This is a genomic window from Sphingomonas sp. BK580 (assembly GCF_014194975.1).
Classification (GTDB): Bacteria; Pseudomonadota; Alphaproteobacteria; order Sphingomonadales; family Sphingomonadaceae; genus Sphingomonas.
Genome location: NZ_JACIAY010000001.1, coordinates 508,642 through 623,984 on the forward strand (window position 1 = coordinate 508,642; position 115,343 = coordinate 623,984).

Sequence of the window (115,343 nt, forward strand, 5' to 3'; positions counted from 1 at the left end):
AAGCGGACGTGCGTGCCGACGATGAAGCGGCGGCCGTAGTCGAACACGTCGAGCAGCTGGTTGCTGTAGCGCCCATGCGTGCTCTGCTGGTTGTTGTTCACGTTCTCCGCCGCGGCGAACACGCTGAAGTTCTTGCTGATGTCGTAGCTCGTCGACAGGTCGAGCTGGAGGCTGGAGTTGACGAAGGTCGGCTCGGCGCCGAATTGGCTGGTGTTCTGGTTCTGGCCGAACTGCAACAGATACTCGTCGCGCCAGTTGAGCGCGGCGCGGAACTGGAAGCCGTTCTTGTCATAGAAGCCGACGAAATTGGCCGAGTTCGCCAGGCCGGTCACCGCGAAGCCGGTCTGCGAGATGTCGCTCTGGTCGTACGGCTTGTTGGTGTCGACGAAGGTGGCGTTGGCCTGGAAGCCGAAGCCGGTGTCGCCGAAGACCTGCTGCCACGCCAGCTCGACGCCGCGCACGGTCGCGTCAGGCCCGTTGACCTGCTGCGACACCGCGAAGTTCGCCGCGCTGCCGGTGGTGGGGTCGATCACCCCGTTGATCGCCTGCCGCGTCACGCCCTGGACGATGAAGTTGCTGACGTTCTTGAGGAAGAAGTCGACCGAGAGGTAGGAGTTGCGCTTGTAATACCATTCCGCGGCGGCGTCGAAATTGTCCGCCAGATAGGGCTGGAGCGACGGATTGCCGCCGCTCGCGGTCAGCGCGCCGACGCGCTGGCCGCTACCTACCGCCAGCACCGGGTTGAGCGTGCTGAGCCCCGGGCGCGTCAGCGTGCGCGACGCATCGAAGCGCAGCTGAAGCTCGGGCGTGACCTCTAGCCGCAGATCAACCGTCGGCAGCAGGTACGAGTAGTTGCTTTTGGCGCGGATCGGCGAGACGTCGCCGAACGCGACCGTGAGCAGGGTCGGGTCAGCGGTGCTGGTGCTGATCGAGACGGGCAGACGACCCTGACCGGTGGAGACCAAGTGCGTGTTCTCGTTGCGCACGCCCGCCGCGAAGTGGAACGGCATGCCCGCGATGTCGGCGGTGTAGGCGACGTTGAGGTACAGCGACCAGGTCTTCTCGTTGATGTTCTGGAGGCTGTTGGGATCAACCTGCTGATCGAAGCTGCCGGTGAAGCCGTTCAGCCCGTCCGTGGTGTTGGTGGGATAGTTGAAGCCCGGGATCCGCTGCGCCTGCGGGTTGCCGAGCGAGCTGAGATAGGCCTGATAGGCGATCGGGCTGAACTTGATCAGCGACGGCGGCAGCGTGCCCTTGAAGCCGGGAATGAAGTTGCTGCCGAGCCCGATCGTGCCCTGGTAGAGCGACGCGGGCAGCGGTGCGATCCCGCTGCCCTGCCCCGACGGCCCGCCGTAGCCGGCATAGGCCTGCCAGAAGTTGTTGATGAACGTGCTCTTGTTCGAGAGACGGAAATCGTCCTCGACATACTGGCCGCCGGCGCGGATGGTCAGGTCGTCCTGCTTCCACGTCGCGGTGAAGCGCGCCTGCTTCAACTCGTCGGTGTTCTGCTGGGTCTGGTTGACGGTGACGTGCGACCCGATCAGCGACGGATCGGCGAAGTTGGCCGCGTTCCCGTTCGGACCGACGACGGTCAGCGACGGGAAACTGTTGTTGCTGTTCCCGTTGATCTGCAACCCGGTGTTGTTGGCGAGTTGGCCGCCATAGCCGATGTCACCGTTCTGGCTGCCGATCGTGTCGTCGTCGGGGTTGAGCCAGCTCTTCGCATAGGAGAGGTCGCCTTCCAGCGTGAAGTTCTCGCTGACGTCCCACTTGACGTTGCCGCCGATCTGGTTGGTGCGCAGGATCTGCGTGTTGAGCGCGGCGGTGAAGTCGGTCGGCGAGCCGGCCTGGGTGAAGTCGATCGCGGTGCCGTTGTCGTCGAGCTCGACGTTGCGCAGCGCGCCCTGGTTGAACCACACGCCGAGCGCGGACGATTGCGTCTCGATCTTCTGGCGCGAGAAATTGTCGTCGAGCGTGACCATCACGTCCTCGGACGGATGCCATTGCAGCGCGAGGCGGGCGTCGACTCGCTCGTCCTTGGTGGTCTGCTGGTCGACGACATATTGCTGCGGGAACCAGCCCACCACGGTCTGGCGCTGCGCCGCCGCGGCGCCGGCGTCGCTGGTCGGGTTGCAGGTGGCGGCGGTGCTGCCCTGGAGCTGGCACGGCGCGTAATAACCGCCCGCCCAGCCGGATACCGAGACGCGGTTGGTCTTGGTATCGCGCCGCGTGTAGATCACATCTGCGAGCACGCCGAGCGTATCGTCGGCGAAGGTGTTGCTGAACAGCACGCCCGCGGTCGGCACCACCTTGCCCGAGCGGTCCTGGATCGAGCCCGAGGCGCTCGCCGCGACGCGCAGCCCGGGGTGATCGAACGGCTTGGGGAACTGGATGTCGACGGTGGCGCCGATGGAGCTCGACGCGAGCGTCACGTCCGGCGTCTTGAGCACGCTGAGCTGGCCGATGAAGTCGGAGCCGACCGTCGAGAAGTCGATCTGGCGCCCGCCGGTGCCTGTCGAGATGCGGCGGCCGTCGTACAGCGTGGTGTTGAAGTCGCCGCCGAAACCGCGGACGGTGATGCCCGTCGCCTCGCCGCGCGTCCCCGAGCGTTGGATCGAGACGCCCGGCAGGCGCTGCAACGACGCGGCGACGTTAGTGTCGGGGAACTTGCCGATGTCCTCGGCCGAGATCGCATCGACCACGCCGGTGGAGGTGCGCTTGATGTCGAGGTTGCGCTGGAGCGAGCCGCGCAGGCCGGTGACGATGATGTCGCGCGATGGGTCGCCGTCCGCCGCGGTATTGGCACCGTTGGCGTCGGGGGCGCTGGACTCGTCCTGCGCGCGACCCGCCTCGCTCGCGCTGAGCGAGTTCGCGGTGGACGGCACCGCGGGCTGCGCCGCGACCGGCGGCTGCGCCTGACTATTCTGGAGACTCTGCGGGTCGGCCTGCTGCGCGGCCGCGGGTAGCGCGGCGGTCAGAGCCGCGATGCTGCACGCGGCGGCGAGGCCGCGCTTGGTGACCGCGACTCGGCCACGGCGGACGGAACGAACGCTCTCAGGCTTGTGCATAGCCCCTCCTCATGATGTGCCGATCGACTCGGCTTCTTATGCCTCCCCTATGGCGCCGCGGCCGCTGCGGGCGCGTACGTCATGGGAAAGTAGCGCTACCATATTCGCTTCGTGGGACGTGGCAAGCGTCCATAAACATTTCAGTTAGCGCTAACTGCTGGCGCTTGGCCGCGCGAGGCTCTAACCCAGTCGAACGAGGCGAGAACGGGCCCGGCGAGACGGAGGGGGAGCGATGGCACGGTGGGAGCTGTTGGCGAGCGAGCGGCACGCCGGGCTGACGATGCGGCGTGCCGATGCAGCCGGTCGCCACTTCGTCCAGGTCGTGCCCGGCGAGTTCGCCAAGCTGGCCACCTGCTGTCCCATCGTGCTGACGAAGCATCCCGAGACCGGACGTTTCTACGCCGGCGCGCTGCTCGGCTTCACGTCCGGCGAGAACCTGGCCGGCAATCTCGACGGCGTGATGCCGCTCGATCTCGAGCGCGAGGGCTTCTTCATCGTCGACACGGACATCGCGGTGGATCTCGACCAGCCACGCTTCGCCGCGGACCTCGAAGCGGGCGTCGAGCGGGTTGCGCTGTTCGACCTGGATGGCACGCCCTCGACGCACCTGCGTCGCGTCCAGCGCGCGCTGGGGCTCCTCCACGCCGGCGTGGCGGAGAGCGAGGCGCTGATGCAGGCGCTGCTCGACGCCCGGCTGATCGAGCCGATCGACGTCTCGCTATCGTTCGACGACGGCGAGCGGCTGCGGCTCGAGGGGCTCTACACCGTCGGCCGCGACGCGCTGGCGGAGCTCGACGACGCGACGGCGCTCCGGCTGTTCCGCGCCGGTCAGCTCCACCATGCACACACGCTGATCGACTCGCTCCAGCAGATCGCGCGGCTGGCCCACCGCCGCAACGAGCGACTCGCGCTGGCATGAGCACGGCGGCGCACGTTGCGGAACATGCCGCCGCGGACGTCGCCACGCCGGCGGCGTTCGATGCGATCGTCGCGACCTGCCGTCCCGCGGTGATCCGCGGGCTTTGCGGCGACTGGCCGATCACGCGCGCGTCGACCGACTCGGCGGACGCGCTCGCCGACTATGTCGCGGCGCTCGATCCGGGCCGCTCCGCCGAGGCGTTCGTGGGGGCGCCGACGATCGCGGGGCGCTATTATTACGGGGAGTCGCTCGACGGCTTCAATTTCACCCGCGAGACGATCGGCGTCACCGCGGCGCTGCGGCGGGTGATCGACACCGCCGGCGTGACCGGGGCGCCGACGCTCTACCTCGGCTCGCTCCCCACCGCGGCCTACCTGCCGCGCTTCGCCGACGACAATCCGCTGCCGCTGCTGCCGGCCGCGGCGCGGCCGCGGATCTGGCTCGGGCACGCCTCGGTGGTGGCGTGTCACCACGACAATTCGGACAATCTCGCCTGCGTCGTCGCGGGGCAGCGCCGCTTCACCTTATACCCGCCCGACGCGATCGCCGACCTGTACGTCGGCCCGATCGACCACAACATGGCGGGGCAGCCGGTCAGCCTGGCCGCTGGCGCATCGGAGGATCCACGTTTCCCGCGCTTTGCCGCGGCCCGCGAGCGCGCGCTGGTAGCCGATCTCGCGCCGGGCGACGCGCTGTTCCTGCCGAAATTGTGGTGGCATCAGGTGGAGGCGACCAGCCCGGTCAACGTGCTGGTGAACTATTGGTGGGACGCGTTCGCGACCGGGCCCGACTCCCCCTATACCGCGATGCTGCTCGCCCTCGCCGCGATCGCGGAGCGACCCGAGAGGGAGCGCGCGGCGTGGCGCGCCTTCTTCGATCATTACGTGTTCCGCCCCGACGGTCACCCGCTCGCGCACCTGCCCGAGGAGCGCCACGGGCTGCTTGGCCGCGGGCAAGGAGGCAAGCTGCGAGCGATGGTGATGCGGCTGCTGCGCGGCTGAAGCAGGACAGAGGAGCGGGCACCGCCCAGCGCGATCATGCGCGCGCCGGCGCGATGATGTCTGGATCACCGCCGGTCTCGAACCCGCCACTCAGAGCCGCCCTGCCCACCTCCCGATCTCGGCGCCCGTGGTTCGATCACGGGGAGTGACGCACCGACCGACGTGGCCGTCGCGCGAGCGCGCGCCGGCGGCTGTCGACGCTGGGATCGGCCTCGCTCTCAGTGGCGCAGGGCCACGTCTCCCCATGACACCGGCAGCCGTTCCCCCACCGCATTGGCCGCCCGCGCGACCAGCTCGACGATGCGCGTGCCCCGCGTGTCCACGGCAAGCTGCGCGGGCGTGGCACCGCGGCGCAGAGGGCGGGTCGCGGCGAGCAGGCGTCCGTCGCCGTACACCTCGAACCGTACGGGCGTGGCGCCGTCGGCGGCGGAGTCATCCACGCCGACCGTCGCGGTGAGCCGCGCGTAATCGTGATTGCGAACCTCCAGACGCGAACCGGCGAGCACGCCGAGGCCCTGGGGGTAGCGACGACCCGCCATCTGCAGCTCCCGTCCGTACGGCGTCGCGTCGGGCTGAGCGCCGCCCCAACCGGCATAGATCGGCCGCGGCCCCGCCCCGCGCGTCCCCCCGCCCCAAGGCGAGAGCGCCCGGTGGATCGTCGGGTCCGCTTGCGGCGCGGTGACCCCGTCCACCGCCGGGTTCACGTCCCCCGGCGTCTCCGACAGATAGACGCCGTCGGCGAGCGCGCGCGTGCCGGCGGCGCGGAACACCAGCGTCTCGCGCGGTGCCACCTTGAGGACCGTCTCGCCGGTGAAGCTGCTCGATCTCCCGTCCCACAGATCGGTCAGGCGGACGACGGCGTCGGGGCGGAAGCGCAGGTGCTGCGCGGTGAGCTGCGCCTCGATCGGCCGCGACGAGCGGTTGAAGAGCGCGACCGCCTTCTCTCCCGTGGACAGCGTCTTGACGAAGATCTGCAGGTCGTCGGTGTCGAACACGGGCACCGCCTGATTGCCGGCGGCGTCCTGGTTGACCGCGATCAGCGCGGCGTTGCCGAAGATATCCATCAGCACGGGCGGCGTCGTCCGAAGATCGCTGCCGATCAGCAGCGGGGCGTTGATCATCGCCCACAGCGCGAAGTGCGAGCGCGCCTCGACGAGATGGTGCTCGTCGAAATCACCTTTGCCCACGAACAGCATGTCGGGATCGTTCCAGGAGCCCGGATGGGCGTAGAGGGCGCGTCGGGCAGCACTGTCGAAGTTGGTGAGCATCCGGCCCCAGTCGGGCGTGATGTCGTCGCTGGTGCGCGAGAGATTGCCGACGTCCTTGCCCCAGGCACGGACGTTGGCCGAGCCCCAGATGCAGAGCGACAGCAGATAGTCCTGGGTGGCGTAGCGCTTCAGCGCGTCCTTCACATCGCCGAACAAGGCGCGGACGCGCGGGATGTCGGCGAGGCTGACCGTCTCGAGATTCAGGATCGGCGGCAGCTCCCGGTAGCGTCCCGAGGTGACCAGCGCACTGTCCGCGCCATAGGCGCGTAGCCCGCACCCGTCGATCTTGATGTAGTCGAAGCCCCATTCACCGAAGTAGAGGCGGATGTCCTGCTCGATATGCCCGTATAGACCCACCTCGCGCTCGGCGACGCTGCCCCGCGGCAGGTTGACCTCGTTCGGCCCGTAGGCCTGGGCACAGGTGTTGCGTCCCAGATCGCTGTAGAGCCCGGCCTTCAGCCCCATCGCGTGCAGCCGATCCGTGAACGGCCGGAACGAGGTGGCGCCGTCGGCGGTCCGCGCGGAGGGGAACTTGTCCGCTCGTACCAGCATGCGCCCGTCGGCGCGGCGATGATCCCACCAGCCCTCGTCGAGGTTGACGTAGCGATATCCCTTGGCGGCGAGGCCCGTGTCGACGATCACCTTGGCCGACGCCAGGACCTTCTCCTCGTCGACGTCGGTGAAGAAGGCGTTCCACGAATTCCACCCCATCGGCGGGGTCGCCGCGCCGCCATCGGTGTTCGCCGACCAGCGCGCGGTCGGGGCGAGCGGGTCCTTCTCGTGCGCGCGGGCCGGCGCCGCCGCGATCGCCGTGGCACAACCGAGGAGGAGGAGATTTCCGAACACGCGTGACATCGTTCGCGGAGCCTTCAGCTTGGGTTTTCTCAGGGACTAGCGCCACCGAGTTCTTCCGTCACGCCGCCACGGCCCTCACCGCGGTCGGCCCAGGCCCGGTCTGATGCGGCGATCGACGGAGCGAAGACCATCGTCGGTGTGGCACATCACGATCCGTCCAGAGGTACGCCTCGGCGACCTCGGGTTCGCGCGGCCTTCCCGCGAGCCTTCAGTCGCTCAGATCTCACTCTACCGCAGTCCCAGGACCATGATCGTTATCGCACAACAAACCGCCACGTAGAACGCGAAGGCGGTCCAGCCGCATGCCGGTGTTTGCAGGTGAGTGGCCAGCCGAACCGAGGGACGCCTCATACGAGTGCCGACCTGCGCGCACGGCTATGCCCCACCGGCTCGCCGCCTCGTACGGCCTCCCCGATCAACAGCATGACCGGTTCACGGGCCCCGACCGCTTCGACCAGGAAGGCGAGCGCGTCGAGCCGTCCATGGACCACACGTTCCCGCGGCAGCGAGGCGTTCACCACGACGAGCACCGGCGTGTCGGCGCGGCGCCCCGCCGCGATCAGCTGCCGTGCGACCGATCCGGCCGCGGCGCGCCCCATGTACACCGCGAGCGTCGCGCCCGAGTCCGCCAGGACCGCGGCGTCGAGCTCGGCCGGTGCGCCGGTGTCGAGGTGCGCCGTGACGAACACCAGCCGTCGGGCGATGCCGCGTGACGTCAGCGCGCTGGCGCCCGCCGCGGCGGCGGCGCTGGCGGCGGTCACGCCGGGGCAGACTCGTACCGGCACCCCTGCCGTCCGGCACGCCGCCAGTTCCTCCGCCGTGCGGCCGAAGATCGCGGGATCGCCGCCCTTCAGCCTGACGACGCGCGCGCCCTCCTGCGCCGCGGCGACGATCAGACCGTCGATGGTCTCCTGCGCGACCGAGTGGCGCCCGGACCGCTTGCCGACGCTGACACGACGCGCGCCCGGCGCGACGAGATCGAGCACTTCAGCGCTTACCAGCGCATCGTGAAACACCACGTCCGCCGCGCGGATCAGCCGCTCGGCCTTGCGCGTGAGCAACTCCGGGTCACCCGGGCCGGCGCCGACCAGCCACACCATGCCGGGGAGGAAATCGTCATGCGGCATCGGTCGTCTCCGTGGCGAGAAGGCGCGCCAGCGCCGGGCGGCACGAGCCGCAATTGGTGCCCGCGCCGATAGCGGCACCGATCGCGGCGACGTCGGCGAGCGACTGCTCGCGGATCGCGTCCAGGATCGTGCGCAGCCCCACGTTGAGGCAGGCGCACACGATCGGCCCGCGGTCCGCCGTGCCGCCGGGAGGGCGGCCGGCGAGCAGGGTCGGCGCGGCGGGCGCGTTCAGCTGAGCGATCAGCCAGTCGCGCGGCGGCAGCGCGCCGCTGGCCGTGAGGAAGAGCGCGGCGCGCAGTCGGCCTTCTGCCATGACGGCGATCCGCCGCGTGCCGCGCGCGCGGTCGGCCGCCTCGATCCGCTCCCCCGATGGCAGGCACGCCTCGATCGGTGCGAGCGGACCGTCACCGGCGAGCTCCCACAGGCTGCCCGCGGCGAGGGTCACGCGTGTCGCCCACAGGCAGTCGGGGCGACGCGCCGGTTCGCCCGCGACGAGCAGGAACCCGCGCCAGCCGCACGTCACCGCGCTCACCGCCGCGGGGCACGACTTGAAGCCGGGCTGGCCGCTGACGGGGTCGACCTGCGCGCGCGCCAGCCGGCCGGTGCGCCCGCCGCTCGCGTTCTGGTCGGTCCAGTGGATCGGCACGAACAGCTCGCCCCGCCGCTGCGCATCGGTGACGCGCGCGCGATACAGCGTCGCGCCCTGCGGCGTCGTCACGCGCGCGAGCCCGCCGTCGACGACGCCGGCGGTCGCGGCGTCGTCCGGGTGCAGCTCGACCAGCGGCTCGTCACGGTGTCGGGCGAGCCTGGGTGAGAGGCCAGTGCGCGTCATGCTGTGCCACTGGTCGCGGTAGCGCCCGGAGTTGAGCAGCAGCGGCCAGTCGCGCAGCGGTGCGGCGAGCGGTTTCTGTGCGACGGAGACCAGTCGCGCGCGCCCGTCGTCGGTGGGAAACCGACCGTCCGCGAACGGCGTGCCGCCCCAGCGGAACGGCGCCATCGCGTCATAGCCGGCGTTGCCGCCGGCGGCGTGGCCGGCGAGCGAGAACAGCCGCTCACCGTCGTTGCCGTAGGTCGAGAGGCGGACATGCTCGCGCCAGATCTCCGCGGGCCGGTCATAGGCGAAGGCGGTGCGCCACCCCATCCGGCGTGCCACCTGCGCGATGATCCACCAGTCGGGGCGCGCCTCGCCCGGGAGCGGGAAGATCGCGCGCTGGCGGCTGACGGTGCGGTCCGAGTTGGTGACGGTGCCGTCCTTCTCGCCCCAGGCCGCGGCGGGCAGCCGCACGTGCGCGAGGCGGCTGGTGTCGGTGTTCGCCACCACGTCGCTCACCACCACGAACGGACAGCGCGCCAGCGCGTCGCGGACTCGCCCCACATCGGGCATCGAGACCGCCGGGTTGGTCGCCATCACCCAGAGCGCCTTGATCCGGCCCTCCTTCACGGCGCGGAACAGGTCGACCGCCTTCAGCCCGGGTTTGGCCGCGATCGTCGGCGCGGCCCAGAAGCGCCGCACGAGCGCGCGCGAGGACGCCGAGAAGTCCAGGTGCGCCGCCAACGAGGTGGCGAGCCCGCCGACCTCGCGCCCGCCCATCGCGTTGGGCTGACCGGTCACCGAGAAGGGCTGCGCGCCGGACTTGCCGATCCGTCCGGTGGCGAGGTGCACGTTGAGGATCGCGTTGACTTGGTCGGTTCCCGTCACCGACTGATTCACGCCCTGGCTGAACAGCGTGACGGTGCGCGGCGACGCGACGAACAGCTCGTAGAAGCGGCGCAGCTCGGCGGGCGCGAGATCGCACGCGCGCGCCACCGACCAGAGGTCGCCGCCGTCGGCCAGCGCGGCCCAGAAGCCGTCCGGGACGGCGACATGGTCCCGGAGGAAGGCGCGATCGAGCGCGTCATGGTCGCGGCACCAGGCGAGCAGCCCGTTCATCAGCGCGACGTCGCTGCCCGGACGGAGGCGGAGGTGGAGGTCGGCCTCGTCGGCGGTCTCGGTGCGGCGCGGGTCGATCACCACCATCCGCGCGCCCGTGGCGCAGCGCGCGCGTACCCGCTGGTACAGCACCGGGTGGCACCAGGCGGTGTTCGAGCCGACCAGCACGATCAGATCCGCGGCGTCGACGTCGTCGTAGCTGGCGGGCACCACGTCCTCGCCGAACGCGCGCAGGTGCCCGGCCACCGCGCTCGACATGCACAGCCGCGAGTTGGTGTCGATGTTGGCCGAGCCGATGAAGCCCTTCATCAGCTTGTTGGCGACGTAATAATCCTCGGTCAGCAGCTGGCCCGAGACGTAGAAGGCGACGCTGTCGGGGCCGTGCTCCGCGATCGCGTCGCGGAAGCGGCGAGCGACGAGCTCCAGCGCCTTGTCCCAGCCTGCGCGGCGCTGGCCGATCATCGGGTGCAGCAGGCGGCCGTCGAGCCCGACCGTCTCGCCCAGGTGCGTACCCTTGGAACAGAGCCGACCGCGATTGGCGGGATGGTCGACGTCGCCCTCGATCCGCACCGCCCGCTCGCCGGTGCGGGTGGCGACGATGCCGCAGCCCACGCCGCAATAGGCGCAGGTGGTGCGGACGCTCACGCCGCCGCCCGCAGCGTGCTGGCGCGGCAGAGCAGCACGCGTCCGCCGCTCAGCTTGACCGGCACCGTCGGCGTGCAGCCGCGATCTTCTCCCTGCGCCTCGCCGCTCGACAGCGCGATCCGCCAATTGTGCAGCGGGCAGGTCACCGTCGCGCCGTGGACGATGCCCTGGCTCAGCCGACCGTGCTGGTGCGGGCAGCGGTCGCGCAGCGCGAACACCTGCCCGTCACCGGTGCGGAACAGCGCGATGTCGTCGCCGCCGTCGACCTGGACGACGCGGCTGCCCCGCAGCGGGATCTCGTCGATCCAGCCGATGTCGAGCCACTCACCCGTCATGCCCATTCCTCCTGCGGCTGGGGTCGCGGCTGGAAGCGCGCCATCGGCGCGTGATGCTCGCGCTCGGCTCCGGCGGCGCGCGCCGCCCAGGGATCCTCCTGCGTGAACTGCTGCGAGAACCAGAAGCGCTCGGCCAGCGCGGCGCGCGCCTCCGCGTCGGGCAGCAGACGCGACTGGACGTAGGCGAGCCCGACGCGCTCGATCCACGGCGCGGTGCGCTCGAGGTAGCGTGCCTCCTCGCGGTAGAGCTGGATGAAGGCGGCGCACATCTCGATCGCCTCGCGCTCCGTGGCGACCTTGCACAGCAGGTCGGTGGCGCGGACCTTGATCCCGCCGTTCCCGCCGACGTGGAGCTCATAGCCCGAGTCGACGCACACCACGCCGAAGTCCTTGATCGTCGCCTCGGCGCAATTGCGTGGGCAGCCGCTGACCGCGATCTTGAACTTGTGCGGCATCCAGCTGCCCCAGGTCGCGCGCTCGATCCTCACGCCCAGCCCGGTCGAGTCCTGCGTGCCGAAGCGGCACCACTCGCTGCCGACACAGGTCTTCACCGTGCGCAGCGCCTTGCCGTAGGCGTGGCCCGACACCATGCCGGCGGCGTTGAGATCGGCCCACACCGCGGGCAGGTCCTCCTTGCGGATGCCGAAGATGTCGAGCCGCTGGCCGCCGGTCACCTTGACCATCGGTGCGTCATACTTCTCCACCACGTCGGCGATCGCGCGCAGCTCGCGCGGGCTGGTGATCCCGCCCCACATCCGCGGCACCACCGAGTAGGTGCCGTCCTTCTGGATGTTGGCATGGAGCCGCTCGTTGACGAAGCGGCTCTGCTGGTCGTCGACATACTCCCCCGGCAGCGCGCACAGCAGGTAATAGTTGAGCGCCGGGCGGCACGAGGCGCAGCCGTCCGGCGTCGCCCAGTGCAGCCGCTGCATCACCTCGGGGATCGAGCGCATGCCCTGCGCGACGATCTCACGGCGCACGTCGTCGTGGCCGAAGCTGGTGCAGCGGCACAGCGTCTTCGGCCCGGTCTCGACCGCGCCGTCGAGCCGCCACGCGAGCAGCGCCTCGACCGTGCCGGTGCACGCGCCGCAGCTCGCCGACGCCTTGCACCCGGCGCGCACCGCGTCGAGCCCGTGCGCGCCGCCGTCGATGCAGGCCAGCACCTTGCCCTTGCTGACGCCGTTGCAGCCGCAGATCTCCGCCGCGTCGGAGAGCGCCGCAACGGCCGCTCTAGGGTCCGCGGGGGCGCCCTCCGCGGCGAAGGCCTGGCCGAAGATCAGCGCGTCGCGGAACGGCGCCACGCTCTCGCCCCGCTTGAGCAGGTCGAAATACCAGTTGCCGTCCGCGGTGTCGCCGTACAGCACGGCGCCGACCAGGCGGTCGTCGCGGACGACGACGCGCTTGTAGATGCCGCGGCTGGCGTCGCGCAGCACGATGTCCTCGGCACCGTCGCCGCCCGCGAAATCGCCCGCGGAGAAGACGTCGAGCCCGGCGACCTTGAGCTTGGTCGCGGTCGGCGCGGGGCGGTAGCCGCTCGGCGTGCCGACCAGCCCATCCGCGAGCGCGCGGCACATGTCCCACAGCGGCGCCACCAGCCCATAGACCTGGCCGTCGTGCTCGACGCACTCGCCCACGGCGAGCACCGCCGGGTCGCTCGTCACCATATGGTCGTCGACGCGGATGCCGCGACCGACGTCGAGCCCGGCAGCGCGCGCCAGCGCCACCGCGGGGCGGATGCCGACCGCCATCACCACCAGGTCGGCGGCGATCTCGGTGCCGTCCTTGAGCCGCACCGCCTCGACGCGGCCGTCGCCGGTGATCGCGGCGGTGTCGGCGCCGGTCAGCATCGTCTGACCGCGCGCCTCGAGCGCGGACTTCAGCAGCCACGCCGCCGCCTCGTCGAGCTGGCGCTCCATCAGCGTCGGCATGAGGTGCAACACCGTCACGCGCATGCCGCGCAGGCTGAGCCCGTGCGCCGCCTCCAGCCCGAGCAGCCCGCCGCCGATCACCACCGCGCTGCCGCCGCGCGCCGCCGCGGCGAGCATCGCCTCGACGTCGCGCATGTCGCGGAAGCTGACCACGCCGGGCAGGTCGTGGCCCGGCACCGGAATGACGAACGGGTCCGAGCCGGTGGCGATCAGCAGCCGGTCGTAGCCGAGCGTGAGTCCCGAGCGGGTGAGGACGGTGCGTTCGGCGCGATCGATCGCCGCGACGGGATCGCCGCTCAGCAGCGTGATGCCGTTGTCGGCATACCAGCCGGCATCGTTGATCACGATGTCGTCGAACGTCTTCTCGCCCGCCAGCACGGGGGAGAGCATGATCCGGTTGTAGTTCACCAGCGGCTCGGCGCCGATGATCGTGACGCGGTAGCGATCGGGGTCGCGTGCCAGCAGCTCCTCGACCGCGCGGCAGCCGGCCATGCCGTTGCCGATCACGACAAGATGCTCGCGCAGGTCGCCCGCGGGCGGTTCGATGGGGTCGTGTTTCACGATAGCTCCCTGTCAGTCGGAGGTGTCGGGTAAGGTCAGATCCGGACGCCGCCGCCGGCGCTCCAGCGGCGGCGCCAGTCCGCCTAGACGAGGGTGAGGCCGAGCAGCGCGAGCCCGGCGAGCCCGGCGAAGACGAGGAAGCCGGGCGCGAAGCTGCCGGTCGCCTGCTTGGCCACGCCGAGCGACGAGGCGAGGTAGAAGCCGCCCACGCCCCCCGCCATGCCGACCAGCCCGGTCATGACCCCGATCTCGGCGGCGAAACGCTGTGGCACGAGCTGGAACACCGCGCCGTTGCCGACGCCCAGCGCCAGCATCGCGAGCGCGAACAGGGTCAGCGCCGCCTGCACCGTTGGCGCGGCGCTGACGCCGACCAGCGCCAGCGCGGCCAGCGCCAGCGCGGCGGAGAGCGCGCGCACCCCGCCGACGCGATCCGCCAGCGCGCCGCCGACCGGGCGCACCAGCGAGCCGGCGAAGACGCAGAGCGCGGTGGCATAGCCCGCCGCGACCGTGCTCAGTCCGAAGCGATCGGTGAAGTAGATCGGCAGGCTCGCCGCCAACCCCACGAACCCGCCGAACGTCACCGCGTAGAAGCCCATCAGCCACCAGGCGTCGCGCTGGCGCAACGGGCTGAGATAGGCCGCGACGGAGCGCGGTGCCGGCGGGTTGGGCGCGTCCTTGGCGAGCGCCAGATAGACCAGCAGCACCGCGCTGAGCGGCAGGCAGGCGAGCCCCAGCACCGCGTTCCAGCCGAACGCCTTGGCGAGCGCCGGCGCGAACAGCGCGGCCAGCACCGTGCCGGAATTGCCCATGCCGGCGAGCCCCATCGCCTTGCCCTGATGCTCGGGCGGGTACCAACGGCTCGCCAGCGGCAGGGCGATCGCGAAGGAGGCGCCCGCGAAGCCGAGGATCACCCCCAGTGCCAGCGTGCCGGCGAGGCTGTTCACGCCCAGCAGCCAGGCCATCGCGAGCCCGGCGATGACGATGATTTGGCTGATCGCGCCCGCGCGCTTGGGCCCGATCCGGTCCACGACGAGGCCGTTGACGACGCGCAGCACCGCCCCGGCGAGCGTCGGCGTCGCGACCATCAGCCCCTTCTCCGCAGGGGTAAGGCCGAGTGTCAGCGCAATCTCAGGCGCGAGCGGGCCGAGCAATACCCACACCTTGAAGGCGAGGTCGAAATAGAGGAAGGCCGCGATCAGCGTCGGCGTGTGGCCGCTGCGCCAGAAGCCGCCCGTCTTGTCCGCCGCCCGATCCCAATATGCCGTCGCCATCGCTGCTCCTTCGCGGAACCAGAAACGAAAAAAGCCGCCAGGACGGCGGCCCGTGGCGGGCGCGTCCTGGCGGCTTCGTTGCCTCGTCGGACGGGCCGTCGGCCCGTCGTCGGTCAGCGTCGTCACCCCGGCGTTGGAGCGAACGACGCTGCTATCTCGTGCCCGACGCCATTGCCGGGCGACGCTGAAGCTGCCTGATTCGCGGCGTGCGCACAAGCCCTTTCTCGCAAGTGCAGCACCGCCGCGCGATCACGGCAGCCCGGCGAGATACCCCGGTATGTCGTCGGGATCGAAGGCGCGGCCGTCGAAGAAGCGGTCGGTGCCGAGCACCAGCCGCCCCTGCGTCGAGCCCGCGCCGATCGGCTCGTCCAGGGCCCCCTCCAGCTTCGAGCTGGCGCCGGGCAGCGGCGCGCCGGTGCCGGCGAGCGCGGCGCGGTACAGGTCCGGGCGGAACGTCGCGCTCGCCACCCCCGCCTCGCCGGCGTCGAAGGCGCGGCCGTCCCAGCGCGTCATCTGCGCGTACAGCCAGGCGGCCTGGCTGCGCCACGGGAAGTTGGCGGCCTCACGGTACTGGAACATGAAGTCGGGATAATGGACCGGGGTGCCGCCGGCGACGAGCCGCACCCGGTCCGTGATCGCGCGCCGGATCGCCTCGGCGGGGGCGTCGAGATAGACCGGGCGGGCGAGGATCGCCGCGCTCTCCTCGGCGCTGTCGGGCAGGACGAAATGCGCCGCCGCGGCGTGGAGCGCGCGGATCAGCCGCGCGGTCGCGTCGGCGCGCTCGGCCGCCACCTCGGCGCGCATCGCCAACACCTTCTCGACTCCGCGGCGCCAGATCTGCGCGGTCGCCAGCGCGATCCGCCCGACGCCGCGATCGACCGCGATCGAGTTCCACGGCTCGCCGACGCACAGGCCGTCGACCTCGCCCGCGGCGAGCGCGTCCGCCGCGAAGGTCGGGCTGGTGACGACGATCTCGACGTCGCGGTCCGGACGGATGCCGACGCCGGCGAGCCAGTAGCGCAGCATGTAATTGTGGCTGGAGTAGCGATGCACCACACCGAAGCGCAGCGGCTGTCCCCGCGCGTGTCGTGCCGCGGCGACGGCGCGCAGCGCGGCGCCGACCGCCGCCGGGTCACCGAGCGACTCGCCGAGGCCGCAGGCGGTGCCGAGCGCGGTGGAGAAGGTGATCGCGTTGCCGTTCAGCCCGAGCACGAAGGGCACGGCGATCGGCACCGCGGGCCGGTCGCGCCCGAGCGCGGTGGCGATCGCCAGCGGTGCCACCATGTGCGCCGCGTCGCTGTGGCCATACAGAAGCCGATCGCGCACCGTCGCCCAGGTGACGTCGCGGACGAGCTCCAGCGCGAGCCCTTCCCGCTCGGCGAACCCCAGTTCGTGCGCCAGGATCGGCAGCGCGGCGTCGACCAGCGGCAGGAAGCCGAGGCGCAGCGTCTCCAAGGTCACGGCAGGTCTCCCATCAGCGCGTCGCTCGTGACGATCGCCTCCGCCACCTCGGCGATGCGCCGATTCGAGCGCATCGCATGGTCGCGCAGCAGCGCGTAGGCGGCGGGCTCGTCGATGCCGCGGCGACGCATCAGGATCGCCTTGGCGCGATCGATCGTCTGGCGGTCGGCCAGCAAGGTGCGCGCCTCGGCGAGTTCGGCCTGGAGGCGCGAGAAGGCCTGGAAGCGCCGGATCGCGACGTCGAGCACCGGCTTGATGCGCTGCTTGGCGAGACCGTCGACGACATACGCCGAGACGCCGGCGTCGACCGCGGCGAGCGCCGCCTCGGCGTCGGACTGGTCGACGAACATGGCGATCGGGCGGTCGAGCGCGCGCGACATGGCGAAGAAGTCCTCGAGCAGGTCGCGGCTGGGGTTCTCGAGGTTGATCAGCACCACCTCGGGCGCACACGCCTCGATCTGCTTCACCAGCGGCCCGGCCGGGTCGATCACCACCCGGTCGTCGAGCCCGGCCTCGCGCAGCCCGTCGGCGATGATCGCCGCGCGAGTCGTGCTGGTGTCGATGATCGCGATCCTCACGGCCCTGCCTTAGGCCACCGGGCGATCCCGCCGCCACCCCGCACGTGGCGCGCGCCGGCACGTAGCGAGCGAAGAACCGATCACGCTCCGGCCGAGGAGGCCGGCGGCGCGGACGCACCCGCGCGGCCGCGGCACGCTCGAGCATGACCGCGCCGTCGCGCTCCATCGCGACGACCCGCCCCGGGCACCGGCGTCGCCATCATGCCGCGCCCCTCACTCGAGCGTTCGGCGCCGCCGGACCCCGACCTCAGAGCCAGGGATGCAGGATCTCGGCGCGCGACGGACCGGCCAGGCCGACCAGGATGTCGCCGACCTCATCGAGCAGCCCGTCGAGTCCCGGCAGATGACCCGAGTCCGTGTCCGGCCCGCTGTACACCACCTTGGCGGCGTCGCTCACACCCAGCAGCGTCACCGAGGTGCCGCCGCTGAACGTCACCCGCAGGTCGTTCACGCCGTCGCGGTCGACGTCGCTCACCTGCGTGCGCAGCACGCGCAGGCCGTCGTCGAGCACGATCCGGTCCGCGGCGGTGTCGAAGTCCCCGATCGTGTCGCTGCCCTCGATCCGCCCGAAGTGGAAACTGTCAGCTCCCGCTCCGCCCCACAGCTGATCGTTGCCGAGCCCGCCGAACAGCGCGTCGCGTCCCGCACCGCCGCGCAGCACGTCGTTGCCGAGCCCGCCGAAGAGGAGGTCGTTGCCGTCGCCCCCGTCGAGCGTGTCCTGACCCAGGCCGCCGATCAGCCGGTCGTGCCCGCCCAGCCCCGACAGCGTGTCGTTGCCCAGGCCGCCCGACAACCGGTCCTCACCCGCGGTGCCGGTGAGCCGGTCGGCGAAGATCGTGCCGGTGCGCGTGATCCCGTCGGCGATACCGGTGACGGTCACCTCCACCGTCGCGCTGCTGGTCAGCCCGGCAGCGTCGGTGACGGTGTAGCTGAAGCGGTCGGTCGCGGTCGCGCCGGTCGCAAGCGAGTCGAACGAGTCGGCGTCGGCGACGTAGCGCAGCGTCTGGCTCGCCGCGTCGAACGCGACGTGGCCGAGCGTGCCCTGCGTGTCGACCGCGGCGATCGTCAGCGTGTCGCCGGCGTCGGGGTCGCGGTCGTTGCCGAGCAGCGTCGCCCAGAGGTTGGGGCTGGTGGCGTCCTCGTCGACGCGCACGGCGTCCGCCGCGGCGGCGGGTGCCTCGTCGACGTCGCCCACCGCGATGACGAAGCCGTGCTCGGTCGCGGCGCCCGCGCTGTCAGTGGCGCGCGCGACGATCGCGTGGCTCGCCGCAGCCTCGTGATCCAGCGGGATCGTGGTGGTGATCACGCCCGTCCCGGCATCGACCGCGAAACGGCCGCCGGCGTCGTCGATCAGCGCGTAGTGCAGCGTGTCGTTGGGCGTGTCCGTGGCGGACAGCGTGCCGACGACCGTGCCCGGGGCCAGGTTCTCGGCGACGCTGGCGTGGCTGAGTGTCAGGTCGCTCGGCGCGGCGCCGACGAACAGCAGCGCCACCTGCGGATCGTGATCGGTCGGGCGCTCTCCCGCCGCCTGCGAGTTGAGGTGGGCCGAGTCGTAGCTGGCGCCGCCGACCAGCCCCTGGGTGACGAGGACGTTGTCGATCTGCTGCGCGTTGCCCTCGAACAGATAGGAATAGCGCTCCTCGCTGGGCAGCAACGTGTTCAGGTTGGTCAGCACGCCGCCCTTGGCCGGATCGGTCAGCTGGGTCTGCGCGTCCTCGAAGTAGAAGCCGTTCCAGTCGCCCAGCACCGCGATGTTGAGCGCCGGGTCGTCGGCGAGATGTTCGGTAATATAGGCCTTCACGCCCGCCGCCTGAGCGGTGCGGGCGGCGTCGCCGGCGTTGACCGCTGGCTGGTCGGCGCCCTGCAGCGGCTCGCTGCCGAGCCGCGAGGTGAGGTGGACGTTGATCGCGGTCACCGTCTCGCCGGCGAAGGTGAACTGCGCCACCAGCGGGTTGCGCGTGCCCTGATAGGCCGCGCCGGTGATCAGCTCGGCGCTGCCGTCGACGTAGCCGACGCGGTCGGTGTTGTAGAGATAGCCGTTGCGGATGTTGCCGCCGGGCTCGCCCCCGGTCGAGCCGGCGACGGTGGGTGCCACCTCGACATAGGCGTAGTGCAGCCCGGACTGCGCGTAGATGGCATCGATCAGCCCCTGCGCGGTGACCGTGCCGGACAGGTCGCCGCCGCTGCCGGCGCCGTCCGCGTCCTGGATCTCCTGCACCGCGATGACGTCGGGCGCCTTGAGATTGTAGACGATGTCACCCGCCAGCACGTCGAACTTCTGGTCCGACGTGTCGAGATTCTCGAGATTGTAGGTGGCGATCGAGAGATGGTTGCTGTCGCCCGCCAGCGACGTGACCTCGCGCGCCAGCGTCACGTCGCGGGTGACGCTCACCGCCTCCGTGGCAATCACCTCATATTGGTCGAACGAGTAATTGACCACGCCGGTGACGCTGCTGAGCTGGTCGCCGATGGTGTAGCCCGGGTGGAAGCCGGCGAAGACGCCGCTGTCGTCGTCGATCTGGATCTTCTCGGGATTATAGTCACCCGGCGAGATGGTGATGCCGCCGCGGTCGTTGACGCCCGTCGCGCCCTGCCCGTGCGAGGCGACCACGTCGGTCTCGCCGAAGTCGTTGGTGTTCGAGACCGCCTGCGGCGCGTCGATCGTCACGCGCATGCCCTCGAGCGACTCCCAAAAGTCGAGCCCGTCGTGCGTCGGATCGAACTGGCTGAGCCTGTCGTCGTCGAGCACCGCGCTCGGCGGCAGCACGCCGCCCTGGCCGATCACCACCGCCGCGGGCAGCGCGTTGCCGCTGCTCTCCACCGTCACGGTCGGGCGGGTCAGCTCGGTCAGCGTCAGACCCTGCGCGTCGCCGGCATATTCGGTCACCGTCGCGGCGACGGACACGCCGTCGCCCACCGTGACCGTGGGCGCTGTGCTGGTGAAGACGAAGATGCCGTCCGAGGTGGCGTCGTTGCCGTCGCCGTGCGCCGACTGGAGATAGAAGCCGTTGCTGTCGACCGCGGTGACGATGCCGGTGGTGGTGACGCTCTGGCCGACATAGACGGAGCGGTGCGCCTCGCCCTGGATCGCGCCGATGCTGAGCGCGATCGGGTCGTCGTTGACGATCGTGCCGGTGGCGTGCGCGACGTCGACCACCACGTCGCCGGTGGTCGCACCCAGCGTCAGCGACAGCGTCTCATTGGGCTCGCCGACGACGTCGCCGTGCACCGGCACGACGATCGTCCTGCTCGCCTCGCCCGCGGCGAAGCGGACCGTGCCGCCGAGCGCCGCGCCGGGGGCGAGGTCGTCGGCGGTCGCCGTGCCGTCGAGATGGATGGCATAGTCGACGCTCGCCGCCAGCGCGGTGCCGCCGGCGCGGCGCACGGTGAAGACCAGCTGCGTGACGCCGTCGTCGCCCTCGGCCACCTGCGCGTCGGCGACGCTGATCCGCCCGGTGCCCGTGGCGGAGAGGAAGCTCTGCCCGGCGTTGACGCTGCCGAAGCTACTCGCCTGCCCTGCCGCCCAGGTGAAGTCGGCCGCGCTCGAGCCGGCGCCGGTGAGCTGGAGCGACAGGCCGATCGCGGGGGCGGGATCCTCCGACACGCCGATGTCGGTGCTGGTGACGCCCGCTGCCGGTGTGCCGGCGGCCGCGGTGAAGCTGCCCTCGTAGGAGAGCAGCTGGACGACGCTGCCGTCGGGCGCGATCAGCGCGACTCCGTCGGCACCGCCGTTCTGGATGCCCGCGCGCGCGAACGACAGCGCGCCATAGCCAGCGCCCTCGTCGTCGATCGTGCCGTTCAGCGCCAGCGTGTCGTACGCCGGCGCAGCGGCGGGCGTGTTCGTGCCATTGTAGAAGACCAGACGATAGCCGCTGAGATCGGTGCCCGCGACGCCGGCGATCTCGATCGCCTCGCCGGCATCGGTGCCGACATTGTCATAGTGGATCTCGTTGATGAAGACGTCAGGCATCACCGGCACTCACGTTGGAGAGAATCTGCAAGTTTAAGAGCGACGTAGTAGGTCAGTATGACAGACATATGGCGGCACTGCCGGTGCCGGTCGCGCTCGCTCCGCCGCGCGACGGGCCGGCGCGGACGCGGCGCGATCGATCCCGTGGCAACACTTCGTCACGGCCGGAGCAGGAACAAAGCTTCGCCACGATCCTTCTCGATCGAGGGGGACAAGGTCATCGGCTCGGGGCGCCAATCCGCATTCACGACGTTCGGCACGGAGGCCGACTGGCTCGCCGGGCTGACCGGCTGGATGGTGCTCGGCGCGGTCGTGATCGCGCTGGCGCTGGCCGCGCTGATGATCGCCGCGTCGCGCTCGCGCGAGGGCGCGCTGACCCATCGCCAGGGCATGCGGCTGGTGCTGTGGGCGGGCGGCATCGTGCCCAGCGCCGTGCTGCTCACGCTGCTGATCGTCACCCTGCCCGCGATGCGCCCGATCCGCGCCGCCCGCGATGACCTGCGCGTCACGGTCACCGGCGAGCAATTCTGGTGGCGCATGGCCTATCAGCCCGCCGGCGCCGCGGCGGTGACCTCGGCCAACGAGCTGCGCCTGCCGGTCGGGCGCGACGTCGTGCTCGCGCTCGAGGGCGGGGACGTGCTCCACAGCTTCTGGGTGCCCGGGCTCGCCGGCAAGATGGACATGGTGCCGGGGCGCACCAACACGCTCGTCGTCCATGCCACGCGCGCGGGGCGCTTCCGCGGGCAATGCGCCGAGTTCTGCGGGCTGAGCCACGCGCTGATGGCGTTCGACGTGGTGGCGATGGAGCCCGCCGCCTTCGATGCCTGGCTCGCCGCCGAGCGCCGCCCGGTCACCACCGCCGCCGCGGCGGGCGCGCGGCTGTTCGACGCCCACGGCTGCGGCGGCTGCCACGCGGTGCGCGGCACCGGGGCGGCGGGCGCGATCGGCCCCGACCTCACCCATCTCGGCGCGCGCGCGACCCTGGCGGCGGGAATCCAGCCGCTCACCACCGCCAACCTCACCCGTTTCATCCGGGACGCGCCCGCGGTGAAGCCCGGCGCGCGCATGCCCGCCTACCCGCAGATGTCCGCAGCCGACGCCACCGCGATCGCGCGCTGGCTGGAGACGAACCGATGAGCCTCCACGCGCAGGACGATCCCGCGTTGCGCGCGGCGCAGGAAGAGCGGCTGCGCGCCGTCTGGGCGCCGCCCAAGGGACTGTTCCTGCGCTGGACCGACACCAACAACAACCAGGTCGGCGTGTGGTACACGCTGACCGCCTTCGGCTTCATGCTGTTCGCCGGCGTGCTCGCGCTGATCATGCGCGTGCAGCTGGCGCAGCCGGGCAACGAGCTGGTCACGCCATCGACCTTCAACCAGCTGTTCACGCTGCACGGCTCGATGATGATGTTCCTGTTCGCGGTACCGATGTTCGAGGCGGTCTCGATCATCCTGCTGCCGCAGCTGCTCGGCGCGCGCGACCTGCCGTTCCCGCGGCTCAGCGCGTTCGGCTATTGGAGCTTCCTGATCGGCGGCGTGTTCGTCTCGGGCTCGATCTTCTTCGACGCCGCACCCGACGGCGGCTGGTTCATGTACCCGCCCTTCACCACGCGCACCGACCTCAGCGGGCTCGGCGCCGACATCTGGATGCTGGGGCTGAGCTTCATCGAGGTGTCCTCGGTCGCCGCCGCGGTGGAGCTGATCACCGGCGTGCTCAAATGCCGCCCGCCGGGCATGCGGCTCAACCTGATGCCGCTCTACGCCTGGTACATCCTGGTCGTCGCGGTGATGATCCTGTTCGCCTTCCCGCCGCTGATCGCCGGCGACGTGCTGTTCGAGCTGGAGCGGCTGCTCGGCTGGCCCTTCTTCGACGCGGCCAAAGGCGGCGACCCGATCCTGTGGCAGCACCTGTTCTGGATCTTCGGCCATCCCGAGGTCTATATCGTCTTCCTGCCCTCGATCGCGCTGTTCGCGATGATCGTGCCGACGTTCGCGCGGCGGCACCTGCTGGGCTATCCCTGGATCGTGCTGGCGGCGGTGGGGACCGCCTTCCTCAGCTTCGGGCTGTGGGTGCATCATATGTTCACCACCGGTCTGCCCAAGATCAGCCTGGCCTTCTTCTCGGCGGCGTCGGAGGCGGTGGCGATCCCGACCGGCATCCAGATCTTCGCCTTCATCGCGACGCTCTGGGCCGGGCGCGTCACCTGGTCGACGCCTTTGCTCTTCGTCACCGGCTCGATCGCGATCTTCGTGATCGGCGGGCTGACCGGCGTGATGGTGGCGATCGCACCGTTCGACTGGCAGGCGCACGACACCTACTTCATCGTCGCGCACCTCCACTACGTGCTGATCGGCGGCACGCTGATCCCGCTGTTCGGCGGCCTGTACTATTACTGGCCGCTGATCACGGGGAAGAAGCTGTCCGACCGGATCGGACGCACCGCTTTCTGGCTGCTGTTCGGCGGGGCCAACCTCACCTTCTTCCCGATGCATTTCTCCGGACTGATGGGGATGCCGCGGCGCGTCTTCACCTACCCGCAGGAGCTCGGCATCGGCGGGCTCAACCTCGCCTCGACGATCGGCTCCTGGGTGTTCGCCGCCGGCGTGCTGCTGGTGTGCGTCGACCTCGCGCTGAGCCCGCGCCGGTCGAAGTCGCCGCGCAACCCCTGGGCGGCGGGGACGCTCGAGTGGCTCGCCCACCCCGACGACGAGGACTGGGGAATCCGGTCGATCCCGCTGATCGAGAGCCGCTACCCGATCTGGGACCAGGCGAACTTCGTCGCCAAGGTCGACGAGGGCCGCTTCTTCCTGCCCGACGCGGAGGAAGGCCGGCGCGAGACGATCGTCACCAGCGTGCTCGACGCGCGCCCGGTGCAGGTACTGCGGCTCGGCGGACCGAGCGTGGTGCCGATGCTCACCGCGATCGCGCTGGGCAGCGTGTTCATCCTGACCACCTACCATCTCTATTGGGCCGCGCTGGTCGGGGCGGGGGCGACGCTGGCGATGGTGCTCTACTGGCTGTGGACCGGCACGGCCGAGATCCCGGAGAAGGCGTGCAAGCCGATCGGGCACGGCATCGCGCTGCCGCTGTACCTCTCGGGCGCGTCGGCGAGCGGCTGGTGGGCGATGTTCATCACGATGATGGCCGACGCCACCGCCTTCTCGGGGCTGGTGTTCGGCTATTATTTCTTCTGGACGCGGCACGACGACTTCCCGCCGGGCGGCCCCGGCATGGAAGGTCCGGGCAGCTTCTGGCCGATGCTGGCGATGGCGGTGATGCTGGCGAGCTGGGCACTCACCGTCGCCGCGCGCGAGCTCAACCGGCGCGAGGCGGTCGGCGCCGCGCGCGCGGCGCTGGCGACCGCGGCGCTGCTGTCGCTCGGCGCGATCGGCGCGGGGCTGGCGGGGCCGTGGCTCAGCGGCCTGCAGCCCGAGCTCCACGTCTATCCCGCGATCGTGTGGACGCTGGCGATCTGGACCACCGCGCATTGCGGGGTCGGCGCGATCATGCAGCTCTATACGCTGGCGCGGAGCCTCGCCGGGCGGATGACGTCGCGCCACGACGCCGACCTGCGCAACATCACCGTCTACCAGCATTTCATGGCGCTGACCGCGGTGGTGACCTACGCCACGATCGGCTTGTTTCCGGGGGCGGCATGAAGGAGGACGCCCCCCGCGGCCGGCAGCGCCTGGGCGAGCGCATCCGCGGGCTGCGCGTCACCCTGTGGACGCTGATCGTGCCGCCGACCGTCTGGGCGGTGCATTTCCTGTTCTGCTACCTCTGGGTGGCGGTGAGCTGTGCCAAGCTCGGCGCCTTCCCGCGCTTCCCGGTCGCCTTCGTGGTCGGGACGGGCGCGGCGCTGGCGATCATCCTCGCCTCGGGCTGGATCGCCTGGGTGCAGTCGCGCACGCCCGGCGACGACCCGCCGCACGACGAGGGCACCGACATCGACCGGCTCCGCTTCCTCGCCACCGCGACATTGCTGCTGGCGGGGCTCAGCTTCGTCGCGGTGCTATTCACCGCCGCGCCCGCGCTGCTGCTGACGGACTGCCGGTGAGAGCCGCGCCCGGCCTCGCGCTCGCGCTCGGCACCACCGCGCTCGCCTTCGCCGGGCTCGGCATGACCGGGCATATGGCGGCGCACATGGGCGCCGTGGCGGTCGCCGCGCCAGCGCTCGCCGCCGCGCTGCCGCGGCGTCCGCACGGCGCGGGGGCGCCGCTGCTCTGGGCGATGGTGGAGTTCGCGATCGTCTGGGCGTGGCACTTCCCCGCGCTGCGCGCGCTCGCCGACGCGCACGCCGCCGTCGCGCTCGCCGAGCAGGCGCTGTTCCTCGCCGCAGGGGTCGCGCTGTGGCGCGCCGCGCTGGCGCAGCCCGCGGCCGGCGCGGCGGCGCTGCTGCTCACCTCGATGCACATGACCCTGCTGGGCGCGCTGATCGGGCTGGCGCCGCGCCCGCTCTACGCGATGATGGCGATGCACCCGGCGCCGGGGCTCGACGCGCTCGCCGACCAGCAGCTCGGCGGCGTGGTGATGCTGGTGGTCGGCGGCGCGAGCTACTGCCTCGGCGGGCTGTGGCTGCTCGCCACCCTCTTGCGGGAGCCGCGCGCGGCATGACGATCCGGGTGACCTGGAAGCGGCTGGTCGCCGCGCTGGCGACGCTGGCGGCGGCGGGGCTGCTGTTCGCCTGGTCGGGCATCTTCAACATCGCCGCCTCGTCGGGCCACTGGGCGGTGACCGAGTGGTTCCTCCACTGGACGATGCGCAACTCGGTCAAGACGCACAGCTTCTTCGACTCGCCCGCCGACCCGGTGGCGCGCGACGGCGCGATGGTCAGCGCGGCGGGCCATTTCGCGGCGGCCTGCGCGACCTGCCACGGCGCGCCGGGCCAGCGCCCCTCGCCGGTGATGCAGCGGGCGATGCCGCCCGCGCCCGACCTGTCGGTCAACGCCAAGCAGTGGACCGACACGCAGCTGTTCTACATCCTGCGCCACGGCGTGAAGTATAGCGGCATGCCGGCCTGGGGCGGAGAAGGCCGCGACGACGAGATCCGCCGCATGGTCGCCTTCGTGCGCCGGCTGCCGGTGATGACGGTGGCAGAATATCGCCTGCTCAGCGGCGGCGCGACCGGCGCGGGGACCACCGACGCGCGCGCGCTCGCCGGCGCGACGCTGGCGGGCTGCGCCGCCTGCCACGGCGCCGACGGGCGCGGGCGCGGGCAGCCCGACATCCCCGTGCTCGGCGGGCAGCGCGCCGGCTACCTCGAGGCGGCGCTCGCGGCCTATGCCGACGGTCGGCGGCAGAGCGCGGTGATGGCCAATGTCGCCGCGGTGCTGACCCCGGATCAGCGCCGCGCACTGGCCGCGCGTTTCGCCGCGATGCCGGGGCTCGGCGCGGCGCCCGGGCGCGACGCGCGCGCGCGGCTGATCGTCGAGCGCGGGCTGCCCGAGCGCCAGCTGCCGGCGTGCGCGAGCTGCCACGCGCCGGGCAAGCCGCAGCCGGTGCTCGCGGGCCAGCGCGCGGTATATCTCGCCGAGCGGCTGCGTCACTGGCGCGGTGACGAGAAGATCGTCGACGCGCGCCAGCCGCAGCAGGTGATGCCGGTCATCGCGCGGCGGATCCCGGAGGAGATGATCGAGCCGCTCGCGCGCTACTTCGCGGGGGAGTGAGGTCATTCGTCTCGCTCGCTTCCGTGTTCGTGAGACGACGAGGTCGTGGCCGCGGGCGCGACGAAAAGGGACCACCGGCGGCGCGTTGCAGCCATATGATCGCAACCAGATTTCTCCTGGCGCTGTCGCTGGTGGCAGCGGCTCCCCCGAGCCTATCGGCGATGAAGTGGGAGAAGCGCGTGCTGCTCATCGCCGCACCCGGCGAGCAGGACCCGTTACTTCAGCAGCAGCGACGGATCATGCGCCGATGGACAGCCGCCGCGGCCGAGCGCGACCTCGCGGTGGTCGAGATCGTCGGGAACGACGTGACAGGCGCGAGTGATACGTCGGCAAGCCTGCGCGAGCGCTTCCGACTACCGAGAGACGGCTTCTCGGCCCTCCTGATCGGCAAGGATGGTGGGACCAAGCTGCGCCGGACGCACCCGATCGCTGCGGCCGACCTCGAAGAAACGATCGACGCGATGCCGATGCGTCGCCAAGAACGTCACTGATCGATCCCGGCGCAGCACCGCAGAACACCGGGGTTCCAGCAGCGGGTAGCGACGGGGAGGCGATCTCGCCTCGACCGTTGATCAGTACCAACGCCAGTCCGACGCCGCGCCGCGGCAGCCGCCCGCTGCGCCGCTCCGGTACGCACGGCCTCGCACCACCCGGCCCGTGCGCGCGCCCGTGGGTCGACCATCGCGAAGCGCGAACCGCCCATTGACCAGGACGGTGCCGACCCCCGTCGCCAATCGCGCTGGGCGCTCGTAGGTGGCGCGATCGGTGATCGTGGCGGGATCGAACACCACCACGTCGGCGAACTGCCCGGCGCGCAGCCGGCCGCGATCCTTGATCGCGAGATTGTCAGCCGGCAGACTGGTCAGCCGACGCACCGCCTCGGCGAGCGTGACGTCGTGCGTGTCGCGGACGTAATGGCCGAGCAGCCGAGCGAAATTGCCGTACGCTCGCGGATGGTCCTTGGTACGCAGGAACACGCCCTCCGGCGCGGGCGCGGCCTCGTCCGAGCCGAAGCTCATCCACGGCTGCCGGATCGCCTTGCGGACGTTGTCCTCGCTCATCAGGAAATAGGCGATGCCGACGCGCGAGCCGTCCTCGACCACCAGGTCCATCGCGGTCTCCTCGGGCGAGCTACCGCGCTCGCGCGCCACCGCGGCCAGCGTCTTGCCCGCGAGCGGCTTGAGCTTGGGGTTCTTGAAGCCGAGCAGCAACGTGCCCTCCGCCCCCGCGCCGGCGAGCAGATTCTCCCAGTCCCTCGGGTGCGGGTCGCGCATCGCGGCGGCGACCTTGGCGCGCGTCGCCGGATCCCTCAGCCGCGCGATCCACGCGTCGAGCCCGCCCGCCTGCACCCAGGGCGGCATCGCCGCGTCGAGCCCGGTCGCGCCGGCGGTGTAGGTGTACATGTTCGCGGAGACGCGCACGCCGCGCGCGCGCGCCGCCTCGATCGCGGCGATGACACCGTCGATCTTGCCCCAATTGTCGCGGCCGGCCTGTTTGAAATGGTAGATCTCGGCGGGCGCGCCCGACGCCTCGGCGATCGCGATCGTCTCGGCGACGCCCCCCTCCAGCCGGTCGCCCTCGCTGCGCATATGGACGGTGTAGATCCCGCCACACGCCGCCGACACCTTCGCCAGCGCGATCAGCTCGGGCGTCCTGGCGAACGTGGCGGGCGTGTAGATCAGCATGTCGGTCAGGCCGAGCGCGCCCTGCTCCATCGCCGCGCGCACCAACCCGCGCATCCGCTCGAGCTGCGCCGGCGTCGGCTGGACGTCGTCGGCACCCAGCACCGCCTCGCGTACCGTGCCCGCGCCGACGAAGGAGGCGACGTTGGGCGCGATCGCGCGGCGCGACAGCACGTCGAGATAGCCGCCGAGCGTCGTCCAGGTCACGGGATAGCGGAGGTCGCCCTGCTCCTTGACCATGTCGCGCCGCATCGTCGGGCTGAGCGGCCCCATCGAGAACTCGCCCATCACCTCCAGCGTGATGCCCTGCGCCAGGTCGGACAGCGCGCGGCCGTCGACCAGCAGGCTCTCCTCTGGATGCGCCAGCATATTGACGAAGCCGGGCGAGACCGCCTTGCCGCGCGCGTCCAGCTCGGTCGCGCCGCGCTCCGCGACGTGCGGCGCGACCGTCGCGATCCGGTCACCGGCGATGGCGACGTCGCCGACGAAGGGCGTGCCGCCCGAGCCGTCGTAGATCGTCCCGCCGCGGATCACGACGTCGTAGCGCGGCGGCGACGCGGCACCTGCCAACGGCAGCGGGGCGAGCAACAGGGCGGCGAGCGATATCAGGCGCTTCATGGCGGCTCCTCGGCGGCGAAATCGGGTCAGATCGGCAGCTCGGACGTGGACTTGATCTCGGACAAGGCGACGGTGGAGGTGATCTCCTGCACGCCCGGCAGCCGGCTCAGCTTGTCGAAGAAGAAGCGCTCGTACGCGTCGATGTCGCGCGCGACGATGCGCAGCATGAAGTCGGTCGTGCCCATCAGCACATAGGCGTCGAGCACCTCGGGGAAGCCGCGGATCGCCTCGGCGAACTCGTCGAGGTTGGCGCGGCCGTGCGCGTTGAGCCGCACCTGCGCGAAGATGTGCGCGCTCAGCCCGACCTTGCGACGGTCCACCAGCGCGACGCGGCCGCGGATCACGCCCTCGCGCTCGAGCCGGTCGATGCGACGCCAGCACGGCGAGGCGGACAGGCCGACCTTGGCGGCGAGCTCGGCGACGGTCTGCTGCCCGTCGCGCTGCAGCTCGCGCAGGATGCGACGCTCATAGTCGTCGAGCTGGGTCATTCGTGCCGCGATCCGGGTACATGCGGGATGAACATGCCCCAACGTAGCGGCAGCAACGTGGATGAGGAGACCTTTTCCGCGGCGGCGCTGCCATCCTGTGCGCCAACGATCTTACCGAGGCTCACCCGCATGACCGTCCGCTTCCTCGTCGCCGGCGAGGCCTCGCCCGACCTGCCGCTGCGCGTGCTCAACCTGCTCGCGCTCCGCTCGATCGCGTTCGACGCGGCGTCGGTCGAGCGCGACGGCGACACGTACCGCATCGGCGTCGCGGTGAGCGGGCTGGAGGACGGCGTCGCCGAGCTGCTCCTCGCCAAGATGCGCGCGCTGGTGCTGGTGGAGAGTGCCACGCTCAGTAGTTGAGGCTCCAGCCGATCAGGTGCGCCATCGCGGCGACCCACAACAGGCCGAGGAACGCCAGCGCGACCATCACCGCCCGCAGCCGCACGCCCCAGCCGAACGCGCCGCGGAACGCCTCCACCAGGTTCCACAGCCCGATCAGCGCTGCCGCGATCGGGATCACCGCGGCCACCTGGAGCAACCGGATCGTGCCGTCGAGCGTGGCATTGTAGGCGTCGACCTGCTGGCTCAGGATCGGCGCGACGACGGTGTACCAGCCGGCGACATAGACGAGGTCGGCGACCGCACCGACGCGCACCAGCAGCCGCGCGCGCGCGGCGCGCCCGGTCGCCACCGGCGGCGCGGCGTAGCGGCGGCGGATCCACCAGCCCGCTGGCCAAGCGATCACGGTGAGCAGCAGCACCAGCAGCGACAGGCCGGCGATCGTCTGGAACATCGTCGAGTCGCGCGCCGCCGGCACCGCCTGGAGCACGCCTACCGGGTTCTGGCTGTCGACGAGCGTGCGCCGCCCGCGCAGCTCCGTCACGCGCAGCAGCCGCGTGCCGTCGACCGCGCGCCACAGCCCCGGCGCGATCTCGCGGAAACGCTTGCCCTCGATCGAGGAGACGCTGATCGTGCCGTCGTCGTTGGCGCTGACCACGTCCTGCTGGAGCAGGTAGAACAGGCTGATGAAGCCGGTCTCGACGCGGCGCGAGCTCTCGTAATGCCCCGCCAGCGCGCGCGCGTCCACCGCGGCACTGGCGATCGCGGGCGGCAGCGGCGCAGGCGTGGCGGGGAAGTAGCGGTCCATGAACAGGTCGAACAGCCGCTCGCGCGCGCCATAGACCGCGTCGCGCTCGCCGCGGCTGCTGAAGCTCATGAACAGGCCGACGTTCTTCTCGGGCAGCAGCGCCAGGTCGGTGTGAAACACGATCGTGTCACCGCCGTGGCCGATCACGGTCGTGCCGTTGCGCTGCATCCAGAAGAAGCCGTGCGCCATCGTGTCGAAGCCGGCGGCGGGCGGCGTCGGCGGGCGGTGCATGAACGCGACCGTCCCGGGGCGCAGGATGCGCGCGCCGCCGTAGCTGCCCCCGCCGAGGTGCGCGAGCATGAAGCGCGCCATGTCGTCCGCGGTGGAGGCGACGCTGCCCGCCGGCGCGGTGCCGACCAGCTCATAGGCGTGCGGCGGCCCGTCGCTGGTGTCATACCCCTTGGCGGCGAGCGGCGCGAGCGCGGGCGGCAGCGGCTGGACGAAGGTGGTGTGCGCCATGCCCAGCGGGCCGGTGATGTGGTGCGCGACATAAGCCTCGAACGGCTCGCCCGAGACGCGCTGGACAATATAGCCGGCGAGCGCGACGCCGTAGTTGGAATAGGCCGGCGCCTCACCCGGCTTGAACAGGAAGGGGCGCGTATTCTCCTTGAGATAGCGCTCAGTGGTCTTGAGCAGTTTCGGGTCGCTGGCGAGCAGGTCCTTGAGCCCCTCCTCGAAGCCGCCGCGGTGCTGCATCAGGTCGTTGATCGTCACCGCGCGGCCCGGCGGGGTGATGCGGAAATCGAGGTAGCGGTTGACGTCGGCGTCGAGGTCGATCCTGCCCTGCTCGACGAGCTGCATCACCGCGGTCCAGGTGAGCAGCTTGGAGGTCGAGCCGATCCGCATCAGCGAGCGGCGCGGGTCCATCGGCGTCTTGGCGGCGACGTCGGCGTAGCCGTAGCCCTTCTCGAACAGGATCGCGCCGTCCTTGACAACCGCGACCTGCGCGCCCGCGATCTTCCCCGCCTGGAGCGCGGCGGGCATGTAGCCGTCGAGCCAGGCGCCGACGTCGGCTTCGGTGAGCTGGGGCGCGCTCGCGGGCGTGGCGGGCGCCGGCGGCGTCTCGATGCCGGGCGCCGCGGGCGGCGCTACGGGCGGGCGCGCGGCCGGCGTCGCGGCGACGAGCAGCGCGGGGAGGAGCGCCAGCAGAAGCGTCTTCATCGTCATCCTCTCACCTCGCGGGCTCGGGCTCGAACAGCAGGTCGGCATAGTCGAAGCTGAAATCGGCGATCGGCGACACCGGCCGCGCCGTGACGCGCGCCACCTTGCCCGCGGCGTCGAGCGCGAAGGTGAGATAGGCCGGCTCGATCGCGGGATCGTCGAAGCGCGCGACGAACGTGTCATACTGATAATTTTCGAGCCGCCCCGCCATGCGCGGCGTCGGCACGAAGCGCACCGTCAGCCCGGCGGCGTCGCCTCCGACCTCGATCGGGCCGTACCAGCGGTCGACGTAGCGCCCGGCATAACGCGGCAGCGGCAGCGACGGCCCGACCTGGGCGGGCGCCGCCGCCTTGGCGCGCACCGCCGCCTCGGCCGCGGCGATCCGCTGCGCGCGATAGCGCGTGAAGCGTGCCGGCCAGTCCTGCCGCTTCGCTCCTAGATAATGATCGATCAGCTCCCACATCAGACCATGCCGCGGCGCGGCTTCCTCGCTGTTGAGCTCGATCGCGAAGCCGACATGGCGCGCGGGGATCATCACCACCACCGAGGTCATGCCGAACAGCCCGCCGGCGTGCCACACGATCCGCTCGCCGCGATAATCGCGCACCTCCCAGCCGAGCGCATAGGCGTCGAAGGTCGGGGTGGTCGCCGCGACCGGCTCGGGCAGCGGGGTGATCGGGATCGGCGTCACCGGCGCCCACATCTCGCGCCCCGCCGCGGCGGAGAAGACGCGCGTGCCGTCCGCCGCGACACCGCCGCCCAATTGCAGTTGCAGCCAGCGCGCCATGTCGGTGGCGCTCGCCGCGATCAGCCCGGCGGGCGCGGCGGCCTGGGGCAGCTGGTCGCGCTCGTCGAGCCCGCGCATCGTGCCGGTGCCGCGCACCGCGCCGCCGAAGCGCGCGTGCGGCAGCGCGCGGTTGGGCATCGCCCAGAAGGCCGCCAGCTCGCCCGTCGCGCCCGCCATGCCGGCGGGGGCGAGCACGTGCGCTCGGACATACTCCTCCCACCGTCGCCCGCTGACCGCCTCGATCAGCTGCCCGGCGACGGTGTAGAGGACGTTGTCATAGGCATAGCCGCTGCGGAAGCTGGTCGCGGGCGCGATATAGCGCAGCCGCCGCACGATCTCGGCGCGCGAATAGCTGCCGCGGGGCACGTACAGCAGGTCGCCCGCGCCGAGCCCGAGCCCGCTGCGATGCACCAGCAGGTCGCGCACCGTCATCTCGCGCGTCACCCAGGCATCGTACATCTGGAAGCCGGGCAGATGGTCGACCACCCGGTCGTCCCAGCCGAGCGTGCCCGCATCGACGAGCGTCGCGATCGCCGCCGCGGTCATCGCCTTGGCGGTCGAGCCGATCAGGAAGGCGGTGTCCGCGTCGACTCGCTCGGGCGCGCCCTGTCGCCGCACGCCATAGCCCCGGGCGAGCGTGACCTCGCCGTCCTCGACGATCGCCACCGCCATGCCCGGCGTGCCCGAGGCGCGCATCACCTGCTCGACCCGCGCGTCGAAGCCCTTGGGCGGCGCGGCGGAGGCGGGCGCGGCGACGAGCGTTGCGAGCAGGACAATCGCGGCGTGTCTCATGCGGTCGGCTCCGGCTGGGCCGACCCGCCCCGGCCCACCATGGTGAGCAGCAGCAGCGGCACGACGTAGATCAGGATCAGCAAGGCCGCGAGCAGCCGGTAGCCACCCGCGATCAGCCCGACCAGGCCGACGCGCTCGGCCAGCAGCATGCACGGCGCCAGCAGCGCCAGCGCGAGCAGCGCGCGCGTCGCGGGCGAGAGCGTGTCGCGGCCGCCCGCGCGCGCGACCCGCTCGATGACCGCGTGCACCGCGCCGGTGCCGCTCTCCAGCAACGCGGCGAAGATCATCAGCTGGAAGCCGAGGTGGAACAGCGGGTGGCCGAGCCGCACCAGGATATAGTCGGACGGCAGCACCGCCCCCGCGATCTCGGGAAGGAACGCGGCCATGGTGACGAAGAACAGCAGCGCGGGCAGCATCGCCAGCGGCGCCGCCAGCGCGCCCGCGATCACCGCGTCGCGGCCCGAGCGGAAGTGGCGCGTCACCGGCAGCACGATCACCGCGCCGACGATATTGTAGCCCGCATAGGTCAGCCCGCCGAGCGCCCAGCCCGATGCGGGCGGCCCGGCCGCGGCGAAGGCCTCGCCGATCCGCCCGCCCACGCTCGTGAGCGCGAGCAGCAGGAACAGCGCGTAGGTGGCGTAGAGCAGCACCGAGACCCAGAGGAAGACGCGCTCCACCCCTGCGTTCCCCCAGGCGACGCAGACAGTGATGCCGGCGAGCAGCGCCAGCGTCCCCGCCAAGGGTGGCAGCCCCAGCGTCGCCGCGCCGATCTCCCCCGCCGCGGCGCCGAACACCGCGAGCACGACCACGACGAACAGCGCGTAGGCGCCCTCGAACAGCACCCAGTAGCGCCCCAGCAGCGCCTGGAAGAAGGTGCGATAGTCGCGCGCCCCGACCGCATGCGCGAGCCGGAAGGTGGCGGCGGCGACGACGCCCCAGATCAGCGTCGCCAGCGCCATCGCCAGCACCCCGCCCCAGGCGCCCGCGGGAAGGAAGAACTCGGCGAGCTCGCGCCCGGTGGCATAGCCGCCGCCGATCACCACCGCCTTGAACGCGAGCCCGGGCAGCACGTACCGCCGGAAGCGGTCGGCCGCGGCGGGGCTCAGGCCGCGCATGCGTCGAGCAACCGCTCGAAGGGGTCGCCGCCGCGGATCGGGTCGGCCGCCGGCAGGCCGAGCCGCTCGGCCGTGCGCGCGATCTCCGCCGCCGCCTCGGCCTCGACCATGCCCGCGGTGTTGAGGCTGACGCCGGCGCAGCGGATCGCGGGGTTGGTCAGCCGCCCGACCGCGATCGTCTGCTCGATCACCGCCTCGATCGACGGCACATGGTAGCCCGGCGTGCCGAGGATCTGCGCGCGCGTCGGCTGATGGCAGACGACGAACAGGTCGGGCTGGCTGCCGTGGAGCAGCGCCAGCGACACCGCGGCATAGGAGGGATGGAACAGCGAGCCCTGTCCCTCGATCACGTCGAGGTGGGTGGGTGTCGCGTCGGGGCTGAGCAGTTCGGCGGCACCGGCGGCGAAATCGGCCACCACCGCGTCGATCGCGATGCCCTCGCCCGCGATCATGATGCCGGTCTGCCCGCTGGCACGGAAGGTCGCATCCTGGCCGCGCGCCTGGAGCCCGCGCGCGATCGCCAGCGCACTGTATTTCTTGCCGAGCGCGCAGTCGGTGCCGACGGTGAGCAGCCGGCGCCCCGCGCGCTTGGCGCCTGTCGCGATCGGCAGCGCGGCCGGCGGCTCGCGCACGTCGACCAGCCGCGTGCCCGCGCCCTTCGCCGCCTCGCGCAGCGCGGCGATGTCGCCGAGCCGGGTGTGGAGCCCGGCGACGAGGTCGAGCCCCGCCTCCACCGCGGCGAGCAGCTCGGGCATCCACGCCGCCGGGATCACGCCCCCCTGGTTGGCGACACCGACCACCATCGAGCGCGCGCCCGCCGCCGCGGCGACCGCTGGCGTCATCCGCGGCAGCCCGGTGGAGACGGTCGCGGCGGGCAGCGCGTGCTCGGCGAGGCATCTGTCCGCCGCCCAGTCGCGCAGCCCGAGCGCCGTCTTGGCGAAGCCCGGCTCGGTCGCGTCCCCGAGGAACAGCAGGTAGGGCGCCGCCAGCGCGTGCACCGCGCGCGGGGGAGAAGCGGGAGCCTCGCGCACGATCAGAACCCGACGCCCAGCGTGGCGCCGATCGTGCGCGGCTGGATCGGGCTCACCTCGATCGCGCCGTTGGGGCGGGTCGGATAGGTCCCGGCCGAGATCAGCCCGCGCGAGTCACCGATGTTGCGCGCGTAGACCGACAGGTCGAACCGCCCGAGCGACACGCCGGCGCGCAGGCTGGCGGTGGTATAGCCGTCGAAGGTGATGCGACGGCCGAACAGGTCGCGATAGGCCGCGTCGAAATTGCCGAGCCGGTCGCTCACCGTCGAGACATCGGCGCCGACATAGGGCCGCGCGCCGTCCCAGTCCCAGCTGTATTCGGCGGAGACGTTGGCGTTCCACGTCGGAGCGAACGGCAGCTGGTCGCCGTCGCGCCCGCCGTTGGAGGTGTCGCCGCGCAGCCGCGTGTTGTTGTAGGCCACCGTGGTGGTGACGGTGAAGCCGCGCGTCGGGCGCAGCGTCGCGGTCGCCTCGACGCCGTAGCTGCGCGCGCCCTCGCCGTTGGCGTCGGCCGAGATCGGGCCGGCGTCGGTCTGGAAGGTCGCGACGATCAGCGTCTTGTCCCAGTCCAGGTAGTAGCCCGACAGGTCGATGCCGAAGGTCCGGTCGGCGGTCTCGGCGCGGATGCCCGCCTCGTAGCTCATCAGCGTGTCGGCGTCGGTCTGCAGCGGATAGTCGGGGCCGGCACCGGGCGGCACCACGTTGGGGCCGCCGGGGCGATAGCCCTTGGCGACGCGCGCGTAGACCTCGCTGTGTGGCGCGAACTCGTAGCGCGGCGACACCGACCAGGTGAACACGCCTTCCTTGGAGGTCGCGCGGTTCTGCGACGCGCCGTTGAACAGCGCGCCGTCGAGCGTCTGGGTGGTGCGCTGGTCGTTGTGGCTGTAGCGCCCACCCGCGGTGAGGTCGAACTTGTCGCTGAGGTGCAGCGTCGCGCTGCCGAAGCCGGCGAACTCCTTGTAGGTCGAGTCGAGCTGCGCCAGCACCAGCCCGTTGAAGCCGGGGATCTTCGGCACCGGCGTGACCGGGCGCCCGGTCGCGGTGTCGAACGGGTAATAGCGCTGGTACAGCTGCCCCGGCTCGCGTGTGTAATAGCCGCCCACCAGCCATTCGAGCGTGGCGGAGCCGTTGGAGGCCAGCCGCAGCTCCTGTGTGAATTTCTTCTGCGTCGAGCGGTTGGGATAATAGATGCCGTAGGCGTCGGGCGCGAGGCCGTAGATCGCCGAGGACGCATATTGCGCCAGGGTGATCCCGCCGAGGTCGTTGTACGACACGTCGCTGCGATCGGTCGCGACCTGGCGGCTGTAACTCGTCACCGAGGTGAAGCTGGCGAAGCCCAGGTCATAGTCGAGCGTGCCGGTGTACAGGCGGTAGCTCACCTCGTTGCGGTCGGGGAAGAGCTGGTAGCGCACCTCGCGCCCGCCGGTGGTCGCGCCGGTGAACGGGTCGGCGGTGATCGGGCGCAGCGTCGCCGCGTCGGCGTCGAAGGCATTGCGCGAGTCGACCTCGATGTTCTGCAGCACCGCGGTGAGCCGCAGCGACAGCCGGTCGGTCGGCTTGAGCAGCAGCGAGGCGCGGCCACCGTAGCTGCGCGCGCGGTTGACGTCATCGTCGGCGATGCCGATCGCGTCGATATAGCCCGCGGTGCGGCGGTAGAAGCCGCTCGCGCGCAGTGCCACCGCGTCGCCGAGCGGCACGTTGACCAGCGCGTTGCCGGAATAGCCGGTGCCGCCGTCGCGCACCGTCTCGACGCCGCCCTGGCCGCGCGCCTCCCACTCGCCCAGCTTGGGCGCGACGGTGACATATTTGACCACGCCGCCCAGCGAGTTGGCGCCATAGAGCGTGCCCTGCGGCCCGCGCAGCACCTCCAGCCGCTCGATGTCGAACGTGTCGAAGTCGCCCGCCAACGTCGCGCCGTTGGTCTGGCCGGTGCTCGAGCCGAACGGCGTATCGTCCAGATAGACCGCGACGGTCGGGCTCGCGCCGCCGGCGTTGATGCCGCGCAGCACCACGCGGGTCTGGCCGGGGTTGCCCGACTCGAACGACAGGCCGGGGACCAAAGCGGCATAGTCGGCGATGGTGCGCGCCTGACGCTGCTCCAGCGCCTCGCCGCCGAGCACCGACATCGACTGCGGCACGTCGGACAGGAGCTGCTCGCGCTTCTGCGCGGTGACGATGATGTCGCCGACCTGCGCCGTCTCGCGCTCGGGCGGCGCGGGATCGGGCGACGCCTGCTGCGCCGCCGCTGCCCCACCGAGGAAGAGCGCCAGCGCACTCGCGACCGACGCGCTACGACGAATGTTCCTCATCGCTTCCCCCTCGGTGTTGCCGATCAGGATGCTAATGTCCTGATCGGAGAATAGTCAACCGCTAATCAGCGCCGCTCTCCCGCCCGCACCACCGCGACCGATGCGGGATCGATCGCCGCCAGCAGCGCCGCGGCGAGCGCGGCCAGTCCGGCGAGCAGCAGGAAGAAGGCGCCGTGTCCCAGCGCGGTCCAGGCGGTGCCGACCAGCCCGGCGGCGAGGCTGCCCGCGAAGGTGGCGAGATACCAGGCCGCCACGGTGGTCGCGCCCATCCCCGCGGGTGCGAGCCGCGCGAACAGCCCCAGACCGGTCGGCAGGATGTGCAGCTCGCCCACCGTGAGCAGCGCGAAGAACAGCGCGAGCCACAGCCAGTGCGACGCGCCGCCGCGCGCCGCCAGCACGGCGAGCAGGAGATAGGCGCCCGCCACGATCAGCGCGCCCACCGCCATGCGCCGCACCGGCCGCTCCGCGCCGCCGCGCTCGGCGCGACGTCGCCAGCGCGCCAGCAGCGGCGGCGTCATCGCCATGACGAACAGCGGGTTGAGCGACTGGAACCACGTCATCGGCACGATCGCGTCACCGGCGCGGCGATCGACCCCAGTGTCGGCCCACAGCGCCACGGTGTTGCCGACCTGCTCATACGCGGCGCGGAAGACGGTGACGCACAGCGCCACCGCGACCAGCAGCAGCGCCACCTCGCGCGTGAAGCGGCCGCGCGGCGCGGAATGGCGCACCGGCGCCGCGCGCGCCGTCGCGGGCAGGTAGCGCTGCCCCCACAGGTAGATGCCGAGCCCCGCCACCATGCCGACGCCCGCCGCGCCGAAGCCGTAATGCCAGCCGTACAGCTCGCCCAGCGTCCCGCACAGCAGCGGCGCGAGGAAGCCGCCGATGTTCACGCCGACGTAATAGACGTTGTACGCCCAGCCGACGCGCGGGTCGCCGGGCGCGTAGAGGTCGTCGATCTGGCTCGGCAGGCTCGGCAGGAACAGTCCGTTGCCGAGCGCGATCGTCACCAGCGCGACGTAGAAGAGCGGCTCGAACGCCATCATGAAATGGCCCAGCGCCATGATCGATCCGCCCAGCACGATCGCGCGCCGCTTGCCGAGCAGCCGGTCGGCGATCACGCCGCCGAGGATCGGGGTGAAATAGGCGCAGGCGGTATAGGCGCCGTAGATCAGCGAGGCCTGTGCCTGCCCCAGCATCAGCTGCTTGGTCATGTAATAGACCAGCAGCGCGCGCATCCCGTAGTAGGAGAATTGCTCCCACATGTTGGTGAGGAACAGCACCGTCAGCCCGCGCGGCTGACCGAACCAGGTCGGCGCGGGCGGCGCGGCGGCGCTCACCCGCCCCATACCTCCGCGCCGGCGTAGAGCAGGCCGTCGTCGTAGCGCACGCCCGGCGCGCGATCCTCGGCGAGGAAGGTCGGGCCGTCGAGGTCGACCAGGTCGGCGAGCTGGCCCAGCACGAAGCCGGGCGCGGTGGCGAGGCTGGTGCCGATCATCGTCCCCACCATCACGCCCAGCCCGAGCCGGCGCGCCTCGGCGGCGATCAGCAGCCCCTCGGTGAGCCCGCCACACTTGTCGAGCTTGATGTTGACCACGTCGAACCGCCCGACCGCCCCGGCGACGTCGTCGAGCGTCAGCAGGCTCTCGTCGCCCGCGACCGCGATGGCGGAGCGATAGCCGTCGAGCGCCGCCTCGGCGCCGCGCGCGAGCGGCTGCTCGAGCAGCGACACGCGGTGCGGCAGCAGCCCCGCGACCAGCGCGTCGAGCTCGGCGCGCGCGAAGCCCTGGTTGCCGTCGACGCCGAGCCACACGTCGGGGCGTGCTTCCCGGATCGCGGCGACGCGCGCGAGGTCGAGGTCCAGCTCACCGGTCAGCTTCACCTTGATCGAGCGCGCCCGCGCGTAGCCGCGGGCCACCGCCGCCATCGCCTCGGGCGTGTCCGCGCTGACGGTGAAGGTGGTGACGATCGGGCGCGGCGGCTCGCTCAGCCCCGCGAGCCGCCACACCGGCGTGCCGCTGCGCCGCGCTTCCAGCTCCCACAGGGCCGCGTCGACCGCGTTGCGCGCGCCGCCCGCTGGCATCAGCGCGCGCAGCTGCTCGCGCGTCGGCCCCGCCTCGACTGCCGCGCGGGCCGCCTCGACGTCGGCCAGCATCTTGGCGAGATCGTCGCCGAGGTAATAGGCGCCGGCGCCCTCGCCGCGTCCGCGGTGGGTGCCGTCGTCGAGCGTGACGACCAGCACCTCGGCGGTCTCGAAGACATAGCCCGAGATGCGGAAGGGCTGTGCCAGCCGCAGCGTCGCGGTCTGAGTGGCGAGCCGCAGCATCAGTAGAACACCGTCAGCGCGAGCAGGTGGAAGGCCGCGGCGACCCACAGCACCACCAGCGTGGCGAGCAGCAGCAGCACCGCCCACAGCTTGCGCGTCCACGGCCGATCGCCGCGGAGTGTCACGACCGCGTTCCAGCCGGCGATGCCGACCGCGCCGACGAACACGACGATGCTGGCGAGCTGCAGCAGCGTGAGCGCGGCATCGCCCGGCGCGCTGTCGCCCAACAGCACCGAGACCAGCCAGAACCAGCCGCCCAGCACCAGCAGCACCGCCAGCGCCATCACCCGCGCCGCGCGCGCCGCTCGCAGCGACACGCCGGCGAGCGGCGCGGCGGCCTGGTAGCGGCGCCGCAGGTACCAGTTCGCGGGCCAGAACAGCGCGGTCAGCAGCAGCACCGCGAGGCTGGCGTAGAGCGCGGGCAGCAGCCAGGCGGCGTCGCGGTAGACCGGCACGCGATCCCACACCATGAAGGGCGAGACCAGGTCGAAGCTCCACCGCACCGGCTGCCCGTCGACGAGCTGCGCGGCGAGCCGGTCGTGCCCGGCAGGATCGCGCCAGACATAGGGCGCCACCTCGACCCAGGTGACCGGCACGCCGTTGGCGCCCTTGACCGAGGGGATGATCAGCCGCCCCTGCGCGTCGGCGCCCACCTCGGCCTGGCCGAAGAGGTTGGCGATATCGACGAAGTTGGTGAAGGACGAGCGGCTCACCTGCCAGTGGCCGGCGAGCGCCGCGGCGTGCCGGCGCGCGGTGGCCGGATCGACGCGCCCGGCCGGCAGCGTCGCGCCGGGGAAGTAGCGGTCGGCGAAATCCTGGAAAAGCTGCCCGCGCGCGACATGCGCCGCGCCGTCGCGCCCGGCCGAGTTGAACGAGACGTACAGCCCGGTGCGCTCCGCCAGGAAGAGGTGGAGCGAGGTGTGCATCTGGTTGGTGTCGCCCAGGTGCGCGATCACGCGGCGGCCGTTGATGTTGGTCTCGAAGAAACCCAGTTCCATGCGGTTGAGCGGCGGGATCAGCGAGCGCGGGTTCACCTTGGCGAGCGGGCTGTCGTGCATCAGCGCCGCGGTCTCCGGACGCAGCACGCCGCGCCCGCCGTCGAGGTGCGCGATCATGAACTTGGCCATGTCGAGCCCCGAGGCGGAGAGCGACCCCGCCGGGCCGGGCACGACGATCTCGAACGGCTTGGGATCGCCCGAGCCGAGCGGATAGCCCTGCGCCATCAGCCCGCGCAGCCGCGGCGGCAGCGGCTGGCGGAAGCTCGCCGTGCGCATGTCGAGCGGCCGGAAGATGCGCTGCTCGACATAGTCGTCGAACGGCACGCCGCTGACGCGCTCGACGATATAGCCCGCCAGCGTCGTCGCCCAGTTGGAATAGGCCGGGGTCGTGCGCGGCGCGTAGACGCGCGCGGGGACGTGGCGCTTGAGATAGGCGCCGATCGGCTCGACGTCGCGCGCGTCATAGGTGATCAGCTTCTTGTTCGCCTCCTCGAACCCGGCGGTGTGGGTCATGATCTGGCGCAGCGTGATAGGCTGGCCATGAAAGGCGGGGATGGCGAAATCGAGGTAGCGGTTGACGTCGGCGTCGAGGTCGAGCTTCCCGGCTTCGACCTGCTGCATCACCGCGGTCCAGGTGACGAGCTTGGAGACCGAGCCGGGGCGGAAGAGGGTGAGGTTCGGGTCGACCGAGCGGCGCTTCGCCACGTCCGCATAGCCGTAGCCGCGCGCCGCGATCACCTGGCCGTCGCGCACCACCGTCACCACCGCGCCCGCGATGTCGCCGCTGTGGAGCGCGTAGGGCATATAGCCGTCGAGCCAGGCGGTAACGTCCTCGCCGGTGAGCGCTCGACCGGTCGTAGGAATAGCCGGCGGGGCGGGCGCGGCCGGCTGCGCCACCGTCGGTGCGCCTGGCGTCACCGGCGCCTGTGCTGGCGCCAGCGCAGCGACCGCCGCCGCGCCGAACGCCGCCGACAGCCACGCGAGCATCCGTCCCGTCCCCATTGCCGCCGCCTCCGCTTGTCGTTATCCTCAGGTATCATCCTGATCAGGACAAGGTTATCCTGTTTAGGCGCTTCGTCAATGGCCTCATGGAGGACGCCGCCTTGCCGACATCGCCCCCGACCCTGGGCGCGCTCCTCAAGGGGCTCCGCGCGCGCGAGGGCTGGACGCTCAAGGAGATGAGCGCCAAGTCCGGCATCCCGGTCTCGACACTCTCCAAGATCGAGCACGATCGGCTCACACTGACCTATGACAAGTTGCAGGCCCTCGCCCGGCGGCTCGGCATGCGCATGACCGACCTGTTCGCCGAGGAGAGCGAGGAAGCGGCGCAGGCCGTCACGGCGCGGCGCAGCCTCGGCGACGTGGCGCACTCCGTGCGGGTTGAGACGCCCAACTACGACTATTACTACCTCTGCACCGAGCTGCGGCGAAAGCGCATGATCCCGGTCGTCACCAAGATCCGCGCGCGCTCGGCCGAGCAGTTCGGCGAGCTGGTGCGTCACTCGGGCGAGGAGTTCCTCTACGTGCTGAGCGGGCGTGTGGAAGTGCAGACCGAATTCTACGATCCGGTCACGCTCGAGCCCGGTCAGGCGATCTACATCGACTCGAGCATGGGCCACGCCTATCTCGCCGCGACGGGTTGCGAGGAGGCCGAGGTGCTGGCGGTGATGTCGAGCGCCGAGGAGGAACTGATGGAATCGTTGCTGACGCTCCACCACGGCCAGCGCGGCGCAGGCGCCGAGAATGAGAACGACCCGCCCGCATCGCCGCGCCGCCGCGGGGGTGCACGATGAGGGCCGCTCTGCTCGCCGCCGCGGCGTTGATCGCCGCCGCGCCCGCAGCCGCGCAGGATTATGGCGCCCGCGTCGCGCGCGTGCTCAAGGCGACGCCGCTGATCGACGGTCACAACGACTGGCCCGAGGCGCTGCGCGAGCGCGAGGGCGAGAAGCGCTGGACGATGGACCTGCGCGACCTCGGCGCGAGCGATCCCGCCTACAACACCGATATCGCGCGGCTGCGACGCGGGCTGGTCGGCGGCCAGTTCTGGTCGGTGTGGGTCTCGCCCGACCTGCCCGGCAAGGAGCAGGTGGAGCAGACGCTCGAGCAGATCGATCTCGTCCGCTCGCTCGCCGACCGCTACCCGGACACGTTCGCGCTGGCGCGCACCGCCGCCGACGTGCGGCGCGCCTACGCCGCGGGGCGGATCGCCTGCCTCATCGGCGTGGAAGGCGGCGGACAGATCGACGGCAGCCTCTCGGTGCTGCGCGCCTATGCCGCGCTGGGTGCGGGCTATCTCACCCTCACCCACTCGCGCACGATCGACTGGGCCGATTCCGCCACCGACGATCCGCGCCACGACGGTCTCACCGACTTCGGGCGGAAGGTCGTGCTCGAGCTCAACCGCCTCGGCATGCTGGTCGACCTGTCGCATGTCAGCGAGAAGGTGATGCGCGACGCGCTGGCGGTGACGCGCGCGCCGGTGATCTTCTCGCACTCGGGCGCGCGCGCGCTCAACGACCACCCGCGCAACGTGTCGGATGACGTGCTGCGGCTGGTCGCGCGTAACGGCGGCGTGGTGATGGTGGACTATGCGCCGGGCTATGTCGCCGACGCCTACCGCCGCTGGTCCGCCGACTCGCTCGCCGAGAAGGCGCGGCTCAACTCGCCGCCGTATAACGGGCTCGACATCGGCCAGCCGGAGAAGGCGGCGGCGGATTACGCCGCCTGGCTTCGCGCACACCCGGCCCCGACCGTGACGCTGGCGCAGGTCGCGGATCATATCGTCCACGTCGCCAAGGTGGCGGGCGTCGACCACGTCGGGCTCGGCTCCGACTTCGACGGCGTCGGCCAGAGGCTGCCGAAAGGGCTCGGCGACGTCTCGACCTATCCCGCGCTGCTGGCCGAGCTGATGCGCAGGGGCTGGTCCGATCCCGACATCGCCAAGTTGGCGGGCGGCAACGTGCTGCGGGTGATGGAGGGCGCCGAGCGGGTCAAGGGCCAGCTAGGCGCTGGGCCATCGCTCACTTCACTCGACGCTCGCGCTCGCGAAGGTCAGTGAACCAGAGCCGGCCGCGCCGTGCCCCCTAGGCGCTACCCGAAAGCGGATACCGGTTCAGGTTGGGCGAGCGTGGCCCGTTCGGACACATCGGCGACGGACCGCTGTCGCGCGTAGATGGTCGGGGTCGCGCCGACATGGCGGGAGAAGGCGACGCTGAACGTACTCGCCGAGCTGTAGCCGACCTGCCTGGCGATCTCGGCGACGGCCATCTTGCCATCCTCGAGCAATCGCTTGGCGAGCACCATGCGCCAGTGCAGGAGGTACTCCATCGGCGCCATGCCGACGGTACGGCGGAAACGCTCGAAAAAGGCCGAGCGCGACATCGCCGCGGCCTTGGCCAGGCCCGGCACGTCCCAAGCCGCGGTCGGCCGTTCGTGGATGGCACGCATCGCCGCCGCGACCCGCTCGTCACCGAGCCCGCGCAGGATGCCCGACGGACAGTGCGGACCGGACGAGCGTAGCGCCTCGATGAACAGCACCTCCATCAGTCGGGCGAGCACGACGTCGCGCCCTGCCCGTTCGCCCCGGGACTCCTCGACCGCCAGCTGAATCAACGTGGTCAGGCGCGGCTCCCCGCGTGCGTGGATCAGCGACGGCAGCAGCGACACGAGCAACGCGGCGTCGGGCGACGCGAAGGCGCAATGACCGACAAGCATGCGCACGTCGGGTTCGCCCATCTGGTCGCCGAGACGGAAGACGTTGGGCCTGATCTCCACCGGCATGCTGTCGCGACCCGACGCGGGGGCGCCGTCGATGCTGGACGAGGTGAACTCACAGGCCGCCGGGATCAGCACGAAATCACCACGCTCGATCAGCAGCGTCTGCTGGCCCTTGATGTCGAGGCGCACGGCGCCCGCGAGAGCCGCGAAGAAAAAGGCGAAGCCGTTCTCCACCCGGCGGATGCGCCAGCATCCTGCCGCCTCGACGACCTTGGCATAGGACAGGTCGGGCTGAAGCAGGCTGACGATCTGGGCGAGGGGATCGGGCAACTCTGGACGCTCGCCAAACAGATGCGGACGGGCGACCGTAGCAGGTCCCGGCCGAAATGCCATCTGATCCTGTACCAACGACAGGAGCTAGCATGCCGACCATCTTGATCACCGGTTGTTCTTCCGGCTTCGGCCTCGAGATCGCCCGCTACTTCGCCGCGCGGGAGTGGGACGTCATCGCGACCATGCGCACCGCGCGCGAGGAAGTGCTCCCCGCGTCCGAGCGTATCAGGGTGCTCCAACTCGACGTGACCAGCACCGACAGCATCGCCAGCGCGGTCGCGGCGGCGGGACCGATCGACGCGCTCGTCAACAACGCCGGCATCGGCTTTCTCAACGCGCTGGAGGGAACGCCGGTCGACGCGGCGCGCCAGATCTTCGAGACCAACACACTCGGCACGATCGCGATGATGCAGGCGGTGCTGCCGCAGATGCGCGAGCGCCGGGCCGGCGTGGTCGTCAACGTCACCTCCTCGGTGACGTACCGGCCGCTGCCGCTGCTGTCCGTCTACACGGCAAGCAAAGCGGCCGTGAACGCCTTCTCCGACAGTGTCGCGCTAGAACTGGCGCCGTTCAACGTGCGCGTCCGCGTCGTGCTCCCGGGCCGCGCGCCGGCCACTCGCTTCGGAGACAATGCCCGCGCGCTGATGACCGGCGGCTTCCCCGAGGCCTATGTTCCGCTGGTCGAGCAGGTGATGGCGGGCTGGCACCAGGACGCTGGACCGACAACCTCGTCACAGGACGTTGCCGAGGCGGTCTGGCGCGCGGTGACCGACACGGGGGCACCGGCGCACCTGCCCGCGGGTGCTGACGCGGTCGCCTCGGCGCAGGCGCACTAGGCAACCGGCCGGGCCCGCAGGTTTGTGGGCCCGCTTCGCCGACCGATGCGCGTCACCCCCGATGGAGACACCGCAGGCTCGACCGACGACGTTCGCTGAAGGTGCGTGATCGTGGATGCTCGGTGGCGACAGGGAGACCATTCGCCTATTCTGCCCTCCGTCGATCCGTTCCGGAGTATATGATGCGCCGCACCGCCCTGCTCGCCCTTGCGCTTGCGTCCGTTCCCGCCCTGCTCGCCGCCCAGAACGGCGCCCCGCGCTATCGTCCCTGGGGGCTGGAGCTCCGGGACATGGACCGCAGCGTGAAGCCGGGCGACGACTTCTACGCCTTCGCGCTCGGCACTTGGCTGCGCGATCATCCGATCCCGGCGGACAAGGTAGGCGCCGGCTACAATTACGACCTGCCCGACGAGATCGAGGCGCAGGTGCGCCGGATCGTGGAGGAGGCGGCCGCCCAGCCGATCACGCCCTCGGCCAGGAAGGTCGGCGACTTCTACGCCGCCTGGATGGACGAGGCCGGGATCGAGGCGCGCGGGCTCGCGCCGCTCAAGCCCTGGCTTGCCAAGATCGACGCGGTCCGGTCCCGGCCGGAGCTCGTCCGGTTGATGATGCGGCCGGGCTACCCGTCGCCCGTCAACATCGGCATCTCGACCGACGCGGACGACCCGACGCGCTACATGGCGGATGCCGGCCAGGCACGGCTCGGGCTCCCCACGCGCGACTATTACCTGCTGACAGGCGAGAAGTACGACGCGATCCGCCGCGCGTATCGCGCCTATCTGCTCAAGGTGCAGGAGCTCGCCGGCGTGCCCGATGCGGGCGCGAAGGCGGACCGGATCATCCGGCTCGAGACGCGGCTCAGTCAGGACCAGTGGACGCCGGAGCAGCGCCGCGATCCGGTGAAAACGCACAACCCGATGACGCCCGCGCAGCTGGCCCAGCTCGCGCCCGAGATGGACTGGACGGCCACGCTCGCGGGCATGGGCCTGGGCGCGGCGACGAAGGTCAACGTGTCGGAACCGAGCGCGGTCGCGGCGGCGGCGAAGCGGCTCGGCGATGTGCCGCTGTCGACGTGGAAGGAATGGATGACGGCGCGGTTCATCTCGAACGCCGCGCCGGCCCTGCCGCGGGCCTTCGACCAAGCCAACTTCGACTTCTACGCGAAGACGTTGAACGGCGTGCCCGAGCAGCGCGCCCGCTGGAAGCGCGGCATGGCGCTGATCGACGATGCGCTCGGCGAGGCGGTCGGCGCGATCTATGTTCAGCGATATTGGTCGCCTGAGACCCAGGCGAAGGCCGACGAGCTCGTCGCCGACATGCGGTCGGCATACCGCGACAAGATCGAGGCCGCCACGTGGATGGACGACGCGACGCGCAAGGCGGCGCTGGCCAAGCTCGCGACGTTCGACCCGAGGGTCGGGCATCCCAAAAAGTGGATCGACTATGCGACGCTGGAGGTCAGCCGCACCGATCCGCTCGCGAACAATCTGGCAGTCGCCGACTTCCAGTGGCGGCTTCAACTTCAGCGCTTCCCCAAGTCGGTCGACCGTGGCCTCTGGTATATGACCCCGCAGACGGTGAACGCCTACTACGACCCCACCATGAACCAGATCACGCTGCCGGCCGCGATCCTGCAGCCGCCCTTCTTCGACGCGAACGCCGATCCGGCGGTCAATTATGCGGAAACGGGCGCGACCACCATCGGGCACGAGATGGGCCATGGCTTCGACGACCAGGGCCGGCAGTTCGACGAGAAGGGACGGCTGCGTGACTGGTGGAGCAAGGAGACGGCGGCCAAGTACAACGTCCAGGCCGACCGGCTCGCCGCGTTGTTCGACCAGTACGAGCCCATCCCTGGCGTGAAGATCAAGGGCCGGCTGACGCTCGGCGAGAACCTCGCGGACCTGGGCGGGCTGGAGACCGCCTACGCCGCCTATCGGCGCTATGTCGCGCGCCACGGCGAGCCGCCGGTGCTGGACGGAATGACCGGCGACCAACGCTTCTTCCTCGCCTTCGCGCAGGCGTGGCAGGGCAAGCGGCGCGACGAGTCCGTTCGTCAGCAGCTGCTGAGCGACCCGCACTCGCCCGACAAGTACCGGGTCAACGGCATCGTCCGCAACTTCGCGCCCTGGTACCGGGCCTTCGGGGTCAAGCCCGGCGACGCCATGTATCTGCCGCCGGAGCAGCGGGTCAGCATCTGGCGGTGACTGCTGACGGTGCGGGTACGACGCCGCGACCGTCGCGCACCCGGCGTGCGCGGCGACCTCTTCGAGCGCCTCGGTGGTTCGGTGAGAGTATGCTCGATCGCCGCGGAGGTGATCTTCTCGGCGCCCCAGGGGCCGCCAGTCAGCGCGCGATGAGCCTTGGCGCGAGCGGCGATCCGTTGAGAAAGTAGCGCTCGCACGCAGCGCTACCTTCAGGAGGCTTGGCCGTCCTCAAGCAACGAGCGGTCGCAGTCGCCCCCGGGGACACCTCCACGAACCGATCGGCCGTCGGCGGTGCGCGCGACGACCGCGACCGCCGGCGTTCCCGTGTCGGCTGGTCCGTGGCGGCGCGAGCGGCGTCGGTCTCACGGCTCCGAGGCCGAGACGTCGCCCGGCTCGCGCAAGTTGAGGGAAGCCAAGCGTCAGAGGCCCGGCGCGGTCGGGGTGTCCGGTACGTTCCAAGCGACGCGAGGTTCCCGGCGCTCGCAGATATATTCTCTCAGATCGGAGCGCATCCGCCCCGCGCAGGGCGTCGTAGCTCATCGCGCTCGCGCGTGAGGAGAGGTCCCCGCCCCGAGCCAAGGGAGATGCCACTCATGAATGAAGACGATCTTGTTCTCGAGGCACTCGAGACCCGCGCGCAGCGACGCCATGATCGCCGGGCCCTGTTCACCGCCGCGCTCGGCGCCGCCGCGGTCGGGTCCGCCTTCGTCTACGCGGATCCCGCCAAGGCACAGACCGCGGTGACCGACGCGGACGTGCTCAACTTCGCCCTGAACCTCGAATACCTGGAGGCGCAATTCTACCTGTACGCGGTCAATGGCACGGGCCTGCCGTCGACGCTGACCGGCAGCGGCAGCACCGCCGGCGGCACGGTGACGGGCGGCGCCCAGGTCAACTTCACGACCGATCCCGTCGTGGGCGCCTATGCGCGCGAGATCGCGGCGGACGAGCAGGCGCACGTCAACTTCCTGCGCACCGCGCTCGGCTCGGCGGCGGTGGCGATGCCCAACATCAACATCTCGGGCGCGGCCGACGGCCCCTTCACCGCGGCGGCGCGCGCCGCCGGCGTGGTCGATCCCACGACCGGGGTGTTCAACCCCTATGCCGACCCGACCAGCTTCCTGCTCGGCGCGTACATCTTCGAGGACGTCGGCGTCACCGCCTACAAGGGCGCGGCGCCGCTGCTCAGCAACAAGACCTTCCTCGAGGCGGCGGCCGGGATCCTCGCGGTCGAGGCCTACCACGCCGCGATCGTCCGCACGACGCTCTACGCCAAGGGCGTGCCCGCGCTGGTCGAGGCGACCGAGAAGATATCGGCGGCGCGCGACGCGCTCGACGGCAGCCCGACCGAGGATCAGGTCCGCGGCATCGCGCCGAAGGATGATTTCGGCATCACGCCGAGCGGCAGCGGGGCGACGCTGACCTCGAACATCGCGCCGCTCAACGCCAACGGCCTGGCGTACAGCCGCAGCACCGGACAGGTGCTCAACATCGTCTACCTCAACGCCGCGACCGCGACGATGGGCGGGTTCTTCCCCAACGGCGTCAACGGCAACATCCGATCGACCACGTGAGCGTGCGGCGGCTTCCCTGCCTCTCCGTCCCTCCCTCATCACAGGAATCACGCACATGATCGATCATCGCAAAGCCCTCGACCTGCTCGCCGCCGCGGACACGCGCCGCGCGGCGCGACGCCGCTTTCTCAAGGTGGCGGGCGGCGGCACGCTCGCGCTCGGCGGCGTCAGCCTGCTGTCCGGCTGCTTCGACTCCGAGGGCTCCGACGCCCCGATGCCCACGCCGACGCCGACCCCGACACCCGCCGCGGTGACGGACAGCGACATCCTCAACCTGGCGCTCAACCTCGAATATCTCGAAGCGCAATATTATCTGTTCGCCGTCAACGGCAGCGGTCTGGCAGCCAATCTGACCGCAAGCGGCACCGGCACCGCGGGCGGCAGCGTCACCGGCGGCGCCAAGGTGGACTTCTCGGGTGACGCGCTGGTCGGCGCCTATGCCCGCGAGATCGCCGCGGACGAGGCCGCGCACGTCGCCTTCCTGCGCGCCGCGCTCGGCTCCGCCGCGATCGCCATGCCCAACATCAACATCTCTGGCGATGCGAGCGGCGCCTTCACCGCGGCGGCGCGCGCGGCCGGCGTGATCGGCGCGAGCGACACGTTCAATCCCTATTCCTCGCCCGAGAACTTCCTGCTCGGCGCCTATCTGTTCGAGGACGTCGGGGTCACCGCCTACAAGGGCGCGGCGCCGCTGCTGTCGAGCAAGGTCTTCCTCGAGGCCGCGGCTGGCATCCTCGCGGCCGAGGCGTACCACGCCGGGCTGGTGCGCACCGTGCTCTACGCCAAGGGCATCGCCACCCCCGCGCTGGTCACCGCGGCCGGGAAGATCTCGGACGCGCGCGACGCGCTCGACCAGGGCGGCGACACCGACCAGGGCCTCACCGGCACGGGCGGCGCGGCCAATCTCGTCCCGGCCGATGCCGACGCGATCGCCTACAGCCGCAACAGCCGTCAGGTGCACAACATCGTCTACCTCAACGCCACCGGCGCCAACCAGAACGGGGGCGGCTTCTTCCCCAACGGGACGAACAACCCCAACCCGACGCTGCGGGTGGGCCTGCCCTGATGCCGCGCCGGCCGCGCCGCGCGGCCGCCGCTCGACGGGAATGACCACGACAGGGGAGGAGGCCACCGCCTCCTCCCCGACGATTCACGAGGGAGTGAGACATGAAGGTGATCGGATTTACCGCGGCGGCGCTGCTCGCCGCCTACGCGCTGCCCGCGACCGCGCAGGAGCGCGACGGCGGCTTCAGCGGCGTCTACGTCGGCGCCGCCGGCGGCTATGACGTCCAGCCCAACGACGGCGGCCGCTCGCGCGTGCTGTTCGACCGCAACCTCGACGGGGAGTATGGCGACGTGGTGCGCACCGGCTCGGGCGCGGACGCGTTCGGGCCGGGCTTCTGCGGCGGGCGCGCCACCAGCCAGCTCAGCCCCGCCAACGGCGGACGCTGCGCCAAGGACAAGGACGACTGGGCCTATTACGGCCGGGTCGGGTTCGACGCGCAGCGCGGCCGCATCGTCGTCGGCGTGGTCGGCGAGTTCGGCACCACCAACATCACCGACGGGGTGAGCGCCTTCTCGAGCACGCCGGCGAGCTACGTCTTCAACCGCGGGATCGACTGGGAGGCGGGCGTGCGCGCGCGCGCCGGCTACACGCCCAACGACACCACGCTGTTCTACGGCACCTTCGGCCCGGGCTATGCGCGCATCGACCGCGCCTTCGGCTCGACCAACACGACCAACACCTTCGAGGGCAGCGGCAAGCGCAACCAGTTCGGCTTCCAGGGCGGCGGCGGCGTGGAGCAGCGGCTCGGCCGGCACTTCTCGATCGGCCTCGAATATATCTACCACCAGTATCAGGACGATGATTACGTCGTCCGCGCGACCGGGCCGGCCGGCACGCCGTTCACCAACGCCAACAACGGCGGCAGCGCGTCGGGAACCGACTTCATCCGTAGCGACGACAAGTTCCGCTGGCATTCCCTGCGCGCCACAGCCGCCTTCCGCTTCTGATCAGTTAGCACGCGCCGCTGCGAGACCCGTTCCGCAGCGGCGCGACCCTTCCGCCTGCTGGCCGTGATGACGCGAGCTGAGCTGTCGGTCGGGGTTCGCCGTTTCCCTTCCCGTCGTCCCGTCGACCTCGTCGTCGGAGGACGCGCAGCTCGTACGTCTGTCCCGGCGATGCCGCGACGACCTCGAGCGGGCGCTTGCGTCACGCTCCGCCGTGCCGAGGACCCAGGAACCGGCCACTACGAGTTCTCAGGGCAGCCCGTCGTCGCGCCGCACCGAGACGTCTCGTTATGTGAGGCCCGCCTCTCCTCAGCCGGCGCCAGTCTCGCCTCGCAGGCCGGCGAACCGCTCGGCGACGAAGTCGAGCGTGGCGCGCATGCGCGGCACGTTGCGCGATCGCTCGTGCGTCATCAGCCACAGCCCACGGTCATGTTGAGGCATGGAGGGCAGGCAACGGATCAGCTCGGGTTCACGATCGGCGACGAGGCACGGCATCGCGGCGACACCCGCTCCCGCGCGGACCGCCGACAAGATGCCGACGGCGGTGTCGTGCTCCATCGCGACGGCTGCCTCGAGGTCGTTGGTCGCTAGCCACTCACGATAGTGGCGCCGCATCGCGGGCTCGCCGCCCGCGATCAGCACGTGATCGGCAAGCTCCCGCCGGTTTCTCGGTTGACCGCGCTCGGCCGCATAGGCGCGACTGCAGTACACGCTCCACGCGTCGACGGCGACCCGCCGCGCGATCAGCCCGCCTCCCTCGGGGCGCACGCACAGCCGCAACGCGATGTCCGCGCCGCCTGCGGCGAGGTCGCGCAACGCGTCCGTGGTGTCGAGCTCGATCCGGATCGCAGGATAAGCGCGATGGAAATCGCGCAGCATGGGCGCGAGGATGGTCGTCGCGTAGATCTCCGGCATCGTGATCCGTACGACGCCGCTGATGTCGCGGACCGCGGTTCTCGCCGCATCGGCGAAGCGCTCGGCTACCTGCTGAAGCTGGAGTGCGGCGGGCAGCAACGCCCGCCCCTGGTCGGTGAGCTGGTATCCGGCCGCACGTCGCTCGAAGAGTCGAAGGCCCAGTGCCGACTCCAGCGCACTCACGCGCCGCGCGACCGTGGTCTGGCTGACACCCAGCCGGCGCGAGGCAGCGAGCGTGCTGCCGGTCGCTGCAACGACGATCAGGTACCGCGCGTCATCCCAGTCGAACATGGGCGTGTTCTGCATCTTTGCAGAGCGCTCTCGCAACATCGTTGTTTCTGGATCCGCCCCGGCCACCCTACTCTCGGTCGACATCGCGGCCTCGCCGCGCTCGGAGGACAACCACATGCCCCGCTTCCCGCTGATCGTGGCCATGGCCACGAACTGCCTCTGTGTGCCTGCCGACGGCGAGACGGTGACCCGTTCGGTCGTCGTCCGACACGCCGACCTGGATCTCGCGCAGGCGCGCGACATCGCACGCTTGGACGCGCGTATCGCGCGAGCGGCCGACGAGGCCTGCGGCACCCCCTCACCCACGGATCTCTCGGCGACGAACGCGCAGCCACGCTGCGTGCGGGGCGCCATCGCCGTCGTTCGCGCGCGACGGGATCAGGCCGTTGCAGTCGCCCGGCAGCCTTCCGCCGCCCGCTAGCCTCCTCGGCGCAGCCGGGCGCTTCGCTCCGCCGTTCGAGCGGCCCGCTCACACCCGATCGACTATCGTCGCTGCGCCTCACCGTCGTCGCTGATCCCACCACCGAGCGAGCGATAGAGCTCGACCAGGTTGCTCTCGCGGTTCAGCCTCGTCGTAACCAGCTGCTGCTGCGCCGCATACGCTGAACGCTGTGAGTCGAGGGTGGTGAGGAACGACTCCACCCCGGCGCGGTACCGCGCGTCGGAGATCCTCAGCGCCGCCGCGGCCGCGTCGGCGCGCGCGGTCTGCGCGGAGATCTGCTCGTCGATCGTGCCGCGCTGCGCTAGGGCGTCCGCGACCTCCCGGAACGCCGTCTGCACGGCACGCTCGTACGTCGACACGGCCGCCTGCTGCTGCGCGCGCGCGGCGTCGACGCCGCCGCGGAGACGCCCACCGTCGAAGAGCGGCAGCGAGACCGCAGGGGCGCCGGTGTAGGTGAAGCTGCCGCCGGCGAACAGACCGCTGAGCGCGGTGCTGATCGTTCCTAGCGTCGCCGTCAGCGAGATGCGGGGAAACAGCGCGGCCCGCGCCGCTCCGATGTTGGCGTTCTGCGCGATGAGCTGGTGCTCGGCCTGGAGCACGTCGGGCCGGCGCAACAGCACGTCGGAGGAGATGCCGACGGGAAGCGTCTGCAGCGCCGCGCCGCCGGACCCGAGTCCCTCGGCCAGCAGGTCGGCGGGAAGCGGCGATCCGACCAGCAGATCGAGCGCGTTCTTGTCCTGCGCCAGCCGCGTCCTCAACACCGCGATGTCGTTGCGGGCAGCCTGGTAGCTGGTCTCCGCTTGTCGCGCCTCGAGCTCGGACGCGACGCCGATCCGGAATTGCGCGCGGGTAAGCTCGAGCGACTGCTCGAACGACTTGAGCGAGTCCTGAGAGATCCTCAGCTGGTCCTGATCGGAGGCATAGGTCAGCCAAGCGGTCGCGATCTCCGCGATCAGGCTGATCCGCGCTGAGCGTTGCGCTTCCTCGGTCGCGAAATACTGCTCCAGCGCGGCGCGGTTGAGGTTCCGCACTCGTCCGAACAGATCGAGCTCGAACGCCGAGAAGCCGGCATTCACCGAGTAGAATTCGAGGTTGTTGGACGAGGATCCCACGCCCGCTCCGACCCCACCGGCACCGCCCGAGCTGCCAGTTCCCGTGCCCGCACCCGCTCCGGTGCCGACGCCCGTTCCCGTTCCCGTTCCCGTTCCCGTTCCTGCGCCGGTACCGCCGCCGGCCGCTCCGCCGAGCGCACCGGCGGCGCCCTGGATGTTGTTGGTGTAGGTGGCCGAGCCCGACAGGACGGTCGAGGGAACGAGATCCGCGCGGCTGATGCGATATTGCGCGCGCGCCTGCAGCACGTTGGCCGCGGCGATGCGGAGATCGCGGTTGTTCTCGAGGCCGAGGGCGATCGTGCGGCGGAGCCGCTCGTCGGTGAAGAAGGTACGCCAGCCGGTCTTGCTCACGTCAGGCGCGTCGCTCGCGGCTGCGGGGAAGACGCCGCCCTGCGGCAGAGCCGCGGGCACTTCGCCGATCGGCCGGACATACTTCGGAGCGAGATTGCAGCCGGCGAGCGTTACCGCGACCAGCACGGCCGACGCGTTTCTGCTGTTCAACACAACTCAGACTCCCTGCGGCGTGGGCGCGTGCACGCGACCATCGTCATTGTCGCGCCCATGATCGTCCGGGCGATCCTGCGCGGCGGGTTCCGCCTTGCCGCCTTTGCCGAACAGCCGGAGCACCACCACGAAGAACATCGGCACGAAGAAGATGGCCAGCACCGTCGCCGACAGCATACCGCCCACCACCGCGCGACCGATGGCGTTCTGACCGCCCGCGCCGGCTCCGTTCGACACTGCCAGCGGGAACACGCCGAAAACGAAGGCGAGACTGGTCATCAGGATCGGGCGAAGCCGCAGCTTGGCCGCCTCGATCGCCGCATCGAAGGAGTTCAGGCCCTCGCGCATCTTCTCCTCCGCGAACTCGACGATGAGGATCGCGTTCTTCGCGGAGACACCGATCGTGGTGATCAGGCCGACCTGAAGGTAGATGTCATTGTTCAACCCGGTCAGCCAGGCCGCCAGCAGCGCGCCGACGACGCCGAGCGGCACCACCAGCATGACCGAGATCGGCACCGACCAGCTCTCGTACAGCGCAGCGAGGCAGAGGAAGACGATCAGCAGCGACAGGCCGTACAGCGCGGGCGCCTGGCCGCCGGACAGCTGCTCCTCGTAGCTCAGCCCCGTCCAGTCGAGCCGCGTGCCGGGTGGCAGCTTGGCCTGCATCTCCTGCATCGCCCGTAGAGCGGCGCCGGACGACACGCCCGGCGCAGGCTGCCCGAGTATCTCCATCGCCGGCTGTCCGTTGTAACGGGTCAGCTGCATCGGCCCCTGCCCCCACGACAGGTTGGAGAAGGCGGTGAACGGCGCCATGCTGCCGCTCGCGCCGCGCACGTAGAGGTCGCCGAGATCCTCCGGCGACATGCGGTAGGCCGCGTCGGCCTGGATATAGACCCGCTTGACGCGGCCGCGATCGATGAAGTCGTTGACGTACGAACCGCCCCATGCCGTCGCGATGGTGTTGTTGACGTTGGAGAGATCGAGGCCCAGCGCGCGCGCCTTGTCCTGGTCCACGTCGACCTTCAGCTGCGGCGCGTCGTCCAGCGCGTTGGGGCGGACCCCGACGAGGGACTTGTTCTGGGATGCCATGCCGAGCAGTTGATTGCGTGCGGCGAGCAGCCTCTCGTGACCCAGGCCGCCGTCGTCGACGAGCTGGAGATCGAAGCCCGTCGCGTTGCCGAGTTCCTGCACCGCCGGCGGGATCACCGCGAAGATGAGGCCGTCGTTGTAGCGCGCGAAAGCACCCATGGCGCGGCCGATGATCGCCTGCGCCTTGTTCGCCGCACCCGGCCGGTCCTTCCACTCCTTCATCGGGATAAAGGCGATGCCGCTGTTCTGTCCGACGCCGGCGAAGCTGAAGCCGTTGATGGTGTAGACGCCCCGGATCGCGTCCTTGGCGTCGCCGAGGAACTGGTCGCGGATGAGATCGAGACCCTTCTGCGTGCGCGCCGTCGTAGCCCCCGGCGGGCCCTGTACGAGCGCGATCATCACGCCCTGGTCCTCGTCGGGCAGGAAGCCCGTCGGCAACCGCATGAAGAGGAATGCCATGCCGGCGACGATCAGGGCATAGGCGACGAGCGACCGACCCCATCGCCTCGCCGTCGAGCGTACGCCGCGTTCGTAGCGGTCGCGGCCCCGGTCGAAGCGGTCGTTGAACCAGCGGAAGAAGCGCGCCAGCGGACCGTTGCCCTCTCCCTTGTTCGGATCGTGCGGCTTGAGGATGGTCGCGCACAGCGCCGGTGTCAGGATCAGCGCCACTGCGACGGACAGGATCATCGCCGAGACGATGGTGATCGAGAATTGGCGATAGATGACGCCGGTCGAGCCACCGAAGAACGCCATCGGCAGGAACACCGCCGACAATACCATGGCGATGCCGATGAGCGCGCCGGTGATCTCGTCCATCGACTTCCGCGCGGCCTCGCGCGGCGACAGATGCTCCGTCGTGATCAGACGTTCGACGTTCTCCACCACGACGATCGCGTCGTCGACGAGAAGGCCGATCGCCAGCACCATGCCGAAGAGGGTCAGCGTGTTGATCGAGTAGCCGAACGCCGCCAGCACCGCGAAGGTGCCGGTCAGCACCACGGGCACCGCGATCGTCGGGATCAGCGTCGCCCGGAAGTTCTGCAGGAACAGGAACATCACGAGGAAGACGAGGATGACCGCCTCGACCAGCGTCTCGATCACCTGCTCGATCGACAGTCGCACGAACGGCGACGTGTCGTACGGGAAGATCACCTTCACATCCGAGGGGAACTGCTTGGCGATCTCGTTGACCCGCTCCTTCACCGCCACGACGGTGTCGAGCGCGTTGGCGCCGGGAGCCAGCTTGATGCCGATGCCGGAGGCCGGCTTGCCGTTCCACTCGGCCGAGAAGCTGTAGTTCTCGGCGCCGATCGCGACCCGGGCGACGTCGCCGAGGCGCACGACGGAGCCGTCCGGATTGCTCTTCAACCGGATCTGCGCGAACTGCTCCGGAGACGTGAGCCGCGACGACACCGACACCGTCGCGTTGAGCATCTGCTCCTTCGGCGCCGGCTGCGCGCCGATCTGACCGGCCGACACCTGGGCGTTCTGCGCGGTCACGGCGCTGGTCACGTCCGACATCGTCAGCGCGAAGTTGTTCAGCTTGAGCGGGTCGACCCAGATCCGCATGGCGTATTGCGAGCCGAAGATCTGCGTGTCGCCGACGCCCGTCACCCGCGACAGCGGATCCTGGATGCGCGAGGCGACGATGTCGGCGAGGTCGTCGGCGTCGTGCTTGCCGTTCTCGGAGTACAGGCCGACGAACAGCAGGAAGTTCTGCGTCGCCTTGGCGACGATGATGCCCTGGCGCTGGACCTCCTGCGGCAGCAGCGGAGTCGCTGCCTGCAGCTTGTTCTGCACCTGCACCTGCGCGATGTCCGGATCGGTGCCCTGCTCGAAGGTAAGCGTGATCGTCACGGTGCCCGATGAGGACGACGAGGACGAGAAGTAGCGAAGGTGGTCGATCCCCTTCATCTGCTGCTCGATGATCTGGGTCGTCGTGTTCTCGAGCGTCTGCGCGTCGGCGCCCGGGTAGTTGGCGGTGATCGACACGGCGGGCGGCGCGATCGCGGGGAATTGCGCGATCGGCAACGTGCGGACGGCGAGGATGCCGACGATGAGGACCATCGCCGCCAGCACGTAGGCGAAGATCGGACGATCGATGAAATAGCGTGACATGGCCGATTACTTCGCCTGCGCCTGCGCCGGACCCGAGGGCGGCGGACCGCCTGCGGGCTTGGCGTTGGGATCGAACGGATGCCCCTGCACCGGCATCCCCGGGCGCAGCATCATGCCGCCCTCGACGATGATCTTGTCGCCGGGATTGATGCCACCGGACACGAGCCAGTTCTCGCCGATCACGCGGCTCGTCTGCAGGCTTCGCACCTGGACCTTGCCATCGTTGCCGATGACCATGACGGTCGCCTGGCCCTTCTCGTCGCGGCCCACGGCGCGTTGCGGCACGAGGATGGCCTTCTGCGCGGTGCCCTGCGCGAGCGAGGCGCGGACGAACATGCCAGGCAGGAGCAGACCCCCGCTGTTCGGGATCAGCGCCCGGATCACCTGCGATCCAGTGGTCGGATCGACCGTGACGTCGGCGAAGCGGAGGCTGCCCTCCGGCCCGTACTCGCTGCCGTCCTCCAGCTTCAGCTTCACCTTCGCGTCGCCGTTGCGGGTCAACTGGCCGCTCATGATCTGCCGGCGCAGCTTCAGCAGGTCGGCGCTCGACTGCTGGATATCGACGTAGATCGGATCGATGCGCTGGATCGTCGCGAGCGGGTTCGCCTGCGCGGCCGAGACGAGCGCGCCCGTGGTGAAGAGCGACCGGCCGATGCGGCCGGTGATCGGCGCACGAATGGTCGTGCGGCCGAGATCGATCTGGGCGGAGCGCAGTGCCGCCTGTTGGGCGGCGACGTCGGCCTGCGCCTGCGCGGCCGATGTCTGCGCGTTCTCGAACTCCTGTCGCGCGATCGCGTTGATCTTCACCAGCTCGCCGTAGCGCCGCGCCAGGGCCGTGCTCGAGGCGATGCTGGAACGCGCACGGGCGAGAGCCGCACGGGCGCTGGCCACCTGAGCCTGGTACGGCGACGGATCGATCCGGTAGAGCGGCTGCCCCTTCCGGACGACGTCGCCCTCGACGAACAGGCGCGCGAGCACCAGGCCGTTGACCTGCGGCCGCACCTCGGAGGTCTCGTAGGCGGTCGTCCGTCCCGGAAGCTCGGTCGTCAGCGCGACCGGCTCCTCATGCGCCACCACGTAGCCGACGGGGGGCGGGGCCTGTGGCGCCTGCTGCTGCCCCTTGCCAGCGTCACCGCACCCGGCGAGCGCGAGCAACGCGCTGGACGCCATCACACAGCCGGTCAGCCGCTTCGAGACCATGACACTTTCTCGCTTGATAAATTGTAAGGGAGCGATCACTTCCAGATCGCGTCGTTAGCCGCACTGCACAATAGCGTCAACCTGAGTAGCAAAGGTATTCCGTTGCCCGTCGTTGATCGAACCCGTCAGACGCGCGCCGAGCAGCGCCGCCAACATGTCAAGGAAGCGGCTCGCCGGCTCTTCGTGGAGCATGGCTTCCACAACACGGGGATCGCGTTGATCGCCCGCGAATCCGGCGTCGCGGTTCAGCAGCTGTATCGCGACTTCCCTGCGAAGGAGGACATCATCGCGGCGATCGTCGAGGACGACTGCAAGAAGTTCGCCGACCTGGCGACCCTCGACAAGGCGCTGGCGATGCGGAGCCGCGAGGGTGTGCGCGAATGGCTCACCTCGGCTACCAGCCGCGAGGACGAAGAAGGCGACCGCCTCTTTCTCGAGATCGCGGCAGAGGCTGCCCGGAACGATCGCATCAAGCAGATTTTCCTCGGTGTTCGCACGATGATGTTCGATAACATCAGCCGGGCGTTCGCCGGCCTGACGGGGGGCGACGCCGTGACCCGGGAGCATCAGCTGCTCGCGGAAGCGTTCATGATGATATCCGTCGGATCGGTCTTCACGCGGATCGTGGAGGCGGAGCTGGTCGGACCCGCGAGCAGCAGATTGGTCGCGTGTCTCCTCGCGTCGGTGTGCGACGACGCGGCTTCCGGCTAGAGCCGGCGCGGCCACAGCATCGCGGCCGCGGGCGGCGACGCCGGCATCGAGGAGCGGAGCAGGCACGCGGGCAAACAGCGAGATCGATCGGACGCGGGGCGACTCGAGGTCGGCGATCAGCCCGCCCTTCCCCGCCGCAGGCGCGCCTTGCTGACGCTGGCGAGCAGCAGCTCGTAGTGGTCGCTGGTATAGCCTGCGGCGACGAACGCCTTCACCGCGCTGACCGGGACGGCGAAGCCCCGGTGCCAGGCGTGTACCGACAACCTTCTCAGCGCCTCCAGCTTCGGATCCGCCAGCCGCGGATTGGGCCGCCGACCGAACAACATGCCCATCGCGGTGGCCATCTTGCCCGGCGTGCGCAGCGAGGAGAGTCGGTCGCCGCGCGCAAGCGAGACCACCAGCCACTCCAGCGCGCTGAGCGAGGCATGGCTGGCCGCAGAGCGCGAGCGTTCGGCGCCCAAGCTCGCGCGCTGCCCGCCGACCGCCGATGACCGCTCGACGTTGATGGCCGTAGCAGCGCAACCGAGTGCGGAGGAGAAGTCGATGAAGGCCATGTAGTTTCTCCCCTGCGGTTGTCAGCGCACCGCCGCCCCTGGACAAACGCACCGAGGTAGCCACAGACGCTGCACGTGTCGAAATCGGGCGCCGCGCCGCCGAGCAACGCGCGTCCGCACCCTTGAGCTATGCTGATACGACGCCTGGGCGCGACGACGTCATGATGCACCCTTTCATCACGACGTCACCGGAAGGCCGCCAGATCATTTATACTGGGCGGTATAGAAGGGGCCGCTCGCGCCGTCAATCGATTATGTACCGCACGGTAAACATTTTTCCGCGGCGCTGAGCGAGCAATCGTCGGCTTGACGCCCGACGCCAGTGCGACGAGCGCACTGCGGCCGCTGGGCCAGGGTTTACTGGTCGGACCCTGCCTACTCGCTCGGCCGGGTAACCCGATCGAACGGGCCGACGCTTTGATAGCGGCGGGCAGGCGCTGCGTCGTCACGCCGCTCGCGTCGAACGTTGGGAACAAGGTTCTTCTAGGAGGAGCGCGGGAATGGACGCAGAAGCGGTTAGCGGAGAGGTCCCCACAGCCACCCGCGTTCTACCGTCCGCTCGTATCGATGTCCGAGGCCGGTGCGTCGACGTGACCGGTTGCCGGGCCGGCTCGCACCGGCAAGTAGTCCGCCCGTCCCTGCGATCACTCGATCCCGCTCCTTCGTGCCGAACGGTAGGAAACAGGTGCCAAGGACTGCTGCGCCTGAGAACCGCCGAGCGTCCTCAGAAGAATGTTTCGAGCACCTCGGTCACGCGATGCGCCGCGTCGGTCACCAGGATGCGCCGCCATTTGTCGAACGTGAGGCACGGGTGCGAGATGTCGAAGGCGATCACGTCGCCGACCGCGAGATCGTCGCCCGGCGCGATCGCCAGATAGGCGTGCTGGTCCATCAGCCCGGTCACCGTCCAGTGCGCGGGCGCCTCGGCCGGTCGGGCGTCCTGCCCCGGGCGGAAGCGCGTCGCCGGGCGCGGCAGGCCGGCGTCGAAGGCGACGTCGCGCTTGCCCATCGCCACCACCGCGCGCGCGGGATCGGGGATCGACTGCACCGCCGCCCACACCCGCAGCGCGGGCCGCAGCGGCGCGCCCAGCCCCGGCGCCACCGGGTTGCGGCGCAGGATCTGCTCCTGCGCGACGCGGTAGAGCCCGTCGTCGTGGCTGATGTAGCAGCCGGGACGCAGCACCACCTGCACCGCGCCGGCGCGTGCCACCGCGGCGCTCTCCTCCGCGACCACGTCGTACCAGGCCGATCCCGCCCCCGTCAGGATCGCCGGGGTCCGCTCGACCTGCCCCTCCGCCACGAGCCGCTCGACCGTCGCCACCGCGCGGCGGACGAAGCGCCGCACCGACGCCTCGTCGGCGAGCACGCCCTCGTAGAACTCGATCCCCGCCAGCCGCAGCGCGCCGCGCCACTCCGCCAGCGCCGCGATCACCGCGGCGAGCTGCGCCGCGTCGCGCACGCCGCAGCGCAGCCCCTCCTGGTCGCGCTCGGGCGCGAGCTCGATCAGCACGTCGAGCGTGGCGCCGCGCGCGCGGCACGCCGCGCCGAGCTGCGCCACGCCCGCGGGGCTGTCGACCAGGCAGAGCAGGTCGAGCCCGGGACGCGCCGCCAGCGCGGCGACCGCGGCGACATTGGCCGCGCCGACCACCTGGTTGGCAATCAGGATCCGTTCCACCCCGTGCGCCGCGGCGACGCGCGCCTGCTGACTGGTCGCGACCGTGATCCCCCACGCGCCGGCGTCGAGCTGGCGGCGGAACAGCGCGGGCGCCATGGTGGTCTTGCCGTGCGGCGCCAGCGCTAGCCCATAGGAATCGATGAAGGCGCGCATCCAGGCGAGATTGTGCGCCATGTCGGGGCCGCTCAGCACCGCGGCGGGGAGCGGCACGTCGCCCGCCAGCAGGTCCCACCCGCTGCCGCCCTGCCCGACCCCTTTGTTCAGCTCGTCCACCTCGTGTCTCCCAGATACCTAAAATTGTTTACATTAATCCTCCGTCGGGAGACAGTGGCGACGGCATCGCGACGGGGAGGAGCCATGACCGAGACGATCATCGCCGGCGCCGAGCTGTACGACGGCTCGGGCGCCGCCGGCTACCGCGCCGACGTGACCGTGCGCGACGGCGTCATCGCCGCGGTCGCTCCCGCCGCGGACACGCCGCCCGAGGACGCGATCGACGCGCGCGGGCTCGCGCTCGCGCCCGGCTTCATCGACGCGCACACGCACGACGATCTGGTCGCGATCACCGCGCCGGCGATGACTCCCAAGATCACCCAGGGCGTCACCACCGTGGTGGTCGGCAACTGCGGGATCAGCGCGGGCGCTGGCCGCGCGGGCGACGCGCTGCCCGACCCGATGGTGCTGCTCGGCCCGCCCGGCGACTTCGCCTACGCCAACTTCGCCGCTTACGCCGCCGCGGTCGACGCGGCGATGCCCGCGACCAACGTGGTCGCCCTGGTCGGCCACACCGCGCTGCGCGCGCGCCACCTCGATCGGCTCGATCGCGATGCCGCGGAGGACGAGCGCGAAGCGATGCGCGCCGACCTCGCCGCCGCGCTCGACGCCGGCGCCTTCGGCTTCTCGACCGGGCTCGCCTATGCCAATGCCGCGCACGCCTCGACCGAGGAGGTGATGGCGGTGGCCGCGGCGCTGCGCGACACCGGCGCGCTCTACGCCACGCACCTGCGCAGCGAGGGCGCCGCGATCCTGCCCGCGATCGACGAGGCGGTCGCGATCGCGCGCCACGCCGGCGCTCCGCTGGTGGTGTCGCACCTCAAATGCGCCGGCGCGAGCCAGTACGGCCGCAGCGGCGAGATCCTGGCGCGGCTCGAGGCGGCCGCGGCGACTCACCCGACCGGCTGCGACTGTTATCCCTATACCGCGAGCTCCTCGACGCTCGACCTGAAGCAGGTGGTGCCCGAGACGCCGATCCTGATCACCTGGTCCGAGCAGGAGCCCGACCAGGCCGGGCGGATGCTCGCCGACATCGCCGCCGACTGGGGTTGCGCGCTGCGCGACGCGGCGCAACGGCTCCAGCCTGCCGGCGCGGTCTACCACTGCATGGCGGAGAGCGACGTCGACCGCATCCTGGCGCACCCGCTCACCATGATCGGCTCGGACGGGCTGCCGTGCGACCCGCGCCCGCACCCGCGGCTGTGGGGCAGCTTCCCGCGCGTGCTGGCGCATTACGTGCGCGAGCGCGGGCTGCTGGCGCTGCCCGAGGCGATCCGCAAGATGACCGGGCTCACCGCCGACCGGCTCGGCCTGCGCGACCGCGGCTATGTCCGCGCCGGGCTCGCCGCCGACCTGGTGCTGTTCGATCCCGCGCGCGTGCTCGATCGCGCCAGCTACGACGACCCGGTGCGCGCCGCCGAGGGGGTGCTGGGCGTGTGGGTCAACGGCGTCGCCACGCTCGATCGCGGCGGCGTCACCGGCGCGCGCGGCGGGCGGCTGCTGCGGCGCCCGGGCGCGGCGCGGTAGTGGCGGCGGGGCAGATCAACTCCTCCCCGCTCGCGGGAAGGGGGACCGCCGGCCGCGGGCCGGTGGTGGAGGGGGGCTCGCCTCATGGCGCAGCGTCTGCGGAAGCCCCCCTCCACCAGCCTGCGGCTGGTCCCCCTCCCCGTGCCGGGGAGGATCTCTAGTGATCAAACAACGAAGGACATCATCGATGAGTGACGGCATCAAGCGCTACGGCGTCGAGGGCGGCAGCGGCACCGGCGGGCAGCACCTGCCGTTCGCGCGCGCGGTGCAGGCCGACGGCTGGCTCTATGTCTCAGGGCAGGTGCCGATGGTCGACGGCGAGGTGATCGACGGCGGCATAATCCCCCAGACCCACCAGGCGATCCGCAACGTGCTCAAGATCCTCGAGGAAGCCGGCTACGGCCCGGAGCATGTCGTGCGCTGCGGCGTGTGGCTCGACGACGCGCGCGACTTCATGTCGTTCAACCGCATCTTCAAGGAATATTTCGGCGCCCACCCGCCGGCGCGCGCCTGCGTGGTCTCGCAGATGGTGGTCGACTGCAAGGTCGAGGTCGACTGCGTCGCCTGGAAGCAGCCCTGAGTGAGCGGCGGCACGCTGCTGCTGCTGGAGGCCGCCGGCGCGGTCGCGCTGCTGATCCTGCTGATCGTGCGCGCGCGGCTCAGCCCGTTCGTCGCGCTGACCCTGGTGTCGCTCGGGCTCGCGCTGGTGGCAGGGATCGCGCCGGCCGACATCGTCAAGGGGTTCGAGGCCGGGGTCGGTAGCGCGCTCGGGCATATCGCGCTGGTGGTCGGGCTCGGCACGATCCTCGGCAAGATGATGGTCGAGTCGGGCGGCGCGGACCGTGTCGCGCGCACCGTGATCGGCCTGTTCGGCGCGCGCCGCGCCGACTGGGCGGCGATGACGGTGGCGCTGATCGTCGGCCTGCCGGTGTTCTTCGAGGTCGGCTTCGTGCTGCTCGTGCCGATCGTCTTCGCGGTCGCGGGGCGGCTGCGCCAGCACTCGCTGCGGCTCGGCCTGCCGATGGCGGCGGGGCTGTCGGTGGTGCACGCGATGGTACCGCCCCACCCCGCCGCGATGCTCGCGACCCAGGCCTATGGCGCCGACGTCGGGCTGACCGTGCTGTTCGCGCTGATCGTCGGCGTGCCCACCGCGGCGGTCGCGGGGCCGCTCTACGCGCGGCTCATCGTCCCGCGGCTCGCCCCCGCGGTGCCGCCCTCGCCCGCGGCGGCGGACGTGCCCGATCGCGCGCTGCCCGGTTTCGCCATCACGGTGGCGACGCTCCTCATGCCGGTCGCGCTGATGCTGCTCGGCAGCCTCGCGCCGTCGCTCGCCGCGCCGGGCACGCCGCTCGACCAGGCGCTGCGCTTCCTCGGCACGCCCGTGGTCGCGCTGCTCGCGGCGGTGCTGGTGAGCTATTGGACGCTCGGCCTGGCGCGCGGGCTGAGCGCGGCGACGCTGCAGCGCTACACCAACGAGTGCCTCGCGCCGACCGCGATGATCACCTTGGTGGTCGGCGTCGGCGCGGGGTTCGGCCGCGTGCTGACCGACAGCGGCGCCTCCGACGCGATCGTCGCGCTGGCGGCGCAGCTGCACGTGCCCGTGGTGCTGCTCGCCTGGCTGATCGCGGCCTTGATGCGCGTCGCGACCGGCTCGGCGACGGTGGCGATGGCGACCGCGGCGGGGATCGTCGCGCCGCTCGCCGCCGCCAACCCGGGGGTGCGGCCCGAGCTGCTCGTGCTCGCCACCGGCGCGGGATCGGTGGTGCTGAGCCACGTCAACGACGGCGGCTTCTGGCTGGTGAAGGAATATTTCGGGCTCAGCGTCGCCGACACGATCCGCAGCTGGACGGTGTGCGAGACGCTGATCTCGGTGGTGGCGCTGGTGCTGACGCTGGGGCTGTCCGCGCTGGTGTGAGCGCCGATGCGCGCCTGCGGGAGTAGAAGCTCAATCATGAGGCATGACCTCTGTGGCCCTGGGCTCCTGCGTGCGCAGGAGCACGGCCGGACGCTGCTGACGCTAGGCCGGGCGGCACTGGTGTGACGAGCGGCCCGTGCTCCTGCGCAAGCAGGAGCCCAGGGTGACGAAGGACGACGCCGGTGGCTCTAGGCTCCTCCCTGCGCAGCAGCACGAGCCGAGGCAGGCTCACTCCGGCAGGACGGTGCGCTCGCCCGTGATCGTCAGCTCGGTCCAGGCGCCGTCGGCGTCGCCGGGCTGGCCCCCGCCCAGGAACAGCCGGTAGGCGCCGGGCACGATCGCGCGCGTGCCGTCGCGCGCCACCAGGCTGAGCGAGCGCGGGTCGATCGTCAGCCGCACCTCGCGCGACTCCCCCGGCGCGAGCGACGCGCGCGCGAAGCCGACGAGCTGGCGCTGCAGCACCGGCACGGTCCGCCCCCGCGGCTGCGGCGCGACCGGGGCGAGATAGGCCTGCACCACCGCGTCGCCGGCGCGCGCGCCGGTGTTGGTCACGCGCACCGCGGCGCCGAGCCCGTCCCCCGCCGCGACCGTCACCGCCGCGGGCGAGGCGGCGGCATAGGCGAAGCGGGTGTAGCTCAGCCCGTGGCCGAACGGGTACAAGGGCGTGCCGGTGAAGAAGCGGTAGGTGCGCTCCTTCATGCTATAGTCGATGTACGCCGGCATATCGCGCGTGGCGGCGTAGAAGGTCACCGGCAGCCGCCCGCTCGGGCTGATGTCGCCCGCGAGCAGCCGCGCGATCGCGGTGCCGCCGGCCTGGCCGGGGTACCAGGCCGCGACCGCGGCGTCGGCGGTCGCCTTGGTCCAGGGATCGGCGATGGCGGCGCCGGTCATCTGCACCACCACCAGCGGCTTGCCCGTCGCCGCCAGCGCGGCGAGCAGCGCGCGCTGCGGCTCGGGCAGCTCGATCTTGGTGCGATCGCCGCCGACGAAGCCGGGCACGTCGAGCCGCAGCGCCTCGCCCTCGAGCGTCGGCGACAGGCCGGCGAAGGCGACCACCACGTCGGCGTCGCGCGCCGCGGCCACCGCCTCGGCCAGCTGCGCCGCGGCGGGCGCGACCCAGCGCAATCCGACGCCGCCGTCGGCGCTGACATGGTCGAGCTCGACGCGGAGCGCGCGCGGGCGCGCGTCGGCGAAGGTGACGCTCGCCTCCACCCCCTCGTCGCTGCCGCGATCTATGATGACGGGTTTGCCGTCGACCCACAGCCGCACCGGGTCGTGGCCGTCGCAGTCGAAGCAGCGCGGCACCTCGAGCCGCAGCGTGTAGCTGCCCGGCGCGGGCGGCGTCAGCTGCCCGGTCCAGCGCACCGCGTAGCGGCGGTCCTCGAGCCCGCGCGCGGGCGGCGCGCGGTCCCAGTCGAAGTCGATGACGCGGTCCTGGCGCGTCAGCAGCGGGCGACCACCCGCGATTGCGCCGCGGAAATACTCGCCGCGCAGGCCCGGCCGGCCATCGGCGGAGAGCGCGGTCTCGGGCACCGGCACCGCGACGCCCTCGGCGAGCACGCTGCCCTGCGCGTAGCGGACGCGCGCGGCGCCGAAGCGCGCGCGGATGCCCTCCAGCGGCGTGACCGGCGCCGCGGCGGTGCCGTGGTAATTGGCCTCGAGCACGTCGAGCGAGTCGGCGTTGGCGCCGATCACCGCCAGCCGCGTGCCGGCCGCGAGCGGCAGCCGGTCCTTGTTCGTCAGCAGCACCAGCGACTTCTCCGCCGCCTCCAGCGCGAGCGCGCGGTGCGCCGGGGTGTCGACCTGGTCGGGGCGGATGCGGTCCCACCGGCTGCGCCGGCCGAAGGCGATGCCGAGCGCGGCGCGCGAGCCGAGCACGCGGCGCAGCGCGGTGTCGACCTCGGCCTCGCTCACCAGACCCTGCCGCACCGCCGCGGGCAGCGCGTCGTAGCTCGGCCCGCAGTCGAGGTCGGTGCCCGCGCGCAGCGCCGCCGCGGCGGCGGAGGGCAGGTCGAGCCGGTAGTTGTGGAAGCTCTCGATATAGCCGACCGCGTCGCAGTCGGAGACGATCATGCCGCCGAAGCGCCAGCGCGCGCGCACCCGCTCGTTCAGCAGCGCCGCCGAGGCGCAGGCGGGGACGCCGTGGAGCGCGTTATAGGCGCACATCGTCGACAGCGCGCCGCCGTCGGTCAGCGCGAGGCGGAAGGCGGGCGTGTACGTCTCCGCCATGTCGCGCGGCGAGACGTCGACGTCGAAGGCGTTGCGCCCGGCCTCGGGGCCGGAATGGACCGCGAGATGCTTGGGCGTCGCGATCGCTTTTGGGGAAGCGGGGTCCGGTCCCTGCACGCCCCGGACGAAGGCGACGCCGAGCCGGCCGGTGAGATACGGGTCCTCGCCGTAGGTCTCCTGCCCCCGGCCCCAGCGCGGGTCGCGGAAGATGTTGATGTTGGGCGACCACAGGTGGAGCCCGGCGAAGCGCGGCCGCGCCGCGCCGCGGGGCAGCGCGTTGTACTTGGCGCGCGCCTCGGTCGAGACCACGTCGCCGACGCGGCGCAGCAGGTCGACGTCCCAGCTCGCCGCCAGCCCGATCGCCTGGGGGAAGACGGTGGCGACGCCGTCGCGCGCGAGGCCGTGAAGCCCCTCGCTCCAGTAATCATAGGCGGGCAGCTCGGCCGCGGGCAGCGCCGGCGCGGCGTTGCCGAGCTGCGCGGCCTTCTCCTCGAGCGACATCGCCGCGATCGCGCGCTCGATCGCGGGCGCGGCAGTGTCGGCCTGCGCCGCGATCAGCAGGAGAGGGAGCATGGCGACAATTCCTAGAGTGTACTGGCAGTCAGCTGATCCTCCCCTGCAAGGGGAGCGCGGGCTTTGGCTTGCCCCCGGCAAGCCAAGATGGTGCCTGGGGGGCACCATCTCGCCCGCACTGTCGCGCGCAGCGCGACGGAGGGGTGTCGCCGCCGGCGAGGGCGAAAGGACTCACCACCCCGCGACACCCCTCCCGTCAGGCCTTCGGCCTGCCACCTCCCCTTGCAGGGCAGGATCGACGAGCTTCATGTCCATACCGACCCGGATCCGGCCCTCCCCGCCGAGCGGGGAGAACCGAGTCAATCAGAAGTTCGCCCTCAGCCCGAGGCGGAAGGCGCGGCCGACCACGTCGTACAGCGTCGGCGTGGTGATGTTGCCCGGCACCGTCTCGCCGTCGCGGTTGAAGACGTTGTCGACCTTGGCATAGGCCTGGAACGCTCGCGTGAAGCGGTACGACGCCGCGAGGTCGACGTAGAGCGCGCCCGGCACGCGGTTATAGTCGTAGGTCGGGTGGTTGACCGTCGAGACCGGGCAGTTCGTCTGGCAGACGATGTTCTCGTTCGAGAACACGCCCGCGCTGAACCAGCGCTCCTGCACCGTGAGGCTGACCGTGTCGGTGCTCCAGTCCTGCGACGCCAGCACCTTCCAGTGCGGCACCGCGGTGGCCTCGATGTTGGTGCCGGCGAGCTGGCGCGGGATCGTGCCGGGCAGGCCGGTGTCCTGCACGAAGTTGATCGTGTGCGTCGCCAGCCCGCGCAGGCTGAGCCGACCCGGCAGGCCGATGCCGTCGAGCTTGGTGGTGTAGCTCGCCTCGATGTCGAGCCCGTCGGTGAAGATCGACGCGAAGTTGAACGGCTGCACCGTGACGTACGCCGAGTCGAGGTTGCTCAGGTCGAACGAGCCGCAGGTGAATTGCACGCCGCCGTAGCACAGGTTGATCTGCGTCTGCGCGTCGAGCGCGGAGATGGCGTCGTCGATCTTGATGCGGAAATAGTCGACCGACAGGCTGAAGCCCGGCAGCCAGCTGGCGCGCGACAGCACGAAGCCGACCTCGGTGTTGCGCGCGATCTCCGGGGTGAGCGCGCGGTTGCCGGTGGTGGTCTGCAGCACCGTGATCGAGCGGTTGCCGTTGAACGGGTCGATCGTGCCGGTGCGGTTGCTCGTCACCGGCGCGGCGAACAGCTCGGACAGGTTCGGCGCGCGGATGTCGCGCGAGGTCACGCCGCGCAGGCGGAAGCCGTCGAGCGGCGTGTCCCAGGTGCCGCCCACCTTCCAGGTGTAGACCGTGCCCGAGGTGCTGTAGTTGGTCGCGCGCCCGGCGACGTTGAGGTTGGCGCGGCCGATCGACTCGCTGTCGAACAGCGGCGCGTTGAGCTCGAGGTAGGATTCGAGCACGTCATAGCCACCGCTGCCGTTGCGGTAATTGCCCGCGTACCAGTTGCCGCCCTGCGGGTTGAGCAGCGGGTCCGCCGGGTAATCGTCGGTGTAGCCGGTCCCGGTCAGCACGCCGTTGCCGTACGGGTCGGCGGTGACGCGGTAGAATTCGTGGCGGAATTCCGCGCCGAACGCGACCGCGAGCGGCCCCGCCGGCAGCGCGAGCGGCTCGCCGCTGACCGAGAAGCTGGCGACGTCCTGGGTCTGGCGGGTGTGCTGGTACGGGCCGTTCTGCGGCTCGATGTAATAGCGCGTCGCGTCGGTCGGCGCCTGGCCGCCGAAGACGTTGAGCGGGGAACAGCCGCTCGCCACCGCGACCGGATCGGCGCAGGTGATCACGCCGTTGGCGCCGCGCACCGCCTGGATCGCGGCGCGGTAGCGCGGCATCAGCGGAATGTTGTTGACGTTGATGTCGGTGATGCCGGTGCCGTGCTCGTAATACGCATCGTAGCGCCAGTCGGTGCCGAACGCCGCGACCTTGCCCTTGGCCCCGACCACGCCGCGATACTGGTGCCGCCGCGTGTTGACGTCGATGAAATCGAACATCGGGTTGACCGTGCCGAAGCGGAAGCTGGTGATGCCGTTGGCCGCGCAGGCCGACTGGATCGCCGCCGGCACGAATGGGTTCGCGCACTGGATCGTCAGATTGTCCTGCGCCGAGCCGGGGTTGGGCGTGTTGCTCGTGTCGACGCGCGCGACGTTGAGCGTGGCGTAGATCTCGTTGTCGGGATCGACGTCGAAGCCGATCCGGCCGTAGGAGTTGAGCCGCGTGATCTCGGACTTGAAGCTGTTGCCGTTGGTCACGCTGCCGCTGAGATCGCCGCCGATGCACGAGCCCGGCAGACAGCCGGTGCCGTAGCGGAACGGCACCGGGTTGCCGTTGACGTCGAAGGCGGTGCCCGCGAGCGGGCCCGAATTAATCAGGCCGTAGCGCCCGAACAGCGTCGACTGGACGTGGTCGCGCACGAGATATTGCGGCAGCCCGTCGGTGGTGATCCCGCGGTTCTGCACGCCGCGCGCGACCAGCCAGGTGCGGCCATTGGGCCCGTCGCCGTTGGGATCGTTGCCCACGCCGAAGCCGGCCGAGGGGATGCCGTCCTCGTGGCTGTACTCGCCGCTGACGATCAGGTGCAGCCGGTCGCCCGCGAGCGACTTGCCCGCGGCCGCCTGGACGGTCCAGTTGGCGTCGTCGCCGTAGGTGCTGATGCCGCCCAGAATATTGGCGCGGAAGCCGGTGAAGCGCGTGTTGGTGACGAAATTGACCACGCCGCCGACCGCGTCCGAGCCGTAGGAGGCCGAGGCGCCACCGGTGACGACGTCGACGCGCTCGATCAGCAGCTGCGGGAACAGGCTGACGTCGGCGACGCCGGTGACGTTGGCGCCGACGACGCGCTGGCCGTCGATCAGCGTCAACGTGCGGATCGGCTGGAGCCCGCGCAGGCTGAGCGTGCTGAGCCCCTGCACGCCGGTGGAGGTGCCGTTGGCGCCGACGGTCGCGCCGGTCGAGCCCTGCAGCGCGGGCAGCTGCGCCACCGTGGTGAAGACGTTGGGCTGGGCGTTCTTGGTGATCGCCTCGTAGCTCAGCACCTGGGTCGGCGTCGGCGCGGTGAAGCCGCTCGAGACGATGCGCGAGCCGGTGACGACGACGTCGCGCGCTGGCTCCTCCGCCTGGCCCTCACCCGGCACGTTGGCGGCGGTGGTGCTGCCGGTCGCGCCGTCGGCGGGCTGGTCGGTGGTGACGCCGGGGGGCAGCTGCGGCTCGCTCGCCGACACCTGCCGCGCGGTCGCCTGGGCCGGCGTGAACATCGCCGCGACCGGGCCGAGCACGACATAGGTCTGCGGCCCGCTGCGCTGCGCGCGCAGCCCGGTGCCCTCGAGCAGCCGCGTGAGCGCGGCGTCGACGCTCATCGCGCCGCGCACCGCGTTGGTGCGCTTGCCGCGGCTGAACGACCGCGCCGCGACGATCTGCACCCCCGCCTGGCGGCCGAGCGCGGTGATCGCGCTCTCGGCCGGCTGCGCGGGTATGTCGAACTGCTTGGCCTGCGCGATCGCCGGCTGCGCCGCCACCACCACCGCCGCGCCCGTCGCGAGCCACAGGTGCCGCCTCATTCCCCCCATCGATCCACTCCTCACGGTCTCGTTGCTTTTCCGTGCTGGTGGAGAGACGTGAGCGATGAAGTTCCTTCTTCGGCGGATATATTATTCGCGCGCCCGATGCGGATCGCCGCGCCGGAGGTGTCGAGCGGCACCCCGAAGCTGTCGTGCAGCGCCCTCGCGAAGCCCTCCGGGTCGTCGGTGCGGAAGATGCCGTCGATCTGCTCGCCCGCCAGCCGCGGGTCGGCGAGGACGAGCTTGCGGCGGTTGTAGCGGTTGAAATCCTCGACCGCGTGCGCGACCGTCTGGCCGCTCAGGTCGATCGCGCCCGAGCGCCACGCCAGCGCGCGGTCGACCGCCGAGGGCGGTCCGTCGCTGATCCGCACCGCCGCATTGTCGCCGAAGAAGGCGCTCTGCCCCGCCACCAGGCTGGTGCGATAGCCGTCCGCCTGCGCCGCCCAGACCTGCACCACGCCCTCGGTGACGATGATGTCCGCGCCGCCGTCGCGACGCCGCACCGAGAAAGCGGTGCCGACCGCCTGCACCACCACCTGCCCCGCCTCCACCACGAACGGCCGCGCCGGATCCTTGGCGACGCGGAACCACGCCTCGCCGCTGGCGATGCGGACCTCGCGCCGGCGGCTCGCCAGCGTGACCTCGAGCTGCGTGTCGCTGTTGATCGTCGCGGTCGAGCCGTCGGCTAGCGGGACGCGGCGGATCTCGCCGATCTCGGTGCGATAGGTCGTGCCCCCGGCGAGCCACAGGAAGCCGCCGACCACCGAGGCGGCGAGCGCGCCGCCCGCCGCCATGAACAGCCCGCGCCGCCGCATCGTCGCGCGCGCGCGTGGCGCCGGCGGGTCGAGCGCGACCCAGCAGGCCTGGGCGTGGAGCAGCGCGCCGCGACGGCGCGGGTCGGCCGCCATCCAGCGCTCGAGCTGCGCCTCGTCATCGGCCGACCAGCCGTCGGCGTCGAGCCGCGCGACCCAGGCCGCCGCCTCGTCCGCGATCTCGCCCGCGCCCTGCCTGTTCCCCGAACCTGTCACCGGACCCGTCATCGCCGACGCCCTCCGCGCTGCTCGTGCTCGCCCATCAGATCGTCGGCGTCCTGCTCGGCCTGGCTCCAGGCCTGGCGCAGGAAGCGCACGCCGAGCCAGACCTGCTTCTCGACCGCTTTCTCGGTGGTGCCGAGATGCTCGGCGATCTGGCGCTGCGACCAGCCCTCGATCTTGCGCAGCTGGACGATGCGGCGGCAGCGCTCGGGCAGGCGCGCGATCAGGTCGAGCGCCTTGCCATAGGCCAGCCGCCCCGCCGCGAGCTGCTCGGGCGAGGGGCGATCGTCGTGATAGGCGTCGATCTCGGCGATCGTCTCGAGCGGCACGATGCGCTGGCGCTTGAGCCGCCGCACCAGCAGGTTGCGCACGATCGAGAAGAAATACGCGTAGGGGCTGTCGATGTGATCGACCGCCTCCAGCATGGCGAGCCGGCAATAGGCCTCCTGGATCAGCTCGTCCGCGTCCTCAGAGCAGGTACCCGAGCGCCGGAGCCAGGCGCGGACGCGGTGTTCGTGCGGCAGGATCTCGCGCGCCACCCAGACGGCGGTCTGCCTTCTGCGCGCGGCGTCGATCGCGCCTCCTGCCGTCCCACCCGCCATCTCGACCTTTCCGCCCGCTCAGCGATGCTGCTAAACGGTTGAGAGGCATGGCGCTCGCTTTTCCTTCCCCGGCGGCCGGATGGCAGGCCGCGCCCACCATCGTCGACCGCAGGCGCGCGCCGTCTCCCGTGAGGATCCTGCAGTCGAGGTTCACGCCAGCGCCCGCGCCGCTCTGAAGCGGACGCTGTTTCAGGTAGATGCATGCAGGGCACGCTTGACGGGCGGCCGCAGGCTCTCCGACGTCATGCTGCAGGGGCAACCGGGTTGCGCGCGTTCTCAGCGTCGCGGAAGAGCGCCCCCTATGACGTCGCGAGGCCGACGCTGGCGAGCTCCGGAACGCTCGGCTCCGTGAGCTCGCCAGGACGTCGATGAAGTCAGTCAGCGTGTCGCCACGCTGATCAATCTCAGGCGTTCGCCATCTTGGTCTGGACGGTCGTGAAGGTGTTGGTCAGCTGGTTGCCCAGGCCCTTCATCGCGGCGATGGCGGCGACGGCCACGAGAGCGGCGATGAGGCCGTACTCGATAGCAGTGGCGCCCTTGTTGTTCTTGATGAAACGACGGATCATGTTGGCGTCTCCGGTAAGGCTCGCCCACCGAGCCATGAACATGCTCTACGCGGGAATAGTTAAGTGACCGTTGTCACCCAGTCCGAGAGGCTCGGAGGCCTCTGCGCGGGTCACCACGCTATGACCGCTGTGGGCTGCGCTGGCCTGCCTCGCGAGGTGGGCCAACGCAGCCCGTCGGTGCTGGAGCCGACGAAGGCCGATGTACGTCACTGAGGTAAAGAATGCGTCTCGGTGCTCCGGTAAGCTCGTGAGCTTACGATGAAATTTGGATAAGCACTCCGGCGACGATACGGCCGAGGGACGGAGCGACGCCAACCTGACGGCTGAAACGGCCGGCGCAGCCCGCCCGCCGGTTCAGGCGATACCAACCTCTGCTCGATCGACGACGAATTGGATGCGGTTGCGAGCTCGCCGTCGATCACCGTCGCGACACGGGCGCCGGGTACATGAACGTCAGTAAAGCCGATTAGCTTGATGTAAGGAAAGTCGATGGCAGGGAAGCCCGGTGGCGCCTTACCGGTGCCTCGCGACCCACAGATCCTCCGCCACGAGGAACTGACCTTGGCCCGGCAGACCCAAGCTGCCGGGCCATTTTCTGTCACGGATCGGATCCGCTCGTCAGAAGATCGGTGCCGGCGCCTGGAGGAACTGCTGCTACGTCGCCTTCGCCGGACGGCGTCGGGCGGAGCGTGTCGTGCAGGGGAGTGACGCGCGCGGCCCACGAGCGCGACACGGCGCGGTAGGATCGGCGCGCGCGCCAACGTCGAAGCGACTTCGTCCTTCGAGCCCCCTCGCTGGTCGACATGCCGGTCGGTGCGGAGCCGCGCGAGCGCCGCGTCGGCGTGTGCCAGGAGTTGGACAGTCAGAAGGCTGTGCGCGGCGGGTGTGGCGGCGCTCGCGCCTCCGGTCATAGTCGAACGCCTGCGCCAACTGGATCGGGGCGGCTCGCCGGCGCCGGGACCACCCACGCCTACTGCCGTGGGGCGGTTCCCCGCGCGGTCGGATCGGCCTCGCCGTCACCGACCGCGACTGGCTGGCGAGCGACCCCGGCGTCGCGATACATCGCGATGGTGGCGATCGCGTAAGCCGCGGCGCGGCGCGCGCTGTCCGCCAGCCCGGTCTCGCCCTCGGAGAAGCGCAGCCACAGCCGCCCGAGCGCGGCGAAGCCGAGCGTCCCCGCGATGCCGGCGACGCGATGCGCCATATGCGCCAGCGCCGCCGGATCGCGCTCGTCGCGCGCCCCGGCCAGCATCGCGCCGAAGCGGTCGACCAGTGCCGCCACCTCCGCGACACCGAAGCTCGCCTCGAGCCGGTCGAGCGTCGCCAGCGTGGCGTCGCGGTGCCACGCCGCGAGCGCGTCGGCGAGCGCCTCGGGCACGGCCTCTCCCGCCACCGCCCCGTCGTAGCCGAGCGCGCGCCAGTCATGCCGCTCGATCCAGTCGTCGGGAGCGAGCGCGAGCACCGGGAGGTACGGCGAGCCGGAGAGCGACCGTACTCGTCCGGGCGACGGTGTGCCGCGCACGATCGCGACGAGCGCGACGTCGGGCGGCGGGGCGTCGGCACCGGGACCGGCAGCCCCAGCGCATACCCGCCATCCGGCGACCCGGACGGTCGCCGCGGCGAGCCCGACGAGCATAAGGCAGTGATCCTTCATTATCCGCATCAAAGTTCCACCGTTCCGGTCGAAAAAGCGCTCGACAGACCGGCCCCGTCGCGAAACCTTCATACCGCAAAAAAGATAAGCAAGTCGGTATGATGCCAGGACCGGAGCAGAGATTAGGGGGCCGTGCCCTCGTCGCTGACGACCACCCGCTGACGCGCGAGGGCCTGTCGCTCGCCGCTCGCGCGGCGTTGCCCGGGGTCTCGGTCGTCGCGGTGGGAACCGCAAGCGAAGCGAGCGAGGCGGCGGCACGGGGGCCCTTCCGCATGATCCTGCTCGACTTCCATCTGCCCGACGCGAACGGCTTCTCGGGCCTGTTGACGCTGCAGATGCACGCACCCCGGACGCCGGTCGTGCTCGTCACTGCCAGCGAGGAACCCGCGCTGATCGAGGCGGCGCGCGCGCTCGGCGCCGCCGGTTACCTGTTCAAGAGCCTGCCCCTCGACGTCCTGGCCGAGCGACTGCGCCGGATCGACTCGGGCCACACCGCCTTTCCCCCGACCAGCGGCGCCGCGCCCCAGCTCGGCGACCTGCGGGCGCGGATCGAGACGCTCTCGCCGGCGCAGCGCGGCGTGCTGATCGCGCTCGCCGACGGCCGCTCGAACAAGCAGCTCGCGCGCGACCTGGACGTCACCGAGGCGACGATCAAGGCACACATGACCGCGATCTTCCGCAAACTGGGCGTGACCAACCGCGCGCAGGCGATGCTGGCGGTACAGCCGCTGCTCGGCGCCGCACCGCGGTGAGCGCGGTGGCGCGCCCGCAACCTCCCTCGCGCCCGCGCTTCCTCTTGGTCGCCGCGCTCATTCCGCTGCTGATGGCGGCACTGATCGCGTGGACCGACGCGGAATATGCGCGCTCGCTGCGGTTGCAGGCGGCGGCGACCCGCTCGTTCGATCGCGAGCGCGCGCAGGTGATGCTCCTTTCCGCGGTGAAGGACGCCGAGACCGCGCAGCGCGGCTACCTGCTCACCGGGGACCCCGCCTTCCTCCATCCCTACGCCCCTGCCCGCCGCCTCGCGTCGAGACTGCGAGCGGTGGAGGGGGTCGCCGCTCCCGACGTGGCGGCGCTGATCGACATGAAGTTCGCCGAGCTGGACCGCACGCTCGCTCTGTTTCGCGCTGGACGACGCGAGGCCGCGCGTGCCGCCGTGGCCGACGGCGAAGGGCGCCGTGTCATGGACCGGCTGCGCACCGCGCTCGCGCGTGCGGGCACCAGCGAGCGCGCGCTGACGGAAGAACGCCGCGCCACCTTCGCGCAGCAGCGCAGCGAGCTCCGGCTGCTGCTGCTCGCCACCGCCGCGGTATTGACACTGGCGTTGGCGGTGACGCTGCGCTCGCTGTGGCGGTCGCGATGCGAGGCCTATGACGCCGCGCTCGACGCCTATGAGAAAGGCGAGCGCAACGTGGCGATCCTGCGCGGCACCAGCGACGCACTGCTGATCCTCAATCCCAGCGGTACGATCGAGATGATCAACGAGGCCGCCAGCACGCTGCTCGGCTACACGCCGGAGGAACTCGAGCGACGCGATATCGCCACGGTGTTGCAGATCGCGGAGGGCAGCGGCGCTTTCCACGAACGCGTCGGGCTCAGCGACGGTCGGCTCGGCCGGCACCTCCTCACCGACCGGGTCGCGCGCCATCGCGACGGCAGCGAGCGGCGCGTCGACGTGGCCATCGGCGTGATGCGAGTGCCGAGCGGCGACCATCTCGTGCTCTCGCTGCGCGACGCTTCCGAGCGCGCGCGCATCGAACGCGTGAAGGACGAGCTGATCTCCACCATCGGGCACGAATTGCGGACCCCGCTGACCTCGGTGGTCGGGTCGCTCGCGCTGCTGCGCGGCGATGCCGTGGCACAGCTGCCCCCCCAGGCCGTGCGACTGGTCGACATCGCCGACAATAACGCGCGCCGACTGATCCGGCTGATCAACGACCTTCTCGACATCGATCGGATCGAGTCGGGGCAGCTGACGATGGTGCGCGCGCCGATCGACCTGCGCGACGTCGTCGCGCACGCCGCGCTCGACAGCGACGGTCTCGCGCGCAGCCGCGAGGTGGTGCTGGCCGACGCGTCCGCGCGCACCCCGGTGCCAGTCCAGGGCGACGTGGGGCGGCTGCTGCAGGTGGTGACCAACCTTGTCTCCAACGCGATCCACGCCTCCCCCGCTGGGGCGACCGTCACGATTTCGGCCCGCGTCGAGGCGGCTCGCGCGCTGATCATGGTCGAGGATCGCGGGAGCGGGGTGGCCGCCGAGGTGCGACCGCGTCTGTTCGAGCGGTTCGAGAGCGGCCGCGCCGCGACTCACGCGCCCGCTTCCGGACTGGGACTGGCGATCTCGCGCGAGATCGTGCGCCGCCACGACGGTACAATCTGGTTCGAGGACCGCGACGGCGGCGGCTCGCGCTTCGCCTTCGCGCTGCCGCTGGCCGGGTCCGGAACCGGGGACGCGCCCGGCCGTGACACGCCGCTGCCGCTGCTGCTGCATGTGGACGACGACCCCGACGTCCGCGCCACCGTCGCGGCGGCGCTCACCGGGGTCGCGCGCGTGCTGCCGGCGGCGAGCCTGGCCGCGGCGCGCGCGCTGCTGCGCGACGGCGTGCCGCACCTCGCGTTACTCGACATGCAGGTGGTCGACGGTCATGGCCCCGAACTCGCACCCGAGCTGATGGACGCGAGCGGGGCGCCGATCCCCGTCATAATCTACTCGGGCCAGTCGGTGCCGCCCGCGCTCGCCGCGCGCGCCGCGGCGGTGCTCACCAAGGGGCGCCACGACCTGCCCGAGCTGGTCGCGACGGTGCGGCGCCTGCTCGCCGACCGGTGGGCGCTGGTGGAAGCCTGATGCCGCTGCGTCTGCTCTTCGTCGACGACGATCCCGACATCCGCACCATCGTCGAGCTGGCGCTCGGGCTCGATCCGACCGTCCAGCTGCACGTCGCCGCGAGCGCGAGTGAGGCGCTGAACGCGATGGCCGCATGGTCGCCCGATGCCGCGCTGCTCGACGTGTCGATGCCCGACATGGACGGTCCCGCGCTGCTCGCCGCGCTGCACGACCGTGCCCTCGACCTGCCGGCGATCTTCATGACCGCCCACGGGCGCGAGCGCGACGTCGCGGCGCTACACGCGATCGGCGCGCGCGGGGTGATCGTCAAGCCATTCGACCCGCTGTCGCTGTCCGCGCGGATCCGCGCGCTGCTCAGCGACTGAGCGCCGCTGACGCCGAACCGGGGCCGGCGAGTCGGAACGCGAGGTCAGAAGCGCTCCTCGTGACTCGATGACCCGACCGCGACCCGGTAGCTGATCTGGCCGGGGCCTGGCAGCGTCTGCGACCATGAGGCTCCGGCGTACAGCCGACGCGACGGCAGCGCGCGGCAGGTCGCCGGGGTCGCGTCAGCGCACAGCTTGCCGTCGTACAGCTCGGTGTTGGTGTTGCCCTCGTTGCGCAGCAGCAGCGTCTCGCCGTCGCGCCTGCCGACCACGCGACCGGCCGGGGCGGCGGGGCGCTGGATCACGAGCACGTCGTAGCCGATCAGCAACTTGAGCGCGGTCACCGCCGCCGATACCGGACCCGCGACGGGCTTGACAGTGACGCGGTAGACGCGATCGGTGGCAGCGCGCGGGTGCACCGCCGCGATGCGGATCGCCCGTCGCTCGCCCGGCTGTAGGATCAACCGCTGCGGCGAGACCAGCAGCCCGCCCGCCTCGGGGTCGACGATCGCGGTCCGGCGTTCCTCGGGCGTGCCGGGCGCGGTAATCTCGAACGGCGCCACCGCCACGTAGGCGATCTCCTTGCCGTCGTTAGCGACTTCGATGTCCTGCGCCAGATCGCTCCCCGCCGCGAAATCGACCACGACCTGGCTGAGCACGATCGTGCCGTGCGCGGGCGGGGCGAGCGCGACGGTGGCGAGCATCACGGCGGCGAAGCGGACAGTCAGGGCAGGCATGTGACATCTCCGAGGCGGGTATAGGCGGTGGTGGTGGCGGCGCTCACGGCGGCGAGGCGAGCGGTGCAGGCGAGACCAGCGCCGGTATGCGCGCCGAGCCGCGCCCCGGCCGCCGCCTGGATCTGAAAATAGCCGTTCGAATCGGTCGCGGCGATCGCGTCCTCGGCGGTCAGATCGGCGTCCGCGATCGGCGCGCCGCCACGGTCGACCAGTCGCCCGAACATCGCGCGAACCGGCCGCGCTGTCCAGTCGAGCGCGGCCACGCTGCCGGGGAAGACGTCGATCGTGCGCGGGCGCGTGTCGAACGCGATCAGCTCGGTGGCGACCGCGCGCAGCCGTACCTTGTAGCGGCGGTAGGGCTGCACCGCGAGCGTCAGCCGCTGCCCGCCGCGCAGCGTACCGCGCACCGCGTCGTCGACCAGCAGCTCGAAGGTGGCGCGCGCATCGCCGCCCACCGTCACCGCGATCAGGCTGTCGTTCTGCCCGGTCGCGCCGAGCCCGAGGCCGCGCCGCGTCATCGCGAGTGACGTCTGTGCGGTGAGGCCATATTGCAGTCCGCTACCCATCGCGCCAGCGCGGCCGGTGAGGTTGAGCGCGGCCAGGCCGTGCGCGCCGCGACGCTCGCCGCTGAGCTGGACGATGGTGCCCGCCGAGCCGCGCTGCATCAGCGCGCCGGCGTCGAGCGCGCCGCCGCGCGGATCGTCGCGGTGCAGCGAGGCGGCGGTCTCGACAGCGGGCGAGAGGCCGCGATCGTCGTCCCCAGCGCCGCTCTGTACCCCCAGCGCGGTGCTGAGCGCCGCGCGCGGCCCGAGCAGCTGGAGCTGGATCCCGAACGCCACCGCGTCGCCGCGCTGCGTGCGCGCAAATTGACCGGTGAGCGAGAGCTGGAGCCGATCGCGCTGCAGCACCGACCAGCGCGCGCTGGGGCCGACGGAGTAGCTCGCCGCGCGCCCCGCGGTCTGAAAGAGATAGCCCGACAGCCCGATCTGCCCGCGCGGCAGCGAGTAGGACAGGCTGCCGAGCATCTGTTTGTAGCTCGAGCCCGCGCGATCGTCGCGCGCGCGCACCAGCGGCGCCATGTCGCGCGCCGCATCATCCACCGCGATCAACGCCGTGCCATCGGCGCTGCGGACATGCCGCACGTCGAGGCTGTAGCTGAGTGCGCTGCCGCCGCTCGAGCTCAGCTGCGCCGCCACGCCGCGGTCGCCGCGCCGCGAGCCGAGCAGCGCGACCCGCGCCTGCGCCGGGGCGGTCAGCAGCGCCAGGCCGGCCTCCACCACCGCGTTGTCGCGCGTCACCATCGCCGCCGCGTCCCACGCGAGGTGCGCGCCGAACCGGCCGCGCGCGCCGCCGGTGGCGATCGCGATGCGGGCGCCGGCGCGATCCTGCCGGTCGCGGGTGAGGACGCCGAGCTGCGCGTCGAACACGACCCGCCCGGCGGGAGCGAGCACACCGCTCTTGGTGAAGAAACGCTGTTCCACCCGCGTCGCGCCGCCCGCTTCCTGGATGCGCAGCTCGACGGGATAGGAGCCGTCGGCGAGGCCGCTGGTGTCGAGCGCCTGGTTGCCGCTCTCGTAGGTCTGGGAGCTGACCAGCCGGCCCTGCACGTAGACGTCGACGCGGGAGCGCTGCGGCAGGAACACGACCAGCGGCGTGCCGCTGAGCGCGACCCGGTCCGCGCGCGTGTCGAACTGGGTGGCAACGCCGATGCCGACGATGCGCCGCCGCCCGACCAGATCCGCCCCCGGCGCGTAGAACAGCCCGCCGCGCAGCCGCACGTCGCGGCGATCGACCTCGGCGGCGAGGGTGTCGAGCCGGCCGCCATCCCACGACGAGAGCGAGCTGTCGGCGAGCAGATGCACCGCGCCGCGCCCCGCGACCAGCCGGTTGCGGAGCGCGTAGCTGGCGCCGAGGCCGCCGCCGCCGGCCAGCGCCACGCCGATCGTGTCAACCGCGGAGAAAGCGGCGTGGGCGTCCTCGAGGTAGTGCGCCGTCCCGCCGCGCACCGCCAGCAGCCGTGGGTCGAGCGTCAGCTTCAGCCGGAAGGCGGCAGGATCGTAGGACGCCGCCACGCGCGCGCGCGCCCCTGCCACGCAGCCCGACGTATCGTCGCAGCGCGGGTGCGCGGCGACCGTCAGCGGGCGCGTCAGCGCGGCGACGATCGCGGCGCGATCGAGCAGGTCGGGGATCGCCGCGGCGACGGCGGCCGGGTCGAGCAGGCGCACCTCGGCGAGGCCCACCTCGGCGGCGAATTGGCCGATCCGCCGATCGGCGACGTAGACGTCGACCACGATCTGTTGAGTCGCCGCGAGCGTGGCGAACTCGGCCGGCATCGCCGCGGTGACCTGCGGCGGCGCCGTCTCGGCGGCGTGCGCGGCGGCGCCGGAGAGCATCGCGCCCAGCAGCGCGAGCAGCAGCGCGCTCAAGCGACGGAGCGCCTGCGCCCGGGGCAGGACGCGTAGATCCGCGCGCGCCGTCACGTCAGTTCGCCGACAGGATCACGGTCAGCGTCCCGCTGTAATTGCCCGCGGTGGCGGTGCTGAGGCTGGCAGCGCGCAGGATCACGATCAGGCTGGTGTTGGTGACCTGGAGCACCGGGCAGCTGAGCAGCATGGTCTGTCCGCTGAGCGGGACATTGGCGGTGAGTCCGGTGCCCGAGTTCTGCCCCGCCGACGTGCTCCACTGCACCTCATAGGGGAGCGCCGCGGCGCCGTTGGACAGCGTGAAGGCGCCGCCAGTGCCGGAGCCCACGGCGGTCACGGTGTAGCGGCCGCCGAGCAGCCCGCTGAACGCGCAGATCGACTGGCTGCGTACGAGATCGGCGCCGAACCCGGTGATCGTGCCGAAGGCGACGTCGCTGAGCCCGCTGACCTGGACGTTCTGCGCCGCGGCGGGAGGCGCATGGACGGCGAGCGCCAGGGCCGCCGCCGCGAGGCGTCGCATCGCCGACACCGCCAGCCCCGCGTCGCCGTTTACTGCGGCGTGACGAGCAGCGTGAGCGAGCCCGTGTAGCTCGTCGCCGAGGTCATGCCCTGCAGGTTCGAGGCGGCGATCGAGATGATCAGGCTCGACGTGGTCGCCGCGCCGGTGCTGCACGTCGGGTTGGCCGCGGTGCTCGTCATCCCCGGCAGCGCGGTGCCGGCGGTCAGCGCGGTGCCGCTGGTCTGCCCGCCGCTGGCGCTCCATTGCACCGAGTAGGGCACGCTGAGGCCGCCGTTGGCGAGGGTGAAGGCGCCGCTGGTGCCGCTGCCGGTGGCCGTGATGCTATAGCCCTTCGTGGCGGTGTTGCTCCACACGCAGTTGCTCTGCGCCGCGGTCGCCGCGCTCGCGGGATCGACGTTGGTGAAGGCGACGTCGGTCAGCCCGGTGATCTGCGCGCGGTTGGCAACGCTGGCGGTGATCGTCACCGATCCGGTCGACGTGGCTCCCAGGCTGCCCTGGGTCGACGCGCCCGCCGGCGCGGCGCCCGCGATGGCGGCAAGCACCGCAACAGAAACGAAGATCTTGCTCTTGGCCGCGCGACGACGTGCTGAAACAACATCAGCCATGGCAGTGTCCCCCCGAAATGACGCATGGTGGCGAAGGAAGTGGTCGGCGGCCTGGGTAGATGAACGCCCTTAACAAGCTGGAAGGCTTGTGCCGCGATTAGACCAAGGTCGAACGATCGCGGCCGGTTTGTCGTCGCCGCGATCGTTCGCGCAGATAAGGCGCATACGCGTCACGCGCGTTCCGGCTTGCGGGCGCGGCGTTCGATCATCATGGTGCGACGCGAGACAAACGGGACGAGGACGCTGATCGTGGCGGTAGCCGATGTTCACAAGATCGCGGGCGCGATCGAGGCGGTGATGCATCAGGCCGACACCGCCTACATCGGCGTGGTCGCGCTGTTGCAGACGCTGCACAACCGGGGCGCGCTGACACAGGACGAGATCAAGGCCATCGCGGACGCGATGGTCTCCTCGGTGCCCGTCGAGCGCCATCACGCCTTCGCGCAATCGTTCGCCGGCATGCTGCCCGGCTATCGTTCGCCCAAGGCGGGCACGATCTCGCAGGACTGACGGGCAGGGTCGATCAGCCCCTGCCCTGTCTTCGCCGCGTCGACGGATCAGAACTGATAGCCGATCCCGACGTTGGCCCCGATGCGCTTACGACTGTTATAGGTGGCGCCGAGCTTCACGATCGTGTGGCCGTCCTCCATGATCCGCGACACGCCCATCGCTACCGCCGACTGCCCCTGGAAGGTGCCGGCACCGAGCGAGAACATGCTCTTTCCCTCCTCGTAGGGCTGCGGCATCCCGGCCATCGCCAGCGCCCCGGCGACTCCCGCACTCAGGTCGCGGTTGACGCGGCCGAGGTCGAACGAGAGCGCCGCGACGCGCTGGTCGGTGTAGCTGTTGGCGGCGTCGACCGCGGCGCCCATCGCACCGTTGAGCTGGGCGACGTTCACCGCGTCGCCGTCCGACGTGCCGGGCGCGAGATTGTGCAGCGCGACCGCCTTCTCGCCGCCCAGCGTGACGGAGTCGCTGCCGTCGCCGTCATACTGGATCGAACGGCTGCTGGCGGCGAGCGCCGCCTCCGCCTTGGTCTCGACCGAGCTGACCCGAGTCTCGACGGCGGCGACCCGCGTCGTGGTCGCCGTCAGCTGGGTGCTCGCGCCAGCGCCGGCATCGCCTGCCGAGACCGGCGCCGGCGTGGGGCCTCCATCGGTGTTCGTGCGCGGAGGAGCGCCGCCCGCAGCGCCGTTCGACGGGGCGCCCGGCGTACCCGCCGGTGCGCCACTCAGCCGCGCGTTGATCGCCTGCAGCGCGTCGCCCACGCTCGAGTAAGTGACACCGTCGAGCGTGTAGCTCGGTGCTGCCAGCGCGCCGGTCAGGCCGTCGTAGCTCGCCCCGCCGCCGAAGCCCGCGACGAGAGCCGCGCCCATCGCGCTCGACACGCCGCGCAGCTGCGAGACGTTGACCGCGTCCGTGTCTGCGGCACCCGCGGCGACGCCGGTGATCTGGCGGTTTCCGATCGGCGAGTAGGTGTTGGTGCCCGGGTTGAGGTAGGCGATGTTGCGTGCGATCGCCACCTCGCCGAGCGACGCCTGCGGCGCGGTGAGACCGAACGCAGTGTAGCCGCTGACCGCGCCGCGCGTGGTCTGCGACGCCGAGCCGAGCGCGACGCTGCCGTCCTTGTCGGCGATCGCGCCGGAGCCGATCGCGCTCGTCGCGAATCCACTGGCGCTGGCCAGCGTACCCACGGCGGTGGATCCGAAGCCTTCGGCGTGCGCGACCGTGCCAACGGCAGTCGAGTAGGAGTCCCGGGCCTCGGCATTGAAGCCGAAGGCCGCGGCGTACGTCGCCGTCGCGGCGGCCATGTTGCCGATCGCGACCGCACGCGTGCCCTGCGCGCTCGCGGTGTTGCCGATCGCGAGCGTGTCGGCGGCGTTGGTCACGACGTTCGCGCCGATCGCGAGCGCCCCATCCCCGGTCGCGCTGTTGTTCGTGCCGATGGCGATCGCGCCATTGCCCGATGCCACGTTGGTGAAGCCGAGCGCGGCCGCACCGAGGCCGCTCGCCTGGTTGGTGGAACCGATCGCGGTGCTGCCGTCGCCGCTCGCGACGTTGACGTTGCCGAGGGCGATCGCGCCGATGCCCGTCGCGTTGTTGTCCTTGCCGAGCGCGGTCGCGCCTGCGCCGGTCGCGTAGTTCGGGTCACCGATCGCCACCGCGCCATCGCCCGAGGCGACGTTGCCGAGGCCGATCGACACCGCCTTGCCGTCCATCGCCTTCGCGCCGTCGCCGATCGCGACCGAGCTCGTGCCGCCAGCGACTGCATTACGGCCCACCGCGATCGCCGCCTCGCCCGACGAGGCCGACGCGGGGCCGATAGCGGTCGAGTCGAAGCCGGAGGCAGCGCTGTCCGCCATCGTCGAGTTCGCGCGGAAATACTTCGTTCCGGCGGTGTTCGCGCCGCCCGCGCCCGTGCTTCCGCTCCCGCCCGACCCCGTGGCCGGTGCGGTCGCAAGCGACGTCTCGATCGCGCCGAACACCGACTGGACCGAGCCGTACGATCGGCCGTTGAAGGTGAAGTTGCCCGTGAAACCGCTGGCGGGATTGTAGCGGAAGCCGCTCCCGAGCGCGCTCGCCGTGGCGTTGCCGAGCGCGAAGAGCTGGTTGCCGTTCACCGAGTCGAATGAACCCGCCGCGACCAAGCCGTCGGCAACGCCGTGCAGCCGGACCGGGCCGCTGCCTGCGCCGATGAACGTGAGATCCTGCGAGACGCGACCGCCGTTCGGCGTCGTCGGCGTGGCGGCATCGGAGTAGCGTACCGGCCCGCGCGCACCGCCGTCGAGTGCGGTGTTGAGCTGATCCAGATCCTGCGACAACCCACCCACGCGCGAGTCGAGCGCGCCGATCAGCCCGGCCTGGAGCGCGGCGACGTTGGTAAGCGTGCCGACGGTCTGGTTGGTGTCGAACAGCTGGCCCGCGGTCGCGGCATCGCTTGAGCCCGCCGCGAGCGTCCCGGCGGCGACGTTGCGCAATCCGACCGGCACACCCGCCGTCCCCAAGGTCGCCGAGCCGCGGCCGGAGTCGTCGTAGCGGAGCGCGAGATCGCTTAATCCCTGGAAGCTCTGTGCCAGCGCGAACAGCTGGCCGCCGTTGACGGCGTCGGTCGAGCCGCTCGACAGCTGCGCCTCCGCGACGTTGTGCAGCGACACCGGGCCCGGATCGCGTCCGACCAAGGTCAGGCTTTGCGTCACGATACCCCCGTTGGGCACGGTCGGGATCGCCGGATCGGAGTAGCGCACGGGGCCGATCGCGCCACGCTCGGTGTCACTACGCACGGCAGCGATCGCGCTCGCGTTGCTACCCAGCAGCACGCCTTGCGCGGTCACTGTCGTGCCGAGCGCGGCGAGGCTGCTTCGCGCGGTCGCGAGATCGCCCGCCTGGCTCGTGACGTCATCATGCAACGCCGCCACCGCCGCGTTCGTGTCGGCGAGCTGCCCGCCGTTGACCGCGTCCGTCGAGCCCGGCGCGGTGCTGCCTGGCGCCACATTGGCTAGCATCACCGGCGCGGCATTGGCGCCGCCGAGCGTGATGCGCGCGCGGGTCGAGTCATCATAGCGCACCGTGGCAGCGGCGAGACCGCTGACCTGCTGACTCACGTCATAGAGCTGCCCGCCGTTGATCGCGTCGCTCGACCCCGCCGCTACTTGACCATCCGCGACGTTGTGGACCCGAACGGGGCCGTGCTGGGCGCCCAGCACGGCAACGTCGTTGGTGGGGGTCGTAGTCGCCACCGTCGGTGCCCCGGGAGTGACATATTGGACCGGGCTGACATTGCCGCTCACGCTCATGGCGCGCAGCGACAAGATCGCGTCGGCGTTCGCCGTTATGCGCGCGTCCTGGTCGCCCAGCAGGGTACCTTGCGCGGCAACCGCGGTACCAAGCGTGCCGAGCGTACCGGCCTGCGCGGCCACCAACCCCTGGAGGCTGGCGATATTGGCGGCCGCGGTGGCGAGATCGCTTCCTTGCTGGGTCAGTGTCGCGCCCTGCGCGCCGACGGTGACGCCGAGCGTACCCAGTTGCGCGATATTGGCGGCGATGCGCACCTCATGGTCGGCCACCTGGGTCTGCAGACCGGTCACGTCGCTGCCGGTGGTGCCGAGCGTGGCACGCAGCGCGGCGACGTCGGTGACGTTGGCGCCGACGCTGGCCTGGAGCGCGCCGATATCGGTCGACTGGCGCGCGATCTCGCTTACGGCGATCGCGACATCGCCCGTGAGCGTGCCGACGGAACCCTGCAGCGCCTGCACGGTCTGGCCCTGCCCCGCCACGCTGGTGGCGAGCGCGGTCATCCCATCGTTCAGCGTGGTGAGCGCCCCCAGATTGGCGCTGATCCGCGCGCCCTGCTGGTTGAGCGACGCCGTCAGCGTCGCCACGTCGGCGACGTTACCCGAGACGGTCGCCTGAAGTCCCTGCAGTGCGGTCGCCTGGTCCGCGACGGTCGAGCCGAGTGTGCCGAGCCCCGCGTTCACCGTCCCGAGCAGGTTGGTGTTGGCGGTGAGCTGCGCGCCCTGCTGGTTCACTGTGGTCGTCAGCGTGCCGACCTCGGCGACGTTGCCCGCCACCGTCGCCTGCAGCCCCTGTAGCGCGTTCATTTGGGTGGCCACTGTCGCACCCAGCGTGCCGAGGCCCGCGTTCACCGTCCCGAGCAGGCTGGTGTTGGCGCTGACCTGCGCCCCCTGCTGGTTCACCGTGGTCGTCAGCGTGGCGAGGTTGGTGACGTTGCCGGCGACGGTGGTCTGCAGCCCCTGGAGCGTCGTCCCTTGCGCCGCCACGGTCGAGCCGAGCGTGCCCAGCCCCGAGCTGACCGTGTTGAGCAGGCTGGTGTTGGCGGTGAGCTGCGTCTGCTGCAGGTTCACCGCGGCGGTCACCGTGGCGAGGTTGCTGATGTTCGCGCTGGTCGCTGCCTGCACCGTCTGCAATGTCGCGGCCTGGTTGGCGACCGTCGTGGTCAACGTGTTGACGTTGGTGTTGAGCGAGTTGGCGAGGTTGGTGGTCGCGGTGATCTGCGTGCCCTGGGCGGTGACGGTGGTGGTCAGCGCGTTGAGACTGTCGTTGAGGCCCGACAATGACAGGATCTGCGCGGGCGCGGACGCGGACTGCAACGCCGCGGCACCGGCGAGCAGCGTGAGGCAGGTCGACTGGCGCAGCCGGAAACGTTTGGCGCGACGTGCGGCGCGAATGGAAACGGACATCTCAACCCCCGTCTGAGCGATGGAGACGGGATCGCGTCCGCTGGTTAACAGCTGGAAATCTACTAGGTTAATAGAGAGACACTTATACCTAGGTCGTAGCTAAGGGCTATGATTATCGCTTTGTTAGTCGCGTTCATGGGTGTGCCGATGTTGCAGCGAAAGCCCATGTTCCGGCATCGTCATGCCGGCGCCTCCCCCTCGCTTGACCATATTCTCTACACGGAGCGAATACCGGTACCATGAAGAAGCGCGGCTCGCGTGAGCTGTTAATCGGTCGCCTGCTATGATGGGTTGCCGGCGAGCGGTCTTCGGAAGCGATCTACTGGTTCCTCGAAGCCGCCGTTTGTTCAGGATCGTTCTACATCGGCTTAGATCTGCCGATCCGCGGCGACAGCTACCGGCCCCGGTCGCTTGCCGCCCCGGTCAGTCGTTCCCAGTTGGCATAGGCCAAGCCACGTCGCGCCGAGTCGTCCAGCGTCACGGTGTCGAGGAAGCGACGCGGTTCGCCACCAGGGCGATACTGATACGGGTAGTCGGTCGAAAAGAGCAGGCGATCCGCCCCGACGATGTCCAGGCAGCGCTGCAGATAAGGTTCGCTCCACATACCGCTGCCGGTGACGTAAAGATTGCTGCGCGCGTAGTCGGCGAGGGAATGATCGAGCTCGAGCGCGCGGCCCAGGACGGCCGCAGTGCGCTCGAGGTAGAACAGCACCACCTCGCCCCAGTGGCCGAGGATGATCTGAAGCCCGGGCAGCTCGTCGAAGACACCCGCTGCCGCAAGTCGCACCCACGCCAAGCCTGCCTCGTAGTGCCAGCCTAGGCCGAAGGCGGCGAGTGCCAGGTCGGCCCGTTCGCCGATCCCCGAGTAATTGGCCTCACGCACTGCCGGAGACGGTGTCTGGGGATGGATGAAGAGCGGAACGCCGAGCTCCGCTGCTTTGGCCAGCATGGGCCTCAAGGCAGGATGGTCGAGATGCCGCTCGCGCGTGCGCCCGCACAGCAAGGCACCCTTGAGCCCGAGTTCGCGGACCGCACGCTCCAACTCGCGGGGCGCGGCGTCGGGGTCGGCGGTGGGAAGGGCCGCGAAGCCTTGGAAGCGGCTCGGGTGGCGGGCGCACGCTCCGGCGATCAGATCGTTGACGCGTCGGGCGGCCTCGACCGCCGGGACGGGTTCCAGGTTGTGGAGACCCGGCGTGGTCAAGGAGAGCACCTGCATGTCGACGCCCTGCTCGTCCATCAACGCGAGGCGACCCTCACCTAAGTCGGCCAGGCGCTCGCCCGTCTCGCCCCCATCCGCGATCGCTGACACCGGGTCATGCGGCGGTGGAGCAGCGGCCCACGCCTCACGGACGCTGTGAGGCAAGACGTGTTCTTCGATCGCGATCAGGCGCATAGACGTCTCCGTCCGAGGTTGGCTCGCAACCGCCGAACAGGGTGAGAGGTTGCCGACCGGCCAGCCTCCGAGACCGTCGGTGGCGCGAGCTACGCTACGAGCCTGCCACTAAGCCCGACGATGGTTCAAGCCGGCGTGCAACGGCGATCGATCACGCGGTCACAGGCTGCGAGTAATCCATCCTGGCGAGGTCGGCGAGCAGATCGGGACCGCTAGGCTCCCATCCCAGTCGGGCCCGGGTCCAGACACTCGACGCAGTCATATCGAGTGCAGCGAACGGCGCCATCCCGCCGAAGTAGCGCTCGACCTCGTCGGCGGCGATCGAGCGGACCGGCAGCGCGGCTCCCTTGCCGATGGCCTCGGCGATCGCGCGTGCCTCGATCCCCTCCTCGACCGAGGCATGGTATCGGGCGCCCGGCTGGCCCTTCTCCAGAGCCAGGACGTAGAGCCTGGCAACATCGCTGATATGCGCCGCAGCCCAACGCGTCTTCCCTTCGCCGAGATAGGCCACCGCCCCGGCGCGGCGCGCCTCGGCGATCAGCGGCGTGATCAGACCGGCCCTGGTGGTGTCATGCACCTGCGGCAGGCGAATGGTGCGCACGTCGACGCGCTCGGCGATCAGCGCTGCGGCGGCAAGCTCCGTCACGATGCGCGGATTGGCATGGAGCGGGTTGAGCACATCCTCGGTCGCCGGACCGCCCCCGCGCGGCGTACCGATGCCGATGCCGGAGGTGATCAGGATCGGCTTGTTCGTCCCGGCCAGCGCGGCCCCCATCGCGGCGATGTTGCGTTCGTCCTTCCGGGTATTCTCGACGAACTTCGCGAAATCGTGATCGAACGCGCAGTGGATCACCGCATCGGCCGCGGCGACCCCCACGGCAAGCGTCTCGGGTCGTTCCAGGTCGCCGCGATGAACTGCGACCCCGGCCGCCTCGAGCCGGTGCGCCCCGGCGTCGGACCGAGTGAGCCCGAGGACATCGTGGCCGCTCTGGAGCAGCGCCGGGATGAGGTGGGAGCCGATGAAGCCGGTCGCGCCGGTCAGAAATACGCGCATGGGAGTCTCCTCGCTGACGAAGGACGTATCGCCGCGCGATCGACCCTGTTAAAGTAGTGAGCGTATCATGGTATAAGCAGCAACAGGATCGGCCATGGCCAGCGACTCACCCAACGCGCTCGGCACCTACCTGCGCGATCGCCGCCTCCGTCTCGACCCTGCCACGTTCGGTTTCACGGGCGGCCGGCGCCGCACCCCCGGCCTTCGCCGCGAGGAGGTGGCGAGCCGCGCGAACATCAGCCCCACCTGGTATACCTGGCTCGAGCAGGGCCGTGGCGGCGCGCCATCCGCGGATGTCCTCGACCGGATCGCCAGGGGTCTGATGCTGACCGAGCCGGAGCGCCAGCACATCTACATGCTCGGTCTGGGGCGTCCTCCCGAGGCGCGCTATGAGCCGGTCGACGGCATCACTCCCCGCCTGCAACGGGTGCTCGACGGGATGGTGCTGAGCCCGGCGATCATCAAGACCGCGATGTGGGACGTAGTCGGCTGGAACCGCGCGGCCGCGGTGCTGCTGACCGATTACGGCAAGCTGCCGCGCGAGGGACGCAACATCCTCCGCCTGATGTTCGGCAGTGACCGTGTCCGCGCCCGCAACGCGGATTTCGACAGCATCGCCCGCTTCGTCGTCGGCGCGTTCCGCGCCGACGTGACGCGCGCGGGCGCCAGCGCCAGCACCGAGGTCACGAAGCTGGTCGCGGAGCTGTCGCGGCTCAGCCCCGAGTTCGAGGCATTGTGGCAGGACAACGACGTCGTCGCTCATGGCGAGGGGGTGAAGCGGATCCACCATCCCGACGCGGGGTTGCTGGCGATGGAGTTCTCGTCGTTCGCGGTCGAGGGACGGCCCGAACTAGGGATGATCATCTACAACCCTGCTACTCGCGATGACGCTGCGCGGCTGCAGGTCCTGCTGGATGAACGCGGGAGCTAAGGACGGAGACGGCGGGGTGCGGACGACTCGATAGCAGTCACTCCCGACACCCTGCCCGCCCCCCACCTTCGTTCGCTCGTTCGGTCGCGGGAGCAAGCGTCCAGGTGCCTCACGTCGATCGCTGGCGAAAGCATCGCACAAGGGGCGCACCGCGTTCGATCGCGACCCTCCCACCCTCGCCCCCGTCGTCGGGATCCGGGAAGCCGAGAAGGTCCACGCTCGACCGGTCCCCCCGCGCGTTACATGATCAGGCGAGCCGTCAGGACGAAGCGGCGCTCCTGCTCGAGGAAGCTGGCCGGCAGCTCGGCGCCGCTACCGATCAGGATGTACTCCTTGCGCTGCGTATCCAGCAGGTTGTTGACGTTGAAGCCGAGCTGGACGTTGCGCGTGACGAAGGCGTTCACCGACAGGTCGAGCTGTCCGTAGTCGCGGACGTAGCGCTCGGCGCCGAACTGGCGACCCACGTTGTCGTCGCGCAGATAGGCGCTGCGCCAGGCATAAGCGAGCCGCGCGTCGACCCCGGCATGATCATAGTAGAGCACCGCGTTGGCGCTCTTCTTCGACAGGCCAGGCAGCGGCGTGGTGCGCGACACGCCGTCGGCGCTGCGCACGCTGGCCTTGCTGTCGGCATAGGTGAAGTTGAGGATCGTGCCGAAGTAGCTCAGAGCGCCGGGCAGGAAGAAGAAGGGCGACTGGAGCCCGGCCTCCAGCCCGTGAATCGTCGCGCTGTCGCCGTTGGTGGGCTGGGTGAAGGCGATGATGCCGCTGGTCGGCAGGCCGGTCTCCTGATCGGGGAAGCTAGCCAGCTCCGACACGGTCGTCTGCGAGATCAGCGAACCGATCTGCTTGGCGAAGCCGTTGATCGTCAGCAATGCGCCCGGGTGGAAATACCACTCGAAGCCGAGGTCTTCCTGGTCGGCCAGATACGGCCGCAGGTTGGGATTGCCGCGGTTGCCGGTGCGCGGCCCCGAGTTGATCGTCGTCGCGGGGCTCAGCTGATCGAGCGTGGGGCGCGTCATCGCGCGCGAGTAGGTGCCGCGGATCAGCATGTTGGGCGCGACTTCCCAGCGCGCGTTGATGGCGGGCAGGAAGTTGGTGTAGCGCGCGTCGACGTTGCTCGGGGTCAGCTCGGTGCCGATCAGGCCGAAGCCGTCCGACGACGTGTCCGTCACGATCACGCGCAGCCCGGCGTTGACCGACAGCGCGCCCATCGTGAAATTGCCCTGGAGGTACCCGCCGTACGTCTGCTCCACCACCTGGAAGGAGTTGAGCTGGTCGCCCTGCGGATCGGTCGCGAACTGGTCCGAGGTGAACGGGTCCAGCCCCGGGTAGATCGTCTGGATCAGCTTGTCGCGGTCGACCGAGAGGATGCGATCGGGCGTGGTCGCGTTGCGCACGCTGAACGGCAGCGTGGCGGCGAACGCACCGAGGCCGAGCGGGCTCGCCCCGAGCAGCTCGGCACCGTTGTACAGCCCGACGTTGCGCGCTTCCTGGCGCGAGGTGCGGTGGGTGTAGCGCGCGCCGGCCTGGACGCTGGTGAGCCCGGGCACGCCCTCGAACTCGCGGGTCGCGTCGACGCGACCGACATATTCGTCGATCGTGTTCACCGCGCGGTTGAAGATGAAGACGTTGTAGCCGAAGCGATCGGGGTTGCTGCTGAAGTCGGTCGCGGTCGAGGAGAATCGCGGCACGTCGCCGTCGACGCGATACGTCACGTCGGCGCCGTAGGCGGCGAAGGAGTAGAGGTCGAGCTCGTTGCTGGAGCGCTGGTGCGCGTAGCTGAAGCCCGGCGTGATCGTCAGATGATCCGCCGCCTCCCATTTGGCGCGCAGCGTGCCCTGGTAGACCTTGTTCTCCTGCGGCTGGTAGCTGTAGCCGACGCGGTTCTGGATGTTGCGGAAGGTCGCCTGGGTGACCGCGCCATTCTCGATGACATAGTCGGTCGGCGCCTGGTTGCCGGGCGAGCTGGTGCCGTCGGCGAAGAAGCTCGTCCCCTCGATCGGCGCGTCGGGGCGATCGTCGATCTGCGTTCCCTTGCGCCGCGCGTAGAGGAAGTCGGCGGTGAGCTCGAGCCGCTCGGTCGGGCGCGCCTGTCCGGCCACCGTGACGCCGAGATTCTCGCGCTTCTGCTGGTAGCTGTAGAAGGCAGTGGTGCGCGGCGTGGCGGCGTCGAGCAGCGTCGCCGGCGCGGTGGCGAGCACGTCGGCCGAGGCGATGTTGCGGAAGGCGACCCAGGGCCCGAAATCGACCTCGTTGGTGCGGAAGTCGGTCTTCGAATAGGCCGCGGCGACGGTGATGCCGTAGCGGTCGTCCCAGTTCTGGCTGACGAGCCCGAACACGCGCGGCACCGCCTTGCCCTTCTGCCCGATCGTGACGCCGCCCGTGGCGGTGGCGCGGAAGCCGGGAATGTCGAAGGGCTTGGGCGTCTCCTGCAGGATCGTGCCGGCGAGCCCGCCCTCGACGGTGCTGGCGGTCGGTGACTTCTCGACCGTCACCTTGGCGAACAACTCGGGGGCGAGGACGCTGAAGTCGAAGCCGTTGAGCGCGGTGCCGCCGTTGATCTCGCTGCGCGTGAACTGCGGGCCGAGGCCGCGCAGGTTGATCGTCTGCCCCTCGCCGTTGACCGAGCGGTCGATCGTGATGCCGGGCACGCGCTGAAGTGACTCTGCCAGGTTGTTGTCGGGGAACTTGCCGATGTCCTGCGCCGAGATCACGTCGACGACCGAGATCGAGCGGCGCTTGTCGGCGAGCGAGCGCTCGATGCCGGCGCGCAGGCCGGTGACCACGACGTCGGTGCCCTCCGCCTCCGAGGGGGCGACTTCGGTGCCGTCGGTGGGGGCGTTCGCGCCAATCGTCTGCGCCTGCGCGCCGGCGCCGGCCGAGACGATCGCGCTACCGATGAGGAGGGTTCGACGCAGTCGGCGGTATGCACAGCTCTTCATGTTAGCCCCCTGTTTCGTTTTACATCGTTGTTCGTCGCACCGGCGTCGCTGCTGCTCGCGCGGGCCTTGGCCGGCCTCACCCGATCGCGCGGCCATCCCGCGGTCTGTTCCGTCATCCATCCCGAGAACGCTGACCAGAAGCGCCCGGCTTTCCGCTCCACCGGGCCGATCGCCCGCTCACGTCCGCGCGCTTTCTTTCGCTGTGCTATCGTGCTCGCAACATAGACGGCAATTGGAAAAGAAGCGAAAGCACAAGAATATGGCTGGAAGGTAACGCTGGGGGCGACAGCTGCGCAACAAACGTGCGCCGCACAGTCTCTGTCGTCGGTGCGGCCTGCGGCGGGCGCGCCGGGGCCCGAGCGGTTCGGCCGATGCCGCGACAGAGCCCGATGAGGGTCGCGCGTTCACGCCACGGAGCGGATGCCCTATCGCCGCGACGCGGGGCCAGCCCCGCCGCCGCGCAACGCCGCTTCTGCCCATGTCGTGACGAGCGGCAGATCGGTGGCATGGCCGACCTTGCGCGTGACCAGTTCGACGACGCGTGCGCCCCGCAATTCAACCCGCAGCGGGCGCGCCGCCATGCCGAAGCGCATCGCGCCCGAGCGCGCGAGCAGCCGGCCGTCGCCGTAGACCAGGAACTCGGCGGCGTCGCGCGTGTCACGGGTGGAATCGTCGACGCCGACCATCGCCTCGAACCGCGCGGCACCGCGCGTGCGCACCTCGAGCCGAGACTGCGCCAGCACGCCGATGCCAGTGTCGTAGCTGCGCCCCGCGACCTGGAGCGTCTGGTCGTAGGGTGTCGCGTCGGCCTGCGCGCCGCCCCAGCCGGCGTAGATCGGACGCTCGCCGGTGTCGCGCGTGCCGCTCCACTGCCCCATCATGCGGTGCACCAACGGGTCGGGCTCGGGCGCGACCACGCCGTCGATCGCGACATTGACGTCACCGGGCACCTCCGAGAGGTACATGCCGTCGCGCAGCCGTCGCGTGCCGCTCACCTCGAAGACGCGGCTCTCGCGCGGTGCCAGCGTGAACGTCGTCTCCCCGGTGAAGGGCGCGAGGGTTCGACCGCTCCACAGGTCGCGCAGGGTGACCGGCGCGTCGGGCGCTAGCTTGAGCTGTGCGGCCGTGAGGTTCATCTCCGCCGGCGCTAGCCCGCGGTTGAGCAGCACCACCGCCTTGTGACCGGTGCTCAACGTCTTCACGATCGTCTGCACGTCGTCCGAGGCGTAGGCGATCACGCCTTGGTGGCCGCCCGGGTCCTGGTTGACGCGCACGATGTCGGCATTGCCCCAGATCTTCATCAGGCTGTCGGGCGCCTGCCGCAGGTCGTAACCGATGAACAAGGGCGCGTTGATGATCGCCCAGAGCGCGAAGTGCGTGCGCGCCTCGGTGAGGTGCTGCGCGTCGAAATCGCCCTGGCCGATGAACAGCATGTCGGGATCGTTCCAGGCGCCGGGCTTGGCGTAGAGCGCGCGGGTCGACGCGCTGTCGAACGAGTGGAGCATGCGCGTCCAGTGCGGCGTGATGTCCTGGCTGGTGCGCCACATCTGCCCGACCTCCTTGCCCCAACGACGCACGTCGGCGCTGCCCCAGGTGCACAGCGCGAGGATCGAGTCACCGTCGGGGCGATAGCGCGCGATCGCCGCGGCGACCGCGGCATAGAGCGAGCGCACCTGCGCCACGTCGGTGCGGTTGATCGAGGCCTGGTCGATCAGCGGCGGGAAGGCGCGATAGCCGTTCTGCACCACCACCGGGGCGCCGGGCGCGTAGACGTTGATCCCGCAGGCATCGACCTTGAGATAGTCGAAGCCCCAGTCGCGGAAGTAGAGCGCCACGTCCTGGTCGACGTGGCCGTAGAGGCCGACCTCGCGCTCCGCCGTCGTGCCCTCGGGCAGGTTGGGCGAGTGGAGGTCATAGGCCTGGGAGCAGGCGTTGCGCCCGATGTCGCTGTACAGCCCCGCCTTGAGCCCCATCGCGTGGAGCCGGTCGGTGAAGGGGCGGAAGCTGCTGTCGCCCCCCGTCACCGCGGCGGAGCGGAAGATCCGCGTGCGGATCATCAGCCGCCCGTCGCTGGTACGGCGCTTGAGCCACCAGCCATCGTCGACGTTGACGTAGCGGTAGCCGAGCTTGGCCAGCCCGCTGTCGACCAGCTTCTGCGCGGCGCCGAGCACTTTCTCCTCGTCCACCTCGGTGCGGAAGGCGTTCCACGAGCTCCACCCCATCGGTGGGGTGCGTGCGGCGGCGTGCTCGGGCGCCGACCAGCGTCCGCTCGGGGCGAGCGGGTCGGCCGCGGCCGCGGCCGGCTGGGCGAGCACGAGCGCGAGCGTGGCGAGAGGCAGGATCGGCAGGCGCATCGGACGGAACCTCGCTGTTCGCCACATCATAGTTTTTCTCTCCGGCGCGTGAGAAGGCCGGGATGACAGCCGCTCGCTCCGCCGTGCTCCGGCGAACGCCGGAGCCCAGGGCCACGGCCGCCAGCGTCAGTCGCACTAGGCTCCTGCGTGCGCAGGAGCACAGCAGCGTATCGGGCGAGACGGTCAATCGCTACCGCATGGCAAGATGCCGCGCATAGAGCGCCGCACCATAGCCGGGCGCGTGGAGCGGCTCGACCGGCGCGCAGCCCGCCGCCTCCAGACCGCGGGCGAAAGCGTCGCGCACCGCGGGCACGTTGGCTAGCACCCCGCCCGACCAGGACACCGGCACGCGCTCGCCCGGCTCGAAGCCGAGCCGCGCGCACAATGCGGTCGCGAGCAGCACCAACTCGTCCGCCGCCTCCGCCAGGATCGCGCGCGCCGCGGCGTCGCCCGCGTCGGCGGCGCGCGACACGATCGTCGCCAGCGCCGCGATCTCGCCGCGTGCCATGCCCCGTGGGCCCATCACGCGCTCGCACAGCGCGAGGTCATCGTCGAGCGCGAGCGCCTCGCGCAGCAGCGCGTGCAGCGGGCCGACCGGTACGCGCCCGTCGCTCATCCGCGAGAAAGCGGCGAGCCCGGCGCGTGCGATCCCATAGGCCGAGCCCTCGTCGCCGAACACCTCGCCCCACCCGCCCGCGCGCGCGCCGCGGCCGCCGCGCTCGCCATAGGCGATCGAGCCGGTCCCCGCGACGACGTTGATCCCGTCGGCGCAGGCCAGCGATCCCGCCCAGCCGCACACCATGTCATTGTCGCAGCGGTAGCGCGCGTGGCCGAGCAGGTCGCGCACCGCGGCGTCGAGCCGCGGGTCGACGGCACTGTCCTCACCATAGGCGGGCAGCCCGAGGAAGACGTGGTCGAGGTGCGCGGGCGCGGCGCCGATCTGGGTGCAGACCGCGCTCACCCCCTCGGCGATGCGCCGCACCGCTTCCGCCTCGCCGACCTCGAGATGGTAGGTCGTGCCCGTCACCGCGCGCGCGATCACCGCGCCCGCGGCGTCGATGCAGACGAACTCGGTCTTGGTCCCGCCGCCGTCGACCCCGAGATAGCGGCGCGCGCTCATGCCTCGTCGGCGTGGATCCGCACGCCCTGCACCACGCGGTTGACGGTGCCGCTCGCGTTGGGCTGGTCGGGGGTGAGCCCGAGTGCGAGCGAGACGTGGAGCGCGAACAACTGCGCCGGCACGATATAGGGGAAAAGCAGGTCGGCGTCGGGCGAGTCGTCCATCCCGGCGAGCGCGATCGTCGCGCCCTCGTCCGCTCGCGCCGAGATCACCGCCACCTCGCCCGCGCGCGCGTCGGCGCGTAGCTCGGCGACGATGTCGAGGTCGTAGCGACGCGTCAGCGGGTCGTTGGCGACGAACACCACCGCCAGCGTGCGGTCGGTGATGATCGTCTTGGGGCCGTGGCGGAAGCCGAGCGCGCTGTCGAAGGCGGTGACGACCGCGCCGTCGCTCAGCTCCATCAGCTTGAGCGCCGCCTCGCGCGCCAGCCCGCTGAACACGCCGCTGCCGAGATAGACGACTCGGTCGAACCCGCGCGCGGCCAGCGCCGCCGCGACCGGCTCGGCGCGCGCCAGCATGTCCTCCACGCCCGCCGCGATCGCCCCGACCCGCGCGTCCATCGCGGCGATGCCGCCGAGCGCGGACAGCGCCGCCAGCGTCATCGCGGTGAAGCTCGACGTCATCGCGAAGCTGCGGTCGTGCGTCGCCTCGGGCAGCACGATGACGTGCGCGCGCGCGCCGCCGCGGCGCGCCAGTTCGCCCTCGGCGTTGCAGGTCACGATCAGGTGGTGCGCCTCGGCGACGCGGCGGTCGACCAGCTCGACCGCGGCGACGCTCTCGGGGCTGCTGCCCGAGCGGCCGAACGACACCAGCAGCGTCGGCGCGTCGGCGCGCAGGTGGAGGTCGGGCGCGCCGACGATGTCGGTGGTGGCGATCGCCTCGACCGAGCGGCCGAGCGCGCGCGACAGCCAGGGCGCGAGGCACTCGCCGATGAAGGCCGAGGTGCCCGCGCCGGTCAGCACGACGCGCAGCTCGGGGCGCGCGAGCAGCGGCGCGAGGAACGCCTCGATCTCGGCGCGCGAGTCGCTCAGCAGCTTCTGGGTGGCGCGCAGCGTGGCGGGCTGCTGCGCGATCTCGCGGCGCGTCCAGGAGGAGTCGCCCGGCTCCGCGGCGGGGGCGGCGATCAGCGTGTCAGTCATGGGGAAAACAGGCTCCGTGATAGGCGTCGAGCGTGGCGCCGATCTGCGCCATCACGAGCTCGGCGGGGTCGAGGCCGGCACGGCCGGCGCGCACCGCGGCATAGGCCGCGGGCAGGTACTGGCTGAGCAGCGGCAGCGGCGGCGGGGTCTCGCGCAGATTGGCGAACAGCCGCTCCTGCGCCGCCGCGATCGTCGCGTCGGGCCAGTAATAGCGGATCCGGTCCGACAGGCTGTACTGCAGCTGAAGGTCGAGCGCGGGGCCGGTGGCGTGGTAGTATTTCGCCCAGTTCTTCGGTTCGGCGCGCAGTCGTTCGAGCGTGACCGCGCGCAGGTTCGCGCGTTCGCCCGCGGCGACGGTCTCGCGCTCGATCGCGTCGAGCGCCCACAGCGCCTCGCGCAGCGCGAAGGTGACGCCGGGGCCGACCTTGAGGATGGCGAAATGGTCGCGCACCAGCGCGGCGAGCGCCCGCGGCGTCTGATAGTCGGTCGAGTGCGCCTCGTAGACGAGGTGCGGCACCGGCTCGATCGCGCGGCTCAGCGCCACCGCGCGCTCGGGGCGATAGTCGACCACCTTGTCATGGTCGAACTCGACGCCGGGCTGCACCACGGTGGCGATCACGCGCTCCCACGCGTCGGCGAGGCCGGCGGCGCGGAACAGGTCGCGGTGCATGTCGACGGTGGCGATCGCCGCTTCGGGATCGGTCACCGCCAGCTCGTCGAGGTCCTCGGCGGCGCCGCCGGGCACGGGCACCTCGGTGCCGATGATATAGACCGGGGCGGCGGCGGGATCGCCGGCATAGGCGTCCTCCGCGGCGCGGCACAGGCGCGCGGCGCGCTCGGCGATGGTCCGCTCGGGCAGCGGCACGGGATCGTCGGCGCAGCTCATCGAACAGTCGAGGTGGATCTTGGCGAAGCCGGCGCGGACATAGTCTGCGACCATCACCTCGGCCTTGGCCATCGCCGCGGCCGCGGGCAGCGCGGTCCAGGCGTTGGGGCCGAGATGGTCGCCGCCGAGCACCAGTCGGTCGAGCGGATAGGCGACCCGCGCCGCGATGCGCTCGACGAAGGCGCGGAAGTCGGCCGGGACCATGCCGGTATAGCCGCCGTCCTGGTTCACCTGGTTCGAAGTTGCCTCCACCAGCGCGAACGGGGCGTCGTGCGCCAGCGCGTGGCGCAGCGCCGCCTCGATCACCAGCGGGTGCGCCGAGCAGACCGAGGTCACGCCGACGCGCTCTCCCGCCTTATGCCGGTTCACCAGGTCGAGAAGTATCTGCACGTGCGTCTCCCTTCACGCGGCCGACATAACGCCGACCGCAGCAGAACACAAGAAAGCGAAACTTAGCGAAACTAAATTGCCGCCGCGGTTGGCTCGTCCTCGGTGTCGGGATCGACCGCGTCGGGCTCGATCGCGAGCAGCAGCGAGGCGGTGAGCGCGAGCACGATCCCCAGCGTCTTCAATGGTCCGGGCACGACATGGAGCACCGCGAGCGAGATCAGCGCGGTGGCGAGCGGCGCGCCCGCGTTGGCGAGCGGCGCGACGATGATCGCCTTGCCGTAGCGGAAGGCGAACACCAGCGTCAGCGCGCCGACCGCGTTGAGCAGCTGGATCGCCGCGGCCAGCCCGGGCCCGTCGAGCCCCCAGTTGATCGCGCGCCCGGTATCGGTCATCGCCCAGGCCACCGGGGCGAGCGCGAGACCCGACAAGGTCATGTAGACGAAGATGCTCTCCGCCGAGGTGACATGGTTGGCGGCCTTCATGAAATAGGCCTGCACGCCCCAGCACAGCATCACCGCCACCGCGGGCAGCAGCCACGCCGCCGAGGCCCCCGCCCCGCCCGAACCGGGCGCGAAGTCGAAGGTGGGCAGCGCCAGCAGCGCGAGCAGGATGCCGAGCGCTCCCAGCCTGCCGGTGCGCTCGCCCATCAGCAGGAAGGACATCGCGATCGTCACCACCGGCGACAGCGAGATGATCGGGAAGATCAGATAGGCCGGCCCGCGCGCCACCGCGTAGAACAGCAGCATCTGCCCGCCCGCGCCGAGCAGCCCGACCGCCAACCCGTAGCCGATCGCGCGCGGCGAGCGGTCGAGCCGCCAGCCCGCCTGTTTCAGCACCACCAGCGCGGGCGGCACCATCGTCAGCGCCCAGACGACATAGACCAATGTCTCGGGAAAGCCGCGCTGCGGCGACAGGCCCGAGAAGGCGCCCCACACGCCCCACAGCACCACCGTGACGAGCGCGTTGACGAGCCAGCCGCGCCCTGCCGGCGCCCCCGTGCTTATACCCCCGCTCATGCCGCGCCCCGCGCGACCGGGGTGGCGCGCACCAGCAGCGCGCGCTCGAACGTCGCCGTCAGCGTCGGCCGGCCTCGCGAGGCGGTGCCGAGCGAGCGGCCGGTGAAGCCGTCGACGAGCGCGTAGCTCCCCTCGCCCAGCCCGTGCAGCGCGATCGGGCCGGACCAGCTCTCCGCGTAGAAGGCGTAGTGGAGCACGCCGTCCTTGGCGATCGCGTGCGCCTCGGGCTTGTCGAAGCCGATGTCGTACAGCCCGCCGAGGTACTGCCCCTTGGGCAGCATGTGCTCGCGGTACAGCGCGACCCACTTGCCCCACAGCGCCTCCTTGGCGGGGGTGAGGACGAACCCGCCCGGCGGCAGCTTCTCCATCGGCTTGGGGGTGTCGCGCGGCCAGGTGAACTTGGTCGAGGGGATCGCGCCGATGCCATAGGCGGAGGCGAAATCGTCGCCGCCGTCGCTGAGCTCGACATGGTCGCCCGAATAGGGCGCGGACGGGCCCATCAGCGCCTTGAAGGTCTTGCCCTTGAGCCGGATCTGCCAGGACGACAGCGGGTCCGAGGCGGGCGTGTTGTTGGTGGCGGGCAGGTTGTGGAAGGCGAAGCTGTCGCCGCACGGGCACAGCTCGAGCACGGCCTGCGGGTTGGCGGCCACCGCCTCGTCGTGGATCGCCTTCCAGAAATCCTGCAGCTTCTCGCTCGATTCCTCGGGATGCGCGTGGCGATGCGCGGGATTGTAGCAGGGCGCGACGCCGTTGAGATGCTGGCCGTCGAGCTTGAGCCCGTCATAACCCCAGTCGGTGACGATCCGGCGCACCAGAGCACGGAAATAGTCGACCGTCGGCTGATACGCCGGGCAGAGCGTGAAAGCGTTCCAGAAGCTGACGTTCTGCGCCGAGCCGTCGCGGTCGAGCAGCAGCATGTCGGAATGGTCGCGCAGCAGGTCGGTGCCGGGATCGACCGCGAGCGGCGCGAGCCACAGCCGCGGGCGCATGCCGTCCGCCTTGATGCGGTCGGTGAAGGCGCGCATGTCGGCGTCGCCGCGCGGGAATTTGGCGGGATTGAGCTTCCAGTCGCCCTCCGCGGTCTGCCAGCCGTCGTCGAGCACCGCCCATTCGAAGCCGAGCGCCTTGGCCTTGGGCAGCGTGCCGTAGACCTGGTCGAGCGTGAAGTCGCGCTCGTAGCCCCAGGCGCACCAGATCGGCCCGTAGCTCGACTCGGGGATCGCGGGCGCCGCGACGCCGCGCTCGGCCATCAGCCGGCGATAGGCGTCGAGCGGGCGGAAATGGTCGCCGGTGTGCGCCATCAGGAAGGCGGTCGGCAGCGTCAGCGTCCCGCCCGGCGCGAGCAGCGCGGGCTGGTCGCCGCTCAGCCCGATCCGGGTGGCACCGGGCTGCGCCGCCACCGGCAGCGCGACCTGGCGCGGGCTGGTCTCGAGATGGCCCACCGCGAGCCCGACGTCGCGGCGCCACACCACCGCCACGGGCGTCCCGCCGCCATAGTCGGAGGCGTTCATCCCCATGAAATTGCGCTGCTCGAACCCGGGCGCGACCTTCTGCACCCAGTCGCGCCGGTCAGGATAGGAGGCACCCGCGAAGGTCCAGGCACCGTCGGCGTGCGCGGTGAGGTCGTGCGTCGCGACGCGCCAGCCGGCGATCGCCAGCGGCGCCGCGCCGGTGTTGCGATAGCTCACCTCGTAGAGCGCGAGGCCGGGATAGGCCTCCAGGAAGGTCACCGCGACGGTCTGCTCGACCTGCCCGCCCGCGGTGGCGCGCAGCACGTGGCGCCGTCCCTCGCCGTGCGGCCCCGCCGCGGATTCCTCATGATGGTCGAGCAGCAGGAAGCTGCCGAGCGGCACCGCGCCCGCGAGAAACAGCGCCTCGGGCTGCGCGCGCGGCGTGATCGCCTGGCCGCGATGCGCGACCGTGGCGCGCATCGCGCGGTCATAGTCGATCGTGAGCGTGCCGTCGCTCAGCCGTACGCCCGCGGGCGCTGCCGCAAAGACCGCTTGGCCGAGATCGGGCAGCGTCACCGCCGCCCCGCCGACGAGCAGGCGGCCGAGCAACGATCGGCGCGTGACGGAGGTGAACGGCATCGCTGAAACTCTCCTGGGCGGCTCGACGGCCGGCGAGAAAGAGCTTGCACCAACGCGGACGGGCGAGCAAACGAAAATCGCAACATCAAGGCGCGTTTTCTTTCGTTACGCGCGAGTGGGAGAGAGACGATGAGCCTGATCGCGGCCCTGCTGATGGCGAGCGCGGCGACGCCCGCGACGCATTATACCGAGGCCGACTTCGCGCGCGTCGCCAAGTTCGACTCGCACTTCCACGCCAACGTCGAGGATCCGCACTTCCTGGCCCTCGCCAAGCGCGACCGCTTCGAGGTGCTGTCGATCAACGTCGACTATCCCGACTTTCCCCCGCTCGCGCGCCAGGCCGCGATCGCGCGCACGATGCGCGCCGCCGCCCCGGCGCGTTTCCGACACGCCACAACCTTCTCGATGGCGGGCTTCGGCGCGCCGGGCTGGACCGAGCGCACGATCGCGCAGCTCGACCAGGCCTTCGCGCGCGGCGCGATCGCGGTGAAGGTGTGGAAGAACATCGGGATGGTCGCCAAGGACGCGAGCGGCAAGCGCGTCTTCCTCGACGATCCCCGGTTCGACGGCGTGATGGCGCATCTCGAGCAGCGCGGCATCCCGCTGATCGCGCACCAGGCCGAGCCCAAGAACTGCTGGCTCCCGCTCGACCAGATGACCACCGACAACGACCGTGAGTATTTCAAGGCGCATCCGGAATATTACATGTATCTCCACCCGGAGGAGCCGAGCTACGAGGCGCTGATGGCGGCGCGCGACCGCTTCGTCGCGCGCCATCCCAAGCTCGCGTTCGACGGCGCGCACATGGCCAGCCTGGAGTGGAGCGTCGACGAACTGGCGCGCTTCTTCGACCGCTATCCCAACACGGTGGTCGATCTCGCCGCGCGCCTCTCCAACCTGCAGGTCCAGTCGAACGCCGACCTCCAGAAGGTGCGCGCCTTCTTCATCAAGTACCAGGACCGCATCCTCTACGGCACCGACCTCACCGACAGCCCGCCCGACCCCGCCGCGCGCGCGCAGAACCCACCCGCCACCAGCGACTTCCCCAAGGAGGCCGACCGCGTCTGGCGCGCCGACTGGCGCTATCTGGCGACCCCGCTGCCGCAGCGGGTCGAGGCGATCCGCGCCGACGCCAAGGGGCTCAACCTGCCCCGCGCGGTGATCGACAAGATCTACTGGGGCAACGCGCGGCGGTTCTTCCATCTGGCGGCATGAGGTGTGTGCCGCAGAGGTCGCTTCAGCCTTCGCCAAAGACTCTCCGTCATCCCGGCCTTGAGCCGGGATCCATGTAGCCGCAGAAGCAACGGCCGAAGCGTGCGCGGTACGATGGATCCCGGGTCAAGCCCGGGATGACGGAAGGTGGAGCTCGCGCTCACTCCAAACCCCCGTGCTCCTGCGCACGCAGGAGCCCAGAGTCACGGGCGACACCGCACCTGGCCCTGGGTTCCTGCGTGCGCAGGAGCACGGGTACGCTGACCGCCCCCCTCACGCCACGTGCAGGCGGAACCCCAGCCGCTCCGCCGCGGCCTGCAGCCCCTCGGGCGCGCTGGCGTCGGTGACGAGGTCGTCGATCTCGGCGACGTTGAGGATGCGGTGGAGACAGACGCGGCCGAACTTCGACTGGTCGGTCACCGCGATCACCTGTTGCGCCGCGCGCACCATCTTGCGGTTGAGCATCGCCTCGGGCTCGTAGTGCGTCGTGATGCCGCGCTCGAGGTCGAAGCCGTCGACTCCGAGGAAGAGCTTGTCGACGTGCAGGTCGTCGAGCGCGGCCTCGGTCTGCGCGCCGTAGAAGGCGCGGTTGCGGCGGCGTAGCGCGCCGCCCAGCATCACCACCCGGATCCGCTCCTTGCGCGCCAGCGCGCAGAGGATGTCGAGGTCGTTGGTGAGAACCGTGATCTCCTCGTCGTCGGGCAGATGGTGCGCGATCTGCAGCGTCGTCGTGCCCGAGTCGAGCACCACCGACTCGCCCGGCCGCACCATCGCCGCCGCCAGCGCGCCGATCCGCGTCTTCTCGTCGACGTGCGCGGCGCGTTTCGCTTCCACCGCCGGCTCGGCGATCACGTTCACCGCGTCGGCCACGATCGCACCGCCGTAGGAGCGCTCGGCCACGCCGCGTTTCGCGAGGAAGTGCAGGTCCTTGCGGATCGTCTGCATCGACACGCCGAAGCGCTCGGCGAGCGGCGCGACCTGGACGCTGCCGCGCTCCCTCACCATCGCGCTGATCTGCTGCCGCCTGCCGCTGGTGTCCCGTACCGTGGACATCGCATCCTCCCGTTCACGCGCCGGCTTACCAGCGGCGACCGACGGCTACAATGCTCACGCTACGTTTCGTTTCTTTTCTATTTGACAGTATTGCGACGCTCACGATAGCAAGTCGCAACGTTTCGCACCGGGTGCGGGGAAGAGGGAGAGTGGCGATGACGCAGCTGCAGCACGGGCGCGGCAAGATCCTGGCCGGCGCGAGCCTGGCCGCCCTGCTCGTCGCCGGCCAGGCCGCGGCGCAGGACGCCACCGCCCCGGTCGACGGAACGCAGCAGTCCTCCACCGCCTCGCCCGACCCGCAGGCGGTGCTGTCCGACCCGTCGCAGCAGCCCGGTGAGACCGGCCAGACCGACGGCCCCGTCACCACCGGCGGCGACATCGTCGTGCGCGGCGTCCGCGGCAGCCTGCTCCGCTCGATCCAGGCCAAGCGCAACGCCGACACGATCGTCGACGCCATCTCCTCCGAGGAGCTCGGCAAGTTTCCCAACCGCAACGTCGCCGAGGCGCTCGCCAACATCCCGGGCGTGACGGTGGGGCGCGACGGTCGCGGCGAGGGTCGCGACATCACCGTGCGCGGGCTCGGCTCCAATTTCGCGATCACCACGCTCAACGGCCGCATCCTGCCGACCGACGGCACCGACCGCTCGTTCCAGTTCGACGTGCTGCCCTCCGAGATCATCTCGGGGGCCGAGGTGAAGAAGGCGGTGCGCGCGTCCGAGCTGGAGGGGAGCATCGGCGGCAACGTCGACCTGCGCACCGCGCGCCCGCTCGACCGCCCCGGCTTCCACGCCTCGGCGGCGCTCGAGGGTCAGTACAACGACCTGGTCGACAAGGGCGGCTACAAGGCCAGCGGCGTCGTCAGCACCACCTTCGCCGACGACACGATGGGATTGCTGGTCGGCGCCAGCTACAACAAGTACAAGTTCCGCACCGACAATCTCGGCGAGTATTCGATCACCGACGGCACCGAGGCGGGCTATGGCCTCGACTTCAACCGTGACGGCAAGGTCGATCCCAACGTCGCCGGCCCGGCCTATATCTGGCCCGATTACTACAGCGTCGGCTATGTCACCGGCGAGCGCGAGCGGATCGGCGCGGCGGGCGCGTTCCAGTGGAAGCCGTCGAGCCGCTTCGAGCTGACCATCGACGGCGTCTACAGCCACTTCGACGTCACCCAGCACAATTACCGCTCGTCCAACTATCTCAACCCGCTCGGCGACGACGGCTCGCCGCGCTGGGACCCGGCGTCGATCTCGGTCGACCGCAACAACGTGGTCACCGGCTTCGCGATCAACGACCTCGTCTCCGAGGTGCTGACCACCGACGAGCCGCGGCAGAGCCAGACCTATCAGATCGGCGGCCGCATCGACTGGCGTCCGGTCGACCAGCTCAAGCTCGCCTTCGACGGCTATTACGGCAAGGCGACCAACAACACCGGCGGCCGCAACCGCTTCGTCGTCGCGGGCGTCCCCGGCGCCTCGGCGACCTTCGCGACGCGCGACAACGGCCTGCCCGACCTCGCGATCACGCTGCCGGGCGGGCGCACGATCGACCAGGCCACCAACGACGACTATCGCGCGCACTATATCGGCATCCAGGGGCAGGACGTCTCGGACGAGATCAAGAGCGCGAAGGTGGACGGCGAGTATCGCGTCGACAACGGCGCGTTCAAGGCGATCAGCTTCGGCGCCGCCTGGACCGATCGACGCAAGAACGTCACCACCGTCGACAACCAATACACCACCTCGTGCAATTACTGCGGCTACCCCTTCACCTTCGGGCAGATCGGGGCCGACGTGGTGCGCCCCGGACAGGGCAACATCTTGAGCAAGTTGCCGGGCAACTTCCCGCGCAACTTCCCCAATTTCGACATCGACACCTATCTCGCCGCACTGCCGCGCGCGGACAACAACCCGGCGGTGCTCAATCCCAACAGCTGCCTCGATGCGAGCGGCGCGACGATCGAGGGCTGCGCGCTGTCGCCCTACCCCGCCGGCTATTCGACGCAGATCATCCAGGACGACCTGCCCGCCTCCTATCGCATCCGCGAGCGCACCTGGGCAGGCTACGTCCAGTTCAACCTGGCGGGCGAGCGCTGGCGCGCCGACATCGGCGGGCGACTGGTCGCCACCAAGGTGTCGTCGGTCGGCTACGGAGCCTCGATCGCGACGATCATCCCGCGCGCGGGCACGCAGGACAATGCGGTCGCCTTCAACGAGGTCGAGCCGATCACGGGCGGCGGCGACTATCTGCGGCTGCTGCCGGCGGCGAACTTCGCCTATGATCTCGCCGACGGGCTGCGCGTCCGGCTCGCGGCGTCGCAGGCGATCTCGCGCCCGACCTTCGCCGAGCTGTCGCCCGCCAAGGACGCCACCTCGGCGCAGTCGGGCACCTATATCATCTACGACGCGGGCAACCCGAACCTGAAGCCGACCGAGGCCAACCAGCTCGACCTCTCGCTCGAATATTACCCGTCCAACCGCCTCGCGCTGACCGCGGCGGCCTTCTACAAGCATATCACCAACTTCGTCTCGACCGTGCCGGTCGACGTGGTGGTCACGCCCACCGCGCAGCCGGCCAACCAGCAGCAGAACTTCGACTTCGTCGAATATCAGGTGCGAAACGGCGACAGCGCCGACGTCTACGGCGTGGAAGTCGGCGGCCAATACTTCCTCGACAACGGCTTCGGCGTGCAGGCGAACCTCACCTTCAATCGCTCGCGCGCCACGTCGGGCGACGTCACCACCGACCTGCCCGGCGCGATCCCCTTCTCGGCCAATGGCAAACTGTTCTACGAGAACCACGGGATCGGCGCGCAGGTCTCGTACAGCTTCCAGTCGCGCTTCACCTACGCGCAGTCCGGCAACCTCGCCTATTTGCCGGTGAAGGAGGATCCGTACCACGAGGTCTCGGCGACCTTGTCCTATGATCTCAACAGCCACCTCACCGTCTACGCGCAGGGCTCGAACCTGCTCGGACAGGCGGTGAAGCGCTTCAACGATCTGCGCAACGTGCCCAACTTCTACGAATATTCGGGCCGGGCCTTCTTCTTCGGTGTGCGCGGGCGGCTGTGATCGCCGTGGTACGGTGGGCGTCCCGCGCAGCAGGACAAGTCGTCGACGCGACGGATCGTCTTCGCCCCGGCTCGTCAGGCCGGCCGCGACCGCGGACGCGTCCCGGCGAGCGCAACCGAGCATTCGCGGCAGGTACTTGCTAAGGAAGCTCCGAAAGAGGGTCGGAACGCCTTCACCATGGCTGCCGTCATTCGCGCGATACTGAAGGGCTTCTCGCAGCGCGGAACGTTCTTGAAGCGATCGGGCATCGCCGCTGCATCGTAGCCGGTGGTGAAGACTATCGGCACCCCTTGAGCGATCAGACGATCAGCGACGGGAAAAGCTGGCTCTCCGCCAAGATTGATATCCAGGACGGCGCCGTTCAAAGCTTCTCCGTCGCTCAGCAAACGCAGCGCCGTCTGTACGTCAGGAGCGGGCCCGAGTACCGTCGCGCCGAGTTCGGCCAGCTCTATCGCCAGTTCATCTGCGAGGAGATACTCGTCTTCCACGATCAGGATGCGGCACCGGGCGAGCTGTCGATCAGTCACCGCGATCCCCTTCGAGTGCGTTTGAAGCCGATACGGGCATCATGATCGTGCAGTGGACGCCATTACTTTCAAGCACATAGGTTGTCTTAGCCGCCAGCTGATATGGCAATGCGCGCTCGATCAGCTCGCGCCCTTGCCCGCTTCCCTGTGCAAAAGCCGACTCAGGCATGAGGACGTCGGTCTCGCGCCAGTCGATGTGCAACCAGTGCTCCCCGCCCTCCTCGATCATGCTCCAGCGGATCATCAGATGTGCAGCCGGCTGGCTGAGGGCCCCATACTTCACCGCGTTGGTCGCGAGTTCGTGAATCGCCAGAGCAAGGGTCTGCACGGTCGAGGAGCGAAGACGCACGCCCGTCACGCCAGACAGGTGCACCCGGGCGTCCTGATCCGGCTCTGCCCCATGTGCAGCGAGTTCAGTCCGGATCAGCTCGTCGAAGGAGACGCGGTCCTGGTCCTTCAATCGTGATAGAAGGCCTTGCACCCGCGCCAGGGCGTCGAGCCGGTCGCGGAAACGAGCGCGGAAATCCGATAGATCGGCGCTCGCCCGGGCGGTCTTGTCGGCGACTTGCCGGACAACGGCGATAAGGTTCCGAGTACGGTGCTGTAGTTCAGCGACCAGGACGCCCTGCCGCTCCTGGAGGTCGCGCAGGTCGTCGATGTCGGTGGAGGAGCCGATCCACTCGAGGATGAGCCCCTTCTCGTCTCGTACCGGAGTCGCGCGGACCTGGAACCATCGGTAGCGCCCGTCCGCGGCTCGGCGGATCCTGAACTCGACGACGAAGCCGCCTTCCTCTGCGGCGTGGCTCCAGGCTTCTCGCGCGAGGGGGCGATCGTCAGGGTGGATCGGCTCGACCCAACCCCAGCCTTCGCTCTCGGTCACGCTCTGGCCCGTGTAGTCGGTCCATTGTTGGCTCGCCCAGGTCCACCGACCGGAGTCCACCGCGCGCCACACGAAATGCGGCAACCCTGTCACGAGTGACTTGAGCCGCTGTTCGCTTTCGCGCAGCGCCTCCTCCGCCTCGCGGCGAGCGGTGATGTCGTTCGCCGCGCCGAACCACTCGATGATCTCGCCGTCGCCGTCGGTGATCGGGACGGCTCGCGACATGGCCCAACCGACGCTGCCGCCCAGTCGCCACACGCGATGTTCCAACTCGAAGACGCTCTTCTCGCGGATCGCATGCGCGATGGCGGCGAGGATGAGCGGCTGCTCGTCCGGTGGGATGTGCTGCGACAGCCACTCCGTGCTCTCGCGTGTATCGGCCAAGAAGTCCTTGCCCACCAGGTCGATCATCTCCGACCAATCCGGACTCATCCGGAAGATGAGCTGCGAGCTTGCGGCCAGCAGTGCCTGGAGCCGCTGCTCGCTCTCACGAAGCGCCGCCTCTGCCTTGTGTACGGCCGTGAGATCGGTGAAGGTCACTACCGCGCCGCTGATATAATTATCAACGCTACGATACGGTAGCACCTTGGCGACGAAGTGGCGCTCACCACTAGAATCCAGGACGGTCCGATCGACCGGGGTCAGCGTCTTCAGCACTCGACGGACGTCGTCCTGAAGCTGCGGGTAGATGACGCGCGATACGACGTGACCCAGGGGCCTCCCGACATCGGTTTCCAGCAGGTGGAAGACATCGGTGGCGGAAGGCGTAAAACTGCGTACTCGCAGATCGTTGTCTAGGAACAACGTGGCAATCTGCGTCGCTTCCAGCAGATTCTTCAGGTCGGAGTTGCTCCGTCCCAGCTCAGCCACGCGGTGGCCAAGCTCACCGTTTACCGTCTGCAGCTCCTCGTTGACGGATTGCAGTTCCTCCTTGGATGTTTCCATCTCCTCGTTAGCGGACTGAAGCTCCTCGTTGATCGACTGATATTCCTCGTTCGAGGATTTGAGTTCCTCGTTCGTCGATTCGAGTTCTTCGATCGTAGCCTGAAGCCGATCACGCGTGAGCCGCAGCTCATTCTCCAACCGCTCGATGTGCTCGCCGTCCCCGGGCCGGTCACTCGATCCGGGATCTGGTACCGGTCCGGTATCCTGAAACAGGATCACGAGGGAGGTTATGTCACTTCCCGCGATCGGCTCGACCACCAGGTTGACACCGACGGAGCGCTCGTCCTGTCGCAGCACGAGCCGCGGCAGCTCGATCCGGCGCCCCTCCGAGACGGCGCGGTGCAGAGCGGCTCGCAGGTCCACGCGCAGGTCGCGGTGGATGAGGCTGACGATATTCAGACTAGCGGCGCCAGCGACCGGCTCCAGGAATCGTCCCGTCCTGCCAGAGAAATGAAGCACGTCTCCCTGTGTATCGACGACGACGTAAGCCGGCGCATAACGTTCCGCGATCGCCTCGGCCTGACGGCTGACCGCACCGGAGAGCCGGACGGAGGGCTGCATCTCCGATGTCGTTAGCTGCAGCGGATCGAGCGCCCGAGCGCGCGGGCTCAGGGGGAAGTCGGGCACCACGCGCATCGCGGTCTCGAGCCGCCGGAATACCCTGTTCTTACGGTCCACCGGCGCGAAGAGCTTCTGATGACGCGTGATGTTTTCCGAATTACCAAGGAATAGCACGCCGGCGGGCCGAAGGGAGAAGTGGAAGATCGGTATGACCCGGTTCTGAAGCTCGGCATTCAGGTAGATGAGCAGATTGCGGCAGGAGAGAAGATCGATTCTCGAGAACGGCGCATCCTTGATCAGATTGTGTGGCGAGAAGATGCACATCTCTCGCAGCTCTTTAGAGACGCAATACGTGTCTCCCTCGCGAACGAACCATCGATCCAGCCGGTCTCGGCGCACATGGCTCTCGATGGCCATCGAGTAACGGCCCGCACGAGCGAGACCCAAGGCGCGAGCGTCCAGGTCGGTCGCGAAGATCTGCACCTGCGGCGGTTGCGCCATGTTCGCCATCTGCTCGCGCAGCAGGATGGCGAGCGAATACGCCTCTTCGCCGGTCGCACAGCCGAGCACCCAGACTCTGAACTGATCGTCCGGAGCCTTGTTCTCGAACAGACGCGGAAGCTCCCGCTCGACCACGTCGAATTCCTGAGGATCACGGAAGAACTGAGTGACGCCGATCAGCAGGTCTTGGAAAAGGTCCTGCACCTCCTGGCGATCATTACGCAGGCGGGCGATATAGGCATCGATCGTGTCGAGTTGCAGCACCTGAAGGCGTCGGTGCACGCGCCGCAGGAAGGTGCCGCGTTTGTAGCCGTGAAAGTCGTGGCTGGTGACGTTGCGCAGGATGGTGGTGATCTGCGTCACCTGTGCCTCGACCTCCTCCGGCACCTCTTCCTGTTCGAGCGGCGCGGCGGTGGTCTCGAGATTGTTCAGGTAGAGCGCGATCTGGGTACCGATCCGCTCTGCCGGCAGGTGCACGTCGACGACGCCGTAGGGTCCGGCGACACCGTGATCGCCATTCTCATCGTCCTGAGTGTTAGCCTCGCCGATCGAGAGGCCGCCGAATTTCTTGGTAGCGGTGACGCCGGCGGTTCCGTCGCTTCCGAGCCCCCCGAGCAGCACCGCCACTGCCTTGTCCTGCGCATGCTCCGCCAGCGAGATGAGCATCGTATCGATCGTGCCGCGATGCCCCACGGGCTCCTCCGCGGCACGAACGCGCAGGCGGCCGTCTTCGATGGCGACGAGGTCATCCGGCCCACCGACGTAGATATGGTCCGTTTCGATCGGCTCGCCGTCCTGCGCGATGCTGATCGGCAGGGAAGACTGACGCGAGAGCACGTCCACGACGCTGCCGACATCGAGCCCTTCCTGTTGTCGCACCGCGATCAGGAAGGCCGCGTTGAGGCTTGGCCCGACGCTCGCGAACATCGTCTCGAGCGATCGCAGCGACCCAGCGCAGACGCCGATGCCCACCACCGGCATCATCACGGCCTGCTGCCCTCCTCCGGGGGATGTCGTATCAGGCGTGTCGTTGATGCTTGTCATATCGTCTTCCAGCTTGCGCCGAGGCAGCATAGGCGCACCACCAGCCACGCAGAAGGGAGTTGCGCTAGCTGTCTTGCTCACGCGGCGCGCGTCCGAGCCGGAGCGATGTGACCGCCGCCTCGCGGAGCGTCGCTGCGTAGCGGCGGTACTCCTCCCCCCTGGCCTCGTAGAGCTCCGCCACGGCGGTTCTCCCGCTCCTGCGCGCGTCCTGGGCCATGCGGTCGACGAGCGTCACTCGCTCTTCCATCACGCGCATGGCGACGCGTATCGCCTCGTCGACTTCATCGATGTGGGCGGCGAGTGTCTCGGCAGTGTAGCCATGGCCGATCTGACACCGGTAACGCAGCGGCCTTCCCGCACTCACCTCCGACAAGACGCCGTGGCAGTCGGGGCAGCTGAGTGCACTGGGGCGAGCTAGGCGCATCAGGTTCTCGCTGCCCAGTCGCGCACCAGCCGCGATCTCCACTTCCAGGCGGAGCGTTTCCGGCGGCTTGGGCGAGGCGCCCGCGGCGGTCGACGCAAGGGTGACGAGGAGCTCGCCGAGATCGGCTGCAGGCGCGACATAGTCGACCTCCACGGCCTCGAGCGCGGCGAGCGGCATCTGATCGACCTCGGCGTCGAGCGGGTGCTGAACGATGGCGGTCCCGCCCGCCGCCTTGATCGAGTGGAGCCCGGCCGAACCATCGTTCAGCATGCCGCTAAGCACCACGCCGACCACCCGTGAGCCGAAGGACAGCGCCGCCGAGCGGAACATCGGGTCGATCGACGGGCGAACCATATTCTCCCGCGGCCCGGCCCCGAGCCGGATCGTGCCGTCCATCAGCAGCATGTGTCGGTCGGGTGCAGCAACGTAGACGTGCCCGCGCTGGATCGGCTGTCCGTCGACGGCCTGCGTGACCGGAAGCCTCGAGCTGCCCGATAGAACCTCAGCGAGGAGGCTCGGTGAGTGGGCTGGGATGTGAGTGCTGATGCACACGCTTGCCGGCAAGTCGGCCGGCAGACCCGCCAGAAGCTGCTTCAACGGAGCACTGCTTCCCGCGGAGCCACCGACAACAACGGTGTCTTTGGTGAAGTCGACGGCCATCAGGGCACCTCCAAGCGCCCTTGAAGCCGTCCCACCTTCCGTTCACGGCACCGAGCAAGTGGCTCATGTGCCAAGGTTTCTTCGGTCGCCATAACGTAGGTGGGGATCGGGCGCCAGCGAAGCGCGCACGCGCGGGAAGGATCCGTTTCCCCAATCAGCCAAGACGGCCAATGGCAACGTGTTCTTGCCGGCGTGGGAGCCAGCGCGGTGACC

The 115,343-nt window shown here is 70.5% G+C and carries 79 protein-coding genes (1 of these 79 running past the window's edge); 28 read left to right on the forward strand and 51 right to left on the reverse strand.

Translation table 11 applies throughout. The features are described from left to right. Positions 1-3,068 carry the 5' portion of a TonB-dependent receptor gene (locus FHY05_RS02365; protein WP_183942781.1) on the reverse strand. It extends 4 nt beyond the left edge of the window, so the window shows 3,068 of its 3,072 coding nt (coding positions 1-3,068); it begins with the start codon at positions 3,066-3,068; its stop codon lies beyond the left edge, outside the window. A gap of 232 nt (positions 3,069-3,300) precedes the next feature. Here FHY05_RS02365 and FHY05_RS02370 point away from each other — a divergent pair, with 232 nt between their 5' ends. Both FHY05_RS02370 and FHY05_RS02375 read left to right on the forward strand, forming a co-directional pair. Beyond that, entirely contained in the window at positions 3,301-3,987 is a 687-nt protein-coding gene (locus FHY05_RS02370; RefSeq protein ID WP_183942782.1) for a SapC family protein, read from the forward strand. After that, the gene (locus FHY05_RS02375; RefSeq protein WP_183942783.1) at positions 3,984-4,988 is read left to right on the forward strand and encodes a cupin-like domain-containing protein; all 1,005 of its coding nucleotides are present in this window, start codon (positions 3,984-3,986) and stop codon (positions 4,986-4,988) included. The genes FHY05_RS02370 and FHY05_RS02375 overlap by 4 nt, the downstream gene beginning before the upstream one ends. A 218-nt stretch (positions 4,989-5,206) precedes the next feature. Here FHY05_RS02375 and FHY05_RS02380 read toward each other — a convergent pair whose 3' ends face one another. From FHY05_RS02380 to FHY05_RS02420, 9 genes are all read right to left on the reverse strand, one after another. Beyond that, positions 5,207-7,111, reverse strand: a complete 1,905-nt coding sequence (locus FHY05_RS02380) for an NPCBM/NEW2 domain-containing protein (protein ID WP_183942784.1) — start codon at positions 7,109-7,111, stop codon at positions 5,207-5,209. Positions 7,112-7,458: 347 nt separating this feature from the next. Next, positions 7,459-8,238, reverse strand: a complete 780-nt coding sequence (gene cobA / locus FHY05_RS02385) for a uroporphyrinogen-III C-methyltransferase (RefSeq protein WP_183942785.1) — start codon at positions 8,236-8,238, stop codon at positions 7,459-7,461. Then, entirely contained in the window at positions 8,228-10,813 is a 2,586-nt protein-coding gene (locus tag FHY05_RS02390; protein WP_183942786.1) for a nitrate reductase, read from the reverse strand. Before FHY05_RS02390 ends, cobA begins: the two co-directional genes overlap by 11 nt. Beyond that, positions 10,810-11,148: a nitrite reductase small subunit NirD gene (gene nirD, locus FHY05_RS02395; RefSeq protein ID WP_183942787.1), complete on the reverse strand. Its 339-nt coding sequence runs from the start codon at positions 11,146-11,148 to the stop codon at positions 10,810-10,812. The genes FHY05_RS02390 and nirD overlap by 4 nt, the downstream gene beginning before the upstream one ends. Continuing rightward, positions 11,145-13,637: a nitrite reductase large subunit NirB gene (nirB, locus tag FHY05_RS02400; RefSeq protein WP_183942788.1), complete on the reverse strand. Its 2,493-nt coding sequence runs from the start codon at positions 13,635-13,637 to the stop codon at positions 11,145-11,147. The genes nirD and nirB overlap by 4 nt, the downstream gene beginning before the upstream one ends. Before the next feature lie 83 nt (positions 13,638-13,720). Next, entirely contained in the window at positions 13,721-14,908 is a 1,188-nt protein-coding gene (locus FHY05_RS02405) for a NarK/NasA family nitrate transporter (protein ID WP_183942789.1), read from the reverse strand. A gap of 249 nt (positions 14,909-15,157) precedes the next feature. Then, a complete protein-coding gene (locus FHY05_RS02410) occupies positions 15,158-16,369 on the reverse strand; it encodes an ABC transporter substrate-binding protein (RefSeq protein WP_183942790.1) in 1,212 nt (403 codons plus the stop codon). Further along, complete coding sequence (locus FHY05_RS02415; protein WP_183942791.1) at positions 16,366-16,947, reverse strand: ANTAR domain-containing protein; 582 nt, start codon at positions 16,945-16,947, stop codon at positions 16,366-16,368. Before FHY05_RS02415 ends, FHY05_RS02410 begins: the two co-directional genes overlap by 4 nt. A gap of 247 nt (positions 16,948-17,194) precedes the next feature. After that, positions 17,195-20,917, reverse strand: a complete 3,723-nt coding sequence (locus FHY05_RS02420; protein WP_183942792.1) for an Ig-like domain-containing protein — start codon at positions 20,915-20,917, stop codon at positions 17,195-17,197. 144 nt (positions 20,918-21,061) lie between these two features. Between FHY05_RS02420 and coxB the strand changes: the two genes are divergently transcribed. The 6 genes from coxB to FHY05_RS02450 all read left to right on the forward strand — a co-directional run bounded on the left by coxB (position 21,062) and on the right by FHY05_RS02450 (position 27,074). Next, positions 21,062-22,054, forward strand: coding sequence for a cytochrome c oxidase subunit II (gene coxB / locus FHY05_RS02425; protein WP_311732348.1), 993 nt, complete (start codon positions 21,062-21,064; stop codon positions 22,052-22,054). Continuing rightward, positions 22,051-24,576: a cytochrome c oxidase subunit I gene (gene ctaD, locus FHY05_RS02430; protein WP_183942794.1), complete on the forward strand. Its 2,526-nt coding sequence runs from the start codon at positions 22,051-22,053 to the stop codon at positions 24,574-24,576. The genes coxB and ctaD overlap by 4 nt, the downstream gene beginning before the upstream one ends. Then, on the forward strand, positions 24,573-24,974 hold the full coding sequence (locus FHY05_RS02435; RefSeq protein ID WP_183942795.1) for a hypothetical protein: 402 nt from the start codon (positions 24,573-24,575) through the stop codon (positions 24,972-24,974). Before ctaD ends, FHY05_RS02435 begins: the two co-directional genes overlap by 4 nt. Further along, positions 24,971-25,531 (forward strand): cytochrome c oxidase assembly protein, encoded by a 561-nt coding sequence (locus FHY05_RS02440; protein ID WP_183942796.1) that lies wholly within the window; start codon positions 24,971-24,973, stop codon positions 25,529-25,531. Before FHY05_RS02435 ends, FHY05_RS02440 begins: the two co-directional genes overlap by 4 nt. Next, the gene (locus FHY05_RS02445; RefSeq protein ID WP_183942797.1) at positions 25,528-26,583 is read left to right on the forward strand and encodes a c-type cytochrome; all 1,056 of its coding nucleotides are present in this window, start codon (positions 25,528-25,530) and stop codon (positions 26,581-26,583) included. The genes FHY05_RS02440 and FHY05_RS02445 overlap by 4 nt, the downstream gene beginning before the upstream one ends. Positions 26,584-26,744: 161 nt before the next feature. Beyond that, entirely contained in the window at positions 26,745-27,074 is a 330-nt protein-coding gene (locus tag FHY05_RS02450; protein ID WP_260181092.1) for a DUF4174 domain-containing protein, read from the forward strand. A gap of 81 nt (positions 27,075-27,155) precedes the next feature. On the opposite strand, the gene FHY05_RS02455 is transcribed toward FHY05_RS02450, so the two are convergent. After that, the gene (locus FHY05_RS02455; RefSeq protein WP_183942798.1) at positions 27,156-28,883 is read right to left on the reverse strand and encodes an amidohydrolase family protein; all 1,728 of its coding nucleotides are present in this window, start codon (positions 28,881-28,883) and stop codon (positions 27,156-27,158) included. 26 nt (positions 28,884-28,909) lie between these two features. After that, complete coding sequence (locus tag FHY05_RS02460) at positions 28,910-29,371, reverse strand: Lrp/AsnC family transcriptional regulator (protein WP_183942799.1); 462 nt, start codon at positions 29,369-29,371, stop codon at positions 28,910-28,912. Positions 29,372-29,500: 129 nt separating this feature from the next. Here FHY05_RS02460 and FHY05_RS02465 point away from each other — a divergent pair, with 129 nt between their 5' ends. Next, positions 29,501-29,731 (forward strand): hypothetical protein, encoded by a 231-nt coding sequence (locus FHY05_RS02465; RefSeq protein ID WP_183921250.1) that lies wholly within the window; start codon positions 29,501-29,503, stop codon positions 29,729-29,731. Here FHY05_RS02465 and FHY05_RS02470 read toward each other — a convergent pair. From FHY05_RS02470 to FHY05_RS02505, 8 genes are all read right to left on the reverse strand, one after another. Further along, entirely contained in the window at positions 29,721-31,679 is a 1,959-nt protein-coding gene (locus FHY05_RS02470) for a serine hydrolase (protein WP_183942800.1), read from the reverse strand. The genes FHY05_RS02465 and FHY05_RS02470 overlap by 11 nt on opposite strands. Before the next feature lie 10 nt (positions 31,680-31,689). Then, a complete protein-coding gene (locus FHY05_RS02475) occupies positions 31,690-33,258 on the reverse strand; it encodes a serine hydrolase (RefSeq protein WP_183942801.1) in 1,569 nt (522 codons plus the stop codon). Then, positions 33,255-34,373: a hypothetical protein gene (locus FHY05_RS02480; RefSeq protein WP_183942802.1), complete on the reverse strand. Its 1,119-nt coding sequence runs from the start codon at positions 34,371-34,373 to the stop codon at positions 33,255-33,257. Before FHY05_RS02480 ends, FHY05_RS02475 begins: the two co-directional genes overlap by 4 nt. Further along, the gene (locus FHY05_RS02485; protein WP_221190986.1) at positions 34,361-35,410 is read right to left on the reverse strand and encodes a DUF1611 domain-containing protein; all 1,050 of its coding nucleotides are present in this window, start codon (positions 35,408-35,410) and stop codon (positions 34,361-34,363) included. Before FHY05_RS02485 ends, FHY05_RS02480 begins: the two co-directional genes overlap by 13 nt. Beyond that, positions 35,407-37,713 (reverse strand): TonB-dependent receptor, encoded by a 2,307-nt coding sequence (locus FHY05_RS02490; RefSeq protein ID WP_183942803.1) that lies wholly within the window; start codon positions 37,711-37,713, stop codon positions 35,407-35,409. The genes FHY05_RS02485 and FHY05_RS02490 overlap by 4 nt, the downstream gene beginning before the upstream one ends. A 65-nt stretch (positions 37,714-37,778) precedes the next feature. Then, positions 37,779-39,062 carry a peptide MFS transporter gene (locus FHY05_RS02495; RefSeq protein WP_183942804.1) on the reverse strand — a complete coding sequence of 428 codons (1,284 nt, stop codon included), beginning with the start codon at positions 39,060-39,062 and terminating at the stop codon, positions 37,779-37,781. Beyond that, positions 39,050-40,039, reverse strand: a complete 990-nt coding sequence (locus FHY05_RS02500) for a dipeptide epimerase (protein WP_183942805.1) — start codon at positions 40,037-40,039, stop codon at positions 39,050-39,052. The genes FHY05_RS02495 and FHY05_RS02500 overlap by 13 nt, the downstream gene beginning before the upstream one ends. Beyond that, on the reverse strand, positions 40,039-42,024 hold the full coding sequence (locus tag FHY05_RS02505) for a serine hydrolase (protein WP_260181093.1): 1,986 nt from the start codon (positions 42,022-42,024) through the stop codon (positions 40,039-40,041). Before FHY05_RS02505 ends, FHY05_RS02500 begins: the two co-directional genes overlap by 1 nt. A gap of 101 nt (positions 42,025-42,125) precedes the next feature. Here FHY05_RS02505 and FHY05_RS02510 point away from each other — a divergent pair, with 101 nt between their 5' ends. Continuing rightward, a complete protein-coding gene (locus FHY05_RS02510) occupies positions 42,126-42,830 on the forward strand; it encodes an XRE family transcriptional regulator (protein ID WP_183942807.1) in 705 nt (234 codons plus the stop codon). Beyond that, a complete protein-coding gene (locus FHY05_RS02515; RefSeq protein ID WP_183942808.1) occupies positions 42,827-44,095 on the forward strand; it encodes a dipeptidase in 1,269 nt (422 codons plus the stop codon). The genes FHY05_RS02510 and FHY05_RS02515 overlap by 4 nt, the downstream gene beginning before the upstream one ends. A gap of 32 nt (positions 44,096-44,127) precedes the next feature. Here the strand turns inward: FHY05_RS02515 and FHY05_RS02520 are convergent, their stop codons facing one another. After that, a complete protein-coding gene (locus FHY05_RS02520; RefSeq protein WP_183942809.1) occupies positions 44,128-45,084 on the reverse strand; it encodes an AraC family transcriptional regulator in 957 nt (318 codons plus the stop codon). A gap of 92 nt (positions 45,085-45,176) precedes the next feature. Here FHY05_RS02520 and FHY05_RS02525 point away from each other — a divergent pair, with 92 nt between their 5' ends. From FHY05_RS02525 to FHY05_RS02545, 5 genes are all read left to right on the forward strand, one after another. Then, positions 45,177-45,923, forward strand: coding sequence for an SDR family oxidoreductase (locus FHY05_RS02525; RefSeq protein WP_183942810.1), 747 nt, complete (start codon positions 45,177-45,179; stop codon positions 45,921-45,923). A gap of 179 nt (positions 45,924-46,102) precedes the next feature. Continuing rightward, entirely contained in the window at positions 46,103-48,130 is a 2,028-nt protein-coding gene (locus FHY05_RS02530) for a M13 family metallopeptidase (RefSeq protein WP_183942811.1), read from the forward strand. 593 nt (positions 48,131-48,723) lie between these two features. After that, positions 48,724-49,704 (forward strand): ferritin-like domain-containing protein, encoded by a 981-nt coding sequence (locus tag FHY05_RS02535; RefSeq protein WP_183942812.1) that lies wholly within the window; start codon positions 48,724-48,726, stop codon positions 49,702-49,704. 55 nt (positions 49,705-49,759) lie between these two features. Next, positions 49,760-50,770 carry a ferritin-like domain-containing protein gene (locus FHY05_RS02540; RefSeq protein ID WP_183942813.1) on the forward strand — a complete coding sequence of 337 codons (1,011 nt, stop codon included), beginning with the start codon at positions 49,760-49,762 and terminating at the stop codon, positions 50,768-50,770. Positions 50,771-50,871: 101 nt separating this feature from the next. After that, entirely contained in the window at positions 50,872-51,717 is an 846-nt protein-coding gene (locus FHY05_RS02545) for an outer membrane protein (protein ID WP_183942814.1), read from the forward strand. A gap of 306 nt (positions 51,718-52,023) precedes the next feature. On the opposite strand, the gene FHY05_RS02550 is transcribed toward FHY05_RS02545, so the two are convergent. Beyond that, positions 52,024-53,064 (reverse strand): LysR family transcriptional regulator, encoded by a 1,041-nt coding sequence (locus FHY05_RS02550; RefSeq protein WP_260181095.1) that lies wholly within the window; start codon positions 53,062-53,064, stop codon positions 52,024-52,026. On the opposite strand from FHY05_RS02550, the gene FHY05_RS02555 reads away from it, so the two are divergent. Further along, positions 53,036-53,341, forward strand: coding sequence for a UrcA family protein (locus FHY05_RS02555; protein WP_183942815.1), 306 nt, complete (start codon positions 53,036-53,038; stop codon positions 53,339-53,341). The genes FHY05_RS02550 and FHY05_RS02555 overlap by 29 nt on opposite strands. A gap of 62 nt (positions 53,342-53,403) precedes the next feature. On the opposite strand, the gene FHY05_RS02560 is transcribed toward FHY05_RS02555, so the two are convergent. From FHY05_RS02560 to FHY05_RS02570, 3 genes are read right to left on the reverse strand one after another with little or no spacing between them, the layout of a single operon-like run. Continuing rightward, a complete protein-coding gene (locus tag FHY05_RS02560; RefSeq protein WP_183942816.1) occupies positions 53,404-54,978 on the reverse strand; it encodes an efflux transporter outer membrane subunit in 1,575 nt (524 codons plus the stop codon). A 3-nt stretch (positions 54,979-54,981) separates the two neighbouring features. Continuing rightward, positions 54,982-58,185, reverse strand: a complete 3,204-nt coding sequence (locus tag FHY05_RS02565) for an efflux RND transporter permease subunit (RefSeq protein WP_183942817.1) — start codon at positions 58,183-58,185, stop codon at positions 54,982-54,984. A 6-nt stretch (positions 58,186-58,191) separates the two neighbouring features. Further along, complete coding sequence (locus FHY05_RS02570) at positions 58,192-59,385, reverse strand: efflux RND transporter periplasmic adaptor subunit (RefSeq protein WP_183942818.1); 1,194 nt, start codon at positions 59,383-59,385, stop codon at positions 58,192-58,194. Between the two features lie 102 nt (positions 59,386-59,487). On the opposite strand from FHY05_RS02570, the gene FHY05_RS02575 reads away from it, so the two are divergent. Further along, positions 59,488-60,096, forward strand: coding sequence for a TetR/AcrR family transcriptional regulator (locus tag FHY05_RS02575; protein ID WP_183942819.1), 609 nt, complete (start codon positions 59,488-59,490; stop codon positions 60,094-60,096). 116 nt (positions 60,097-60,212) lie between these two features. Here FHY05_RS02575 and FHY05_RS02580 read toward each other — a convergent pair whose 3' ends face one another. Both FHY05_RS02580 and FHY05_RS02585 read right to left on the reverse strand, forming a co-directional pair. Further along, positions 60,213-60,650, reverse strand: coding sequence for a hypothetical protein (locus FHY05_RS02580; protein ID WP_260181096.1), 438 nt, complete (start codon positions 60,648-60,650; stop codon positions 60,213-60,215). A 724-nt stretch (positions 60,651-61,374) separates the two neighbouring features. Next, complete coding sequence (locus tag FHY05_RS02585; RefSeq protein WP_221190938.1) at positions 61,375-62,598, reverse strand: alanine racemase; 1,224 nt, start codon at positions 62,596-62,598, stop codon at positions 61,375-61,377. An 84-nt stretch (positions 62,599-62,682) separates the two neighbouring features. Between FHY05_RS02585 and FHY05_RS02590 the strand changes: the two genes are divergently transcribed. The 3 genes from FHY05_RS02590 (at position 62,683) to FHY05_RS02600 (ending at position 66,040) form a co-directional block, all read left to right on the forward strand. Continuing rightward, positions 62,683-64,125 carry an amidohydrolase family protein gene (locus FHY05_RS02590; RefSeq protein ID WP_183942820.1) on the forward strand — a complete coding sequence of 481 codons (1,443 nt, stop codon included), beginning with the start codon at positions 62,683-62,685 and terminating at the stop codon, positions 64,123-64,125. A gap of 187 nt (positions 64,126-64,312) precedes the next feature. Continuing rightward, a complete protein-coding gene (locus FHY05_RS02595; protein WP_183925607.1) occupies positions 64,313-64,705 on the forward strand; it encodes a RidA family protein in 393 nt (130 codons plus the stop codon). Continuing rightward, positions 64,706-66,040: a gluconate:H+ symporter gene (locus FHY05_RS02600; RefSeq protein WP_183942821.1), complete on the forward strand. Its 1,335-nt coding sequence runs from the start codon at positions 64,706-64,708 to the stop codon at positions 66,038-66,040. A gap of 228 nt (positions 66,041-66,268) precedes the next feature. Here FHY05_RS02600 and FHY05_RS02605 read toward each other — a convergent pair whose 3' ends face one another. From FHY05_RS02605 to FHY05_RS02630, 6 genes are all read right to left on the reverse strand, one after another. Beyond that, positions 66,269-68,842 carry a glycoside hydrolase family 3 protein gene (locus tag FHY05_RS02605; RefSeq protein ID WP_183942822.1) on the reverse strand — a complete coding sequence of 858 codons (2,574 nt, stop codon included), beginning with the start codon at positions 68,840-68,842 and terminating at the stop codon, positions 66,269-66,271. A 303-nt stretch (positions 68,843-69,145) separates the two neighbouring features. Next, positions 69,146-72,385, reverse strand: a complete 3,240-nt coding sequence (locus FHY05_RS02610) for a TonB-dependent receptor (RefSeq protein ID WP_183942823.1) — start codon at positions 72,383-72,385, stop codon at positions 69,146-69,148. Positions 72,386-72,405: 20 nt separating this feature from the next. After that, the gene (locus FHY05_RS02615) at positions 72,406-73,413 is read right to left on the reverse strand and encodes a FecR domain-containing protein (RefSeq protein WP_311732352.1); all 1,008 of its coding nucleotides are present in this window, start codon (positions 73,411-73,413) and stop codon (positions 72,406-72,408) included. 8 nt (positions 73,414-73,421) lie between these two features. Next, positions 73,422-74,021 carry an RNA polymerase sigma factor gene (locus FHY05_RS02620; RefSeq protein WP_221190939.1) on the reverse strand — a complete coding sequence of 200 codons (600 nt, stop codon included), beginning with the start codon at positions 74,019-74,021 and terminating at the stop codon, positions 73,422-73,424. 404 nt (positions 74,022-74,425) lie between these two features. Then, positions 74,426-74,587: a Flp family type IVb pilin gene (locus FHY05_RS02625; protein ID WP_183942825.1), complete on the reverse strand. Its 162-nt coding sequence runs from the start codon at positions 74,585-74,587 to the stop codon at positions 74,426-74,428. Between the two features lie 970 nt (positions 74,588-75,557). Then, a complete protein-coding gene (locus tag FHY05_RS02630) occupies positions 75,558-76,223 on the reverse strand; it encodes a hypothetical protein (RefSeq protein ID WP_183942826.1) in 666 nt (221 codons plus the stop codon). Between the two features lie 116 nt (positions 76,224-76,339). Between FHY05_RS02630 and FHY05_RS02635 the strand changes: the two genes are divergently transcribed. Genes FHY05_RS02635 through FHY05_RS02645 form a run of 3 tightly spaced genes read left to right on the forward strand, consistent with a single transcriptional unit; the run spans position 76,340 to position 79,451 of the window. Continuing rightward, positions 76,340-76,993: a response regulator transcription factor gene (locus FHY05_RS02635; RefSeq protein ID WP_260181098.1), complete on the forward strand. Its 654-nt coding sequence runs from the start codon at positions 76,340-76,342 to the stop codon at positions 76,991-76,993. Between the two features lie 5 nt (positions 76,994-76,998). Continuing rightward, positions 76,999-79,086: an ATP-binding protein gene (locus FHY05_RS02640; protein ID WP_183942828.1), complete on the forward strand. Its 2,088-nt coding sequence runs from the start codon at positions 76,999-77,001 to the stop codon at positions 79,084-79,086. Then, positions 79,086-79,451: a response regulator gene (locus tag FHY05_RS02645; RefSeq protein WP_183942829.1), complete on the forward strand. Its 366-nt coding sequence runs from the start codon at positions 79,086-79,088 to the stop codon at positions 79,449-79,451. The genes FHY05_RS02640 and FHY05_RS02645 overlap by 1 nt, the downstream gene beginning before the upstream one ends. A gap of 44 nt (positions 79,452-79,495) precedes the next feature. Here the strand turns inward: FHY05_RS02645 and FHY05_RS02650 are convergent, their stop codons facing one another. Genes FHY05_RS02650 through FHY05_RS02665 form a run of 4 tightly spaced genes read right to left on the reverse strand, consistent with a single transcriptional unit; the run spans position 79,496 to position 83,736 of the window. Next, positions 79,496-80,188 carry a molecular chaperone gene (locus FHY05_RS02650; protein WP_183942830.1) on the reverse strand — a complete coding sequence of 231 codons (693 nt, stop codon included), beginning with the start codon at positions 80,186-80,188 and terminating at the stop codon, positions 79,496-79,498. Further along, positions 80,176-82,614 (reverse strand): TcfC E-set like domain-containing protein, encoded by a 2,439-nt coding sequence (locus tag FHY05_RS02655; RefSeq protein WP_183942831.1) that lies wholly within the window; start codon positions 82,612-82,614, stop codon positions 80,176-80,178. Before FHY05_RS02655 ends, FHY05_RS02650 begins: the two co-directional genes overlap by 13 nt. A 55-nt stretch (positions 82,615-82,669) precedes the next feature. Beyond that, positions 82,670-83,131, reverse strand: coding sequence for a hypothetical protein (locus FHY05_RS02660; protein WP_183942832.1), 462 nt, complete (start codon positions 83,129-83,131; stop codon positions 82,670-82,672). A 29-nt stretch (positions 83,132-83,160) separates the two neighbouring features. Further along, on the reverse strand, positions 83,161-83,736 hold the full coding sequence (locus tag FHY05_RS02665; protein ID WP_183942833.1) for a hypothetical protein: 576 nt from the start codon (positions 83,734-83,736) through the stop codon (positions 83,161-83,163). A 249-nt stretch (positions 83,737-83,985) separates the two neighbouring features. Between FHY05_RS02665 and FHY05_RS02670 the strand changes: the two genes are divergently transcribed. Next, positions 83,986-84,246 (forward strand): hypothetical protein, encoded by a 261-nt coding sequence (locus FHY05_RS02670; protein WP_183942834.1) that lies wholly within the window; start codon positions 83,986-83,988, stop codon positions 84,244-84,246. Positions 84,247-84,293: 47 nt separating this feature from the next. Here the strand turns inward: FHY05_RS02670 and FHY05_RS02675 are convergent, their stop codons facing one another. The 3 genes from FHY05_RS02675 to FHY05_RS02685 all read right to left on the reverse strand — a co-directional run bounded on the left by FHY05_RS02675 (position 84,294) and on the right by FHY05_RS02685 (position 91,381). Then, entirely contained in the window at positions 84,294-88,934 is a 4,641-nt protein-coding gene (locus tag FHY05_RS02675) for a YadA-like family protein (RefSeq protein ID WP_183942835.1), read from the reverse strand. A gap of 394 nt (positions 88,935-89,328) precedes the next feature. Continuing rightward, complete coding sequence (locus FHY05_RS02680) at positions 89,329-90,327, reverse strand: amidohydrolase family protein (RefSeq protein ID WP_183942836.1); 999 nt, start codon at positions 90,325-90,327, stop codon at positions 89,329-89,331. A 151-nt stretch (positions 90,328-90,478) separates the two neighbouring features. Beyond that, entirely contained in the window at positions 90,479-91,381 is a 903-nt protein-coding gene (locus FHY05_RS02685) for an SDR family oxidoreductase (protein WP_183942837.1), read from the reverse strand. A 94-nt stretch (positions 91,382-91,475) separates the two neighbouring features. On the opposite strand from FHY05_RS02685, the gene FHY05_RS02690 reads away from it, so the two are divergent. Next, positions 91,476-92,312, forward strand: a complete 837-nt coding sequence (locus tag FHY05_RS02690; protein ID WP_183942838.1) for a helix-turn-helix transcriptional regulator — start codon at positions 91,476-91,478, stop codon at positions 92,310-92,312. Positions 92,313-92,551: 239 nt separating this feature from the next. On the opposite strand, the gene FHY05_RS02695 is transcribed toward FHY05_RS02690, so the two are convergent. The 7 genes from FHY05_RS02695 to FHY05_RS02725 all read right to left on the reverse strand — a co-directional run bounded on the left by FHY05_RS02695 (position 92,552) and on the right by FHY05_RS02725 (position 104,249). Then, on the reverse strand, positions 92,552-95,254 hold the full coding sequence (locus tag FHY05_RS02695) for a TonB-dependent receptor (protein WP_183942839.1): 2,703 nt from the start codon (positions 95,252-95,254) through the stop codon (positions 92,552-92,554). Positions 95,255-95,679: 425 nt separating this feature from the next. Then, entirely contained in the window at positions 95,680-97,608 is a 1,929-nt protein-coding gene (locus FHY05_RS02700) for an NPCBM/NEW2 domain-containing protein (protein ID WP_183942840.1), read from the reverse strand. Between the two features lie 190 nt (positions 97,609-97,798). After that, positions 97,799-98,728 (reverse strand): N-acetylglucosamine kinase, encoded by a 930-nt coding sequence (locus tag FHY05_RS02705; protein ID WP_183942841.1) that lies wholly within the window; start codon positions 98,726-98,728, stop codon positions 97,799-97,801. Continuing rightward, a complete protein-coding gene (locus tag FHY05_RS02710) occupies positions 98,725-99,867 on the reverse strand; it encodes an SIS domain-containing protein (protein WP_183942842.1) in 1,143 nt (380 codons plus the stop codon). The genes FHY05_RS02705 and FHY05_RS02710 overlap by 4 nt, the downstream gene beginning before the upstream one ends. Then, on the reverse strand, positions 99,860-101,143 hold the full coding sequence (locus tag FHY05_RS02715; protein ID WP_183942843.1) for a D-tagatose-bisphosphate aldolase, class II, non-catalytic subunit: 1,284 nt from the start codon (positions 101,141-101,143) through the stop codon (positions 99,860-99,862). The genes FHY05_RS02710 and FHY05_RS02715 overlap by 8 nt, the downstream gene beginning before the upstream one ends. A gap of 71 nt (positions 101,144-101,214) precedes the next feature. Beyond that, a complete protein-coding gene (locus tag FHY05_RS02720; RefSeq protein ID WP_183942844.1) occupies positions 101,215-102,159 on the reverse strand; it encodes a DMT family transporter in 945 nt (314 codons plus the stop codon). Next, complete coding sequence (locus FHY05_RS02725; RefSeq protein ID WP_183942845.1) at positions 102,156-104,249, reverse strand: glycoside hydrolase family 36 protein; 2,094 nt, start codon at positions 104,247-104,249, stop codon at positions 102,156-102,158. Before FHY05_RS02725 ends, FHY05_RS02720 begins: the two co-directional genes overlap by 4 nt. 129 nt (positions 104,250-104,378) lie before the next feature. Here FHY05_RS02725 and FHY05_RS02730 point away from each other — a divergent pair, with 129 nt between their 5' ends. Continuing rightward, a complete protein-coding gene (locus FHY05_RS02730) occupies positions 104,379-105,464 on the forward strand; it encodes an amidohydrolase family protein (RefSeq protein ID WP_183942846.1) in 1,086 nt (361 codons plus the stop codon). Positions 105,465-105,734: 270 nt separating this feature from the next. Here the strand turns inward: FHY05_RS02730 and agaR are convergent, their stop codons facing one another. Continuing rightward, entirely contained in the window at positions 105,735-106,514 is a 780-nt protein-coding gene (gene agaR, locus FHY05_RS02735; protein WP_183942847.1) for a transcriptional repressor AgaR, read from the reverse strand. A 155-nt stretch (positions 106,515-106,669) separates the two neighbouring features. Here agaR and FHY05_RS02740 point away from each other — a divergent pair, with 155 nt between their 5' ends. Next, on the forward strand, positions 106,670-109,588 hold the full coding sequence (locus tag FHY05_RS02740) for a TonB-dependent receptor (protein ID WP_183942848.1): 2,919 nt from the start codon (positions 106,670-106,672) through the stop codon (positions 109,586-109,588). Between the two features lie 74 nt (positions 109,589-109,662). Here FHY05_RS02740 and FHY05_RS02745 read toward each other — a convergent pair whose 3' ends face one another. The 3 genes from FHY05_RS02745 to FHY05_RS02755 all read right to left on the reverse strand — a co-directional run bounded on the left by FHY05_RS02745 (position 109,663) and on the right by FHY05_RS02755 (position 115,130). Continuing rightward, positions 109,663-110,115 (reverse strand): response regulator, encoded by a 453-nt coding sequence (locus FHY05_RS02745; RefSeq protein WP_221190940.1) that lies wholly within the window; start codon positions 110,113-110,115, stop codon positions 109,663-109,665. After that, a complete protein-coding gene (locus FHY05_RS02750; RefSeq protein WP_183942849.1) occupies positions 110,108-114,046 on the reverse strand; it encodes a CheR family methyltransferase in 3,939 nt (1,312 codons plus the stop codon). The genes FHY05_RS02745 and FHY05_RS02750 overlap by 8 nt, the downstream gene beginning before the upstream one ends. Positions 114,047-114,110: 64 nt before the next feature. Next, a complete protein-coding gene (locus tag FHY05_RS02755; protein WP_183942850.1) occupies positions 114,111-115,130 on the reverse strand; it encodes a chemotaxis protein CheB in 1,020 nt (339 codons plus the stop codon). Between the last annotated feature and the right edge of the window lie 213 nt (positions 115,131-115,343).

Coding starts and splice junctions, on each gene's coding strand:
- FHY05_RS02370 (WP_183942782.1), top strand. CDS start 3,301: ATGGCACGGTGGGAGCTGTTGGCGAGCGAGCGGCACGCCGGGCTGACG.
- FHY05_RS02435 (WP_183942795.1), top strand. CDS start 24,573: ATGAAGGAGGACGCCCCCCGCGGCCGGCAGCGCCTGGGCGAGCGCATC.
- FHY05_RS02540 (WP_183942813.1), top strand. CDS start 49,760: ATGATCGATCATCGCAAAGCCCTCGACCTGCTCGCCGCCGCGGACACG.
- FHY05_RS02505 (WP_260181093.1), bottom strand. CDS start 42,024: ATGCTCGCGTGGCTGTCGGCGGCGTTCGGCGCGGCGGCGGTCGCTGCG.
- FHY05_RS02755 (WP_183942850.1), bottom strand. CDS start 115,130: ATGGCCGTCGACTTCACCAAAGACACCGTTGTTGTCGGTGGCTCCGCG.
- FHY05_RS02500 (WP_183942805.1), bottom strand. CDS start 40,039: ATGCTGCGGCTCGCCACTCAGACCGCGACGCTGCGGCTGGCACAGCCC.
- FHY05_RS02635 (WP_260181098.1), top strand. CDS start 76,340: ATGATGCCAGGACCGGAGCAGAGATTAGGGGGCCGTGCCCTCGTCGCT.
- FHY05_RS02565 (WP_183942817.1), bottom strand. CDS start 58,185: ATGTCACGCTATTTCATCGATCGTCCGATCTTCGCCTACGTGCTGGCG.
- FHY05_RS02405 (WP_183942789.1), bottom strand. CDS start 14,908: ATGGCGACGGCATATTGGGATCGGGCGGCGGACAAGACGGGCGGCTTC.
- FHY05_RS02550 (WP_260181095.1), bottom strand. CDS start 53,064: ATGGCCACGATCAGCGGGAAGCGGGGCATGTGGTTGTCCTCCGAGCGC.
- FHY05_RS02680 (WP_183942836.1), bottom strand. CDS start 90,327: ATGCGCCTGATCGCGATCGAAGAACACGTCTTGCCTCACAGCGTCCGT.
- FHY05_RS02555 (WP_183942815.1), top strand. CDS start 53,036: ATGCCCCGCTTCCCGCTGATCGTGGCCATGGCCACGAACTGCCTCTGT.
- FHY05_RS02590 (WP_183942820.1), top strand. CDS start 62,683: ATGACCGAGACGATCATCGCCGGCGCCGAGCTGTACGACGGCTCGGGC.
- FHY05_RS02725 (WP_183942845.1), bottom strand. CDS start 104,249: ATGCCGTTCACCTCCGTCACGCGCCGATCGTTGCTCGGCCGCCTGCTC.
- FHY05_RS02690 (WP_183942838.1), top strand. CDS start 91,476: ATGGCCAGCGACTCACCCAACGCGCTCGGCACCTACCTGCGCGATCGC.
- FHY05_RS02720 (WP_183942844.1), bottom strand. CDS start 102,159: ATGAGCGGGGGTATAAGCACGGGGGCGCCGGCAGGGCGCGGCTGGCTC.
- FHY05_RS02645 (WP_183942829.1), top strand. CDS start 79,086: ATGCCGCTGCGTCTGCTCTTCGTCGACGACGATCCCGACATCCGCACC.
- FHY05_RS02420 (WP_183942792.1), bottom strand. CDS start 20,917: ATGCCTGACGTCTTCATCAACGAGATCCACTATGACAATGTCGGCACC.
- FHY05_RS02665 (WP_183942833.1), bottom strand. CDS start 83,736: ATGGCTGATGTTGTTTCAGCACGTCGTCGCGCGGCCAAGAGCAAGATC.
- FHY05_RS02580 (WP_260181096.1), bottom strand. CDS start 60,650: ATGGCCTTCATCGACTTCTCCTCCGCACTCGGTTGCGCTGCTACGGCC.
- FHY05_RS02595 (WP_183925607.1), top strand. CDS start 64,313: ATGAGTGACGGCATCAAGCGCTACGGCGTCGAGGGCGGCAGCGGCACC.
- FHY05_RS02730 (WP_183942846.1), top strand. CDS start 104,379: ATGAGCCTGATCGCGGCCCTGCTGATGGCGAGCGCGGCGACGCCCGCG.
- FHY05_RS02470 (WP_183942800.1), bottom strand. CDS start 31,679: ATGAAGACGCTTCTGCTGGCGCTCCTCCCCGCGCTGCTCGTCGCCGCG.
- FHY05_RS02610 (WP_183942823.1), bottom strand. CDS start 72,385: ATGAGGCGGCACCTGTGGCTCGCGACGGGCGCGGCGGTGGTGGTGGCG.
- FHY05_RS02455 (WP_183942798.1), bottom strand. CDS start 28,883: ATGAAGCGCCTGATATCGCTCGCCGCCCTGTTGCTCGCCCCGCTGCCG.
- FHY05_RS02475 (WP_183942801.1), bottom strand. CDS start 33,258: ATGAGACACGCCGCGATTGTCCTGCTCGCAACGCTCGTCGCCGCGCCC.
- FHY05_RS02605 (WP_183942822.1), bottom strand. CDS start 68,842: ATGCTCCCTCTCCTGCTGATCGCGGCGCAGGCCGACACTGCCGCGCCC.
- FHY05_RS02450 (WP_260181092.1), top strand. CDS start 26,745: ATGAAGTGGGAGAAGCGCGTGCTGCTCATCGCCGCACCCGGCGAGCAG.
- FHY05_RS02490 (WP_183942803.1), bottom strand. CDS start 37,713: ATGAGGAACATTCGTCGTAGCGCGTCGGTCGCGAGTGCGCTGGCGCTC.
- cobA (WP_183942785.1), bottom strand. CDS start 8,238: ATGCCGCATGACGATTTCCTCCCCGGCATGGTGTGGCTGGTCGGCGCC.
- FHY05_RS02480 (WP_183942802.1), bottom strand. CDS start 34,373: ATGCGCGGCCTGAGCCCCGCCGCGGCCGACCGCTTCCGGCGGTACGTG.
- FHY05_RS02460 (WP_183942799.1), bottom strand. CDS start 29,371: ATGACCCAGCTCGACGACTATGAGCGTCGCATCCTGCGCGAGCTGCAG.
- FHY05_RS02525 (WP_183942810.1), top strand. CDS start 45,177: ATGCCGACCATCTTGATCACCGGTTGTTCTTCCGGCTTCGGCCTCGAG.
- FHY05_RS02650 (WP_183942830.1), bottom strand. CDS start 80,188: ATGCCTGCCCTGACTGTCCGCTTCGCCGCCGTGATGCTCGCCACCGTC.
- agaR (WP_183942847.1), bottom strand. CDS start 106,514: ATGTCCACGGTACGGGACACCAGCGGCAGGCGGCAGCAGATCAGCGCG.
- FHY05_RS02660 (WP_183942832.1), bottom strand. CDS start 83,131: ATGCGACGCCTCGCGGCGGCGGCCCTGGCGCTCGCCGTCCATGCGCCT.
- ctaD (WP_183942794.1), top strand. CDS start 22,051: ATGAGCCTCCACGCGCAGGACGATCCCGCGTTGCGCGCGGCGCAGGAA.
- FHY05_RS02685 (WP_183942837.1), bottom strand. CDS start 91,381: ATGCGCGTATTTCTGACCGGCGCGACCGGCTTCATCGGCTCCCACCTC.
- FHY05_RS02380 (WP_183942784.1), bottom strand. CDS start 7,111: ATGTCACGCGTGTTCGGAAATCTCCTCCTCCTCGGTTGTGCCACGGCG.
- FHY05_RS02375 (WP_183942783.1), top strand. CDS start 3,984: ATGAGCACGGCGGCGCACGTTGCGGAACATGCCGCCGCGGACGTCGCC.
- FHY05_RS02570 (WP_183942818.1), bottom strand. CDS start 59,385: ATGGTCTCGAAGCGGCTGACCGGCTGTGTGATGGCGTCCAGCGCGTTG.
- nirD (WP_183942787.1), bottom strand. CDS start 11,148: ATGACGGGTGAGTGGCTCGACATCGGCTGGATCGACGAGATCCCGCTG.
- FHY05_RS02630 (WP_183942826.1), bottom strand. CDS start 76,223: ATGCTCGTCGGGCTCGCCGCGGCGACCGTCCGGGTCGCCGGATGGCGG.
- FHY05_RS02705 (WP_183942841.1), bottom strand. CDS start 98,728: ATGAGCGCGCGCCGCTATCTCGGGGTCGACGGCGGCGGGACCAAGACC.
- FHY05_RS02515 (WP_183942808.1), top strand. CDS start 42,827: ATGAGGGCCGCTCTGCTCGCCGCCGCGGCGTTGATCGCCGCCGCGCCC.
- FHY05_RS02465 (WP_183921250.1), top strand. CDS start 29,501: ATGACCGTCCGCTTCCTCGTCGCCGGCGAGGCCTCGCCCGACCTGCCG.
- FHY05_RS02530 (WP_183942811.1), top strand. CDS start 46,103: ATGATGCGCCGCACCGCCCTGCTCGCCCTTGCGCTTGCGTCCGTTCCC.
- FHY05_RS02620 (WP_221190939.1), bottom strand. CDS start 74,021: ATGGCGGGTGGGACGGCAGGAGGCGCGATCGACGCCGCGCGCAGAAGG.
- FHY05_RS02445 (WP_183942797.1), top strand. CDS start 25,528: ATGACGATCCGGGTGACCTGGAAGCGGCTGGTCGCCGCGCTGGCGACG.
- FHY05_RS02495 (WP_183942804.1), bottom strand. CDS start 39,062: ATGGGGCGGGTGAGCGCCGCCGCGCCGCCCGCGCCGACCTGGTTCGGT.
- FHY05_RS02675 (WP_183942835.1), bottom strand. CDS start 88,934: ATGTCCGTTTCCATTCGCGCCGCACGTCGCGCCAAACGTTTCCGGCTG.
- FHY05_RS02625 (WP_183942825.1), bottom strand. CDS start 74,587: ATGATCCGTCGTTTCATCAAGAACAACAAGGGCGCCACTGCTATCGAG.
- FHY05_RS02740 (WP_183942848.1), top strand. CDS start 106,670: ATGACGCAGCTGCAGCACGGGCGCGGCAAGATCCTGGCCGGCGCGAGC.
- FHY05_RS02535 (WP_183942812.1), top strand. CDS start 48,724: ATGAATGAAGACGATCTTGTTCTCGAGGCACTCGAGACCCGCGCGCAG.
- FHY05_RS02510 (WP_183942807.1), top strand. CDS start 42,126: ATGGAGGACGCCGCCTTGCCGACATCGCCCCCGACCCTGGGCGCGCTC.
- FHY05_RS02710 (WP_183942842.1), bottom strand. CDS start 99,867: ATGACTGACACGCTGATCGCCGCCCCCGCCGCGGAGCCGGGCGACTCC.
- FHY05_RS02545 (WP_183942814.1), top strand. CDS start 50,872: ATGAAGGTGATCGGATTTACCGCGGCGGCGCTGCTCGCCGCCTACGCG.
- FHY05_RS02700 (WP_183942840.1), bottom strand. CDS start 97,608: ATGCGCCTGCCGATCCTGCCTCTCGCCACGCTCGCGCTCGTGCTCGCC.
- FHY05_RS02695 (WP_183942839.1), bottom strand. CDS start 95,254: ATGAAGAGCTGTGCATACCGCCGACTGCGTCGAACCCTCCTCATCGGT.
- FHY05_RS02750 (WP_183942849.1), bottom strand. CDS start 114,046: ATGACAAGCATCAACGACACGCCTGATACGACATCCCCCGGAGGAGGG.